This is a genomic window from Cellulosimicrobium sp. TH-20, assembly GCF_002105775.1.
Taxonomy (GTDB): domain Bacteria; phylum Actinomycetota; class Actinomycetes; order Actinomycetales; family Cellulomonadaceae; genus Cellulosimicrobium; species Cellulosimicrobium funkei.
In genome coordinates this window covers 169713-285055 of sequence record NZ_CP020857.1, presented here as the reverse complement: position 1 = coordinate 285055, position 115343 = coordinate 169713, and the positions used below count along the sequence as shown (strand labels likewise).

The 115343-nt window shown below is 75.4% G+C and carries 97 protein-coding genes and 3 riboswitches (2 of these 100 cut by a window edge); of the genes, 56 read left to right on the top strand and 41 right to left on the bottom strand.

The window, feature by feature from the left end; genetic code table 11:
- Window positions 1–101, bottom strand: partial view of an alpha/beta hydrolase gene (locus B8281_RS01270; RefSeq protein ID WP_085386656.1) — the 5' portion only. The gene continues 877 nt to the left of window position 1, outside the view; only the first 101 of its 978 coding nucleotides appear in the window; its start codon is at window positions 99–101; the stop codon falls past the left edge of the window.
- A gap of 106 nt (window positions 102–207) precedes the next feature.
- Between B8281_RS01270 and B8281_RS01265 the strand changes: the two genes are divergently transcribed.
- Window positions 208–1539, top strand: a complete 1332-nt coding sequence (locus tag B8281_RS01265; RefSeq protein WP_085388549.1) for an enoyl-CoA hydratase/isomerase family protein — start codon at window positions 208–210, stop codon at window positions 1537–1539.
- Between the two features lie 73 nt (window positions 1540–1612).
- Here the strand turns inward: B8281_RS01265 and B8281_RS19380 are convergent, their stop codons facing one another.
- Window positions 1613–2899 (bottom strand): hypothetical protein, encoded by a 1287-nt coding sequence (locus B8281_RS19380; RefSeq protein ID WP_198163106.1) that lies wholly within the window; start codon window positions 2897–2899, stop codon window positions 1613–1615.
- Window positions 2900–3196: 297 nt separating this feature from the next.
- Between B8281_RS19380 and clpB the strand changes: the two genes are divergently transcribed.
- The 4 genes from clpB to B8281_RS01240 all read left to right on the top strand — a co-directional run bounded on the left by clpB (window position 3197) and on the right by B8281_RS01240 (window position 8244).
- Window positions 3197–5818 (top strand): ATP-dependent chaperone ClpB, encoded by a 2622-nt coding sequence (gene clpB / locus B8281_RS01255; protein WP_085386655.1) that lies wholly within the window; start codon window positions 3197–3199, stop codon window positions 5816–5818.
- Between the two features lie 124 nt (window positions 5819–5942).
- Window positions 5943–6926 carry a diacylglycerol kinase family protein gene (locus tag B8281_RS01250; protein ID WP_085386654.1) on the top strand — a complete coding sequence of 328 codons (984 nt, stop codon included), beginning with the start codon at window positions 5943–5945 and terminating at the stop codon, window positions 6924–6926.
- Window positions 6927–6996: 70 nt separating this feature from the next.
- Window positions 6997–7383 carry a hypothetical protein gene (locus tag B8281_RS01245; RefSeq protein WP_085386653.1) on the top strand — a complete coding sequence of 129 codons (387 nt, stop codon included), beginning with the start codon at window positions 6997–6999 and terminating at the stop codon, window positions 7381–7383.
- A gap of 63 nt (window positions 7384–7446) precedes the next feature.
- Window positions 7447–8244 (top strand): YqjF family protein, encoded by a 798-nt coding sequence (locus B8281_RS01240; protein WP_085386652.1) that lies wholly within the window; start codon window positions 7447–7449, stop codon window positions 8242–8244.
- Between the two features lie 2 nt (window positions 8245–8246).
- Here B8281_RS01240 and B8281_RS01235 read toward each other — a convergent pair whose 3' ends face one another.
- The 4 genes from B8281_RS01235 to B8281_RS01220 form a co-directional block, all read right to left on the bottom strand.
- Window positions 8247–8906: a response regulator transcription factor gene (locus tag B8281_RS01235; protein ID WP_085386651.1), complete on the bottom strand. Its 660-nt coding sequence runs from the start codon at window positions 8904–8906 to the stop codon at window positions 8247–8249.
- A complete protein-coding gene (locus B8281_RS01230; protein WP_051028414.1) occupies window positions 8903–10210 on the bottom strand; it encodes a sensor histidine kinase in 1308 nt (435 codons plus the stop codon). Before B8281_RS01230 ends, B8281_RS01235 begins: the two co-directional genes overlap by 4 nt.
- A gap of 145 nt (window positions 10211–10355) precedes the next feature.
- Entirely contained in the window at window positions 10356–11249 is an 894-nt protein-coding gene (locus B8281_RS01225) for a hypothetical protein (protein WP_085386650.1), read from the bottom strand.
- Complete coding sequence (locus B8281_RS01220; protein WP_085386649.1) at window positions 11249–11962, bottom strand: ABC transporter ATP-binding protein; 714 nt, start codon at window positions 11960–11962, stop codon at window positions 11249–11251. The genes B8281_RS01225 and B8281_RS01220 overlap by 1 nt, the downstream gene beginning before the upstream one ends.
- A gap of 292 nt (window positions 11963–12254) precedes the next feature.
- Here B8281_RS01220 and B8281_RS01215 point away from each other — a divergent pair, with 292 nt between their 5' ends.
- Window positions 12255–13064, top strand: a complete 810-nt coding sequence (locus B8281_RS01215; RefSeq protein WP_085386648.1) for a peptidoglycan-binding protein — start codon at window positions 12255–12257, stop codon at window positions 13062–13064.
- A gap of 88 nt (window positions 13065–13152) precedes the next feature.
- The gene (locus B8281_RS01210) at window positions 13153–13824 is read left to right on the top strand and encodes a TetR/AcrR family transcriptional regulator (protein ID WP_083711273.1); all 672 of its coding nucleotides are present in this window, start codon (window positions 13153–13155) and stop codon (window positions 13822–13824) included.
- A 21-nt stretch (window positions 13825–13845) separates the two neighbouring features.
- On the opposite strand, the gene B8281_RS01205 is transcribed toward B8281_RS01210, so the two are convergent.
- From B8281_RS01205 to B8281_RS01185, 5 genes are all read right to left on the bottom strand, one after another.
- Window positions 13846–14679 (bottom strand): DUF4190 domain-containing protein, encoded by an 834-nt coding sequence (locus tag B8281_RS01205; RefSeq protein ID WP_232322636.1) that lies wholly within the window; start codon window positions 14677–14679, stop codon window positions 13846–13848.
- On the bottom strand, window positions 14676–15326 hold the full coding sequence (locus B8281_RS01200) for a DUF4190 domain-containing protein (protein ID WP_085386647.1): 651 nt from the start codon (window positions 15324–15326) through the stop codon (window positions 14676–14678). Before B8281_RS01200 ends, B8281_RS01205 begins: the two co-directional genes overlap by 4 nt.
- A gap of 90 nt (window positions 15327–15416) precedes the next feature.
- Window positions 15417–16202 (bottom strand): exodeoxyribonuclease III, encoded by a 786-nt coding sequence (locus B8281_RS01195; protein WP_085386646.1) that lies wholly within the window; start codon window positions 16200–16202, stop codon window positions 15417–15419.
- Between the two features lie 49 nt (window positions 16203–16251).
- Window positions 16252–16992, bottom strand: a complete 741-nt coding sequence (locus B8281_RS01190) for a response regulator (protein WP_085386645.1) — start codon at window positions 16990–16992, stop codon at window positions 16252–16254.
- Window positions 16989–18680 (bottom strand): sensor histidine kinase, encoded by a 1692-nt coding sequence (locus B8281_RS01185; protein WP_232322635.1) that lies wholly within the window; start codon window positions 18678–18680, stop codon window positions 16989–16991. The genes B8281_RS01190 and B8281_RS01185 overlap by 4 nt, the downstream gene beginning before the upstream one ends.
- A gap of 183 nt (window positions 18681–18863) precedes the next feature.
- Here B8281_RS01185 and B8281_RS01180 point away from each other — a divergent pair, with 183 nt between their 5' ends.
- The 7 genes from B8281_RS01180 (at window position 18864) to B8281_RS01150 (ending at window position 28361) form a co-directional block, all read left to right on the top strand.
- Window positions 18864–19934 (top strand): tripartite tricarboxylate transporter substrate binding protein, encoded by a 1071-nt coding sequence (locus B8281_RS01180; RefSeq protein ID WP_085386643.1) that lies wholly within the window; start codon window positions 18864–18866, stop codon window positions 19932–19934.
- A complete protein-coding gene (locus B8281_RS19630; protein ID WP_085386642.1) occupies window positions 19931–20644 on the top strand; it encodes a tripartite tricarboxylate transporter TctB family protein in 714 nt (237 codons plus the stop codon). Before B8281_RS01180 ends, B8281_RS19630 begins: the two co-directional genes overlap by 4 nt.
- Window positions 20637–22196 (top strand): tripartite tricarboxylate transporter permease, encoded by a 1560-nt coding sequence (locus B8281_RS01170; protein ID WP_021482991.1) that lies wholly within the window; start codon window positions 20637–20639, stop codon window positions 22194–22196. The genes B8281_RS19630 and B8281_RS01170 overlap by 8 nt, the downstream gene beginning before the upstream one ends.
- On the top strand, window positions 22196–22594 hold the full coding sequence (locus B8281_RS01165) for a universal stress protein (RefSeq protein ID WP_034655300.1): 399 nt from the start codon (window positions 22196–22198) through the stop codon (window positions 22592–22594). Before B8281_RS01170 ends, B8281_RS01165 begins: the two co-directional genes overlap by 1 nt.
- Before the next feature lie 58 nt (window positions 22595–22652).
- A complete protein-coding gene (locus B8281_RS01160) occupies window positions 22653–23417 on the top strand; it encodes an SDR family oxidoreductase (protein WP_085386641.1) in 765 nt (254 codons plus the stop codon).
- Window positions 23418–23447: 30 nt separating this feature from the next.
- A complete protein-coding gene (gene pyrE, locus B8281_RS01155) occupies window positions 23448–24035 on the top strand; it encodes an orotate phosphoribosyltransferase (protein WP_021483023.1) in 588 nt (195 codons plus the stop codon).
- A gap of 231 nt (window positions 24036–24266) precedes the next feature.
- On the top strand, window positions 24267–28361 hold the full coding sequence (locus B8281_RS01150) for an HtaA domain-containing protein (protein ID WP_085386640.1): 4095 nt from the start codon (window positions 24267–24269) through the stop codon (window positions 28359–28361).
- 106 nt (window positions 28362–28467) lie between these two features.
- Here B8281_RS01150 and B8281_RS01145 read toward each other — a convergent pair whose 3' ends face one another.
- Window positions 28468–29241, bottom strand: a complete 774-nt coding sequence (locus B8281_RS01145; protein ID WP_021482670.1) for an HAD-IIA family hydrolase — start codon at window positions 29239–29241, stop codon at window positions 28468–28470.
- A gap of 1 nt (window position 29242) precedes the next feature.
- Window positions 29243–30049 carry a VTT domain-containing protein gene (locus B8281_RS01140; RefSeq protein WP_332306507.1) on the bottom strand — a complete coding sequence of 269 codons (807 nt, stop codon included), beginning with the start codon at window positions 30047–30049 and terminating at the stop codon, window positions 29243–29245.
- A 106-nt stretch (window positions 30050–30155) separates the two neighbouring features.
- On the opposite strand from B8281_RS01140, the gene B8281_RS01135 reads away from it, so the two are divergent.
- Window positions 30156–30872 carry an RNA methyltransferase gene (locus B8281_RS01135; RefSeq protein ID WP_085951314.1) on the top strand — a complete coding sequence of 239 codons (717 nt, stop codon included), beginning with the start codon at window positions 30156–30158 and terminating at the stop codon, window positions 30870–30872.
- A 109-nt stretch (window positions 30873–30981) separates the two neighbouring features.
- Window positions 30982–32004, top strand: coding sequence for a class II fructose-bisphosphate aldolase (gene fbaA / locus B8281_RS01130; protein WP_021482032.1), 1023 nt, complete (start codon window positions 30982–30984; stop codon window positions 32002–32004).
- A gap of 126 nt (window positions 32005–32130) precedes the next feature.
- Here fbaA and B8281_RS01125 read toward each other — a convergent pair whose 3' ends face one another.
- The gene (locus B8281_RS01125) at window positions 32131–32556 is read right to left on the bottom strand and encodes an STAS domain-containing protein (protein WP_021482033.1); all 426 of its coding nucleotides are present in this window, start codon (window positions 32554–32556) and stop codon (window positions 32131–32133) included.
- Between the two features lie 139 nt (window positions 32557–32695).
- Here B8281_RS01125 and B8281_RS01120 point away from each other — a divergent pair, with 139 nt between their 5' ends.
- Window positions 32696–34915, top strand: coding sequence for a SpoIIE family protein phosphatase (locus tag B8281_RS01120; protein ID WP_085386639.1), 2220 nt, complete (start codon window positions 32696–32698; stop codon window positions 34913–34915).
- Between the two features lie 15 nt (window positions 34916–34930).
- Here the strand turns inward: B8281_RS01120 and B8281_RS01115 are convergent, their stop codons facing one another.
- Both B8281_RS01115 and B8281_RS01110 read right to left on the bottom strand, forming a co-directional pair.
- Complete coding sequence (locus B8281_RS01115) at window positions 34931–35293, bottom strand: STAS domain-containing protein (protein ID WP_043653881.1); 363 nt, start codon at window positions 35291–35293, stop codon at window positions 34931–34933.
- Between the two features lie 72 nt (window positions 35294–35365).
- A complete protein-coding gene (locus B8281_RS01110; protein ID WP_043653884.1) occupies window positions 35366–35800 on the bottom strand; it encodes a DUF3151 domain-containing protein in 435 nt (144 codons plus the stop codon).
- A gap of 235 nt (window positions 35801–36035) precedes the next feature.
- On the opposite strand from B8281_RS01110, the gene B8281_RS01105 reads away from it, so the two are divergent.
- On the top strand, window positions 36036–37322 hold the full coding sequence (locus tag B8281_RS01105; protein ID WP_021482868.1) for an adenylosuccinate synthase: 1287 nt from the start codon (window positions 36036–36038) through the stop codon (window positions 37320–37322).
- A 73-nt stretch (window positions 37323–37395) separates the two neighbouring features.
- Entirely contained in the window at window positions 37396–38718 is a 1323-nt protein-coding gene (purD, locus tag B8281_RS01100) for a phosphoribosylamine--glycine ligase (protein ID WP_085386638.1), read from the top strand.
- Between the two features lie 86 nt (window positions 38719–38804).
- Here the strand turns inward: purD and B8281_RS01095 are convergent, their stop codons facing one another.
- Both B8281_RS01095 and B8281_RS01090 read right to left on the bottom strand, forming a co-directional pair.
- Window positions 38805–40412 carry a ricin-type beta-trefoil lectin domain protein gene (locus B8281_RS01095; protein ID WP_232322634.1) on the bottom strand — a complete coding sequence of 536 codons (1608 nt, stop codon included), beginning with the start codon at window positions 40410–40412 and terminating at the stop codon, window positions 38805–38807.
- A 220-nt stretch (window positions 40413–40632) separates the two neighbouring features.
- Entirely contained in the window at window positions 40633–42141 is a 1509-nt protein-coding gene (locus tag B8281_RS01090) for an ATP-binding protein (RefSeq protein WP_085386637.1), read from the bottom strand.
- Window positions 42142–42237: 96 nt separating this feature from the next.
- On the opposite strand from B8281_RS01090, the gene B8281_RS01085 reads away from it, so the two are divergent.
- Entirely contained in the window at window positions 42238–43152 is a 915-nt protein-coding gene (locus B8281_RS01085) for a phosphoribosylaminoimidazolesuccinocarboxamide synthase (RefSeq protein WP_232322750.1), read from the top strand.
- Window positions 43153–43170: 18 nt separating this feature from the next.
- Here the strand turns inward: B8281_RS01085 and B8281_RS01080 are convergent, their stop codons facing one another.
- Complete coding sequence (locus B8281_RS01080; protein ID WP_034655283.1) at window positions 43171–43542, bottom strand: HNH endonuclease; 372 nt, start codon at window positions 43540–43542, stop codon at window positions 43171–43173.
- A gap of 175 nt (window positions 43543–43717) precedes the next feature.
- Between B8281_RS01080 and B8281_RS01075 the strand changes: the two genes are divergently transcribed.
- From B8281_RS01075 to B8281_RS01050, 6 genes are all read left to right on the top strand, one after another.
- A complete protein-coding gene (locus B8281_RS01075; protein WP_232322633.1) occupies window positions 43718–44089 on the top strand; it encodes a PadR family transcriptional regulator in 372 nt (123 codons plus the stop codon).
- Window positions 44086–44706: a hypothetical protein gene (locus tag B8281_RS01070; RefSeq protein ID WP_085386635.1), complete on the top strand. Its 621-nt coding sequence runs from the start codon at window positions 44086–44088 to the stop codon at window positions 44704–44706. The genes B8281_RS01075 and B8281_RS01070 overlap by 4 nt, the downstream gene beginning before the upstream one ends.
- Window positions 44707–44883: 177 nt before the next feature.
- Entirely contained in the window at window positions 44884–45171 is a 288-nt protein-coding gene (gene purS / locus B8281_RS01065; RefSeq protein WP_021483374.1) for a phosphoribosylformylglycinamidine synthase subunit PurS, read from the top strand.
- Entirely contained in the window at window positions 45171–45890 is a 720-nt protein-coding gene (purQ, locus tag B8281_RS01060) for a phosphoribosylformylglycinamidine synthase subunit PurQ (RefSeq protein ID WP_034654359.1), read from the top strand. Before purS ends, purQ begins: the two co-directional genes overlap by 1 nt.
- Window positions 45887–47044, top strand: a complete 1158-nt coding sequence (locus tag B8281_RS01055) for a GNAT family N-acetyltransferase (RefSeq protein ID WP_232322632.1) — start codon at window positions 45887–45889, stop codon at window positions 47042–47044. The genes purQ and B8281_RS01055 overlap by 4 nt, the downstream gene beginning before the upstream one ends.
- 58 nt (window positions 47045–47102) lie before the next feature.
- On the top strand, window positions 47103–47417 hold the full coding sequence (locus B8281_RS01050; RefSeq protein ID WP_043658871.1) for a hypothetical protein: 315 nt from the start codon (window positions 47103–47105) through the stop codon (window positions 47415–47417).
- On the opposite strand, the gene B8281_RS01045 is transcribed toward B8281_RS01050, so the two are convergent.
- The 3 genes from B8281_RS01045 to B8281_RS01035 are packed head-to-tail and all read right to left on the bottom strand — an operon-like array spanning window position 47404 to window position 49794.
- On the bottom strand, window positions 47404–48276 hold the full coding sequence (locus tag B8281_RS01045; protein WP_085386634.1) for an LLM class flavin-dependent oxidoreductase: 873 nt from the start codon (window positions 48274–48276) through the stop codon (window positions 47404–47406). The genes B8281_RS01050 and B8281_RS01045 overlap by 14 nt on opposite strands.
- 29 nt (window positions 48277–48305) lie before the next feature.
- A complete protein-coding gene (locus B8281_RS01040) occupies window positions 48306–49304 on the bottom strand; it encodes an MBL fold metallo-hydrolase (RefSeq protein ID WP_085386633.1) in 999 nt (332 codons plus the stop codon).
- 1 nt (window position 49305) lies between these two features.
- On the bottom strand, window positions 49306–49794 hold the full coding sequence (locus B8281_RS01035) for a hypothetical protein (RefSeq protein ID WP_085386632.1): 489 nt from the start codon (window positions 49792–49794) through the stop codon (window positions 49306–49308).
- Between the two features lie 620 nt (window positions 49795–50414).
- Here B8281_RS01035 and B8281_RS01030 point away from each other — a divergent pair.
- The 3 genes from B8281_RS01030 to B8281_RS01020 all read left to right on the top strand — a co-directional run bounded on the left by B8281_RS01030 (window position 50415) and on the right by B8281_RS01020 (window position 59810).
- Window positions 50415–53960 (top strand): GH92 family glycosyl hydrolase, encoded by a 3546-nt coding sequence (locus B8281_RS01030; protein WP_198163105.1) that lies wholly within the window; start codon window positions 50415–50417, stop codon window positions 53958–53960.
- Between the two features lie 81 nt (window positions 53961–54041).
- Window positions 54042–57527, top strand: a complete 3486-nt coding sequence (locus B8281_RS01025) for a GH92 family glycosyl hydrolase (RefSeq protein ID WP_085386631.1) — start codon at window positions 54042–54044, stop codon at window positions 57525–57527.
- Window positions 57528–57674: 147 nt separating this feature from the next.
- The gene (locus B8281_RS01020; RefSeq protein WP_085386630.1) at window positions 57675–59810 is read left to right on the top strand and encodes a phosphatase PAP2 family protein; all 2136 of its coding nucleotides are present in this window, start codon (window positions 57675–57677) and stop codon (window positions 59808–59810) included.
- A 199-nt stretch (window positions 59811–60009) separates the two neighbouring features.
- Here B8281_RS01020 and B8281_RS01015 read toward each other — a convergent pair whose 3' ends face one another.
- Complete coding sequence (locus tag B8281_RS01015) at window positions 60010–61062, bottom strand: LLM class flavin-dependent oxidoreductase (protein WP_085386629.1); 1053 nt, start codon at window positions 61060–61062, stop codon at window positions 60010–60012.
- Window positions 61063–61133: 71 nt separating this feature from the next.
- Here B8281_RS01015 and B8281_RS19940 point away from each other — a divergent pair, with 71 nt between their 5' ends.
- Window positions 61134–61256: a hypothetical protein gene (locus B8281_RS19940; protein ID WP_021483523.1), complete on the top strand. Its 123-nt coding sequence runs from the start codon at window positions 61134–61136 to the stop codon at window positions 61254–61256.
- On the opposite strand, the gene recD is transcribed toward B8281_RS19940, so the two are convergent.
- The 3 genes from recD to recC are packed head-to-tail and all read right to left on the bottom strand — an operon-like array spanning window position 61232 to window position 70295.
- Window positions 61232–63295: an exodeoxyribonuclease V subunit alpha gene (gene recD / locus B8281_RS01010; protein ID WP_085386628.1), complete on the bottom strand. Its 2064-nt coding sequence runs from the start codon at window positions 63293–63295 to the stop codon at window positions 61232–61234. The two genes, B8281_RS19940 and recD, sit on opposite strands and share 25 nt — an antisense overlap.
- On the bottom strand, window positions 63292–66840 hold the full coding sequence (locus B8281_RS01005; RefSeq protein ID WP_085386627.1) for a UvrD-helicase domain-containing protein: 3549 nt from the start codon (window positions 66838–66840) through the stop codon (window positions 63292–63294). The genes recD and B8281_RS01005 overlap by 4 nt, the downstream gene beginning before the upstream one ends.
- Entirely contained in the window at window positions 66837–70295 is a 3459-nt protein-coding gene (gene recC / locus B8281_RS01000; RefSeq protein WP_232322749.1) for an exodeoxyribonuclease V subunit gamma, read from the bottom strand. The genes B8281_RS01005 and recC overlap by 4 nt, the downstream gene beginning before the upstream one ends.
- A 190-nt stretch (window positions 70296–70485) precedes the next feature.
- On the opposite strand from recC, the gene B8281_RS00995 reads away from it, so the two are divergent.
- Window positions 70486–70971: a hypothetical protein gene (locus tag B8281_RS00995; RefSeq protein WP_144721450.1), complete on the top strand. Its 486-nt coding sequence runs from the start codon at window positions 70486–70488 to the stop codon at window positions 70969–70971.
- A 23-nt stretch (window positions 70972–70994) separates the two neighbouring features.
- Here B8281_RS00995 and B8281_RS00990 read toward each other — a convergent pair whose 3' ends face one another.
- The 4 genes from B8281_RS00990 to B8281_RS00975 all read right to left on the bottom strand — a co-directional run bounded on the left by B8281_RS00990 (window position 70995) and on the right by B8281_RS00975 (window position 74405).
- Window positions 70995–71717 (bottom strand): class I SAM-dependent methyltransferase, encoded by a 723-nt coding sequence (locus B8281_RS00990; protein WP_043654508.1) that lies wholly within the window; start codon window positions 71715–71717, stop codon window positions 70995–70997.
- Between the two features lie 131 nt (window positions 71718–71848).
- Window positions 71849–72556: a DUF6226 family protein gene (locus B8281_RS00985; protein ID WP_043654506.1), complete on the bottom strand. Its 708-nt coding sequence runs from the start codon at window positions 72554–72556 to the stop codon at window positions 71849–71851.
- Window positions 72557–72678: 122 nt separating this feature from the next.
- Window positions 72679–73917 carry an O-succinylhomoserine sulfhydrylase gene (locus B8281_RS00980; RefSeq protein ID WP_085386625.1) on the bottom strand — a complete coding sequence of 413 codons (1239 nt, stop codon included), beginning with the start codon at window positions 73915–73917 and terminating at the stop codon, window positions 72679–72681.
- Complete coding sequence (locus B8281_RS00975) at window positions 73914–74405, bottom strand: rhodanese-like domain-containing protein (RefSeq protein ID WP_085386624.1); 492 nt, start codon at window positions 74403–74405, stop codon at window positions 73914–73916. Before B8281_RS00975 ends, B8281_RS00980 begins: the two co-directional genes overlap by 4 nt.
- A 301-nt stretch (window positions 74406–74706) precedes the next feature.
- Window positions 74707–74822: riboswitch (SAM riboswitch) on the top strand.
- A 33-nt stretch (window positions 74823–74855) separates the two neighbouring features.
- On the opposite strand from B8281_RS00975, the gene B8281_RS00970 reads away from it, so the two are divergent.
- Window positions 74856–76289 carry an aminotransferase class V-fold PLP-dependent enzyme gene (locus B8281_RS00970; protein ID WP_085386623.1) on the top strand — a complete coding sequence of 478 codons (1434 nt, stop codon included), beginning with the start codon at window positions 74856–74858 and terminating at the stop codon, window positions 76287–76289.
- 112 nt (window positions 76290–76401) lie between these two features.
- Window positions 76402–77049 carry a GNAT family N-acetyltransferase gene (locus B8281_RS00965; RefSeq protein WP_085386622.1) on the top strand — a complete coding sequence of 216 codons (648 nt, stop codon included), beginning with the start codon at window positions 76402–76404 and terminating at the stop codon, window positions 77047–77049.
- Window positions 77050–77178: 129 nt separating this feature from the next.
- Here B8281_RS00965 and B8281_RS00960 read toward each other — a convergent pair whose 3' ends face one another.
- Window positions 77179–77352 (bottom strand): CsbD family protein, encoded by a 174-nt coding sequence (locus tag B8281_RS00960; protein WP_009866995.1) that lies wholly within the window; start codon window positions 77350–77352, stop codon window positions 77179–77181.
- Between the two features lie 92 nt (window positions 77353–77444).
- Between B8281_RS00960 and B8281_RS00955 the strand changes: the two genes are divergently transcribed.
- The gene (locus B8281_RS00955) at window positions 77445–78053 is read left to right on the top strand and encodes a GNAT family N-acetyltransferase (protein WP_085388544.1); all 609 of its coding nucleotides are present in this window, start codon (window positions 77445–77447) and stop codon (window positions 78051–78053) included.
- A gap of 102 nt (window positions 78054–78155) precedes the next feature.
- Here B8281_RS00955 and B8281_RS00950 read toward each other — a convergent pair whose 3' ends face one another.
- The 3 genes from B8281_RS00950 to B8281_RS00940 are packed head-to-tail and all read right to left on the bottom strand — an operon-like array spanning window position 78156 to window position 82005.
- Window positions 78156–79223, bottom strand: coding sequence for a MaoC/PaaZ C-terminal domain-containing protein (locus tag B8281_RS00950; RefSeq protein ID WP_085386621.1), 1068 nt, complete (start codon window positions 79221–79223; stop codon window positions 78156–78158).
- Window positions 79220–80596 (bottom strand): 3-oxoacyl-ACP reductase, encoded by a 1377-nt coding sequence (locus B8281_RS00945; RefSeq protein WP_085386620.1) that lies wholly within the window; start codon window positions 80594–80596, stop codon window positions 79220–79222. Before B8281_RS00945 ends, B8281_RS00950 begins: the two co-directional genes overlap by 4 nt.
- A 26-nt stretch (window positions 80597–80622) precedes the next feature.
- Window positions 80623–82005: an acetyl-CoA C-acetyltransferase gene (locus B8281_RS00940; RefSeq protein WP_085386619.1), complete on the bottom strand. Its 1383-nt coding sequence runs from the start codon at window positions 82003–82005 to the stop codon at window positions 80623–80625.
- Window positions 82006–82233: 228 nt separating this feature from the next.
- On the opposite strand from B8281_RS00940, the gene B8281_RS00935 reads away from it, so the two are divergent.
- Window positions 82234–83034, top strand: a complete 801-nt coding sequence (locus B8281_RS00935; RefSeq protein ID WP_232322631.1) for a TetR/AcrR family transcriptional regulator — start codon at window positions 82234–82236, stop codon at window positions 83032–83034.
- Window positions 83031–85163, top strand: coding sequence for an acyl-CoA dehydrogenase (locus B8281_RS00930; protein ID WP_085386618.1), 2133 nt, complete (start codon window positions 83031–83033; stop codon window positions 85161–85163). Before B8281_RS00935 ends, B8281_RS00930 begins: the two co-directional genes overlap by 4 nt.
- Before the next feature lie 280 nt (window positions 85164–85443).
- On the opposite strand, the gene B8281_RS19370 is transcribed toward B8281_RS00930, so the two are convergent.
- The 4 genes from B8281_RS19370 to B8281_RS19625 form a co-directional block, all read right to left on the bottom strand.
- Complete coding sequence (locus tag B8281_RS19370; protein WP_198163104.1) at window positions 85444–86490, bottom strand: DUF2599 domain-containing protein; 1047 nt, start codon at window positions 86488–86490, stop codon at window positions 85444–85446.
- Complete coding sequence (locus tag B8281_RS00920; RefSeq protein WP_061267120.1) at window positions 86487–86927, bottom strand: NUDIX hydrolase; 441 nt, start codon at window positions 86925–86927, stop codon at window positions 86487–86489. Before B8281_RS00920 ends, B8281_RS19370 begins: the two co-directional genes overlap by 4 nt.
- 23 nt (window positions 86928–86950) lie before the next feature.
- Complete coding sequence (locus B8281_RS00915; RefSeq protein WP_085386617.1) at window positions 86951–88426, bottom strand: APC family permease; 1476 nt, start codon at window positions 88424–88426, stop codon at window positions 86951–86953.
- Between the two features lie 62 nt (window positions 88427–88488).
- Window positions 88489–89712 (bottom strand): EamA family transporter, encoded by a 1224-nt coding sequence (locus tag B8281_RS19625; RefSeq protein ID WP_232322630.1) that lies wholly within the window; start codon window positions 89710–89712, stop codon window positions 88489–88491.
- 91 nt (window positions 89713–89803) lie between these two features.
- Here B8281_RS19625 and B8281_RS00900 point away from each other — a divergent pair, with 91 nt between their 5' ends.
- The 3 genes from B8281_RS00900 to B8281_RS00890 all read left to right on the top strand — a co-directional run bounded on the left by B8281_RS00900 (window position 89804) and on the right by B8281_RS00890 (window position 91759).
- On the top strand, window positions 89804–90754 hold the full coding sequence (locus B8281_RS00900) for a LysR family transcriptional regulator (protein WP_198163103.1): 951 nt from the start codon (window positions 89804–89806) through the stop codon (window positions 90752–90754).
- On the top strand, window positions 90754–91302 hold the full coding sequence (locus tag B8281_RS00895) for a hypothetical protein (RefSeq protein WP_085386615.1): 549 nt from the start codon (window positions 90754–90756) through the stop codon (window positions 91300–91302). The genes B8281_RS00900 and B8281_RS00895 overlap by 1 nt, the downstream gene beginning before the upstream one ends.
- A 70-nt stretch (window positions 91303–91372) precedes the next feature.
- Window positions 91373–91759 (top strand): DUF1304 domain-containing protein, encoded by a 387-nt coding sequence (locus B8281_RS00890; RefSeq protein WP_021482312.1) that lies wholly within the window; start codon window positions 91373–91375, stop codon window positions 91757–91759.
- 52 nt (window positions 91760–91811) lie between these two features.
- Here the strand turns inward: B8281_RS00890 and B8281_RS00885 are convergent, their stop codons facing one another.
- Window positions 91812–92087 carry a hypothetical protein gene (locus B8281_RS00885; RefSeq protein WP_034651373.1) on the bottom strand — a complete coding sequence of 92 codons (276 nt, stop codon included), beginning with the start codon at window positions 92085–92087 and terminating at the stop codon, window positions 91812–91814.
- Between the two features lie 163 nt (window positions 92088–92250).
- Between B8281_RS00885 and purL the strand changes: the two genes are divergently transcribed.
- Window positions 92251–94623 (top strand): phosphoribosylformylglycinamidine synthase subunit PurL, encoded by a 2373-nt coding sequence (gene purL, locus B8281_RS00880; RefSeq protein ID WP_085386614.1) that lies wholly within the window; start codon window positions 92251–92253, stop codon window positions 94621–94623.
- 231 nt (window positions 94624–94854) lie between these two features.
- The gene (locus tag B8281_RS00875) at window positions 94855–95862 is read left to right on the top strand and encodes an endonuclease/exonuclease/phosphatase family protein (protein ID WP_085386613.1); all 1008 of its coding nucleotides are present in this window, start codon (window positions 94855–94857) and stop codon (window positions 95860–95862) included.
- An 84-nt stretch (window positions 95863–95946) separates the two neighbouring features.
- Here the strand turns inward: B8281_RS00875 and B8281_RS00870 are convergent, their stop codons facing one another.
- Window positions 95947–98667 carry an MMPL family transporter gene (locus B8281_RS00870; protein WP_085386612.1) on the bottom strand — a complete coding sequence of 907 codons (2721 nt, stop codon included), beginning with the start codon at window positions 98665–98667 and terminating at the stop codon, window positions 95947–95949.
- A 116-nt stretch (window positions 98668–98783) separates the two neighbouring features.
- Window positions 98784–99506 (bottom strand): TetR/AcrR family transcriptional regulator, encoded by a 723-nt coding sequence (locus tag B8281_RS00865; RefSeq protein WP_232322629.1) that lies wholly within the window; start codon window positions 99504–99506, stop codon window positions 98784–98786.
- Window positions 99507–99676: 170 nt separating this feature from the next.
- A riboswitch (SAM riboswitch) is annotated at window positions 99677–99784 on the top strand.
- A gap of 347 nt (window positions 99785–100131) precedes the next feature.
- On the opposite strand from B8281_RS00865, the gene B8281_RS00860 reads away from it, so the two are divergent.
- From B8281_RS00860 to B8281_RS00790, 15 genes are all read left to right on the top strand, one after another.
- The gene (locus tag B8281_RS00860; RefSeq protein ID WP_085386611.1) at window positions 100132–101286 is read left to right on the top strand and encodes an LLM class flavin-dependent oxidoreductase; all 1155 of its coding nucleotides are present in this window, start codon (window positions 100132–100134) and stop codon (window positions 101284–101286) included.
- Between the two features lie 17 nt (window positions 101287–101303).
- Window positions 101304–102701, top strand: coding sequence for an NtaA/DmoA family FMN-dependent monooxygenase (locus B8281_RS00855; RefSeq protein WP_085386610.1), 1398 nt, complete (start codon window positions 101304–101306; stop codon window positions 102699–102701).
- A gap of 59 nt (window positions 102702–102760) precedes the next feature.
- Window positions 102761–103660, top strand: coding sequence for a DUF1684 domain-containing protein (locus B8281_RS00850; protein ID WP_085386609.1), 900 nt, complete (start codon window positions 102761–102763; stop codon window positions 103658–103660).
- Complete coding sequence (locus tag B8281_RS00845) at window positions 103657–104250, top strand: GNAT family N-acetyltransferase (RefSeq protein ID WP_369824923.1); 594 nt, start codon at window positions 103657–103659, stop codon at window positions 104248–104250. The genes B8281_RS00850 and B8281_RS00845 overlap by 4 nt, the downstream gene beginning before the upstream one ends.
- Window positions 104247–105338 (top strand): amino acid ABC transporter permease, encoded by a 1092-nt coding sequence (locus tag B8281_RS00840; RefSeq protein ID WP_085386608.1) that lies wholly within the window; start codon window positions 104247–104249, stop codon window positions 105336–105338. The genes B8281_RS00845 and B8281_RS00840 overlap by 4 nt, the downstream gene beginning before the upstream one ends.
- Complete coding sequence (locus tag B8281_RS00835; protein WP_085386607.1) at window positions 105335–106114, top strand: amino acid ABC transporter ATP-binding protein; 780 nt, start codon at window positions 105335–105337, stop codon at window positions 106112–106114. The genes B8281_RS00840 and B8281_RS00835 overlap by 4 nt, the downstream gene beginning before the upstream one ends.
- A gap of 117 nt (window positions 106115–106231) precedes the next feature.
- Window positions 106232–107266, top strand: coding sequence for an ABC transporter substrate-binding protein (locus B8281_RS00830; RefSeq protein ID WP_085386606.1), 1035 nt, complete (start codon window positions 106232–106234; stop codon window positions 107264–107266).
- 7 nt (window positions 107267–107273) lie between these two features.
- On the top strand, window positions 107274–108467 hold the full coding sequence (locus tag B8281_RS00825) for an FAD-dependent oxidoreductase (protein WP_085386605.1): 1194 nt from the start codon (window positions 107274–107276) through the stop codon (window positions 108465–108467).
- Complete coding sequence (locus B8281_RS00820) at window positions 108464–109405, top strand: NADPH-dependent oxidoreductase (RefSeq protein WP_085386604.1); 942 nt, start codon at window positions 108464–108466, stop codon at window positions 109403–109405. The genes B8281_RS00825 and B8281_RS00820 overlap by 4 nt, the downstream gene beginning before the upstream one ends.
- 60 nt (window positions 109406–109465) lie before the next feature.
- Window positions 109466–110728 (top strand): LLM class flavin-dependent oxidoreductase, encoded by a 1263-nt coding sequence (locus tag B8281_RS00815; RefSeq protein WP_085386603.1) that lies wholly within the window; start codon window positions 109466–109468, stop codon window positions 110726–110728.
- 27 nt (window positions 110729–110755) lie between these two features.
- Window positions 110756–111166, top strand: coding sequence for a rhodanese-like domain-containing protein (locus tag B8281_RS19995; RefSeq protein WP_085386602.1), 411 nt, complete (start codon window positions 110756–110758; stop codon window positions 111164–111166).
- Between the two features lie 84 nt (window positions 111167–111250).
- Complete coding sequence (locus tag B8281_RS00805; RefSeq protein ID WP_085388538.1) at window positions 111251–112366, top strand: LLM class flavin-dependent oxidoreductase; 1116 nt, start codon at window positions 111251–111253, stop codon at window positions 112364–112366.
- 130 nt (window positions 112367–112496) lie between these two features.
- On the top strand, window positions 112497–113594 hold the full coding sequence (locus B8281_RS00800) for an LLM class flavin-dependent oxidoreductase (protein ID WP_085386601.1): 1098 nt from the start codon (window positions 112497–112499) through the stop codon (window positions 113592–113594).
- A 220-nt stretch (window positions 113595–113814) separates the two neighbouring features.
- On the top strand, window positions 113815–114135 hold the full coding sequence (locus B8281_RS00795; protein WP_085386600.1) for a contact-dependent growth inhibition system immunity protein: 321 nt from the start codon (window positions 113815–113817) through the stop codon (window positions 114133–114135).
- A gap of 366 nt (window positions 114136–114501) precedes the next feature.
- A riboswitch (SAM riboswitch) is annotated at window positions 114502–114615 on the top strand.
- 103 nt (window positions 114616–114718) lie between these two features.
- A protein-coding gene (locus tag B8281_RS00790; RefSeq protein WP_085386599.1) for an ABC transporter substrate-binding protein crosses the window boundary here: on the top strand, window positions 114719–115343 show its beginning. It continues 1004 nt past the right edge of the window; 625 of the gene's 1629 nt are visible here — the first part of the coding sequence; its start codon is at window positions 114719–114721; its stop codon lies off the right edge, out of view.

The following is a 115343-nucleotide window of genomic DNA, read 5'->3' as shown; positions in this document are numbered from 1 at the left end:
GTCGCCACCGCGCCGTCCGGGAGGTCGAGGTCGCGCGCGACCCAGTCCCCGCCCAGCACGTCGGGCCGCCAGGTCCCGTCCGTCCGCGTCGCCTCGTCCACCGCCGCCTCCTCGCTGCTCCCGGCACCGCCGGCCCGACCCCTCTGCCGTGCCAGGGTCCCACGTCGTGCGTTCCCGCGGCCGCCGACGGGCGGTAGCGTGACGCGGATGACGAGCGAGATCCTCGCCCGCGTCGACGACGGCGTCGGGCACCTCACCCTGGACCGGCCCCGCGCGCTCAACGCGCTCGGGTACTCGATGCTCGGCGAGATCGCCGACGTGCTGGACGAGTGGCGCGTCGACCCGACCGTGCGGCTCGTGCTGCTCGACGGCGCGGGCGACCGCGGCCTGTGCGCGGGCGGCGACATCCGCGAGCTGCACGCGTCGGTCGTCGCCGGGCGGCAGGCCGACGCGCGCCGGTACTTCCGGCGCGAGTACGCGGTCGACGCGGCGCTCGCGGAGCTGCCCGTGCCCGTCGTGACGATCATGGACGGCATCACCATGGGCGGCGGCGTCGGCCTCGCGGCCCACGCGCCGGTCCGCGTCGTCACCGAGCGCTCGCGCGTCGCGATGCCCGAGACGCGGATCGGCTTCACGCCCGACGTCGGCGGGTCGTGGCTCCTCGCCCGCACGCCCGGGCGGCTGGGGGAGATGCTCGCGCTCGGCGCGGTGACGATGGACGCCGCCGACGCGATCCACGCCGGGTTCGCCGACCACTACGTGCCGAGCGAGCGGCTGCCCGTGCTCGGCGCGGACCTCGCCGCGCTCGCGAGCGCGGGCGTCGACCCGCTCGACGTCGAGGCCGTGCGCGACGTCGTGCGGCGGCACGCCCTCCCGGCGCCGGTGTCCGGGCTCGTCGCGCGCCGCGCCGCGATCGACGCCGCGTACGCGGCGGGCACGGTGCCGGAGATCGTGGCCCGGCTGCGCGCGGCGGCCGCCGACGGCGACGAGCGCGCGGGTGCGGAGGCGGACGAGCTCGAACGGCTGTCGCCCACCGCGGTCACCGTCGCGCTCGCGGCCGTCCGCAGCGCGCGCGACCTGCCCGACCTCCGCGCGGCGCTCGCCCAGGAGTACGGGCTCGTCTGCTGGTTCGTCGACACGCAGCCCGACCTCGTCGAGGGGATCCGCGCGCAGGTGGTCGACAAGGACCGCGACCCGTCGTGGCGCCCCGCGACGCTCGCGGAGGTCGACCCCGCGCTCGGCGCCGAGGCGCTCGCCTACGTGCCCGCGGAGGCGCTGTGGGACGACGCCCTCGGCCCGCGGCTCGCGCGCCGCGCGGTCGAGGCCGTCGTGCGCCGCTTCAGCGAGGGGGATCCGACGCCCGACGAGCTCGCCGCGGCGCACGACGACCTCGTCGTCGAGCTCGTGGAGCGGCACGAGGACGGGAGCGTCGTCGTGCACCTCGCCGACACGTGCGGCGAGCACTTCCTCGACGGCTACTGGCCCGCGGTGCGGCTCGACGCCGTCGGTGACGTCCTCGAGGTCACCGTCGAGTCCTGAGCGGTCCCGGACGCACGACGGCCCGCCCCGGTCTCCCGGGGCGGGCCGTCATGTCGTGCGGGGTGCGGACCGCTCAGTCGGTCGGCGGGCGCAGGCGCGTCGCGTCGTCGATCTCGTCGTCGGGACCGGCCTGCGCGCCCGGGCCGTCCTGGCCCGCGGGGCCCGGCTGCGGCGGGAGCGGCTGGGTCGGTGCCGGCGGCTGGTGCGGCGGCAGCGGCTGGGTCGCGCCCGGCGGGACGGGCGGCTGGGCGGGCAGCGGCGTCGTCGGGGACGACTGCGGGTGCGGCGCGCCGGGGGGCGCGAACGGCGCGGCGCCCGGGTAGCCGCCCTGCTGCGGCGGTGCCGGCGGCTGGCCGCCGTACGGGCCACCCTGCTGACCCGGGCCGGACGGCGTCCCGTAGCCCTGCGGCTGACCGGGCTGGCCCGGGTACTGGCCCTGCTGGCCGGGGTGCGCGCCGGGCTGGCCGTACTGGCCGGGGTACTGGCCCTGCTGGCCCTGCCCGGGGTACTGGCCCTGCTGGCCCGGGTACGGCTGCTGGCCGGGGTACTGACCCTGCTGGCCGGGCTGGCCCGGGTACTGGCCCGGCGCGCCGTAGACGCCCTGCTGTCCGGGCTGGCCGGGGTACCCGCCCTGCGGGAAGCCGGTGCCCTGGCCGTCCTGCGTGCCGGGCTTGGAGCGGAGCACGAGCCACAGCACGAGGCCGATGATGCCGAGCAGCACGAGGCCGCCGACCAGGAACCAGATCCACGCCGACGAGCCGGACCCGTCGGAGCTCTCGGCGTCGGGCGCGGTCGCGCCGTCGTCGGTCCCCTCGTCCGTGCCCTCGTCCGTCCCCGAGCCCGCGGAGCCGCCGGGCACGGCCGAGCCGCGCGCCGTCATCTCGTTGACCTCGCCGACCACCGGCGTCCACGTCACGGTGTTGCCGTCGACCTCACCGTTGGACTCCGCCACCTCGCCGGGGAACGTGATGGCGATCTTGATGTCGAGACCCTCCATCATCTGCCGCGACATCTCGTCGGTCGCCGCGTCACCCGTGTCCGGGTTGAACTCCTCGCCCGTCATGTCCATCGAGCCGCTCACGACGTAGTCGTCGCCCTCGCGGGTGACGGAGATCGAGTCGGCGGCGCCGGTATCGAGCTGCGCGATCGGCTGGTCGGCGTAGGTGATCTTGGTGCCGGTGTAGCCGTCCTGCGCGTACGGCTCCTGCGTCGCGCCCTCCGGCATCTCGGACTCCATCTCGGAGCCCATCTGGTCCCAGAGCTCCTGGGGGTCCGAGCCCATGGACTCGGCGACCTCGTCCGAGAACGCCATGACGACGCTGCCGTCGAACGTGTCGTCCTCGTTGAGGGTGATGGCCATGTCCATCCTCATGCACCCCGTGAGGAACAGTGCGAGGGTGGCGAGGAGGGCACCGAGGCCGAGTCGTCTGCGCAAGGGTGAGGAGTTCACCCGCCCAGCATGTCGCGGATCGTCGCCCGGGGCGAGGGTCGATGCCGTTTTGAGACGGAATGCGGCCGGACTTCATCCGCTCCGAGGGCGTGCGAGGACGGCGAGCGGTCGTCCGGGAGTGCCGAACGAAGTTGAGCGGAATACACTCAACTTAGGAGTCGTTCCACTGGTCAGACCAGATTTTCGAGGCATCACATCGGAGCACCTATGGAAACGAAGTTCACCACGATGTCGCAGCAGGCGATCGGCGAGGCGATCCAGACCGCGTCGGCCGCCGGCAACCCGCAGCTCGAGCCGACCCACCTCCTGGCCGCGCTGCTCACGCAGGAGGGCGGTGTCGCCGTCGGGCTCCTGGACGCCGTCGGCGCGGACAAGCAGGCCGTCGGGCAGAAGGTGCGCGCGGCGCTCGTCGCGCTGCCCACCGCGAGCGGCTCGGCCGTCGCGCAGCCGACGCCGTCGCGTGCCACGTCCGCGGCGCTCGACGCCGCCGCGAAGGAGGCCCAGGCGCTCGGCGACGAGTACGTCTCGACGGAGCACCTGCTCCTCGGGATCGCGGCCGGGTCGTCGCAGGCCGCGACGATCCTCCAGCAGGCCGGTGCCACGGCCGAGGCCCTGCGCTCCGCGCTGCCCGCCGTCCGGGGCAGCGCGCGCGTGACGAGCCCCAACCCCGAGGGCACCTACAAGGCGCTCGAGCAGTACGGGACCGACCTCACGGCGCGCGCGGCCGAGGGCAAGCTCGACCCCGTCATCGGGCGCGACTCCGAGATCCGGCGCGTCGTGCAGGTGCTCAGCCGCCGCACCAAGAACAACCCGGTGCTCATCGGCGAGCCGGGCGTCGGCAAGACGGCCGTCGTCGAGGGCCTCGCGCAGCGCATCGTCGCGGGCGACGTCCCGACGTCGCTCCAGGGCAAGCGCCTCGTGTCGCTCGACCTCGCGAGCATGGTCGCGGGCGCGAAGTACCGCGGCGAGTTCGAGGAGCGCCTCAAGGCCGTCCTGGAGGAGATCAAGTCCTCCGACGGCGAGGTCGTCACGTTCATCGACGAGCTGCACACGGTCGTCGGGGCGGGCGCGGGCGGCGAGGGCGCCATGGACGCGGGCAACATGCTCAAGCCCATGCTCGCGCGCGGCGAGCTGCGCCTCGTCGGCGCGACCACGCTCGACGAGTACCGCGAGTACATCGAGAAGGACCCCGCGCTCGAGCGCCGGTTCCAGCAGGTGTTCGTCGGGGAGCCCTCCGTCGAGGACACGGTCGCGATCCTGCGCGGCCTCAAGGAGCGGTACGAGGCGCACCACAAGGTGACGATCGCCGACTCGGCGCTCGTCGCGGCGGCGTCGCTCTCCGACCGGTACATCACCGGCCGCCAGCTCCCGGACAAGGCGATCGACCTCGTCGACGAGGCGGCGTCGCGGCTCCGCATGGAGCTCGACTCCTCGCCGATCGAGATCGACGAGCTGCAGCGCGCCGTCACGCGCCTCGAGATGGAGGAGGTCGTGCTGTCCGAGTCGACCGACCCCGCGTCGCTCGAACGGCTCGAGAAGCTGCGCGCCGACCTCGCGGACCGTCGTGAGGAGCTCGCCGCGCTCACCGCGCGGTGGGAGGCCGAGAAGGCGGGCCACAACCGCGTCGGCGACCTGCGCGCCAAGCTCGACGAGCTGCGCGTCCAGGTCGAGCGCGCGATCCGCGAGGGCGACCTCGAGACCGCGGGCCGGCTGCAGTACGGCGAGATCCCGCAGGTGCAGCGCGAGCTCGACGAGGCCGAGGCGGCCGAGCAGGCCGACGACGCGTTCGCCGCGTCCGGCCCCGAGGCCGCGCCGATGATCGCGGACAAGGTCGGCGCCGACGAGATCGCGGAGGTCGTGTCCGCGTGGACGGGCATCCCCGCCGGCCGCATGCTCCAGGGCGAGAGCGAGAAGCTCCTGCACATGGAGGAGGTCATCGGGGAGCGCCTCATCGGCCAGCAGGCCGCCGTCCGCTCGGTGTCCGACGCCGTCCGCCGCTCGCGCGCGGGCGTCGCCGACCCGGACCGCCCCACGGGCTCGTTCCTCTTCCTCGGCCCCACGGGCGTCGGCAAGACGGAGCTCGCGAAGTCGCTCGCCGACTTCCTCTTCGACGACGAGCGCGCCATGGTGCGCATCGACATGTCCGAGTACTCCGAGAAGCACTCGGTCGCCCGGCTCGTCGGCGCGCCCCCGGGGTACGTCGGCTACGAGGAGGGCGGCCAGCTCACCGAGGCCGTCCGGCGTCGGCCGTACTCGGTCGTGCTGCTCGACGAGGTCGAGAAGGCGCACCCCGAGGTCTTCGACATCCTGCTGCAGGTGCTCGACGACGGCCGTCTCACCGACGGCCAGGGCCGCACGGTCGACTTCCGCAACGTCATCCTCGTGCTGACGTCGAACCTCGGCTCGCAGTTCCTCGTCGACCCGATGCTCGACGACGCGGAGAAGCGCGAGGCCGTGATGAGCACGGTGCGCGCGTCCTTCAAGCCGGAGTTCCTCAACCGGCTCGACGACGTCATCGTGTTCGAGCCGCTGACGATCGAGGAGCTGGGCCGGATCGTCGACATCCAGGTCGCCGCGCTCGGCCGGCGCCTCGCGGACCGGCGCATCACGCTCGACGTGACGACCGCCGCCCGCGAGTGGCTCGCGCTCGAGGGTTTCGACCCGGCGTACGGGGCGCGCCCGCTGCGCCGCCTCGTGCAGCGCGAGATCGGCGACCGCCTCGCGCGGATGCTGCTCTCGGGCGACGTGGCCGACGGCGACGTCGTGCGGGTCGACCGCGACCCCGAGGGTGACGGCCTCGCCCTCGGCACGGAGATCCTCACGGCCTGACCCGACCGCCGGCCCGTGCCGCGTCCTGCCCCCCGCGGGCGGGCGCGGCACGGGCCGCGGTGTCGTCCGGAACGGTCGGCCCACCGGCCGCGCGTCGTCGCGGCGACCGGGACATACTCGGTCCGTGCCGACCGACGAGACGACCTCTTCCGCGACCACCGCCCCGCAGCGGCGGCCCGACGACGTCCCGCGCCGCTCCGCGGTCATCGTCAACCCGAACCGTGTCGAAGGGCTGGACGCGCTGCGCGAGCTCATCGTCACGCGCCTCACGGGCGCCGGGTGGCCCGAGCCCGCATGGCTCGAGACGACGGCCGAGGACCCGGGGACGGGGCAGGCGCGTCAGGCCGTCGAGGACGGCGCCGAGGTGGTCTTCGTGAGCGGCGGCGACGGCACGGTCCGTGCCGTCGTCGAGGGGCTCGCGGGCACCGACGCCGCGCTCGCGATCCTGCCGGGCGGCACGGGGAACCTGCTCGCGGTGAACCTCGGTGTCCCGTCGGACGCCGAGGAGGGCATCCGGCTCGTGCTGCGCGGCGGCCGGCGCACCATCGACGTCGGGGTGGCCGACGGCCAGACGTTCGCGATCATGGCCGGCATGGGCCTCGACGCCGCGATGATGCAGGATGCGCCGACGGCGCTCAAGGCCCGCGCGGGCTCGATCGCGTACGTCTTCTCCGCGCTCAAGCACCTGGCCGACGACGAGATGCACGTCGAGGTCACCGTCGACGGGCGGACGCGCCGGCGCCGCGCGCGCACCGTCGTGGTCGGGAACGTCGGGCGGCTCCAGGCGGGGACGAACCTCCTCCCGGACGCCGAGCCCGACAACGGCCGGCTCGAGGTCGCGATCATCGCGCCGCGCAACGTGCGGCACTGGTTCCAGCTCCTGTGGGGCGTGGTGCGCGGCAAGAGCCGGGTGCCGAGCCGCGAGGTCGTGCGGGGGCGCGAGGTGTCCGTCGTGTCCGACCGGCCGCAGCCCCGCCAGCTCGACGGCGACGTCATCGAGCCGGACGAGCGCCTCGACATCAGCGTGCGGCCCCGGGCCCTGCACGTGTGCGTCTACCACCCGGAGGAGTCCCAGGACCTCCGGCGCGGCGCGCCGGGCCACCGCTGAGCACCGGTTCCGGCGGCGCGGCCCCCGGACGGCCCTGTCGCCGGTGCCGCTCCTCGGGCACGATGTGCGCATGAGCGCTCCCCAGCCCGGCCCCGAGACGTGGTCGCCGCCCGCCGCGTACGGCACCTCGCCCCCCGTCCCCGCGCGCCGCTCCCCGCTGGCGGTCACGGCGTTCGTCGCCGGTGTCGTGACCGTGCTCGTCGGCGGGGTGGCGTCGCTGGCGCTCCCGCTCGTGCTGTCGTCGGGGTACGACCCCACGGCGGTGGGCCTGCTCCAGTTCGCGCGCGGCACGCTGACGGGCCTGCTCGCGCTCGTCGCGACCGTCACCGGCACCGTCGCGCTCGTGCGGCGTCAGCCGGGCACCGGGCTCGCGGCGGCCGGCACGGCGCTCGGCGCGTCGGCGCTGTTCGGCATCGTGAGCGGGCTCGTCCAGGGTGCGCTGTACCAGGTGTTCTGACCGGCGCGCCGACCGGTGCGCCGACCTCGTGCGAGGGTGCGCCCGGGGGAGCACCGTAGGGCCATGACCCCACGACCGCCCGAGCATCCGGGCGTGCGCGCACCCGGCGCGTCGCCGCACGGGCGGCCACGGGTGGTGGTGAACGCCCAGCGCTGGGAGGCCCTGACGTTCCTGCACTGGCCCGTCGACCCGGCCGTCGTGCAGGGCTGGCTCCCGCCCGGCCTCACCGTGCAGCAGGTGGACGGGACGACGTGGCTCGGGGTGGTCCCGTTCCGGATGGCGGGCGTCCGCGTCCCGCCGCTGCCCGCCCTGGGCGCGTGGTCGACGTTCCCCGAGCTCAACGTCCGCGTGTACGTGCGCGACCGCGCGGGCACCGAGGGCGTGTGGTTCCTCGGTCTGTGGGCGACGTCGCGCGCGTTCGTCGCCGCGACCCGCGCGGCAGGCGTCCCGTACCACCCGGCCCGCGCGGCGGTGCACGCACGCGACGACCGGGCGGGGCCGCCGTCGGCGGTGCGCTACCGGTTCCGCTCGGCGGGCCGCGGGCCCCTGCGCGTGCCCCACGGGCACGCGGGCCTGCGCGGTCTCTCCCTGCACGCCGAGGTGCGCGCGCACGAGGAGGTGGACGCGTCGTCGGGCCTCGTGCGGTGGCTCACAGCACGGTGGTCCGCGTACGGCGCTCGGGCCGGGCGGCTGTGGCGTTTCCCCGTGGTGCACGAGCCGTGGACCCTGCGGCGCGGCACCCTCGACGCCCTCGACACCGACCTGCTCGACCGCCTCGGGCTGCCGCCCGCGGACCCGCCGCTCGTGCACGTCGCCGCGCCGGTGCACGCCCGGTTCGCGGTCCCGCGGCCCGTGCGCTGAGGTCAGGCGGCCGGGTCGACGATCCCGTGCCGGAACGCCCACACGACGAGCTGCACGCGGTCGCGCGCGCCCGTCTTCGTCATGGCCCGGCTCAGGTGCGACTTCACGGTGCTCGGCTCGAGGAACAGCGCCGTCGCGATCTCCGCGTTCGACGACCCCCGGCACAGCAGCGCCACGATGTCGAGCTCGCGGGGCGTGAGGAGCGCGGCCGCGTCGTCGTCCCGCGACACCGGGGCACGACGCCGCGCGAACTCGCCGAGCACGCGGCGCGTGAGCGACTGGTCCACGAGGCCGTCGCCCGACGCGACGCGGCGGACGGCGTCCACGAGCACCTCCGGCTCCGCGTCCTTGAGCAGGAACCCGCTCGCCCCCGCCTCCAGCGCCCCGAACACGTAGTCGTCGAGGTCGAACGTGCTCACCACGAGGACGGGCACCGGGTCCGTGACGTCGGGCCCGGCGAGCGCGCGCGTCGCCGTGATGCCGTCGCCGCCGGGCATGCGCACGTCCATGCACACGACGTCGGGGCGCTCGCGGCGCGCGACCCGCACGGCGTCCGCGCCGTTCGACGCCTCGCCGACGACCTCCAGGCCCTCGCTCTCGAGGATGACGGTGAAACCGGCGCGGACGACGGCCTGGTCGTCCACCAGCACGACGCGGGTCACGAGGCCTCCTGGGCGGGGGTGCGAGGGTCGCGCGCGGGGGCGCGGGGGACGGTCAGCCGGACGAGCCACGCGCCGTCGGGCGTGCGCCGCGCGTCGAGCGTGCCGCCGAGCACGGCCGCGCGCTCGCGCATCCCGACGAGGCCGTGGCCCGGTCGCGCGTCCTGCGGGGGAGCGGCGCGACCGGCGGGGTTGCGCACGGTCACGACGACGGCCGCCGGGCTCCACGCGAGCCGCACCGCGACCGGTCGCCCGGGTGCGTGCCGCCGCGCGTTCGCGAGCGCCTCCTGCAGCACGCGGTAGACGGCGATCTGCGCGGTGGGCGCGGGCTCCCAGGGCTCGCCCTCGGTCTCGACGGTGACCGTCGTGCCCGCCGCGCGCGCCGTCTCGAGGAGCGCGGGGAGGTCGGCGAGCGTCGGCTGCGGGGCCTCGCGCTCGTCGCCCTCGTCGTCGCGCCCGCGCAGGATGCCGACCACGAGGCGCAGGTCGTCGAGGGTCTCGCGGCCCTGCGACCGGATCCAGCGCACCGACTCCTTGGCGCGCTCCGGGTCGGCGTCGACGAGCCGTTCCGCCGCGGACGCCTGCACGACGATGCCCGAGAGGTGGTGGGCCGCGACGTCGTGCAGCTCGCGCGCCATGCGGGCACGCTCCTCGAGCACCGCCTGCGCGGCGAGCGCCTCGCGCTCGCGCTCGGCGCGCACCACGCGGTCGCGCAGCTCGGCGACGAGCTCGCGCCGCGTCGCGACGTACGAGCCGACGAGCGCCGCGCCCACGAACGTGAGGACCGCCGAGAGCAGCGCGCCGCCCACCTGGAGCGCGTGCTGCGCGGGCCCGGCGCCGGCGGGGTTGCCGAGACCGCCGAGCGCGAAGACGAGCAGGACCTGCGCGAGCGCCGCGAGCGCCGGCGCCCCGAGGCGGGCGCGGCGGGGCGCGTACGCGCCGGCGGAGTAGGCGGCGACGAGCGTCGCCGGGGCCTGGAACCCGACGTACGGGGGCAGGAGCGCGGTGATCGCGACCTGCGCGACGACCGTCAGCGCGAGGCAGAGCAGCGGCGCCCGACGGCGGAGCACGAGCGCCGCCGCCTGGCCGACGACGAGCGCGAGCACGGCCGCGCGCACGCCCGGGCCGATCACGCTCTCGCCCGGGCCCGCGCCGAACGTGGCGCCGACCTCCGTCGCGAGGACGCGCTCGATGCCGAGGAACAGCGCGACGGTCGCGAGGGCGACGACACCGGCCAGCACGGCGTCGCGGCCGGTGTCGGTGCGGACGCCGACCCGGTCGAGCGCGCGGCGCAGGGTCTCGGTCACGGTCCTCCTCCAACGGGCGACGGGTGCGGGGACGGGGTGCGCCGTCGGGCCCGCCCACCCTACGGGGCGGGCGGGCCGACGGCGCCGTGCGGCTCCCGGCCTGTGGACGACCAGGTCGTCGCGTCGGGAGCCGAACCGGCTGTGGTCAGACGAGGTCGCGTCGCCGCAGGCTCACGGCGCCCCCACCGAGCAGGAGCGCGGCCCAGGCCGCGAGCCCGGCGAGGGCGGCGAGCGCGCCGAGCGGGGCCGCGCCGCCGAGGAGCGTCGCGGCGGACCCGCCGGTCGACGCGAGCGCACCGAGCCCGAGCGGGAGCCACTCGGCCGCGGCCGAGTCGCCGCCGGACAGGAGCGTCACCGCGCCGCGGACGATCGGCTCGGCGAGCGCGAGCGCGGCGACCGTGACGACGCCCGCGACCTGGCCGCGCACGAGGGTGCCGATGCCGAGCCCGAGCCACGCGAGCAGGACGAGCACCGCGAGCCCGCGGGCCCAGACGCCGAGGACGTCGCCGGGGCCGAGCGCGAGGCCCGCGCCCGGCGTCGTGACGATCGCGACGAGCAGGCCCAGGGCGCCCAGGAGGGCGAGGACGACGCCCACGCCGAGCGCGACGGTCGCCGTCGCGCCCGCCTTCGCGCCGAGGATGCGCAGCCGCGACGGCTGGACGAGCGCCGTGGGCACGATGCCTCCCGTGCGGAAGTCGGTCGTCACGGCGAGCACCCCGAGCAGGAGCATGCACACGGTCGCGACGCCGACGGAGCCGGAGCCGCCGAGGCCGGTGCCGAGGAGGTCGAGCATCGAGCGCTGGAACGCGGGCTGCGAGACGTCGGCGAGCGCACCGAGGTCCGGCGCGAGCTCGGCCACCATCTCAGGCGGGGCCTGGAGCCCGACGGTCGTGCCGCTGCCGGCCGCGTCGGCGCTGCGCAGGATCGTGGGGAGCAGCAGGGTGAAGGCCTGGACGACGAGCATCCCGGCGACGGCGACGGCCGCGACGACCCACGTCGCGCGGGTCGTGCGGAGCTTGAGCATCTCGGCGCGGTACATCAGCGCACCCCTTCGGTCGTGGCGGTCAGGTCGAGGTAGAAGTCCTCGAGGGACTCCCCGTGCAGCAGCTCGTCGAGCGGCCCCTCCGCGACGACGCGCCCCTGCCCGACGACGACGAGGTCGTCCGCGACCTGCCGCACCTCGGACAGCACGTGGCTCGCGAGGAGCACGGTGCCGCCGTCGTCGGCGAACGCGCGGACGAGGTCGCGCAGCCAGCGCATCCCGGCGGGGTCGAGACCGTTGGCGGGCTCGTCGAGGACGAGGACCTCCGGGTCGCCGAGCAGCGCGGCCGCGATCCCGACGCGCTGCCGCATCCCCAGCGAGTAGGTGCGCACGCGGCGGTCCGCGGCGGGCGTCATGCCGACGAGCGCGAGCACCTCGTCGACGCGCCGCGCCGGGATCCGCCCGGCGGAGGCGAGCACGCGCAGGTGGTCGCGCCCCGTGCGTCCCGGGTGCAGGCCGCCCGCGTCGAGCAGCGCGCCGACGGTGCGGGCCGGGTGCGCCAGGTCCGCGAACGCGCGGCCGTCGAACGTCGCGGTGCCCGCGGTCGGGGCCGCGAGCCCGAGCAGGACGTGGAGCGTGGTCGTCTTGCCGGCGCCGTTCGGGCCGAGCAGCCCGACGACGCGGCCCGGCGCGGCGGTGAACGTCACGTCGTGCACGGCGTCGAACGCCCCGTACGCCTTGCGCAGCCCGGAGACGTGGATGGTGGTCATGCCGGTCCCTCCCTCGTGCGTCCCGCACGGGCCTCCCGTGCGGTGCCCTACCAGGCTGTCGCGCGGGCCCCCACCGGGTCTTGCGGCGCAGGGCGGAACCTGCGTTGCGACCTCCGTGGGAGGCGCGGCGCCGCCCCGCTGGACCGGGGGAGCCGTGGCGGGTATCGCCGCAGGTGAGGGCGTCGGGCGTGACACACGAGCCGGGATGGGGCAGGGTGGACGTCCACCCGACCGCCCCGGCGGGCAGCGTGTCGCGCCGTCCGCCCCCTCGACAGCCCCGGAAGGAGGCGACGTGCGCCGACGCCACGACCGGTCCGGACCCGCCGAGCGGGACCGCACCGCCCCCCTCCAGCGGCCCGCGCGCCGCACCGCCACGCCGTGGGTCACGGTCGCCGCCGGTGCCGGGGCGGTGACGCTCGTCGTCGCCGTCGCGGGCATGGTCGGTGCCGCGACGGGCGGTGGCGAGGCGGTCGTCGTCGGCGGGGTCTCTGCCGAGGGCGGCGCGAACGGCGAGGACACGGTCCCCGCGGTCACGCCGCGCCCCGACACCCCCCGCCCCGAGGTGACCCGCATCCCTCCGCCCGACGCGGCGGACGGCACGTCCGACGACGCGCGCCCGGCCCCGTCCCCGCGCCCGTCCGCGAGCGGCCAGGGAGAGCAGGCCGCGCCCGGCGCGCCCTCGCCCACCACCGAGCCCGCGCCCGCTCCCACCGCGTCCGAGCCGACCCCGGCACCGACCGAGCCCGCCCCGACGTCCTCCCCGACGACCGACCCCGGCACCGGGTCCGTCTCGTGGGTCCAGGAGCGGCTCCGGGTGCACGGTGCCGACGTCGCCGTCACGGGGACGATGGACGACGCCACGCGCACCGCGCTGCGGTCGTTCCAGAAGGCGCACGGCCTCACACCCGACGGCACCGTCACCGCGGCGACCGCCGAGGCCCTGCGCGCCGCGCCGCCCGACGTCGAGGACCCCACCGGACCTGGCCCGACGCCCCCGGCCGAGCCCGCGCCGACGCCCTCCACCGACCGGCCGTCGGTGGCGGTGCCCGGGCCGTCGTCGAGCGCCGACGAGCCCGCCCCGACGCTCGCCCCCGCACCCTGAACCTTCTCCGCCCGGGCGCGGGCACCCCGCCGGGCCGCACCGCGGTCGGTAGGGTGTGCCCTCGTCGGACGACGGACGGAGCAGTGCCATGACGAGCGCGGCCATCGGCGCCGGGCAGGACCCCACGGGCTCCCGCCGCGCCGCGGCGCCCGACCCCGCCCGCGGGTACGCGAAGGGGCGCGCCAAGCGCGAGGAGATCCTCCAGGCGGCCGTCGTGCTCTTCGGCGAGGTCGGCTTCCACGCCGCGTCGCTGCGCGAGCTCGCGTCCCGCGTGGGCATGTCCCACCCCGGGCTGCTCCACCACTTCCCGACGAAGGCGGCGCTCCTCGAGGCGGTGCTCGACCACCGGGAGACCGTCGACCGCGCCGACCTCGAGGAGGACCTCGCGCGCGGGACCGACTTCTTCGACGCGCTCGTGCGGCTCGTCGAGCGCAACGCCCTGCGCCGGCCGATCGTCGAGCTGTTCACGGCGCTCGCGGCCGAGGCGACGTCGCCCGACCACCCGGCGCACGCGTACTTTGTCGAGCGCTACGAGTCCACGGTCGCGCGCATCGGCGAGCAGCTCTCCCGCCGCGCCCGGGCGGGCGGCCTGCGCGACGGCGTCGAGCCGGAGGTCGCGGCCCGCCAGCTCGTCGCGCTCATGGACGGTCTCCAGGTCCAGTGGCTGCTGTCCCTCGACCGCCCGCGGCCCGAGCGCGTCGACATGGCCGCGGACCTGCGCGCGTACCTACGCCTCGTGCTGTCCGACGCCGAACGCTGACGGCGCGGTCCGCCCGCGACGTCAGCCGATCAGGTCCGCCGGGAGCGGGGCCTCGCTGCTCGCCAGGCACAGCCCGGTGCGGTCGCCGCCGCGCCAGGACGCCTCGGTCGGTGCCCACACCACGAGCCGCACGTCCTCCGGGGCATCCGGACCGAGGGTCTCGGGCGTGCACACGCGCGCCACGCGGCGGTCCACGGCGTCCTGGCCGGGCCAGACCTCGTCCGCGCCCAGGTCGGTGCGGCCGACGACCTGCGCCCGGTGCTCGTCCGCGCACGGGACGGCGCGCACGCGCGACACCTCGCCGTCGGGCGGGAGCTCGTCGAGGCACGTCCCCAGCACGAGCTGCACCGCGCTCACCGTGCGGGGCGCGTCCACGTCGCCCGCGAGCGGCGTGCGCGCCTGCTCGCCCTGCCACCAGGCGATCCCGCCCACCACCCATCCGAGCGTCACGACGGCGCCGAGCACCATCCCGGCCACGGCCAGGCCGCGTCCGCGGGTGCCGCGCGAGCGGACGCGCGACAGGGCCGCGGCGCCGAGGCCGACCCCGACCGGCCCGAGCACCACGCCCGCGGGCACGCTCGCGACGGCGAGCGGCTCGACGCCGGGCGCCGCGGGCTGCCACCCGGGCGCGTAGTACGTCTCCGGGGCGAAGCCGGGCCGGTCGCCGGGCCCGGGCGGCGGCACGGGTGCCGCCGCACCGGAGGGGCCGTGCGGCGTCGGGCCGGCCTGGGGCGCGCCGTCCGCGGCGCGGGGCTCCGAGGCCCCGGGCGCTCCCGCGGGGCGCGGGACGGGCTGGCCTCCCGAGGGCCCGGACGCGCGGCCGCCGGGCGGGGCGAAGAGGTCGTCGTCGCTCACGGTGCCGAGTCCCCGAGCGTGCCGGCGAGGACGACGAGCATCGCGAACGCCGTGCCGACCGCGCCGACGACGATCCCGGTCACCGCGAAACCGCGCCCGCGCGTGCCGTCGCGCATGACCTGGTTGAGCGCCACGATGCCCAGCACGAGGCCGACGAGGCCGGGGAAGCCCGCGCAGAGCACGAGGCTCGCGATCGACACGATCATGGACGCGAGCGCGAGCCCGTTGGTCCGCGGCGGGGGCGCGTAGGGCGCGCCGTACGGCGGCGGGTAGCCCCCGTAGCCGGGCGCCGGGTACGCCGCGGGTCCGGGCGGCGCCGCGTACCCGGGCGTCCCGCCGTACGACGGCGTCGCCCCGGGGGCGTAGGGGGTGCCGGGGCCGTAGGGCGACCCGGCGGGCGCGGCCGGCGCGCCGTACGGGGCGCCGGCGCCCGACGTGCTCCCGTACCCGCTCCCGCCGCCCGGCGTGCTCCCGTACCCGCCTCCGGCGCCCGACGGCGCGACGAACCCGCCGTCGTCCGGCGCGGCGGGGGCGTCCTCGGTGGGCGGGTGGTACGGCGTGAGCGGCGGCTGGTGCGGACGCCGCGGGGCGTACGGGTCGGCGGGCTCGTCGGGGGACCCGTACGGAGGGACGGGTGGCGTCGTCATGGACACACCGTAGCGAGGGGACGCGCCCCGCCCGGCCCGGACCCGGGGCTCGGGCCCGCGGCCCGAGCCCGACGGCGGACGCCCCGGAGGTCAGTCCGCCAGGTCGACGACGACCGGCACGTGGTCCGACGCGCCCTTGCCCTTGCGCTCGTCGCGGTCGATCGTCACGCCCGTGACGCGCGCGCGGGCGGCGGGCGACAGGTACGCGAAGTCGATGCGCATGCCCTCGTTCCGGGGGAACCGCAGCCGCTGGTAGTCCCAGTAGGTGTAGGTGCGCTCGGCGGGGATCGCCTCACGCGTGACCTCGGTGTACCCGGCGGCGCCGAACGCGGCGAAGGCGTCCCGCTCGGCGGGGGTGACGTGCGTCTTCCCGGCGAAGTACGCGACGTCCCACACGTCGGTGTCGAGCGGCGCGACGTTCCAGTCCCCGACGAGCGCGACCTGCGCCGCCGGGTCGGTGGCGAGCCAGCCCGCGGCCTGCGCGCGCAGCTCGTCGAGCCAGCGCAGCTTGTAGGCGTAGTGCGGGTCGCCGACCTCGCGCCCGTGGGGGACGTACAGGCTCCACACGCGCACGCCCCCGCACGTCGCGCCGAGCGCGCGCGCCTCCACCGTGTCGCCGAACGCGGGCTGGCCGGGGAACGACGTCTCGACGTCGTCGAGGCCCACGCGCGAGACGACGGCGACGCCGTTCCACTGGTTCACGCCGACGTGCGCGACCTCGTACCCGGCCGCCTCGAACGGCGCGACGGGGAACTGCGCGTCCGTGCACTTGGTCTCCTGGAGCGCGAGGACGTCGGTCCCCGTCCGCTCGAGGAACGCGACCGCGCGGTCGACGCGGGCACGGACGGAGTTGATGTTCCAGGTCGCGAGGCGCACGGGCCCCACCGTACGGCGTCGCGGGCGCGACCCGCAGCGGCCCCGACGGTCAGGCGGGCCGGTAGCCGTTCTCCGGTCGCCCGGCCGCGCCGTACCGGGGTGCGACGTCGGCGCGCCCCGTCGCGACGAGATGCTCGAGGTAGCGGCGCGCGCTCACGCGCGACATCCCGGTCCGCGCGGCGACCTCGCCCGCCGACGCGTCGCCCGCGTCGGCGCACGCGGCCGCGAGCGCCTCGACGACGAGCCGCAGGCTGCGCTCGGACAGCCCCTTCGGCAGCGCCGCGGCGTCCGGCGTCCCGCGCCGCACGAGGCGGTCGACGGCGTCCTGGTCGAGCTCGTCGCCCGCGGTGCGCAGCGAGTCGCGCAGCCGGGCGACCTCGTCGAGCCGGCCGCGCAGCGCCGCGGCCGTGAACGGCTTGACGAGGTAGTGCTGCACGCCGCCCGCCATGGCCTGGCGGACGCTCTCCAGCTCGCGCGCGGCGGTCGTCGCGACGACGTCGACGGGCGGGGACGGCCGGCGCCGGATCTGGCGCAGCACGTGCAGCCCGGTCGCGTCCGGCAGGTAGATGTCGAGCAGCACGACGTCCGGGTCGAGCACGGCGAACGCGCGCAGCGCCTCGGCCGCCGTGCGCGCCTCGCCCACGACGACGAAGCGCGGGTGCGACTCGACGAAGCCGCGGTGCAGGCGCGCGATCGTCGGGTCGTCCTCGACGACGAGGACGCGCAGCCGGTCGCCCGGCGGCGCCGTGGGCGCGCCGGTGGGGGCGGGGGAGCGGCCGGCGGGGGTCACGACGCCGTCTCCGGCGTCCGGGCCCGGGCGCCCGCGGCGGCGTCGACGGGCTGCGCGGGGAGGGCCACCGCGACGCGCGCCCCGCCGAGCACGGAGGTCGTCACCTCGACCGTCCCGCCGCGCCGCGCGGCGACGCGCCGCACGAGCGCGAGACCGATCCCGCGCCCCGGCGGGCCCGCCTTCGTGGTGTACCCGGCGGCGAAGACGTCGGCGCGGGAGCCCGCGGGGATGCCGGGCCCGTCGTCCTCGACGACGACGACGACCCGGTCGCCCGGCGTCGGGCCGGTGCCGTCGGGCGCGCGGTCGGTCACGAGCACGCGGACGCGCCCCCCGGCCCCGACGGCGTCGACCGCGTTGTCGACGAGGTTGCCGAGCACGGTGAGGGCGTCGCCGTGCAGGGCGGCGTCGTCGGGTCCCGTGGGCGCGGCGAGGTGCGCGGACGGCGACACCTCGAGGCGCGAGCCGCGCTCGCGCGTCGTCGTGGCCTTGACCAGGAGCAGCGCCGCGACCTCGGGGGAGTGGACGCCGGGCGCGACGCCCGACGCGGTGAGCAGGCCGCCGTGCCCGGCGCGCTCGATGAACGCGACGGCCTCGTCGGCCTGCCCGAGCTCCAGCAGGCCCGAGACGACGTGCAGCTTGTTGGCGAACTCGTGGGACTGCGCGCGCAGCGCGTCCGTGAGGCCGCGCGCGCCGTCCAGGTCGCGCAGGAGCGCGTGCAGCTCGGTGTGGTCGCGCAGGAGCAGCACGGTGCCGACGGCGCGTCCGGCGACCCGGGCCCGGTCGGCGCGTGCGAGCAGCACGCGCTCGCCCGCGAGGACGAGCGCGCCGCCCTCCTCGGGCCCGGCGGCGGGCGCGTCGGCGTCGGCGGGCCCTGCGGCGTCGGGCACGAGCGCGAGGAGCTGCGGGTCGAGGACGTCGTGCGCGGGCCGCCCGACGGCGTCGGCCGCCGCGATCCCGAGGAGGCGCTGCGCCTCGTCGTTGACGAGCACGACCGCGCCGTCGCGGTCGAGCGCGACGACGCCCTCGGAGATGCCGTGGAGCATCGCGTCGCGCGTCTCGAGCAGCCGGCCGATCTCCTCGGGCTCGAGCCGGAAGATGCGGCGGCGCACGGCGCGCGTCACGAACGCCGCGCACACCACGCCGAGGGCCGCCGCGACGCTGAGGGCCGCGAGCAGCCACCCGAGGTCGTCGGCGAGGTCGTCGGCCAGGTCGGACTCGAGGATGCCGACGCTCGCCGTCCCGACGACGTCCCCCTCGGGCCCGAACACCGGGACCTTGACGCGCCACGACTCGCCCAGCGTGCCGGTCTGCGTGCCCGTCCAGACCTCGCCGGAGAGCGGGACCGACGGGTCGGTCGAGACCGTCTCGCCGATGCGCGTCGGGTCGGGGTGGGAGTACCGCACGCCCTCGTCGTCCGTGACGACGACGTACGTGACGTCGGAGGCCTCGCGGATGACCTCCGCGATCGGCTGGATCGTCGCGGCGGGGTCGTCGTCGTCGAACGCGTCGATGATCGCGGGCAGGCGCGCGACGGAGAACGCGACCGCGGTCATGCGGTCGAGGTAGGCGTCGCGGAGCTGGCGGTGCTGCAGGGTCGAGGCGACCGCCCCCGCCGACGCCACGACCAGGAGCACGATGGCGACCTGCAGCACGAGAAGCTGCACCCGGAGCGACACTGCTCGACCCACCGCACCAGTGTGCCCCAGGTCCGCCGCACCCGGGCCTCGGCCGTGACCACAACGACCGCAACCACCGGATCGACCACAACGTCCAGTACGACCGCAGCCCTCGCCGTGCCGCCCCGCGCTCCTAGGCTCCCCGGATCAGGTCGTGAGGCCCGCGCCGTTGCGGGCCCCGCTCAAGGAGGAGACATGCGATCCGTCGTCCGCCCGCGCTCCGGGCACACCGTCAGCCCGCGGCACGCACTCACTGCGACGCTCGCCGCAGGACTCGTCCTCGGTCTCGCCGCGTGCTCGGGCCTCGAGCCCAGCGCCCCCACGACGGGCGGCTCCGGCGACGCGTCCGGCGAGGCCGCCGCGTCCGTCGACGAGCTCGCGATCGTCGTCCCGGCAGACCCCGGCGGGGGCTGGGACCAGACCGGCCGCGCGATGCAGCAGGACCTCCAGGGGTCCGGGCTCGTGCGCACCGCGACCGTCACGAACGTCGGCGGCGCCGGCGGCACGGTCGGCCTCGCGTCGCTCGCCAACACCACCGACCCCCACACGCTGCTCGTCATGGGCCTCGTCATGGTCGGCGCGGTCGAGACCAACGAGTCGCAGGCCCGCATCGAGGACACCACCCCGATCGCGCGCCTCACCGAGGAGCCCCTCGTCGTCGTCGTGCCCGCGTCGTCGCCGTACCAGACGCTCGAGGACCTCGTCGACGACGTCGTGGCGAACGGCAAGTCCGTCTCCATCACCGGCGGCTCCGCCGGCGGGGCCGACCACATCCTCGCGGGGATGCTCCTCCAGGCGGCCGACGTGCCGTCGGCCGAGGTGGGCGGCCTCCTCAACTACGTCGCCTACTCGGGCGGCGGCGAGTCGCTCGCCGCGCTGCTCGGCAACAAGGTCAGCGCCGGGATCTCCGGCGTCGGCGAGTACGCGGAGCAGGTCAAGGCCGGGACCGTCCGGGCGCTCGCGGTCTCGGGCGCCGAGCGCACGGAGCTGCTGCCCGACGTGCCGACCATGACCGAGGCCGGGTACGACGTCGAGCTCACGAACTGGCGCGGCGTCGTCGCGCCGGGCGACCTCTCCGACGAGGACCGCGCCGCCCTCGAGCTGCTCGTCAGCGAGATGGTCGCGTCCGACGAGTGGCAGGCGACGCTCGAGGAGAAGGGCTGGGACGACGCGTTCCTCGTGGGCGAGGAGTTCGACGGCTTCCTCACGGAGAACATCGCCGACATCCAGATGACGCTCACCGACGTCGGCCTGGTCACGCCGTGACGAGGCGTCGCGCCTCGCGCGACGCGCCACCCGACGCGTCGCGCGAGCCGGGGTCGTCGCAGGCTCCGTCCGCGGGGTCGTCCGCCGCGGCTCCCGAGCCAGGACCGTCCGACGCCGAGCCCCGCCCCGGGCCGGCGCCGGCGACGGCCGTCGGCGACCCCGCCGACGGCCCGGCCGCCGGGGACCCCGCAGGTGCCACCCCCGCCGCGGGTCCCCGGCGGCGACCCGGCGAGCTCGTCGTCGCCGGCGTCACCGCCGCCCTCGGGGTGTTCGTGCTCCTCGACGCCGGGACGATCGTCGTGCCCGGCTCGGCGAACACGCTCGGTCCCCGGGCGTTCCCCTACCTCGTGGGCGCGATGCTGCTCGCCACCGGCCTCGTGCTGCTCGTCGCCGTCTGGCGGGGGCACGGCGGCCAGGAGGAGGACGGCGAGGACGTCGACCCCGACGCCCGCACCGACTGGCTGACCGTCGGTCTCCTCGGCGCGGTCCTGTTCGTGCACGTCTACGCGATCAACCTCGTCGGGTGGCCGCTCGCCGCGACGCTCCTGTTCGCCGGGGCCGCGATCGTCCTCGGCGCCCGCCCGTGGTGGCGCGCCGCCGTGCTCGGCCTCGTCCTGGCCCTGGTGATCCAGGTCCTGTTCGGGGGCGTGCTCGGGCTGTCGCTCCCGCCCGGCCCGCTCCTGGAGGGGGTGACCTGGTTCCGTGGATAACCTCACCGCGCTGCTCGACGGGTTCGCGACCGTCGTCCAGCCCGTCTACCTGCTCTACGCGCTGTTCGGCGTGTTCGTCGGGACCGCGGTCGGGGTGCTCCCCGGCATCGGCCCCGCGATGACGATCGCGCTGCTCCTGCCGCTCACGTACTCGCTCGACGCGACCGCCGCCATCATCGTGTTCGCCGGCATCTACTACGGCGGCATGTACGGCGGGTCGACGACGTCGATCCTGCTCAACACGCCCGGCGAGTCGTCGTCGATCGTCACGGCGCTCGAGGGCAACAGGATGGCCCGCATGGGCCGTGGGGCGGCCGCGCTCGCGACCGCCGCGATCGGCTCGTTCGTCGCGGGCACCATCGCGACCGTCGCCCTGACGTTCGTCGCGCCGTACGTCGCGCGCTGGGCCGTGCAGCTCGGCGAGCCCGACTACTTCGCGCTCATGGTCGTCGCGTTCGTGACCGTCGGCGCGCTGCTCGGGTCGTCGGTGCCGCGCGGCATGGCGTCCCTGTCGCTCGGCCTGTTCCTCGGGCTCATGGGCACCGACACGCTCACCGGCCAGCAGCGGTTCACGTTCGGCGTCCCGACGCTCGCCGACGGGATCGACGTCGTCATCGTCGCCGTCGGCCTCTTCGCGGTGGGCGAGGCGCTGTACGTCGGGTCGCGCCTGCGGCACGGTCCCGTGCACGTCATCCCCGTCGAGAAGGGCTGGCGCTCCTGGATGAAGCGCGAGGACTGGCGGCGGTCCTGGAAGCCGTGGCTGCGCGGGACGGCGATCGGGTTCCCCGTCGGCACCATCCCGGCGGGCGGCGCCGACGTCGCGACCTTCCTGTCCTACGCCGCCGAGCGCAAGTCCGCCGGGAAGCACAAGGACGAGTTCGGCAAGGGCGCGATCGAGGGCGTCGCGGGCCCGGAGGCGGCGAACAACGCCGCGGCGTCCGGCGTCCTCGTGCCGCTCCTCACGCTCGGCCTCCCGACGACGGCGACCGCCGCGATCATCATCGTCGCGTTCCAGTCGTACGGCATCCAGCCGGGCCCGCTGCTCTTCGAGAGCCAGTCCGCGCTCGTGTGGGCGCTCGTCGCGAGCCTCTACGTGGGCAACCTCATGCTCATCGTGCTCAACCTTCCCCTCGTGGGCATGTGGGTGAAGGTGCTCCAGATCCCGCGGCACTACCTCTACGCGGGCATCCTGCTGTTCGGCGCGCTCGGCTCGTACGCGCTGAACTTCTCCCCGGTCGACGTGCTCATCCTGCTCGTCATCGGCGCGATCGGGTTCTTCATGCGGCGCTACGGCTACCCCGTCGCGCCCATGGTCGTCGGCATGATCCTCGGCCCCATGGCCGAGGACCGCCTGCGCCGCTCGCTCGCGATCAGCCAGGGCGACCTGACGACGCTCGTCACCAGCCCGTTCGCCGCGACGGCCTACGCCCTCGTCGCCGTCGTGGTCCTCGCGGGCCTCTGGCTGCGCCGACGCGAGCGCCGCACCGGCGCCGAGCTCGCGGCGCTCGCGGAGGACGTCCGCGTCGAGGCCCAGGACCAGGAGGTGCGCTGATGACCGTCGTCCTCGCCTACGCGCCCGGCGAGCTCGGGACCGCCGCGACGCGGGCCGCGGCCCGGGCGGCCGTCCTGCTCGGCACCGGCGTCGTCGTGGTCAACACGACGCGCGGCGACCGGCTCGTCGACCCGCGCTGGGCCGACCACGACCAGCTCGTCGAGGTCGGCACGATCCTCGAGGAGGCGGGCGTCGAGCACGAGGTGCGGCACCTGCAGTCCTCCGCGCTGCCCGCGGAGGTCGTGCTCGGTGTCGCGGCCGAGGTCGACGCCGACCTGGTCGTCGTGGGGGTGCGGCACCGCACCCCCGTGGGCAAGCTCGTGCTCGGCTCCACCGCCCAGCAGATCCTGCTGGGCGCCGCGTGCCCCGTGCTCGCCGTGAAGCCGCCGGCCCGGTGACACGACTCCACCCCGCCTGCGGGCGCCCGGGTCACCCGGGCGCCCGTAGGCTGTGACCATGGCGACAGCACTCATCACCGGCGCGAGCGCCGGCCTGGGTTTGGAGTTCGCGTGGCAGCTCGCCACGGCGCGGCACGACCTCGTCCTCGTGGCGCGCGACGAGGCGCGCCTCGAGGAGACCGCACGGCAGATCCGCGCCGCGGCCGGGGTGCGCGTCCAGGTGCTGCGCGCCGACCTCTCCGTGCCCGACGACGTCGCGCGCGTCGCGGAGCGCCTCGCCACGGCCGGCGGCCCGGACGAGCGCCCGGTCGGCCTGCTCGTCAACAACGCGGGCTTCGCGACGCACCAGCACTTCGTCGGGGGCGACCTCGACGTCGAGCTCGAGGCGCTCGACGTCATGGTCCGCGCCGTCATGGTGCTGTCGCACGCGGCGGCGGGCCAGATGACGGAGCGCGGGCGCGGCGCGATCCTCAACGTCGCGTCGGTCGCGGCCCTCACCGCGGGCGGCACGTACGCGGCGGCGAAGGCGTGGGTGCGGTCCTTCACGGAGGGGCTCGCCGTCGAGCTGCACGGCACGGGCGTCACGGCGACCGTGCTGTGCCCCGGCTTCACGCACACCGAGTTCCACGACCGCGCGGGCATCGACAAGTCCGTGCTCCCCGACCTCGCGTGGCTCGACGCCGACCGGGTCGTCGCGGAGGCGCTCGCGGACGTGCGGCGGGGCGTCGTCATCTCCACGCCGTCGGTGCGGTACCGGGTCGCGTCGGCGGCCCTGCGCGCGATGCCGCGCTCCGCCGTCCGCGCGATCGGCAAGTACCGCTAGGCACGGGGCGGGCCCGATACCCTGGCGGTCGTGACTACCGACCCCGCCTCGACGCTCGCCTCGACCCCCCGCGAGCAGCTGCTCGGCCTCATCCGTGAGCTCGCCGTCGTGCACGGCCGCGTGACGCTCTCCTCGGGCAAGGAGGCGGACTACTACGTGGACCTGCGCCGCGTGACGCTGCACCACCGCGCGGCGCCGCTCATCGGCCACCAGCTCCTCGACCTCCTCGAGGAGCAAGGGCTCGGCACGGCGGAGATCGACGCCGTCGGCGGCCTGACGCTCGGCGCCGACCCCATCGCGACCGCCCTCCTGCACGCCGCCGCGTCCCGTGGTCAGGACCTCGACGCGTTCGTGGTGCGCAAGGCGGCCAAGGCGCACGGGATGCAGCGCCAGATCGAGGGCCCCGACGTCGCGGGCCGGCGCGTCGTCGTGGTCGAGGACACCACGACGACGGGCGGCTCGCCGATCACGGCGATCGAGGCCGTGCGCGCGGCCGGGGGCGAGGTCGCGGGCGTCGCGACGATCGTCGACCGTGCCACGGGTGCGGGCGCGAAGATCGAGGCGCTCGGCGTGCCGTACCACTACCTGTTCAGCCTGGAGGACCTCGGCCTCGCCTGAGCCCCTCCCGCTCCGTCTCCCGCCGCTCGACGCGGCGTACCGCCCCGCGGCCTCCTGGGCCGCGGGGCGTCGTCGTGGCGGGAGGAGGCGCGCGTCACATCTCGATAGGTCAGGCTTACCTTGCTTTGGTGAGGCGACCCTTATATGGTCCGTCTCGGCGGAGCGTGAGCACGCTCCCTTCTCGGTCCCGCTCCCCGCCGGGACCTCGCCCGGACCAGCACGGGAGACCTTGTGCGCACTTCATCGCCGAGACGCGTCCGACGCGCCCTCGCCTCGTTCCTCGCCGCGGCGCTCGCCGCCGGCCTCACCGTCGCCGGCACCGGCGCCCCGGCCCAGGCGGCCGCGGCCGACGTGACCGGCGGGTCGGCCACCTGGAACTTCGTCGACTCGTGGACGTCGTACGTCACGGGCGGCATCGCCCAGGGCACGATCACCCCGCCGCTCCAGGGCGGCCAGGCGTCCTACGGTCCCGCGTCCGGCAGCTACGACGCTGCATCCGGGACGGGATCGATCCGCCTCGGTGGATCGACCCGGTACGAGGGCCACCACGGCGCGCTCGACGTGACGATCTCCGACGTGCGGCTCGACCTCACCGGCCCGACGACGGGCGCGGTCTACGCGGACTTCGCGGGCACGGTGAACGCCGGTGCGGGCAACGACGTCAAGGTCGCCGACGTCACGGTGACCGCGACGCGGGCCGGTGACGAGGTCACGTTCATGGCGGACGGGACCGTCGTCGGGACGCTCGGGAACGTCTCGCCGTACTTCGCGTCGTACGCGGGCAAGCCCCTGTCGACCCTGACCGCCCGCGTCGTGTCGCCCGAGCCCGTGGCGCCCGCGCAGGCGACGACGACCACGCTCGCCGCGGCGCCCGCGGGCACGTCCGCGGCCGGGGCGAGCGTGACGCTCACCGCGACCGTCGCGCCCGCCGCCGCGGGCACGGTCGAGTTCCGCGACGGCGGCACCGCCCTCGGCACCGCTCCCGTGGCCGACGGCGTCGCGCGCCTCGAGACCGCGGCCCTCGCCCCGGGCAGCCACCAGCTGAGCGCCGCCTTCGCGCCCGCCGACCCGGCCGCGTTCGTCGCCTCGGCCTCCGCGGCCGTCGCGCACACGGTGACCGCCCCGGAGCCCGAGCCCGAGCCCGAGCCTGCCGTCGAACCCGCGGTCACGGTGTCGCCGTCGGCGCCCGTCGACCCGGCGGTGGAGAACACGTTCACGATCCAGGGCACCGGGTTCGTCGGCGCAGGCGCCGCGAACGGCGCGTACGTGCTCCTCGGCGACGCCTCGATCTGGGACGGCAGCGGCCCTCTCGTCGCGAGCGGCTGGCTCGCCCAGGGCTGGGTCATGCCGCAGCAGGTGCGCGACGGCGCGTTCACGACGACGCTGACCGTCCCGGCCGGAAAGCTCGACCCGGCGAAGCAGTACGTGGTGGCGACCTCCGCCGCGCACGGCCTCTCGGCGACCGACCGCAGCCTCGACACGTTCACGCCCGTCGCGGTCCAGGGCGGCACGGCGCCTGAGCCGGTCTGGGAGCCCCAGATCACCCTCTACGCCGCCGACGGCACGACGCCGCTCGGGGACGCGCCCGTCCGCCCCGACGACAGGATCGTCGTCAAGGGCTCGGGCTTCGACCCGGCCGCGAACGTCGCGCCGGCGGGCAACCGCCCGCCGATCTCCGGCGGCATCCCCGCCGGCACCTACGTGGTCTTCGGCAGCTTCGCGGCCGACTGGCGCCCGTCGGAGGGTGCCCCGTCGAGCGCGCGCACGGCCGGCTCGCAGCAGTGGGCCCTTTCGTCCGCGGCGCTCGACCAGGTGGACCCGCGCTACCAGTCCGCGATCCGCGGGCAGTGGGCCGAGCTCGCGCCGGACGGCACGTTCACCGCCGAGCTCGTCGCGAGCGAGCTCGAGCGTGAGGGCGGCCGGTACGGCGTCTACACGTACGCCGCGGGCGGCACGGTCAACGCCGCGCAGGAGCTGTACGCGCCCGTCGCGTTCACGACCGAGCCCGAGGCGCCCGTGTGGGAGCCCGAGATCTCGGTGCTCGCCGCGGACGGCACGACGCCGCTCGGCGACACCCCTGTAGCAGCGGGCGACACGATCGTCGTCCGGGGCACCGGCTTCGACCCGGCGGCGAACGTCGGCGGGCGCGGCGTCCCGATCCCGGCGACGCTCCCGCAGGGCACCTACGTCGTGTTCGGGAGCTTCGCCGAGCAGTGGCGGCCGTCCGAGGGCGCCGCGGCGTCGACCCGCAAGGTCGGCTCGCAGGTGTGGGCCCTCGCCGAGCCCGTGCTCGACCAGGTCCCCGCGCAGTACCAGTCGGTGGTCCGGGCGCAGTGGACGGACATCACGCCGGACGGCACGTTCGAGGCGCGTCTCGTCGTGAAGAACCCCGCCGCGCTCGAGGGCGGGCGCTACGGCGTTTACACGTACGGCGCCGGCGGCGTGAGCAACGCCGCGCAGGAGCTCTTCGTCCCCGTCGCGTACGACGCACCGGGCACGCTCACCGTCACGCCCGCGTCCATCACGGTGGAGGCCGGCTCGACGGTCCGTCTCACCGTGGACGGCCTCGCTGCGGACGACGCGGTCAAGGCCGTGACGCTCGACGGCGCCCCGGCGTCGTACTCCCGCGACGGCGCGACGCTCGTGCTCACGGTCCCCGCCGGCACCCCCGCCGGGTCCGTCCCCGTCGTCGTCACGTCGGAGCTCGGTCTGACCGGCAGCACCACGCTGACCGTGACCACCAAGCCCGTCGTCGTTCCTCCCGTGGACCCGCAGCCCGCGGTCCCGACGACCGTCGGGAGCCTGACCTGGGGCGTGCGCGGCTCGTTCGTGGACTACATCGAGGGCCCGGTCGCGAAGGGCGACGTGGCGGTGAGCGCGGGGGCCACGCGCGACGGGTCGGCGTTCGCGTTCGGCCAGTCGACGCCGTGGGCGGCGCCCGCAACGGGCACCACGACCGGCTACCACGGGACGGTGCGGTTCTCGGGCCACGGCGGTCTGCTGCACCTCACCGTCTCCGAGCCGCGCGTGCGGATCGACGGGCCGCGGTCCGCGACGCTGGTCCTCGACGTCTCGTCGAGGAACCTCGACGGGACGACCTTCGCGAAGAAGGGTGTCGCCTTCGCGACGCTGTCCCTCCCGCCTGCCTCGACGGCGAAGGACGGGGCGGTCACCTACCGGGCCGCCGAGGCGACCCTCACGGCCGCGGGCTCCGCCGCCTTCTCGGGGTTCTACGCAGCGGGCGATCCTCTCGCGCCCGTGACGTTCACCGTCGGCGCGGCCTCGACCGCACCGGGCGGCGGTGGCGGCGGGACCGAGATGCCGCTCCCGGGTGGCACGACCGACCTGACGAAGGCGACGCTCTCCGTGGCGCAGGCACGCCCGGGCGACGAGGTGACGATCAGCGGCGTCGGGTTCGGTGCGCGCGAGTCGGGCATCCGCACGGAGCTCCGCTCCACGCCGCGCACGCTCGCGACGGGCACGACCGCGAACGCCGGTGGCGCCGCGAGCTCGACCGTGACGATCCCGAAGGACGTCGCGCCGGGCGAGCACACGCTCCTCCTCGTCGGTGCGGACCACACGGCGTCCGCGCCCCTCACGATCGTGGGCGCCGGCACGACCGGCACCGGTTCCGGGTCGGGCAGCGCGGCCGAGCAGTGCTTCGCGCAGGGCGTCAGCGGCGCGACCCTCTCGTGGGGCGTGAGCGACCGGTTCCGGTCGTACGTCACCGGCCCGATCGCGAAGGGCTCGGTCTCGACGGACGGCGTGCGGGACGGCGGCTCGGCGTTCACGTGGAGCGGCGGCAAGGGCTCGTTCAACACGGACCTCGGTAAGGGCCGCGCGAGCTTCGGCGGGTCGGTGTCGTTCTCCGGGCACGAGGGCATCCTCGACCTGCGGATCAGCAACCCGCGGGTGGTCGTGGACGGTTCGTCGGGCACGCTCGTGGTCGACGTGCAGAGCAGCGACATGGAGGGCAACAAGTCCTCGTCGACGGGCGTCGCGTTCGCGAGCCTGGACATGTCGGGGAAGAAGGCGACGTCGGGCTCCACGATCACGTGGAGCGGCGTCCCCGCGACCCTCACGGCCGCCGGCGCGAAGGCGTTCGCCGGGTTCTACGAGGCCGGGACCGCGCTCTCGCCGGTGACGGTGAGCTTCCCGGTCGGCGGCGACGTCGAGTGCGACGCCTACTCGGGGGCCCTCGCCACCACCGGCTCCGACGCCGGGAGCCTCGTGCTCCTGGCCGGGACGCTGCTGCTCACCGGTGCGGCCCTCCTGGCGGTGCGCCGCCGCCGCGCCGGTCGCGCGGAGGTGGCCGCGGCCGCCTGACCCGGTCCCCGGCACGACGACGCCCGGTCACCTCGCGGTGACCGGGCGTCGTCGTGCGTGCGGGGCTCCCGGGAGCGCCGGACCGGCCGGACCGGCCCGGCGGCCCTCAGACGAGGTCGACGAGGTCCGCGACGGAGTCGACGACCTTGCTCGGCCGGAACGGGTAGCGGTCGACGTCGGACATCGTCGTGGACCCCGTCATGACGAGGTAGGTGTACAGGCCCGCCTCGATGCCCGCGACGACGTCGGTGTCCATCCGGTCGCCGATCATCGCGGTCGTCTCGGAGTGGGCGTCGATGCGGTTGAGCGCGGAGCGGAACATCATCGGGTTGGGCTTGCCGACGAAGTACGGCTTGCGGCCCGTCGCCGACGTGATCATCGCCGCGACGGCGCCCGTGGCGGGCAGCGGGCCCTCCTGCGACGGCCCGGTCGTGTCGGGGTTGGTGCAGATGAACCGCGACCCGCCCAGCACGAGGCGGATCGCCTTGGTGATCGCCTCGAACGAGTACGTGCGCGTCTCGCCGAGCACCACGTAGTCCGGGTCGGACTCGGTGAGCGTGTAGCCGGCCTCGTAGAGCGCGGTCGTCAGCCCGGCCTCGCCCACGGCGTACGCGCTGCCCTGGGGGATCTGGTCGGTGAGGAACTGCGCCGTCGCGAGCGCCGACGTCCAGATCGACTCCTCCGGCACGTCGATGCCCGACGTCGCGAGGCGCGCCCGCAGGTCGCGCGCCGTGAAGATCGAGTTGTTCGTGAGGATGAGGAACGGTCGGCCCTTGTCGCGCAGCGCGCGCACGAACTCCGGGGCGCCGGGGATCGCGTGGCCCTCGTGGACGAGCACGCCGTCCATGTCGGTGAGCCAGCTCGTGATCTCTCGTGTCATGTCAGGCGTCCTTCCCGTCCGTGTCGGCCTGGCCGACGGCGGTCGCGTCCTCCGCGACCCCGGTCCTCTGCTGGGCGTCGGCCGCGACCTGCGCCTCGAGCGCCGCCGCCCGCTTCTCCGCCCGCCGCCCGCGCCAGACCTCGACGACCATGGGCAGCACGGACAGGAAGACGATGAGGAGGACGAGCGCCTCGATGTTCTCCTTGACGAACGTGATGTTCCCCAGGAGGTAGCCGAGCCACGTGAGGCCGACGGCCCAGAGCAGCGCGCCGAGCGCGTTGAAACCGACGAAGTGCCGGTAGTGCATCTTGCCGACACCCGCGGCGACGGGGGCGTACGTGCGCACGATGGGCACGAACCGCGCGATGACGATCGTCCGGCCGCCGTACTTCTCGAAGTAGGCGTTCGTCTGGTCGATGTACTTGCGCTTGAAGAACCGGGAGTCGGGCCGGTCGAACACCTTGGGCCCGACGGTGCGTCCGATGAGGTACGCCGTCTGGTCGCCGAGGAACGCCGCGGCGAACAGCAGGACGAGCAGCACGGGCAGGCTGATCTGCAGCGACTCCTGCGCGACGAGCGCGCCCGCGGTGAACAGCAGCGAGTCGCCCGGCAGGATCGGGAAGAGCAGGCCCGTCTCGATGAAGATGACGACGACGATCCCGACGAGCGCGGCGTCGCCGAAGCGCTCGATGAGCGTCATCGGGTCCATCCAGTCCGGGCCCAGGGCGGCGACCGGTCCGGCGGCGCCGAGGCTCGCGGCGTGCGCGGCCCCCGGGAGGGCGGAGGCGAGCTCGGCGAGGGTGGTCACGGGTCACCAGCGTAGCCGGGCGCGGCCGCGCGGCCCGGCGGTGGGTGTGCACCCGCCGTGGAGGTCCGGCGACGGCGGGCCTGCAGGTCCCGGCAGAATGTGCGCCATGGCGAGCAGCGCGGGCGAGTCGGGCGAGCGGGAGGCGGACGAGCGCGAGGTCGGCGTGGGCCCGTGGCCCGGCGGCCCGGAGTCGTGGCCCCGCGTCCCGGACCCCGCCGGACCGCCCGGGGCGACGCGGCTCGACCCCCGGTACGACCCCGAGCTGCTCGCGCACGGCGACCGCCGCAACGTCGTCGACGCCTACCGGTACTGGACGGTCGAGGCCGTCGTCGCCGACCTCGACGCGCGCCGCGACCCGGCCCGCCGGCTCCACGTCGCGATCGAGAACTGGGCGCACGACCTCAACATCGGCTCCGTCGTCCGCACCGCCAACGCGTTCAACGCGGCCGGGGTGCACGTCGTGGGGCGACGGCGGTGGAACCGCCGCGGCGCCATGGTCACCGACCGCTACCTGCACGTGCACCACCACGCGTCGGTGGCGGACCTCGCGGACTGGGCGGCGGGGGAGGCGCTGCCGCTCCTCGGGGTCGACAACGTCCCGGGGTCGGTGCCGATCGAGGGCTACGCGCTGCCCGCGTCGTGCGTGCTGCTCCTCGGCCAGGAGTCGGCCGGGCTGACGCCCGAGGCGGTCGAGGCGTGCCGCGCGGTGCTCCACATCACGCAGCACGGGTCGACCCGATCGATCAACGCCGGCGCCGCCGGCGCGATCGCCCTGCACGTCTGGGCGGCGCAGCACCTGGGGCCCACAGGGCCGCCGAGGTAGAGGCGTGGTCATCCGGGGACCACAGGTCGAACGGCCCTGACCTCGCGCTGTCATCCATGCCAGACTTTGACCTGACAGTCCACCCCGCACGACTCCACAGGAGCTCCGCATGCCCATCGCAACCCCCGAGGTCTACGCCGAGATGATCGACCGGGCGAAGGCAGGCTCGTTCGCCTACCCGGCCGTCAACATCACCTCGTCGCAGACCATCACCGCCGCGCTCCAGGGCTTTGCCGAGGCCGAGTCCGACGGCATCATCCAGGTCTCCGTGGGCGGCGCCGAGTACGGCTCGGGTTCGACGGTCAAGGACCGCATCGCCGGTTCGCTCGCGCTCGCGGCGTACGCGCGCGAGGTCGCGAAGAACTACCCGGTGCAGATCGCGATCCACACCGACCACTGCGTCAAGAAGAACCTCGACTCCTGGGTCCGCCCGCTCCTGGCCATCGAGGCCGAGCAGGTGAAGAACGGCGGCCTGCCGACGTTCCAGTCGCACATGTACGACGGCTCGGACGTCCCCCTGGACGAGAACCTCACCATCGCGGCCGAGCTGCTCGAGCTCTCGCAGGCGGCGCGCACGATCCTCGAGATCGAGGTCGGCGTCGTCGGCGGCGAGGAGGACGGCCACGAGGCCGAGATCAACGAGAAGCTCTACACGACGGTCGAGGACGGCCTCGCGACGATCGAGGCGCTCGGCACGGGCGAGAAGGGCCGCTACCTGACGGCCCTCACGTTCGGCAACGTGCACGGCGTGTACAAGCCGGGTGCGGTCAAGCTCCGCCCGGAGATCCTCAAGGAGATCCAGGAGGCCGTCGGCGCGAAGGTCGGCAAGGAGAACCCGTTCGACCTGGTCTTCCACGGCGGCTCCGGCTCCACGGCCGAGGAGATCTCGGCGGCGGTGGACTTCGGCGTCATCAAGATGAACATCGACACCGACACGCAGTACGCGTTCACGCGCCCCGTCGTCGGCCACATGTTCTCGAACTACGACGGCGTCCTGAAGATCGACGGCGAGGTCGGCAACAAGAAGGCCTACGACCCGCGCGCCTGGGGCAAGCTGGCCGAGGCCGGCATGGCCGCGCGCATCATCGAGGCGTCGCAGCAGCTGCGCTCCGCGGGCAACAAGATCCGCTGACGCCGCACGGCCCGGAGTCCGCTCCGGGCCCGCGTCGCACGAAGGCCCCCGGTCCGTGAGGACCGGGGGCCTTCGTCGTGCTGCGGCCGCGCGCGCCCGACGACGGGCGTCAGGCGGCCACGAGCGTCAGTCGGTGGTGCCCGCGCCGTTGCCGGGAGGCTCGTCGAGGTCGAAGCCGGGGTCCACGTCGACGATGTCGAGCAGCTCGCCGATGCGGGTCACCTCGAGGAGGAACCGCACCGTGGGCGGGGCGCGGAGGACGCGCACGCGGTGCGGGCCGCGCGACGCGAGACGTGCGAGGAACGCCACACCCGACGAGTCCATGAAGGTCACGTGGTGGGCGTCGATCTCGACGGGCAGGCCGGAGTCCTCCGCCGCGGCGGTCGCCTCCTGGAGGTCGGCGCCGAGGTCGGCGTCGATCTCGCCCGAGAGCACGATGCGGGCTCGCGTCGTGCCCACGATGACGTGCACGCTCGCGGGGTCGCCCGCTCCTGCGGGGTCGCCGGCGACGCCGACCGGGCGGTCTGCGGCCGGGGGTGTACCTTCGCGCACCGGCGCTCCTCTCTGGCGTGGTCCGGACCGGTTCCGGTCTCGGGAAGCACCAATCTACGGTTGAATGTCCAGTCGGGACAGTAACGCGACCGTGGCGTCCGTTTCCAGACGATCGACGCTCGGACCGTCGGAGGTGACGATGGGCAGCTCGCCGGAGCTCGGCACCGACCTGCCCGCGCACGTCCAGGAGCTGTGCACGCGCGCGATGGACGCCACCGGGGTCGCGATGTTCGTCACGGGCCCGCGGTCGGCGGAGATGCCGATCGTCTGGGTCAACCGCGCGTTCGAGCGGCAGACTGGGTTCACCGCCGCCGAGGTGCTCGGCCGCAGCCCGCAGGTCCTGGAGTCGCTCCTCGCGAACCCCGTCGACGCGCAGCAGCTCCGCGCCGCCGTGGCCGACGAGCGCGAGCTCACCTACACGGTGCGCACGTTCCGGCGCGACGGGGTAGCGGTCTGGACGCAGCTCTCGCTCGCGCCCCTCACCGGCCCCGACGGCGCGGTGACCCACTGGGTCGGTGCGCAGGTCGACGTCTCCGAGCACCTCGACCGGTACGCCGCCCAGGTCGCGTCGCTCGCGCTCGAGCGGCGCGAGCGCGCGGTGCTCGACGTCGTCGCCCGCAGCTCGGACCTCCTCGCCGACCTCGACCAGCCGTACGCGCTGCGCGACATCACGGCGCTGCTCGCGGGGTACGTCGTCGACTGGGCAGGCTTCTACCTCAACGACGACGGGCTGCGGTACGCGGAGGGCGTCGACACGGCGGCGCCCCCGAGCGGGCGCGGCCAGCGGCACGGCCGCTACACGCCCGGCGTCCTGCCCCTGGCCCCGGGCGTGCACGCGACCGACGCGCTCGGCGACTCGGCCTCCGTCACCGGCTCGGTGCCGCGCGTCCGCGTGGACGTGCCCGACCGCGTCCAGGACGTGCTCGACGGGCGCATCGAGGGGCCGGTGACGCTCGACCTCTCCGCCACGTACCCGCAGTGGTCCGCCTCGGGCTGGCTCCAGCGCGACCTCCACCACCGGCTCTCCGGGCTGCCGCGGCGGCCGGGCTCCGTGACGGTGTCGGCCGTCCCGGGGCGCCGGCGCATCCTCGGCCTGCTCGTCACGGGAGACCTGCCCGACACGCCGCCGCAGGGGTTCGGCTCCGACGCGGAGGCCCGCGAGGGCGTGCGCACGCTGCTGCAGGTCATCGCCCGTCGGGCCGGCACCGCGATCGACAACGTGCGCCTCTACGCGCGCGAGCACCGCCTCGCCGAGACGCTCCAGCGCGCGATGCTCCCCGAGCAGGCCGACGTCACGGGCCTCGACGTGTGGACGTACTACGCGCCGAACTCCGAGCACGCCCAGGTGGGCGGCGACTGGTACGACGTCCTGCAGATCGCGCCGGACGTCGTCGGCCTCGTCATCGGCGACGTCGTGGGGCACGACGTCGAGGCCGCGGCCGCCATGGGCCAGCTCCGCTCGGTGGTGCGCTCGTACGCGTACGAGCTCACGACGCCCGGCCCCGTGCTCGAGCGCGTCGACCAGCTCGTCCAGGGCATGCGCATCCCGCGCTCCGCGAGCCTCGTGTACGCGGCGCTCACGCAGCCGGACGCCGCGCAGCCCGAGGACGCGTGGCGGATCGAGTACTCGCGCGCCGGCCACCTGCCGCCGCTCCTGCTGCGCGACGGCACCGTGACGCAGCTCGACGACGCCGGGGGAGCGCTCGTCGGCTTCGGCGGCCGCAGCCGCTCGACGGGCGTCGCGACGCTCCTGCCGGGCGACACGCTCGTCTTCTACACCGACGGCCTCATCGAGCGCCGCGACCGCGCCCTGCGGGTCGGGCTGGAGGCGCTCGTCGCGGCGTCCGAGGCGGTCACGGCCGTCGACGCCGCGGGCGTGGGCGAGGAGCTGCTGTCGCGCCTGGCCGACGCCCCCGAGGACGACGTCGCGCTCGTCGTCGTGCGCATCCCCGACCCGCAGCGGGACGCGTCCGCCGTCGTGCTCAGCCCGCGCAGCCGCCGCTGGCTCCTGCCGAGCGAGCCGGCGTCGATCGGGCGGGCGCGGCACGCCGTCGTGCGCACGTGCCAGGCGTGGGGCGTGCGGGAGAGCGCGAACGCGGAGCTCGTCGTCTCGGAGCTCGTCGCGAACGGCGTGCTGCACGGGTGGGGCCACCTCGCGCTGCGCCTGTTCGACACGGGCGACGGCATCCGCGTCGAGGTCGAGGACTCCAACCCGGCGCCCCCCGTCCCGACGGACGGGCACCCGAACCGCATGGGCGGCTTCGGCATGCAGATCGTCGAGCGGCTCGCCGACTGGGGGTGGCGCCCGACGGCGTCGGGCAAGCTCGTGTGGGCCACCCTGCGGCCCTCGGGGCGCTAGGACGCCCCGCGGGCGTCAGGCCGGGGGCTCGACCTTGGCGAAGCCGGACGGCGGCGTCGCGGGCTCGCAGCGGTGGTCGTTGTCGATGCGGAACAGCTCGAGCGCGCCGCACACCTCGAGCACGAACAGGTCCCGGTCGTCGCAGCCGCGCAGCACCGTCGCACCGCCGCGCTTGCGACCGGCGTCGGCGAGCGAGATGAGGAACGCCGCGCCGGTGGAGTCCATGAACGTCACGCGGCACATGTCGATGACGAGGAGCTGACGGCGCAGCCCGACGACGCGTGCCGCGATCTCCGGGAACTGGTCGCGCTCGGCGAGATCGAGGTCTCCGGCGATGACGAGGGTCGTCGTCGCGGGGGACGTGGCGATCTCGATCATGCCCACGACTCTAGACGCCGCCCGGGTGCGTCGCGCGCCCACCCGGTGGTCGCCGGGCGGACGCGCGGCCGGTCAGCGCAGCGCGCGCACCTCGTCGGCCGAGGTCCCGGAGTCGCGCAGGAACTGCTCGCAGCGCTCCGCCTCCTCGACCTCGCCGAGGTACGCGGCGCACTCGGCGAGGGCCAGGAGCGCGCGCAGGAAGCCCTGGTTCGGCACGTGGTCGGCCGGGATCGGTCCCTGGCCGCGCCAGCCGGCGCGCCGCAGGGAGTCCAGCCCGCGGTGGTAGCCGGTGCGCGCGAACGCGTAGGCCGTCACCGCGCCGCGCGAGCCGTTCTCGTGGAGGAAGTCCTCGGCGAGGTAGGCCCACGCGAGCGAGCTCGCGGGCGAGCGGCCCGCGATCTCGTACGGGTCGCCGTCGGCCGCGATGGCGTCGCGGACGTGCGCGTAGTCGTCGGGGAGGCGGACGGGTGCGGGGCCGTCGAGGAGGTTCGGGTGGGTGTCGCTCATGAGGCCATTCTGCCCATCCCGGGCGTGACGCGGTCGATAGCCGCCTCGAAGGTCAATTTCCGTCATCCGACCGGTAAACTCGGCGCCGGTCCCCGGGTCTCTGCCGCCCGGGTGACGCCTCGGGCCCGCGGGCCCGGCGCCGTCGGGCACGCCGTGCCCGCTCCGCTCCGGACGCCGGTGCGCGCCCACGACCATGACCGGCCCGAGGAACAGGCAGCGCGAAAGTGGGGATTCCATGCCAGGCGTGGTGCTCGTCGGTGCCCAGTGGGGCGATGAGGGCAAGGGCAAGGCGACCGACCTCCTCGGGTCCCGGGTCGACTACGTGGTCAAGTTCAACGGCGGCAACAACGCCGGCCACACGGTCGTCATCGGGGACGAGAAGTACGCGCTCCACCTGCTGCCGTCGGGCATCCTGTCCCCGGGGGTCACGCCGGTCATCGCGAACGGTGTCGTCGTCGACATCGAGGTGCTGTTCCAGGAGCTCGACGACCTGATCTCGCGCGGCGTCGACGTCTCGCGCCTGCTCGTCTCGGGCTCCGCGCACGTCATCGCGGGCTACCACCGCACGATCGACAAGGTGAGCGAGCGGTTCCTCGGCAAGCGCCGCATCGGCACGACGGGCCGCGGCATCGGGCCGGCGTACGCGGACAAGATCAACCGCGTCGGCATCCGCATCTGGGACCTGTTCGACGAGAAGATCCTCGCGGAGAAGATCGAGGGCTCGCTCGACCAGAAGAACCACCTGCTGGTGAAGGTCTACAACCGCCGTGCCATCACCGTGGACGAGACCGTGGCCGAGCTGCTGCAGTACGCCGACCGGCTCAAGCCGATGGTCGCGGACACGGCGCTCGAGCTGAACAAGGCGCTCGACGCGGGCAAGAACGTCCTCTTCGAGGGCGGGCAGGCCACGATGCTCGACGTCGACCACGGGACGTACCCGTTCGTCACGTCGTCCAACGCGACCGCGGGCGGCGCGCTCACGGGCTCGGGCGTCGGGCCGACGCGCATCAGCTCCGTGATCGGCGTCATCAAGGCGTACACGACGCGCGTGGGCGAGGGCCCGTTCCCGACCGAGCTGTTCGACGCGAACGGCGAGTACCTGCTCAAGCAGGGCGGCGAGTACGGCGTCACGACGGGCCGCGCGCGCCGCTGCGGCTGGTACGACTCGGTGATCGCGCGCTACGCGACCCGCGTCAACGGCATCACCGACATGGTGCTCACCAAGCTCGACATCCTCACCGGCTTCGAGAAGGTCCCGGTCTGCGTCGCGTACGACGTCGACGGCGTCCGGTACGACGAGATGCCGCTCGACCAGACGGCGTTCCACCACGCGAAGCCGATCTACGAGGAGCTCGACGGCTGGTGGGAGGACATCTCCGGCGCCCGCACGTTCGACGACCTGCCGGTCAACGCGCAGCGCTACGTGCACGCGCTGGAGGAGATGTCGGGCACGCGGATCTCCGCGATCGGCGTCGGCCCGAGCCGCGACGCGATCATCCCGCGCCACGACCTCATCCACTGAGCCGACGCCCCCTGCCGACCACGGCCCGGACGCCCCGCGGGGCGTCCGGGCCGTCTCGGTAGACTCGGCGCCCGTGAAGATCCTCGTCGTCGGGACCGGTGCCCGCGAGCACGCCATCGTCCACGCCCTCGCGCACGAGGCCGACCGCCCGGGCGCGGAGCGGCACGAGCTGCACGCCGCCCCGGGGAACCCGGGCATCGGGGACCTCGCGACGCTGCACGCGGTGGACCAGAACGACGGCGCCGCGGTGGCCGCGCTCGCGACGGACCTGGGCGTCGACCTCGTCGTCGTCGGCCCGGAGGCGCCGCTCGTCGCCGGCGTCGGGGACGCGGTGCGCGAGGCCGGCGTCCCCGTGTTCGGGCCGAGCGCCGAGGCCGCGCGGCTCGAGGGCTCCAAGGCGTTCGCGAAGGACGTCATGGCTGCCGCGTCGGTCCCCACGGCGCTCGCGCACGTGTGCAGCGACGTCGACGAGGTCGCGGCCGCCGTCGACGCGTTCGGCGCGCCCTATGTCATCAAGGACGACGGCCTGGCTGCGGGCAAGGGCGTCGTCGTCACGGAGGACCGTCAGGCCGCGCTCGAGCACGCCGCCGCGTGCTTCGCGACGTCCCGCCGCGCGGCGGACGGCACGCCCGAGGACCCGTGCGTCGTCGTCGAGGAGTACCTCGACGGTCCCGAGGTCTCCCTCTTCTGCGTGAGCGACGGCGCGACGGTCGTGCCGCTCGCCCCCGCCCAGGACTTCAAGCGCGCGTTCGACGCCGACGCGGGCCCGAACACGGGCGGCATGGGCGCGTACAGCCCGCTGCCGTGGGCGCCCGAGGGCCTGGTCGAGGAGGTCGTCACACGCGTCGCGCAGCCGACGATCGACGAGATGGCGCGGCGCGGCACCCCGTTCATCGGCGTGCTCTACGTGGGCCTCGCGCTGACGAGCCGCGGCACGCGCGTCGTCGAGTTCAACGCGCGCTTCGGCGACCCGGAGACGCAGTCCGTGCTCACGCGCCTCGCGACGCCGCTGTCCGCGGTCATGCTCGCGGCGGCCCAGGGGCGGCTCGCCGAGGTCGGCCCGCTGCGCTGGCACGACGACGCGTCCGTCACCGTCGTCGTCGCGGCGCACGGCTACCCGGGCGCCGTCCGTGCCGGCGACCCGATCACGGGGATCGACGCGGCGGAGGGCGTCGAGGGCGTGCACGTGCTGCACGCCGGCACGTCGCGCGCGGACGACGGCGGCCTGGTCGCCTCGGGCGGCCGCGTGCTGTCGGTCGTGGCGCGCGGCGCGGACCTGGCCGAGGCGCGCCGCCGGGCGTACGCCGCGGTCGACCGCATCGTGCTCCCGGGCTCGCACCACCGCACCGACATCGCGGCGCGGGCCGCCGCGGGCGAGGTCACGCTCGCGGGCTGACAACCCCGCCGTCGAGCACGGCACGGCGCTCGTTCTCCGCGGGGGAGCGACCGCCGTGCCGTGCTCAGCACCTCAGGGGTGAGGCGTCAGGCGCGGCGCCACTTCTGGGCCGCAGTGCCGTTGCACGTCCAGATCTGGAGCTTGGTGCCGTCGGCGCTGTTGCTGCTCGGCACGTCGACGCACTTGTTCGCCAGCACCGACACGAGGTCGCCCGCGCCGCTGAGCACGAACTTCTGGGCCGCGTTGCCGCTGCAGTTCGCGAGCTGGAGCGCCGTGCCGTCGGCCGTGGCCGCCCACGCGACGTCCATGCACTTGCCGCCCGCGCGGACGGTGCCGTCGGCCTCGAACGTCCAGCGCTGCGCGCTCGACCCGTTGCACGTCCACAGCTGGAGGCGCTTGCCGTCGCTGAAGTCGGACCCGGGGACGTCGATGCACTTGCCCGCGAGCCCGACGAGCGCGCTGCCCGACCCGCCGCCCGTGGTCACGAGCGACAGGCCGTAGGCCGACAGGATGGGGTTGACGGGCTGGTAGATGAACTTGCCGCCGTTCGAGCAGTCGTTGATGCGGCCCGACGTGACGCCCTGCGCCTGGTTGCCGGAGATCACCGACCCGCCCGAGTCGCCGCCCTCCGCGCACGCGCTGCCGCGCACGAGGCCGGGAACGTCGCCGTTGCCGTAGTTGACGGTGATGTTCTTCTGCTCGATGACGCCGCAGCGCCAGCCGGTCGTGGCGCCCGAGCGGCACACCGACGCACCCACGGGCGCCTCGGCCGAGCCGGCGACGTCGACCGTGCCGCCCGCGTAGTTGTTCACCCGCGGGACGGGCGAGAACCCGGCGTCGACGCGCACCCACGCGTAGTCGTGGCCGGGGAACGACGCCGCCTGGACCGTCCCCATCCGCGCCCAGCTCGCGGTGAGCACCTCTTTGCCCGCCGCGCCGCAGTGCCCCGCCGTGACGAAGCCGCCCTGGACGGCGAAGCCGATCGAGCAGGCCGACCCCGACGACGCGCCCGGGTCCCGGGTGATGTAGCGGTCGCCGCCGCGCACGTCGGCCGTGAGCTCGTACGGCGCCGCGAGGGCCTCGGTGCGCACCGCGGCGGGGTCGACGCCGGACGCGGCGACGAACGCCTGCGCTGCCGCGGGGTTGAGCGACTCGACGACCACCTCGTTCGTGGTGACGTCGACGTACCAGGCCTGGACGGCGTCGGGGGTGGTGGTCGCGTCGAGCCGGGCCGCGACGTCGTCGAGCTCGGCCAGGCCGTGCTCCACGACGACGGCCGTCGCACCGGCCGCCTCGACGTCGGCGACCGCCGCCGGGTCGGTCACGGCGACGACGGGGGCGCCCGCCTCGGCGTCGACCCACGTGCCGGCGTACGCCGTCCCGAGACCCTCGCTCAGTGCGCGCTCGACGGTGGCCGTCACGGCGTCGAGCGCGAGCCGGTCGGCGACGCCCGCGGCATCGAGCCCCAGGTCGCGCTCGAGAGCGCGGAGCTGCCCCTCCGACAGGTCGTCGGGGCCGGGGACGGCCGCGCCCGCGGTCGTCGGTGACGGGCTCGGGCTCGGTGCGGACAGGGGCGCGCCCGCGGGGCCGAGAGCGTCCGCGTGCGCGGTCGTCGCGAGGCCCACGCTCGCGACGACCACCCCCACTGCGGCCGCTAGCGCTGTCAGGCGATGGTGCATCGTGCGGTGGTGCATCGTTGCCTCCTCCGTGCGGATGGGGCCCGCCGCCGTCGGCAGGCCCGGACAGCTGCGCACGCGCCCCCGCAGGAGTCGCTCCGGTGCGGCCCCCTGACGGCGGGAGAGCGCTCCCACGGCCGTCCTGACGAGCAGGCTAGCGGCACGCCGGTCGATCGGCACGCGCGACGGGTGTGGTGCGGAGGACGTCCGGCGCGGGGAGCGCCGGGCTGGTGCCCGATCAGGGCTCGAACGTCTCCTCGGCGAGGAGGTCCGGCGACGAGCCGAGCAGCGAGCGCGTGATGCGCTCGGCGTCGGCGGTCATCTCGTGCACGGCGGACCCGAGGTCCTCGTCTCCCACGTCGTGCCCGGCCTCGACCGCGCGCAGCACGGCGCGCCGGACCACCTCCTTGACGAACGAGGCGGTCACGCCGTCCGTGCGGTCGGCGGCGTCGGCGAGCGCACCGGAGGTGAACGGCAGCTCGCCGCGGTAGAGCTCGAACAGCCGGAGCCGCGCCGACGCGTCGGGCAGGGGGATCTCGACCGCGAGGTCGACCCGGCCGGGGCGCTGCGCGAGCGCGCGCTCGAGGAGGTCGGCGCGGTTCGTCGTCAGGACGAACGCGACGTCGGAGTCGCTGCCGAGTCCGTCCATGGCGTCCAGCACCTCGAACAGCAGGGGCTGCGGGCCGTCGTGGAACGAGCGGTCCTCGGCGATGAGGTCGCAGTCCTCGAGCACGACGATCGCGGGCTGGAGCGCACGGGCCGTCTCCGCGGCGAGCCGGACGAGCCGGAGCGCACCTCCTGCGAGGACGATCACGGTCGTGCCCGGGCTCTCGCCGACGAGGTGGCGGACGGTGTGGGTCTTGCCCGTCCCCGGCGGACCGTAGAGCAGGACGCCGCGCTTGAGGTGCTGACCCGCCGCGAGGAGCTCCGAGCGGTGCCGCGCGACGCCGAGCACCTGACGCTCGATCCTGCTCAGCGTGCCGTCCGGGAGCACCACGTCGGTCGCCGGGACCCGGTCCCGCGGTAGGAACGTCATGCCGCCGGCCTGCGCGCCGTAGTCCGACGCCGTGAACGTCACGACCTGGCCGCGCAGCACGCTGTGCTCGACCATGGCCGCCCGGAGCTCTGCGAGGAGCGACAGGGCGGCGTCCTCCTGGGGACACATGACCTCGACGCTGCCCTCGTCGCCGTGCCGCGGGTTCGCCGCGCGCTGCAGGAGCGCGACGGGCGTGCCCGCGTACGCGAAGAGGTGCAGACCGAAGGAGACGGTGCGGCGCTCGCTCTCGGGGCCCGTCGCCGCGCGCGCGTAGTCCACCGCGCCGACGGGAAACTGGCGCCACAGGGCGGAGTGCTCGACGATCTCGGAGAAGGACGTGTGCATCCGCTGCTCGCCGCCACCGACGCCGACGACGCGGCCACCGCCGTGGCGGGCGACGACGGCCTCGATCGCGACGTCCGCGTCGACGCCGCGCAGAGCGGACACCGTCTCGGTGACGACCGCGATCGAGCGCGGGTCGGTGCCGAGGTGCTCGCGCAGCACGTCCGCGACGGACGGCCCGGCGTCGGTCCGCTGCCGCTGGGCCTGCTCGTTGGCGGTCTCCATGAAGGCCGAGAAGGTGGCGAGGAAGTCGCGCACCCCCGGGTCGTGCGTCGCGCGCTCGGCGTCCTCGCCCTGGTCGAGCGTGCCGTCGAGCGCGCCGCCGGGGGCGGCTCCCGAGATGGACGAGGGGCCGGGTTCGAGTCGCATGGTGCGACACTAGGGGCCGTGACCCACACCCCGCAGGACCCCGGCTCGGCCCTCTCGCTCGGCGAGGCCGACGCCCTCGACACGGCCGCGCTCGACCTGCCCGGCTGGACGCACGCGTACTCCGGCAAGGTGCGCGACCTGTACACGCCGGACCTGCCGGCCGTCGGGGGCGTGCACCCCCTGGGCGACGTCGTGCTCGTCGTCGCGAGCGACCGGGTGAGCGCCTACGACCACGTGCTGTCGCCCGGTATCCCGGACAAGGGCGTCGTGCTCACGCAGCTCAGCCTGTGGTGGTTCGAGCAGCTCGCCGACCTCGTGCCGAACCACGTCGTCTCGACCGCCGTCTCGGCGGTGCCGGGCGACGGCCTCGTGCCCGACGTCGTCGCCGGCCGCGCGATGATCTGCCGCCGCCTCGACATGTTCCCGGTCGAGTGCGTGGCGCGCGGGTACCTGACGGGCTCCGGCCTCGTGGAGTACCGCGCGGGCGGCGAGGTCTGCGGCGTGCAGCTGCCCGACGGCCTCGTCGACGGGTCGCGCCTGCCCGAGCCGATCTTCACGCCGGCGACGAAGGCTGCCGTGGGCGAGCACGACGAGAACGTCTCGTTCGACGTCGTGGCCGAGCAGATCGGCCTCGACGACGCCACGCGCCTGCGCGACCTCACGCTCGCCGTGTACGCGCGCGCCGAGGAGATCGCGCGCGAGCGCGGCGTGATCCTCGCGGACACCAAGCTCGAGTTCGGCGTGGACCCGGCGACGGGGGAGACCGTGCTCGGCGACGAGGTGCTCACGCCCGACTCGTCGCGCTTCTGGCCCGCGGACCAGTGGGAGCCGGGTCGCGCGCAGCCGAGCTTCGACAAGCAGTTCGTGCGCGACTGGCTCACGTCGCCCGCGTCGGGCTGGGACCGCGCCGCGGACACCCCGCCGCCGTCGATCCCGGCCGACGTCGTCGCGCGCACCCGCGCGCGCTACCTCGAGGCGTACGAGCGGCTCACCGGGTCGACGCTCGCCTGACGCCTGACGCCTGACGCCTCACGCCGTCCGGAGGGTGCCGGGCCGGAGGTAGGTGTGCCCGCTCGGCGCGGTCCACCGTACCGACCCGTCGGCGAGCAGCGCCGGGCGCCAGCCGTCGCGTGCGCGGACGACCCGGTGGTGGCGGCACAGGGCGACGAGGTTGTCGGCCCCGTGCGCGGACTCCGCGTCGTCGTCCATCCCGGTGCCGGTGCCCGTGCCTGTGACCGGCCGCGGGGCGACCACGTGGTCGAGGTCGCAGCGGAACGCCGGTACGCGGCAGCCCGGGAAGACGCACGTCCCGTCGCGCGCGAGGACGCGGGCCACGGTGGCCGGCGCGGGCCGTGAACGGCCGCGGTCGATCGTCGGGACGGGTGCTGCCGGTGCGTCCATGGGGAGCCTCCGTGCGTCGTCGGGCGAGGTGTCGTGCGAGGGCGGGGAAGGGGCAGGACCCCGCCCTCGCACCGTGCTCGAGCGTGCGTCTCGAACACTTGTTCGAGACTAGCCCCACCCTCCGACACGCGCCGGGCGCTTGCGCGCATAGGTCGCCGAGCGATATATATCGACCATGGTCTCCTCGGCCCCGTTCCGCATGACGGAGCAGGCGTACCTCGTGCTCCTCGCCCTCAGCGGGGAGCCGCTCCACGGCTACGCCGTCATCCGGTCGGTGCGCGACCTCTCCGACGGCCGTACCCGCCTCGGCGCGGGCACCCTCTACGGGAACCTCGACCGTCTCGTCGCGGCCGGTCTCGTGGAGCCGACGGGCGAGGAGGTCGTCGACGGCCGACTGCGTCGCTACTACCGCGCGACCGACGACGGGCGCCGCGCCGCCCGCGCCGAGACCCTCCGCCTCGCCGAGCTCGCGGAGCGCGCGCGTCGGTCGCTCTCCCGCGGTGCCGGTCGGGGTGCCGCCGACGGTCTCGCCGGGAGCGGCGCGTGACCGGGCGGCGGGCCGCCGCCGACGGCGCGCAGCCCGGCCGCCCTGCCCGCGGGGCGCGCGGCGCCGACCGGTACGAGCGGTCCGCACGGATCTGGCTGCGCGCCTACCCCCGGCGCTGGCGCGACCTGCACGGGGACGAGGCGCTCGCCGTCCTGCTCGACCTGGCGCCCGAGCCGGACGACGGCGCCGCTCCCCGCGGCATCGGCGCCCGCGAGGCGTGGGGCCTCGTCCGCGCGGGGTGGGCGCTGCGGTGGCGCGAGCACCCGCCGCTCGGGCGCTGGCTGCTCTACCGGTCGCTCGACCTGCGGCTCCCCGCGCGGTACTGGTGGTGGGTCGCCGACGACATCCACGGGGCGCTCTACCCGTGGCGCGTCACCCTGGGCAGCCTGGGGAGCGCGCTGGCGATCCTCTACGGGTGGCCCGTCCTGAGCCACGTCCTCTTCTCGAACGACGTCAACCGGCCCGAGCTCTGGTTTGCGGTTCTCCTCATGGCGGTCTCGCTCCTGAGCGGGTTCCTGTTCCGGCGGTCCCACGTCGACCGGGCCTGGCGCAAGCACGTGCTCGACGGCAACATCCCGGTCGACACCCCGGACCGGCGCCGCGCCGCGGGCGGCTGAGCACGCCCGCTCACCGTGCGGACGCCCGACCGGGCGGGTGCGCGCGCCCGCTAGACTGAGCGCGGAATCCCGCCGTCGGCTCCCGCTCGTCCCGTCCCCCCGGGCGTCCTCGACGCCCGTGACGTGGCCGGGATCCCGGAGCCCCGGCCCTCCCAACACTCTCGCCAAGGAGCCCCCGTGGGACGCGTCGTCGTCGAGGTCATGCCCAAGCCCGAGATCCTGGACCCGCAGGGCAAGGCCGTCGTCGGGGCGCTGCCGCGCCTCGGGTTCACCCAGTTCACGTCCGTCCGCCAGGGCAAGCGGTTCGAGCTCGAGGTCGAGGGCCCGGTGACGCCGGAGGTCCTCGCCGCCGCCGAGGAGGCCGCGGTGAAGCTCCTGTCGAACCCCGTCATCGAGGACGTCGTGCGCGTCGCCGACATCGAGACGGACGCCGCCGCGACGATCACGTCGCAGGGTCTCGCCTGATGACCGCCTCGGCTCTCGCGACGGCCACGGTCGGCGTCGTCACCTTCCCCGGCACGCTCGACGACCGCGACGCCGCGCGCGCGGTGCGTCTCGCGGGCGGCGAGGCCGTGTCGCTCTGGCACGCCGACGCCGACCTCCACGGCGTGGACGCGGTCGTCCTGCCCGGCGGCTTCTCCTACGGCGACTACCTGCGCGCGGGCGCGATCAGCCGGTTCGCGCCGGTCATGGAGTCGATCGTGGACGCCGCGAAGGGCGGCATGCCCGTGCTCGGCATCTGCAACGGCTTCCAGATCCTCACCGAGGCGCACCTGCTCCCGGGGTCGATGGTCAAGAACGACCACCTGCACTTCGTGTGCCGCGAGCAGGTCCTCGTGGTCGAGAACGCCGACACCGCCTGGACGCGCGACTACACGGCCGGCCAGCGCATCACGATCCCGCTGAAGAACCAGGACGGGCAGTTCGTCGCCGACGAGCGGACGCTCGACGAGCTCGAGGCCGAGGGCCGCGTCGTCTTCCGCTACGACGGCTGGAACCCGAACGGGTCGCGCCGCGGCATCGCGGGCATCTCGAACGCGGCGGGCAACGTCGTCGGCCTCATGCCCCACCCGGAGCACGCCGTCGAGCCCGGCTTCGGCCCGGCCGCCGAGGCCGGCCCGCGCGCCGGCACCGACGGCCTCGGGTTCTTCACGTCCGTCCTGGGCGCGCTCGTCCGCGCGTGACGCTCCCGCGCGTCCTGCCCGACGCCGTCGGGCGCCCCGGGACCGGGGTCGTCACCGTGGCGACGGTCCCGGCGGACGACGTCGCGGCCGAGCGGCTGCGGTCGCGGCAGCAGGCGGAGCTCGCGGTGCGCTACGGCGAGCCCGACGCCGGCACGTTCGCCCCCGAGGCGGCGCTCGCGAACGTCGTGGTCCGGGAGGACGGCGAACCGGTCGCGTTCGTCGCGCTGCGCGACGTCTCCGGCACGCCGGACGGACGGGGCGGCACGCACCCCGCGCGGACCGGCGAGGTGAAGCGCCTGTACGTCGAGCCCGCCCACCGGGGTCGCGGGCACGCACGCACCGCGATGCGCGCGCTGCACGAGCGCGCGGTCGCCGCGGGCCTCGACCGGCTCGTGCTCGAGACGGGCACGCTCCAGCCGGAGTCCATCGACCTCTACCTCGCGCTCGGGTACGTGCCGATCGAGTCGTACGGCCACTACGCCGGGCAGCCGCTGTCGCGCTGCTTCGCGCTCGACCTGCGCGTGTCGCCCGCCGCTGCGTCGGATGCCGCCGGAGCGCGGACCGCCGCGCCGGATGCCACCGGACCGCGGGGCGCTGCGCCGGACGGCGCGGGGTCAGGGTCCGGCACCGCGGCGGGCGGCCCGGTCGTCGGGGGAGCCGCGGTCGAGCTCCGTGCCGTCCCGTGGGACGACCCCGACGCGGCCGCGCTGCGCCGCGAGATGCACGAGACGTCGTCGGCCGTCCTGTACCCGGAGCTCTTCGGCCGCCTCGACTCCGCCGGGGGGTTCGAAACCGTGGACGCGCACCTGGGAGTCGACGTCGTGGTGACCCTCGTGGCGTACCGGGACGGCGAGGCGCTCGGGTGCGCGTCGCTGCGACGGCCCGAGCCCGGCGCGCCGCAGGACGCGCTCGAGGTGAAGAAGGTGTTCGTGCGCGAGAGCGCGCGCCGCACGGGGACCGCGCGTCGGCTCCTCGACGGGCTGGAGACGGCGGCGCGTGAGCGCGGGACCTCCACGCTCTTGCTCGAGACGGGCATCCGCCAGCCCGGCGCCATCGCGCTCTACCGCTCGCTCGGCTTCCGTGCCGTCGCGCACTTCCCGCCCTACGACGGCGACAACCACGTCGCGCTGTGCTTCGCCAAGCCGCTGACCTGAGGCGATACCCCGCCGTGCCGCATATGACCGCGCTGTCCGGTTCCGCTAGGGTGGACCGGTGATCCCCCTCGCGTCCGGCGCCCACTCCGTGGCCTCCGTCGTCCTCGAGCTGCTCGGGTGGGTCTCCGCAGCCGTGACGCGGGTGCCCGGACGGATCGGTGCGCTCGCGGCGGAAGTGCGGGAGACCGCGGCGGGCTGGGGCCTCCCGGTCGGCGAGGTCACCGACCTCTACGCCGACTTCCCCGTCCGCCTCGCGCTCGCCGTCGGCGCCGTCGCTCTGGTGTGCGCGGTGGTCGCCCTCGTCCACGGCCTGCGGCAGCGGCCCGGCGCCGCGGGCACCGAGGGCGACACCGGGCGCGTCACCGAGAGCTGAGCAGCGGCGCGACCTCGTGGCCGAGGAAGCGCACGAACGTCTCGACGTCGGGCTCGTCCGCGGTCGGCTGGACCGCCACGGCCGTCGCGCCCGCCTCCGCGAGAGCCAGGACTCCCGCCGCCACCGCGTGGGCGTCGCCCGCGGCGCCGATGCCCCGACCGGGCTCCGCGCCCCACACCGGCAGCTCGCGGTCGACCCGTGCCTGCGCGTCCGGTCCCGTCGCCGCGATGAGCGTCGCGTGGACGTCGAACCCGGGGCCCGCGCCGCCCTCGCGCGCGACGGCCGCCGCACCCCGCACGTCTTCGGGGGTCAGCGCGTTCGTGAGGATGAGACCGTCGCCGAGCTCGCCGGCCAGCGCGAGCGTCCGCGGCCCGGACCCGCCCAGCCACAGCGGGACGGGCTCCGTGGGCGGCCAGTCGAGCCGGACGGCGTCGAGCGTGACGTACCGGCCGTCCGTCGTGACCTCCTCGCCCGCGAGCAGGCTCCGCAGCGCCGTCGCGTGCTCGCGCAGGAGCGTCAGCGGCGACGCGACGCGCACCCCCGCCTGCCCCATCCACTCCTGGACGCCGTGCCCGACCCCCGCGACGAGGCGACCGGGGAACATCCGCGCGAGCGTCGCGACCTCCATCGCCGTGATCGCCGTGCTGCGCAGCGGGGCGGGCATGAGCCCGATGCCGACGCGCACGCGGTCGGTCCACGCCAGGGCAGCGGCCGCCGAGGCGAGGCCGGACTGCTTGAAGCAGTCCTCCCACACCCAGAGGTCGTCGAGGCCGGCGTCCTCCGCCGTCGTCGCGAGCCGCCGCAGGCTCTCGGGTGCGTGGGTGGGCACGAACGCGATACCGAGCCGTGGTGTCGTCATCCCGTCATCGTGCACCGTGGCACCGACAGTCAGCCGTCGCGGCTCGGGCTGCTGGGGTTGTCGTCGGCCGCGTCCGTTCCGATGTCCGCGATCGTGCCGGTGCCGGTGCCGGTGCCCGCGTCGGTGTCTGGGCCGGCGAGGAACGAGAGCTGCGCGGCGACGGACTGCCGGGCGGCTCCTCGCACCGTGGGGTCGACGTCGGCGTAGACCCGCGCGACCACCTGGTTGACCGCGTCCTGGGCGTCCGGGGCCAGGCCGAGGGTGGTCAACACGTCCCGCACCTGTGCGAGACGCTCGTGACGGTGCTCCCGGTACGCGCGCACGCGCGCCGCGAGGTCGTCGACGACCGGTCCGTGGCCGGGGAGGCCGACCGCCGGGCCCGGACTGCCCGCCACGGCCTCGATCGTGTCGAGGCTCGCGAGGTAGGCGCCGAGCGACCCGTCGGGTGCGGCGATCACCGTCGTCCCCGTCCCGAGCACCGTGTCGCCCGTGAGGACGGTCGTGCCCGACGGCGTCCGCGCGCCCTCGTGCGCCGCGGTGCCGGAACCCGCGGTGCCGGAGCCCGCCAGGCCCGGGTCCGCCGTGCGGCGGGTGGGGTCGTCGGTCGGGGCGACCGGGCCGTCGTCGGGCAGGACGAGACAGACCGAGTCGGCGGTGTGCCCGGGCGTGGCGAGGACCACGACCCGCAGACCCGCGGCCTCGATCACCTCGCCGTCGCGCAGCGGCGCGCCGCCGTGGCAGTGGTCCGGGTCGGCCGCCCGCACCGGGGCGTCGGTGCGCGCGCGCAGCCCGGGGGACCCGGCCGTGTGGTCGGCGTGGCGGTGGGTCACGAGCACGAGCTCGACCGGCCCGGCGACGGCGAGCGCGTCGAGGTGGGCCGCGTCGTCGGGCCCCGGGTCCACGACGACGCACGACGCCGAGCCCGGCGCGCGCAGCACGTACGACCGCGTGCCGTCGAGCGTCATGGGGCCGGGGTTGCCCGCGCGCAGGACGGCGGCGAGGCGCGTGACGGGCGTCGGGACGCTCATGTCACGCGCGGTGCCGCAGGACCGCGGGGCGGCCCTCGTCGTCCCACTGGGAGAACCGCGCGTCGATCAGCGGCGCGACGAGCTCGTACGTCTCCCACGTGTCCGGGACGCGGTACACGTCCTCCGGCTCCCCGTCGCCGGGGCTCACGGCGTCCACGTAGTCCTCGAGGTACAGGCCGCCGTCGTCCTCGTCCTCGTCGTCGCCCGCGTAGTAGGCGCTCGCGAACGCGGCGCCGACGTCGTCGAGGTCGACGTCGACGAGCTTGCCTTCGCACGACTCGTGCACGAACGCGCCCGGTGTGGTGGTGCGCTCGCGCAGCGCAGCGAGCTCGTCCTCGGAGTCCTCCTCGAGCTCCGGGGACACGTGCCCCGCGAGCGCAGCCCACGCGAGGAACATGCCGATGTGCGTCGCGCCCGCCTCGGGACCGGCCTCGGGCGGGTAGCCCTCGCCGTCGAAGTGCCAGGACGCGTCGTCGTACTTCGTGGTCATGCGCGCGACGCTACCGCGTCCTGCCGACGCCACCGACGCCCACCACGACTGTCGAGATGCGGGCTACCTTGACCGATCCTGCGTCTGGTCAACCCGCAAGGGGCCGGCGGCCCGGCGTCCGCTCGGGGAAGATCTGGCATCAGTCAATCCTCGGCCTCGAGTCGCGCAGCGACGTGACGCTCTGCCCTGGTGAGGAGGACGCAGGAAGTGCGAAGGCGACGGCACCGCTCACGACCAGCGCGGCCACGCAGGCGGCACCGACTGCGCGGGTGCACGTCGGTGCGGACGGGGCCAGCGCCGTTGCACAGACGGTGGTCGGTCGTGGGCTGTCGAATGGCGGCGACCGACGGTGGGTCGTCGCGATGGCCTTGATAGCGCTGTCAACGTGTGCGAGGGTATGCCGCGGGGACCGGCGTCGTGGCCAGGCCCCGGCCTCCGAGTCATAGATGACCACCGACCCCACGCCGCCGTGGGACCAAGGGGAGCACCGCATGCGGAGAGACAGCGCTGTCAACGCTGATCGCGATCTATTCTCGAGCACCGGACCGTCACGCTCTCGCCCGTCGCGTCCCGGCGGGCGTCGGCGTCGCGCGGGCGCCGTCGTCGCGCTGACCACCGCGGTGAGCCTGGCGCTCCCGCTGACCGCGTACGCGGCGCCCGGGCTCGCGACGTCGCCCACGGCCACCGCCGGGACGGAGTCAGCGACGGGGTCCGATGCCGCCGCCGTCGACGGCCCGCTGGTCGACTACGTCAACCCGTTCATCGGGACCAAGGACGACGGCAACACCTACCCGGGCGCTGCCGTGCCGTTCGGCATGGTGCAACTCTCGCCGGACAACGGCCACAACGTCGGGTACGACTACGACCGCACGTCGGTGCGCGGGTTCTCGCTCGTGCACCTGTCCGGCGTCGGCTGCGGCCTCGGCGGTCCGCTCCCGACCCTGCCGACGACGGGCGCGATCACCTCGACCGACTACGGCCAGTACGCGCTCGGTTTCTCGCACGACGACGAGGAGGCCTCGCCGGGGTACTACCGCGTGGGTCTCCAGGCGCCGGCGGGCACGATCGAGGCCGAGCTCACCGCGACCGCGCGCACGGGCGTCCAGCGGTACACGTTCCCCGCGACGGCGCAGGCCAACGTCCTGCTCAACGCCGGCCAGGCGCTCAACCGGGTGACGGAGTCCGACGTGCGCGTCGTGGACGACCGCACGGTCGAGACGCGCATCACCGTCCGCGGCTTCTGCCAGGACACCGAGCCGCAGACGATCTGGACCCGCACGACCTTCGACCGGCCGTTCGTCGCGCACGGCACGTGGGACGGCCAGGTCGTCACCGCGGGCGCGGACGCCGCGTCCGGCGGCGAGGGCCGTCGCGGCGCGTACGTCACGTTCGACACGACCGGCGGCGACCTCGACGTCGAGGCCGTCACCGCGATGAGCTACGTGGGCGCCGACGGCGCCGCGGCGAACCTCGCCGCGGAGGCCGGCACGTTCGACGCCGTGCACGACGCCGCGCGCTCGGCCTGGGAGGAGCGGCTCGGCCTCGTGCGGGTCGCGCAGGGCGACCCGGACGACCTGCGCACCTTCTACTCCTCGCTCTACCGCAGCTTCCTCGCGCCGAACGTCGGCTCCGACGTCGACGGGCGCTACCGCGGCTGGGACCAGGAGGTCCACGCCGCGGAACCGGACTTCACCTACTACCAGAACTACTCGCTCTGGGACACGTACCGCACCCAGCAGCAGCTCCTGTACCTGCTCGCGCCCGACGAGTCGGCCGACATGGCGCTCTCGCTCGTGCGCCAGGGCCAGCAGGGCGGGTGGCTCCCGCGCTGGGGCTACGGCACGGTCGAGACGAACATCATGACCGGCGACCCGGCGACGCCGTTCCTCGTCAGCGCCTGGCGCCAGGGCCTGCTCGCGGGCCACGAGGAGGAGGCGTACGCGGTCCTGAGGGAGAACGCCGACGGCGTCCCGCCCGCCGACTCGCCCTTCAACGGGCGCGCGGCGAACGTCGAGTACCTGCGCGACGGGTTCGTCCCGCACGAGCCGGCGCGCTCGGGCAAGCCCGGCGACTACGATCTCCAGCACGGCGCCTCGGCGACCATGGAGTACGCCCTCGCCGACGCGATGCTCTCGACGATGGCGCGCGGCCTCGGCCACGACGAGGACGCCGACCGGTACGCCGCCCGCGGCCAGAGCTACCGCAACGTGTTCGACCCGCGCACGGGCAACTTCCGGGCGCGTAACGCGGACGGCTTCTTCGTGGGCGACGCGGACCCCGCGCACTCCGACGGGTTCCACGAGGGCACGGCGGTGCAGTACCAGTGGCTCGTGCCCCAGGACGTGCCGGGCCTGTTCGACCTCATGGGCGGCACCGACGCCGCGGTCGACCGCCTCGATGCGTTCTTCGCGTACGACGAGCTCGTCGCCGACCCCCCGCACGTCGCGAGCGAGGTGTGGGTCAACGGCACGTACGACTACTACGGCTGGGAGACCTACAACCCGAACAACGAGCCCAACCTCCATGCGCCGTACGTCTACCTGTGGACCGGGCAGCCCTGGAAGACGACGGACGTCGTGCGCGCCGCGTCGACCCTCTTCACCGACGGCCCCGACGGCGTCACGGGCAACGACGACCTCGGCACGATGTCCGCGTGGCACGTGCTGTCGTCGATCGGCGTGTACCCGATCGTGCCGGGCGCCGATCTGTGGGGCCTGACGACGCCGCTCTTCGACGACGTGACGATCACGCTCGACCCGGAGGTCTTCGGTCGGGACTCCCTGCGCCTCACGGCGGACGGCGTCGCGCCCGACACGCACTACACGCAGTCCGTGTCGCTCGGCGGCGAGCCGCTCGATCGCGCCTGGGTCACGGGCGACGAGCTCACCGCGGCCGGCACGCTCGACGTGACCGTCGGCACCGAGCCGTCCGCGTGGGCGACCGACCCCGCGGCCTCGCCGGGCGCCGTCGTGCCTGCGGACGGCACGGTCGAGCGCCTGTTCGTCGGCGCGACGCCGCGGCAGCCGGTCCTCGCCCCGGGCGGGCGGACCGAGGTCGCAGTCCAGGTCGTCGCCCAGGGCGCGGGGACGTCCAGCGGGACGCTCGAGGTGACGTCCGACGGCGCGGTCACCGCGACGACCGACCTCGCCGAGTGGACCGCCGAGTCCGACGGCCTGCCGGCCACGGTCGAGGGCACGGTGACGATCGAGGCTCCCGCCGACGCCGAGCCGGGTCTGCACACGGTGCGGCTCGTCGTGCGCGACGCCGCGGGGACCGAGGCGGTCCGCGAGGTCTCGGTCGTCGTGTCCGGGGAGTCGTGGATCGCCGACGCGTTCGACAACGTCGGCATCGGCGACGCCGGGGCGGCCAACGCGAACCTCGACGGCTCGGGCGCCTACCTCCTGCGCGACCTGCTCGCGGACCTCGGCGCCGTCCAGGGCCTGGAGCTCACCGTGCCGGGCACGGACCTCACCTACACGCTCGGGGCCCCGCGGGCGGGCGCGCCCGACAACGTCGCCGCGAGCGGCGAGGTCCTCGAGGTGCCCGAGCACCTGCGCTCGGTCCGCCACCTCTCGGTGGTCGGGACGAGCACGCACGGCACGCACGGGGGCGGCCTCGTCCTCGGGTTCGCCGACGGCTCGTCGCAGACCGTCGACGTGCGCCTCAGCGACTGGTGCACGGGCTCGCCCGAGCCCGGCAACATCACGGTCGCGAAGGCCGGGGCGCGCGGCGACCGCGAGAACGTGCAGAAGATCGGCTGCGGCCTCTACGCCACCGCGCCCGTCGCGATCCCCGAGGGCAAGGTCCTGACGTCGGTCACGCTGCCGAGCGACGAGCGGTTCCACGTGTTCGCGATCGCGACCGACGCGACGGGGGACGTCCCCGCGCCGCAGGTCGAGGTCACGGCGCAGGCCCGCTGCCTCGGCGGCAAGGCGTTCGTCGCGGTGCGCGCGCTCAACACGGGCGAGCAGCCCGCCGCGATCGAGCTCGCGACCCCGTACGGCTCCAAGCTCTTCGGTGACGTCGCTCCCGGGGCGAACGCGTACCAGTCGTTCGCCACCCGCGCCGCCGCCGTCGAGGCGGGCGAGGTCACGGTGACCGTGACGACGCCCGACGGCGAGCCCCAGCAGGTCACGGCCGCGTACGACGCCGCCGCCTGCTCCTGATCGACGGTGGCGCGGGGCCGTACGGTCCCGCGCCACCGTCCTCCACGCTCCTTCCCGCTCCTTCGTCCTGTGAGGACCCGCATGTCTCGAACACGTCCTGCGCGCACCACGGTGCGGCGCTCCGTCGCGGCGCTCTCTGCCACGGCGGTCCTGGCCGCCGGACTCTCGATCGCGCCCGCCGTCGGGCTCGCGGTCCCGGCGGTCGCGGCCGCACCCGACCTCGTTGAGGACCCCGTCTCCTTCGTCGACCCGTTCGTCGGGACCGGCCAGGCGACGGGCGTCGTCGGGGAGATCAACAACTTCCCCGGGCCGTCGATGCCGTTCGGCATGATGCAGCTCTCGCCCGACACCCAGGTCTCCGTGGGCAACGGCGACAAGGCGTACGCGGGCTACCGCTACTCGCACCAGGCGATCCGCGGCTTCTCCATGACGCACGCGGCCGCCGGGTGCTGGATCTTCGGCGACGTCCCGATCCTCCCCGTGACGGGCGACGTCGGGCAGTACCCGTGGGACCGCAAGGAGTCGTTCAGCCACGACGCGGAGAGTGCCGAGGTCGGCCGGTACGCGGTCGCGCTCCAGTCGTCGGGGATCGAGGCGGAGCTGTCGGCCGCGACCCGCTCGGGCGGGCTGACGTTCGACTACCCCGAGGGCGGTGCCGCGTCGCAGGTGATCGTCAACGCCGCGGGCTCGCTCGCGAGCGTGCGCAACGCGACGGTCGAGGTCGAGGACGCGCGCACGGTCACCGGCTCGGTGACGAGCGGCGGGTTCTGCGGCAAGAACAACACCCACACGACGTACTTCGCGATCGAGCTCGACCAGGACGCGCAGGCGTTCGGCACGTGGCAGGGCTCGACCGTCTCGCCCGGCGACCCGTCGGCCGACGGCAACGGCGCGGGCGCGTGGCTCACCTTCGCGCCCGGCGCGACGGTGCACGCGAAGGTCGGCATGTCCTACGTGAGCGTCGAGGGCGCGCGCGCCAACCTCGCGGCCGAGATCCCGGGCTTCGACTTCGACGCCGTCCGGGACGCGAACCGCGCCGCGTGGTCCGACCTGCTCGGGAAGGTCCGCGTCGCGGGGGAGGACGCCGACGACCTCACGATGTTCTACACGTCGCTCTACCACTCGCTGCTGCACCCGAACACGTTCACCGACGTGGACGGCCGGTACGTCGGGTTCGACGGCGAGATCCACCAGGCACCCGAGGGGCACGAGCGGTACGCGAACTTCTCGGACTGGGACACGTACCGGTCGCTCGGGGCGCTCCAGGCGCTGCTGGCGCCCGACCGGGCGTCGGACATGGCGCAGTCGCTCGTCGAGGTCGCCGACCAGTCCGGCTGGCTGCCGCGCTGGCCGGTCGCGAACCAGCACACGGGCCAGATGACCGGTGACTCCTCGGTGCCGCTCATCGCGAGCATGTACGCGTTCGGGGCGCGCGACTTCGACGCGGAGTCGGCGCTCGCGCACATGGTCAAGGGCGCGACGAGCGCCGCCCCGACCGCGAACGGCTACGTGCAGCGGCGTGGGATCGAGACGTATCTCGAGCGCGGGTACGCGCCGCAGACCGAGGAGTTCCGGGGCGACCACCGCGTCGTGGGCGCGTCCATCACGCTCGAGTGGTCGATCGCCGACTTCGCGATCGGGCAGCTCGCGGCCGCGCTCGGCCAGGACGACGTCGCCGCCGAGTACGCCGCGCGCGGCCAGTGGTGGCAGAACGTCCACGACCCCGTGACCCGCACGGCGGGCGCCCGGAACGACGACGGCACGTTCGTGCGGTCGCAGGGCGGCGGCGGGTTCGGGCAGGAGGGCTTCGACGAGGGCAACGCCGAGCAGTACACGTGGCTCGTGCCGCAGAACGTCGCGGGGCTCACCGACGCGCTCGGGGGGCGCGAGGCCGTCGCGGAGCGGCTCGACGCCTTCACGGCGCAGCACAACGCCGGCCCGAACGAGCCGTACCTGTGGATCGGCAACGAGCCGAACTTCGGCGTCCCGTGGCTGTACGACTACGTGGGCCAGCCGTGGCGCACGAGCGAGCTCGTCGACGAGCTCACGTCCACGCTGTTCCGCCCCGAGCCGAACGGCAAGCCCGGCAACGACGACCTCGGCGCCCAGGCCGGCTGGTACGTGTGGGCCGCGATGGGCCTGTACCCGACCACGCCGGGCACGGACGTGCTCGCGCTCAACGCGCCGCGCTTCGACCGCGTCGTGGTCGACCTCGGCGAGGGCGAGACCCTCGACCTGCGCGCCACCGGCGCCTCGACCGGCGCCCGCTACATCAGCGGCGTCACCATCGACGGCGCGGCCTGGGACGGGACCTCGCTGCCGCGCCACATCGCGCACGAGGGCGGCGTCGTCGAGCTCGCGATGTCGACCGAGCGCGACACCACGTGGGGGACCGCGGTCGCGGACGCCCCGCCGTCGTGGCGCGACGGCGAGTCCGCCGTCGTCGCCGCGGCGGACCCGGGCCTCGTGACGGTCGCGCCCGGCGGGTCGGCCGACGCGTCGGTGGCCGTGCAGCTCTTCGGCGCCGACGCCGCGGACGTGCGCGTCGCGGTCGACGCCCCCGACGGCATCGGGGTCGGCGAGCCCGCGCTCGTCGACGACGGCTCGGGCCACCTCACCGGCACGGTCCCCGTCCAGGTAGGTGCCGGCGTCGCGTCCGGCTACCACGACGCGCGGCTCGTGGTCGCGGCCGGGGACGACGACGTCGAGGTGCCGCTCACCGTCCTCGTCGCCGCGCCCGGGTCGCTCGTCGCGGCGTACGACACGGTCGGCACCGCGCCCGAGGCGAACCGCGGCGTCGGGAACTTCGACGCGGCCGGCAACTCGTTCTCGCGCGAGGCGCTCGCCGACGCCGGGCTCACGCCCGGGTCGGTGCACGAGGTCGACGGCCTGGCGTTCACGTGGCCGTCCTCGCCCGTGGGGCGCCCGGACTCGGTCACGCTCACCGGTGAGACCGTGCGGCTCGACGTGCCGACGAGCCGGCTCGCGTTCGTCGGCGCGGCGACCGACGGGACCCACCGCGGGACCGCGGTCGTCACGCTCGACGACGGCAGCACCGCGTCCACGAGGATCGGCTTCGGTGACTGGGTGCTGCCCAGCGCGGACGGGTCGCCCGTGGAGGGCAACTCCGTCGTCGCGCAGATGAACCGGCGCAACGGCGACAAGGACAGCGCGTTCGTGTTCGCCACCGCCCCGTACACCGCGCCCGAGGGCCGGCGGGTGGTCGCGGTGACGTTCCCCGACGTCGACGACCTGCACGTCTTCGCGATCGCGGCTGAGCCGGCCGCGGACGTGCACCTCGTGGACGTGACGGTCTCCCCGCGCTGCCTCGCCGGGACCCCGTACCTGGCGGTGCGCGCGGCGAACGTCTCCGCCGGGGCCGTCGACGTCGACCTCACCACGGGCGTGGGCTCGCGGTCCTTCACGGCCGTCGCCCCCGGCGCGAACGCCTACCAGTCGTTCGCCGCCCGCGGCGCGACCGGGGACGTCGACGTCACCGTGACGGCCACGGGGGAGGAGGGGACGCAGACGGTCACGCAGACCGTCGTCGTCCCGCGCTGCGCCTGACCGGCGGCGGGCACGCACCGAGCGCTCGGTGCGTGCCCGCCGTCGCGCTCGACCGCTGTACCCGCAGCACCGCACGACCGCAGTACCGCTGGACCGGTCTCACCGACCGCACCGACGCACGACCGACAACGACGAGAGGGACGACCCATGACCGGTACGACGACGTACCCGGCCCCGCGACCCCGCGACCGCCGGACCACAGCGCCGCTCGCCCTGCTGGCGGCGCTCACGACGCTCGCGCTCCTGCTCGCCGCGGCGCTCCAGGCGCCGGCGGCGCGCGCCGCGGAGGCGTCGACACCGACCGAGGTGGTCGGCGCCGGCACGACCTGGCGCTACCTGGACGACAACACCGACCCCGCTGCGGGGAACGCGGACCGGACCGTGTGGGCCGACCCGGCGTTCGACGACGCCGCGTGGAAGACCGGCCGGCCGGGCTTCGGCGCGGTCAACGGGACCGCGAGCGGCATCGGCGGCGGCCACACCATCACGACCCTGCTCGACTACTGGATCACGCAGACGCCCAAGGTCGTCGTGCCCGCCTACTTCTTCCGCACGACCGTGACCCTCGACGAGGCGACGCTCGACGAGATCACCGGCCTGCGCGGGACGCTCGTCTACGACGACTCCGCCACCGTCTACGTCAACGGCGAGCGTGTCGCGGGCTGGGGCGACTCGATGATCACCCGGAACCTCCAGTACCAGGACAAGGCCGGCGCGACCGCGCCGCTGCGCGAGACTCTCGTCATCCCGGCCGACGTGCTCGTCGCGGGCAAGAACACGATCGCGGTCGAGATCCACCAGTGCAACGAGACGAGCTCGGACGTCTTCTTCTCCCTCGCGCTCTCCACCACCGACGACCCGTCGATGCCGTTCCCGCAGGAGGTCCTCGACCGGACCTACGCGTCCGACGCGACGCCGTCGGCCCCGACCGGGCAGGACTGGTTCACCTGGACTCTGCGCGGGTTCGCCGACCTGCGGGCGAACCACCCCGAGATCCTCTCGCCCAACGAGCCCGGCCAGCCCACGAGTGCCAACGACCTCGGCTCGCTCGCGCGCAACAACGCCTACGTCGCCGGGGACCCGCAGGTCCAGCGTGCACTGACCGACGGGCGCGGCTCGGCGTACGAGACCATGGCGGACGCGCTCGGCAGCGAGCTGGGGCCGATCTACCGCGACGCGCTCGCCGACGGCCGCCTCCCCAAGACGAAGGCCCTGCTGTCCGGGCGCGTCGAGAAGTCGGTCGGCAACCACGAGCCCGCGAAGGCCGCGTACGACTACAAGCGGCCGTTCGTCCGGCTCGGCTTCACGTCCGCCGGCGGTCACGTCAACGCCTTCGAGACGTCCGGCAGCTACGAGGGGCTGCGCAACAACGGCTCGTTCCCCAGCGGGCACACCAACCACGGCTACGCGCAGGGCACCGTGCTCGCCACCCTCCTGCCGGAGCTCGCGCCGCAGATCCTCGCGCGCGCGTCCGAGTACGGCGACAACCGCCTCGTGCTCGGCTTCCACTACCCGCTCGACGTCATGGGCGGCCGCATGGCCGGGCAGAACATCGCGCAGCTCCGGTGGTCCGACCCCGCGTTCCGCGTGCTCCTCGAACAGGCGCGCACCGAGCTCGTCACCGTGCTGGAGCGGGCGTGCGGCGACGAGATCGCCGTGTGCGCCGAGGACCAGGTGCCGTACCTGGCGACGGACCAGGCGCTCGCGGTCTATGACCAGCGCCTCACGTACGGGTTCCCGCGGGTCGGGGAGGTGGGCCGGGAGATCCAGGTGCCCGCGGGCGCCGAGGACCTGCTGCGCACGGCGTTCCCCGACCTCACCGGCGACCAGCGGCGGCTCGTCCTCGCGGCGACCGCGCTCGACTCGGGCTACGCGCTCGATGTCGCGGGCGCGGCCGAGTGGCAGCGCCTCGACCTTGCGGCCGCCATGGCGGCGGACGTCGTCGTGAACGCCGACGGCACGCTCACCGTGGACGGCGAGGTCGTCGGCGAGCCGACAGCGCCGCTCGTCGAGGTCGAGACGTCCGCGCGGTGCCTCGCCGGGGCGCCGTACGTCGCGGTCCGCGCCCGCAACGTGTCCGACGGCGTGGTCGCCGTCGCGCTCGTCACCGGCGCGGGGGAGAAGACCTTCGCCGCGGTGGCGGCCGGTGCGCACGCGTACCAGTCGTTCGCCGTGCGCGGTGTGGAGACGGGGGCGGACGTGCCCGTGACCGTCACAGCGACCGGCCCGGGGAGAGCGACCCAGGAGGTCGCGCGGGACGTCGTCGTGCCGGTGTGCACCTGAGACGGTGGGGAGAGCGAGCATCGCGGTCCGGTGCTGCCAAACATCACCGGACCGCGATGGTTGGTCTTGAAGGTGTCAGCAGTCGTGTCCGTCGTAGGCGGCGTCCGCCGTCGTGTTTGCGTAGGGCAGGACGACTGAGTCGCCCGGCGTGGCAAGTACCCGCTGGCGGGAGAATCTCGTCGTGCTCGGCGGTTCCGGGTCAGGCGGCGAGCTCTTCCGCGAGGAGCTCGAGCGTGCGCGCGCGGCCCGGCGTCGCGTCGAGCGCCTCGTCCGCACGGGACGCGGCGACGGGCACGACCATGACCTCGTCCACGCCGTGCCGCTCGGCGAGCCGACGGACCTCGGCCGCCGCGGCGTCGGGCGTCCCGACGGCCCAGCGGCGCAGGCTGTCCTCGACCATCTCCCCGGCCGCACCGTCGAGCGGCGCGGCCTGCGCCTCCTCGACGGTCTCCAGCGCGGTGAGCGCCTGCCCGGTGCGCAGGCGCGCCATCATGCGGGCCTGGGGGAGGGCCCGGGCGCGCGCCTCGTCGTCGGTCTCCGCGACGACGGCGTTGAGGGTGAGGAACGTGCGGGGCTCGGGGAACGCCTCGCTCGGGCGGTAGCCCTCGCGGTACAGGGCGAGGATCTCGTCGATGCCCTGGCCCGAGAAGTGGTTCGCGAACACGTAGGGCAGGCCGAGCTCGGCGGCGAGGCGCGCGGAGTAGTCGCTCGACCCGAGCAGCCAGACCGTCGGGGTGCCGTCCGCGGCGGGCGTCGCGTGCACGTCGTAGACCTGCCCGCTCGTGAGGCGCAGCGTCGCGCCCTGCGGGCTCATGAGCGCGAGGATGTCCGTGACGTGCTGGGGGAAGCGGTCGACGTCGGCCGTCGGGCCGGTGATGCGCAGGAGCTGCGTGACGACCGGGTCGGAACCGGGCGCGCGGCCGAGGCCCAGGTCGACCCGCCCCGGCGCGATCGCCTCGAGCGCGGCGAACTGCTCGGCCACGACGAGCGGCGCGTGGTTGGGCAGCATGACGCCGCCCGAGCCGACGCGGATCCGGTCCGTCACCGACGCCGCCGCGGCGATCATCACGGGCGGGGTCGAGGCCGCGACCGCGGGCATGTTGTGGTGCTCGGCGAACCAGTAGCGCTCGAAGCCGAGCCGGTCGGCGAGGCGGACCAGGTCGAGCGACGCTCGCACCGCCTGGGTGCTGGACTGGCCCGAGCGGACGGGCACGAGGTCGAGGACGGACAGGCGGGGGGTCTGGGTGCTCACTCTGGTGCCAACCGGCCACCCCCGTGCCTCATTCCCCGGGGCGACCGTGCACGCCTGCCAGGATGGTCGCCATGGACGTCCCCTCGATGATCATGGGCGCCGCCGTCGCGTCCGTCGCCTGGATCGTGCTCGTGCCCTGGGGCCGCCTCAAGGAGCTGCGCGAGCGGGATCAGGCGGAGCGCACCGAGGACTGACCGCCGGGCAGCGGAGTCCGCAGCCCGCTCGCCCGGTGAACCGGGCTCGTCACCGCGGTGCGTACGGCGTCCTCGGAGCCGACGACGCGCACGAACGACTGCGCGCGCGTCACCGCCGTGTACAGGAGCTCGCGCGTGAGCAGCGGCGAGGTCGCGGGCGGCAGGACGAGCGTGACCCGGTCGAACTGGCTGCCCTGCGCGCGGTGGACCGTCATGGCGTGCACGGTCTCCACGGGCGGCAGCCGGTGCGTGCGCACGCGCAGCGGCGCGCGCGGGTCCCCGAACACGGCGACGACCCCGCCCGAGGGCTCCGCGACGAGCACGCCGGTGTCACCGTTGTAGAGGCCGACCTCGGCGTCGTTCGTCGTGACGAGCAGCGGCCGCCCGGCGACCCACGGGGAGTCGGTCGCGTGGTGGCCGGTCGCCTCCTCGACCCACGCCTCGACCTGCGCCGCCCACCGGCCGCGCCCCGCGGGCCCGCGCCGGTGCGCCACCATGACGCGGTGCCGCGCGAGCGCCTCGAGCGCGGCGGCCGCGTCCCCGGCGCGCGCGGCCTCGACGAGCAGGGTCCCCGCGGCGACGGCGTCCGCGCGGACCGCGGCCAGCGCCGCGTCGTCGGGCTCGTCGTCGGGCGTCTCGAGGAACTCCACGGACCCGTGCCCCGCGCGCAGCAGGGCGAGCGTCGCCTCCGCGTCCTCGGCCCGGATCGCGGCGGCGAGCGGCAGGATCTCCGAGTCGCGGTCCTGCCGGTGGACGGTGCGCAGACGGACGACGCCGTTGCCGAGCACCGCCCGGTCGTCGACCTCGCCGTCCGCGGGCGGCGGCGCGTCGGCCAGCGCGGTCTCGGCCGCCGCGAGCACGACCGGTGCGGTGGCCGGCGGCGTGACGGGCTCGCGGTGCACGAGGTCGCCGAGCACGGCACCGGCCTCCACCGAGGCGAGCTGGTCCGGGTCCCCGACGAGCACGAGCCGCGCGTCGGGCCGCAGCGCCTCGAGCAGCCGCGCCATGAGCGGCAGCGCGACCATCGACGTCTCGTCGACGACGACGACGTCGTGCGGCAGGTGGTGGTGCGCGTCGTGGCGGAACCGGGTGCTGCTGCCCGGCCGGTACCCGAGGAGGCGGTGCAGCGTCGTCGCGACGGGCGTCCCGACGCGCGCGCGGTCGGCCGCGTCCCCGAACCCGGCGACGACCTCGCGCACCGCCTCCTGGAGCCGTGCGGCCGCCTTCCCGGTCGGGGCGGCGAGCGCGACACGCAGGGCCGTGCCCTGGTCGGCCGGGGCGTTCGCCCCCGCGCGCGACGGAGCGGGCGCCGCCGCGGCCGCGGGGCGGGCAGCGTCGTGCGGGACGGCGTCGTGCAGGACGGCGAGCAGCCGCGCGACCGTCGTCGTCTTGCCGGTGCCGGGGCCACCCGTGAGGACGGTGAGCCGGCGCGTGGCGGCGTGCGCGGCGGCGAGCCGCTGGCGCGTGTCCTCCGCCGCGGGGAAGAGGCGGGCCAGCGCGGCGTCGAGGCGGTCGGCGTCGACCGGCAGGTCGGGCGCCGCGAGCCGGCCGTCGACGTCGTGCCGGACCGCGAGCTCGTCGCGCCAGTAGCGGTCGAGGTACAGCGCGCCCCCGACCCAGCGCGCGGGCCGGTCGGGTGCGCCCTCGACCCCGACGGCGACGAGCGGGCTGCGCGCGACGGCGTCGACCCACGCGGTGCGGTCCGGCCACGGCAGGTCGGCGGCATCGGTCCGGGCGGCCTCCTCGTCCTCGGGCAGCGCCAGGGAGCCGAGGTCGTCGAGGCGCACGCACACGGAGCCGCTGCGCACGGCACGGACGGCGAGCGCGACGGCGAGCAGCACCCGGTCGTCGTGCTCGCCCGTGAGCCGGCCGAGCCGCAGCGCGACGCGCACGTCGGCGGCAGAGACCACGCGCGCGACGTTGAACGGCGCCAGGCCCGCCGGCACGCCGACGGCGAGCCGCGGGTCGCCCTCGTCGACCGCGTCGCCCGCAGGAGGAGCGGTGGGCCGGAGCGCCGACCCGGGAGTGGTCGTGGTCATGCGCGACCTCCGTCGAGCAGGGCGGACAGCGCGACGACGAGCCCGGGCGGCGGGCTCCAGGCGACGACGCCGTACGGGGTGCCGTCGGGGCCGCGGGGCGTGTCCGGGCCGGCCATGCCGCGCACGAACAGGTACGCCCCGCCGGCGAGGTCGCGGTCCGGGTCGTAGTCGCGCACGCGCCACCGCAGGTAGCGGTGGAGCGCGACGAGGTAGAGCACGAGCTGCAGCGGGTAGTGCGAGGCGAGCATCGCGTCGCGCATGGCGTCGGGGTGGTAGTCGCCCACGGCGAGGGGGACCCCGGGCGGCCCGACGCGGTTCGTCTTGTAGTCGACGACGAGGTACCGGCGGCGGCCGCCCGGATCCCTGCCCGGAGCGCCGTCGGGACCCGGGGTTGGCACGCGCAGCACGGCGTCGATCGAGCCCGTGAGGTAGCCGCGCAGCGGGACGCCACCGGTGCCCGTGCCGGTCTCGGACTCGTCGGCCAGCGACGCGAGCAGGTCGGGGTAGCGCGCGAACGCGTCGTCGGCGGGCAGGTGCGCCCGCAGGACGTCCGCGAGGTCGCGCAGCGTCGCGGGGCGCACGCCCTCCGTCTCGTCGCCCCCGGCGAGCGGGAGCTCGAACTCGAGCTCGGGCAGCCGGTCGCGCGGGTCGACGTCGGCGAGCGTGAGCCCGCCCGCGATCGGGCCGAGCGGCGTGCGCAGCGACAGGCCGAGCGCCGTCGCGAGCGCGACGGGCTCGACGCCCGGCACACGCACCGTCGCCGCCTGCGCGCAGCGGGCGCGCACCTCGGCGTCCAGGTCGTCGGCCGCGGTGTCGACGTACTCGAGGATCTCGTGCACGAGCGTGCCGAACGCGGTGCCGCCCGGCTGGCCCTCGTACGGGGACGGCACGTCCGCGCCGGGGCGCGGGGCCGAGGTCGAGGCCGAGGGCGCGGCGGTGTCGTCGTCGGTGGTCTCCTCGGGCTCGTCCTGCACGCCCGGGTCCTCGGGCTCGCTCTCGATCCCGCCGACCGGGCCGTGGTGCGCGGCCGCGGTCAGGGCCGAGTACGAGGCCCGACGCCAGTCGCGGTCCGGGAGGTGGGCAGCGGTCGCGAGCGCGAGGTCCGTGCCCGACCGGGTGCCGGGCGACCAGCGCTCGCCCTTCGGCCGCGCGTCGACCTGCTCGACGACGACCCTCCCGCCCGACCGCGCCGCGACGGCCTCGAACGCGGACCGGACGGCGTCGTCGCGCATCGCGTCGGGCCGCGCGTGGCGCCCGGGCTCGCCGCCGAGCATCCGGTCGGCGAGCAGGAGGCGGGTGAGCGGTCCCGATCCCGTGCTGCGCTTCGTGGGGGTCCAGTGCACGACCACCTGGTGCCGAGCTCGGGTGAGCGCCACGTACAGCAGGCGCAGGTCCTCGCCCAGCTCCTCGTCGCGCCAGCGCGCCTTGGCGTCCACGAACCCGGGGGAGCCGACCCCGCCGAGGTGCAGCACGCGCTGCCCGTGGTCGTCGTGGAACGCGAACAGCTCCTGGTCGTCGGGCTCGAACCGCTCCCACCCGAACGGGACGTAGACGACGCCGAACTCGAGGCCCTTCGCGGCGTGCACGGTGACGACCTGCACGGCGGCGGCGTCGGTCTCGAGACGGCGGGTGCGCTCGTCGGTGAAGACCGTCCCGACCTCCGCGATCCGGGTCCGGAGCCAGGCCGTGAGCGCGGCCGTGCCGAGCCCCTCGGTCGTCGCGGCCTCGTGCAGCGCCTGCGTGACGTGGCGCAGGTCGGTGAGGTAGCGCTCGCCATCGGCGCGCGCCATGACACGCGCCGTCGCCCCCCGCCGTGCGGCGACCTCCGCGACCGCGGCCACGCCCCGGTCGGCGAGCAGGTGCGCCCAGGCCCGGACCGTGTCGCCGAGCTCGTCGTGGTCCGCGTCGTCCGCCGTCGCGAGGCGCTGCGCGTCCCAGCCGACGAACGGGGTGAGGGCGAGCGCCGTCGCGCGCCGGTGGAGGCCCGGCTGCTCCAGCGCCGCGAGGAGCGTGAGCCAGTCCTGCGCCGCGGCCGACCCGAACACGCTCGACGGCCCCGAGACGACCGCCGGCACACCCAGCGCGACGAGCGCCGAGCGCACCGCCTCGGCCTGCGCGTTCGTGCGCGTCAGCACGGCGACGTCGCGCGGCTCGAGCGGGCGCCAGCGCACCGCGTCGCCTGCCGCCCCGCCGGCGTCGTCGCGCACGCGGTCGCCGCCGCCGGACGCGGTGCCGAGGCGGCTCGCGACGTCGGCCGCGACGTCCTTCGCGAGCAGGCCGCGCGCGTCCGGGGCCGACGGCGCCGACGAGGCGCCCAGCCGGTAGGCGCGGCGCGTCACCTGCCGCAGTCGCACCGGCGCGCCGCCGGAGAACCGTGCCTCGGGGTGCGCCGCGTCGACCGGGCGCACGACGATGCGCGGGTCGCCGAGCGCCGTCTCGCCGAGCAGCGCGTGCAGGCCCGCGAGGAGCGGGCCGTCGCTGCGCCAGCTCGTGCTGAGCGTCGCGGTGTCCGTCGCGTCCTCGACGGCCTCCAGGTACGTCACGACGTCCGCGCCGCGGAACGCGTAGATCGCCTGCTTGGGGTCCCCGATGAGGACGAGCGCGCTGCTCTCGTCGGGCCGCCCGTGGAACGCGGTGCGCAGGATCGCCCACTGCTCGGGGTCCGTGTCCTGGAACTCGTCCACCATGACGACGCGGAACCTCGACCGGACGCGCTGCGTCGCCGTCGCACCGTGCTCCGGGTCGGTGAGGGCGCGGCGCAGCAGGACGAGGAGGTCGTCGTAGTCGAGCAGGTGCATCGCGCGCTTGCGCGCCTCCACCTCGCGGCGCGCGGCGACGGCGACCTCGTACCGCGCCGCGGCCACCGAGCCCTCGGCCGCGTCCGACGGCGCGACCACCGCCCCGTGGTCGCTCACCGCCGCGCGGGCGACCGCGCGCACGTCGCGCGGCGAGAGGATCGGCTCGCTCTGGTCGGCGAACCGCCGCACGTACAGGTCGTCCGTGACCTCCTCAACGAGGTCGGCCACGTCGGGCAGGAAGCTCGTCGCGAGGTCGACGTCGGCCGCCGTCCCGAGCGCGGTGAGCATCTGCTGGCAGAACCCGTGCGTCGTCGTGATCGTCGCGGCGTCGAGCTGGGACAGCGCGACGCGCAGGCGCTCGCGACGGCGGGCGAGCTCGTCGGCGTCGACCGCGGCGAGGAACGCGACGAGCTCGTCGGTGCTGTGCGCCGGGTCGGAGCCGCGCAGCGCGCGCTCGGTCGCGACGAGGCGCTCGCGCACGCGGTCGCGCAGCTCCGACGTCGCGGCCCGGCCGAACGTCACGAGCATGATCTCGGGCAGCGCCGCCACGCCCTCGGCGACGTAGCGCGTCGTGAGGGTCGCGATGGTGTGCGTCTTGCCCGTGCCGGCGCTCGCCTCGAGCACGACCGTCCCGCGCGGCAGGTCGCCGAACGGGTCGAAGCGCCGCGGGCTCCCCGCGACGGGTCCGGGCACCGCCGGTCCGGACGCCACGGCGGGCGTGGCGGGTGCGGACGTCGGGCCGCTCATCGCGCACCTCGCAGCTCGTGCTCCAGCAGGGGGTCCCACACCCGGCGCGCGAGCGCGCCGAGGCGGGTCGGGTCGTCGGGGAAGCGGCCCAGGTCGGCGGTCGTCGCGTGGCCCGCGAGGTCGGGGAGCGCGGGGTCCTGGCCCCACGCGAGCACGACGTACGGGTCCTTGCGCTCGAAGCCCTTGTTCCACGCCCACCCGACGCGCATCAGGGCGTCGCGCGCGTCGGTGGTGCGCCGCTCCTCGGCGTAGCGGAGCGCGACCTCGGGCAGCAGCGGCAGGGGCTCGCGGGCAGCCTCGTCGCGCAGGGCCACGAGGTCGGCCAGCACGGCGGCCGCCGTGTCGCGGTCGGGCGGCGTGAGCGTCGACCACGCGACGCCCGGGCCGCGGGGGGACCGGCCGATCGCGACGGCGTCCCACGGGCGGTCCGGGTCGCTCACGCGCAGCGCGAGCGCCTGCACCCAGGCGCGCAGCCGGTGCTTCGGTCCGAGCCGCGAGTACTCCGTGCGCACCACGCGCGCGCCGTGCACGCCCGGCACGCTGCCGACGACCGTGCCGCCGTCCGGGAGGGTGGCACGCACGTCGACCGTCTCGGCGGAGCTCAGCACGTCCTGGCTCACGGGACGACCGGCCGCGACGTCGGCCTCGCGCGCGGCCTCGACGGCCGCGACCCGGAGCGGCCCCACGGCCCGGACGACCTCCTGGAGCGCCGACCGGCCGAGCTCGCGCGGCGGGACCTGGCCGCGCCGCCACTCGGCCTGCATCGCGCGGTTCGGGTCGACGCCCGCGAGCGCGGCCCGCAGCACGCGGTCGCCCACGCCCCAGCCCGCGAGCCCCGTGAGGGAGAGGGGCAGCCGGTCCTCGACGTCCTCCTCCTCCAGCACGAGACCCACGTCGAGCGTGTGCTGCGCGAACCAGCGGGGTGCGTTCTCGAGCAGGCGGACTAGGTCGTCGAGCTCGACGTCGGGGCGGCCCCCCGCCGCCGCGGGCATCCCCTGCTCTTCCGCAGGGCCGGCCGTGGCACCGGTCGGCAGCGAGAGCGGTGCGCCGACGAGGGCCCCGACCGGCTCGCGCTTCTGGCGCGCCTGGCGGGCCCCGGCGAACGCCGCGTCGTCATGGCTGAACGGTCCGGGGACGCCGAGCGCGCCCGGCGTGAAGTTCCGCTCGTCGACCGTCTGGAGCGGGTGCTGCACGACGACGTGCTCGCGCGCGGGGCGCCCGTCGGCCGTGGTGGCCACCCGGTCCAGCGCGTCGAGCAGCTCCGCCACGGGGACCGCGGGCGGGCGCGGCGCCCCGGTGCGCTCGTCGGCCCCCGTGTGCACGACGACGAGGTGGTCGCCCGCCGCGGCGACGGCGTCGAGGAAGATCTGCCGGTCCTCGCTGCGCGCGTCGCGCTCGCCGATCTCGGGGTGCCGGGCGAGCAGGTCGTCGCCCGCGGGCGCGGCGGTGCGGGGGAACACGCCGTCGTCGAGCCCGAGGAGGCACACGACCCGGTGCGGCACCGAGCGCATCGGCTCGAGCGAGCACACGGTGAGCGCGCCCGTGCGGAACCCGGCGCGCGTCGGGCGCCCGGCCAGGCGGTCGTCGAGCAGCGCCCGCACGTCCGCGAGCCGCAGCGCGACGCCGCCGTGCGCGGCACCCGCCGCCCGCACGTCGCCCAGCACGCGGCGTGCGGAGCCGATCTGCCACGCCTCCGTCGGCGGCGCCTCCGCCAGGAGCGTGAGCGCGCGGTCGAGGGTGTCGAGCCAGTGCGCGAGCGGGTGCACGCCGTCGAGGCCGCGCAGGATCTCCGTGAGCCGCGCGACGAGCTCCGCGAGCCGGCCCGCGAGGTCCACGTCCGTCGAGCCGACGTCGTCCAGCGGGAGCGCGGGCCCGACGAACCGGGCGTCCTCGTCGGCCATCGCGGCGCCGAGCAGGATGCGGTCGAGCGCCGCGTCCCACGTGCCCTGCCGCACGTGCTCGTCGATCCCGAAGCGGGCACGCCGCTCGCCGTCCTCGCCCCAGTGGACCCCCGCCTCGACGGCCCACTGCCGCAGGCGGTCGACGTCGTCGTCGGAGAAGCGGAACCGGCGGCGGACCGGGCCGCTCGCCGCGAGGTCGAGCACCTCGGACGCCGTGACGCGGCCGTCCGCGAGGCGCAGCAGCGTGGCGAGCAGCGCGAGCACGGGGTTGGTGGTCCCGGCGCCGCGGTCCGCGAGGCTGACCCGCAGCCGCTGGCCCGGGTGCGCGTCGTCGCCGAGCTCGGGGACGGCGCCGAAGGTCGCGGTGACGAGCGGCGCGAACGTCTCGACGTCGGGGCACAGGACGATCACGTCGCGCGCCTGGAGCGTCGGGTCGGCGGAGAACAGACCGACGAGCGTCTCGCGCAGCACCTCGACCTGCCGGGCGCGCCCGTGGCACGCGAGCACCTGCACGGAGCGGTCCGCCGGGTCCAGTACGTGGGCGCCGTCCGGTGCGTCGGCCCGCAGCGCGGACTGCAGCGCGCCGAGCAGGGTCGGTGGCGGGGGCGCGGCCGCGTGGTGGGTCTCGCGCGCCTCGCCCGCGGCCAGCCGGAGCTGCAGCTCGACCGTGTCCCGGCCTGTGGACGCGAGGAACGGGTGGCGCGCGAACGTCGGCAGGTCCGCGCGACGCCGGACGGGCGCGCCCGCGTGGTCCGAGCCCGGCTCCGCGCCGCTCGTGGAGGGGTCGCCGGCGGACTCGGCGACCGTCGCCCACAGCGCCGGCGAGGGGTGCACGAGCCACAGGTGGACGTCGCGGTGCTCGGCGAGCGCGCGCAGGACCCGGAGCTCGTCCTCGGGGAGCCGCGTGGGCCCGAACACGGACAACCGCGGCGGCAGGTCGACGGCCGCCGGGTCCGCACGCAGCGCCGCGACCGCCTCCGTCACGCGCCGCGCCGGGTCCGTCGCCGGGACGCGCTCCACCAGGCGGCGCCACAGCTCGGGCTGCCACGCGAGGTCGTCCGGCGCGACGGCGGCCCCCGCGACCGGGGCCGACCACGCGAGCACGACCTCGGGCCGCTGCCGGGCGTAGTCGACCAGGAGGTCGGCGAGCCGTCGCGCGAGCGTGAGCCGCCGGCCCCGCCGCACCTCGTCGCCCGGGTCGCCGACGTAGCGCGCGAGCGGCGCCGCCCACGGCTCGGCGAGGTGCGCGTCGAGCACCTCGAGCACCGACCACGCGAGCCGCTCGGGCCGCCACGGGTCGTCGTCGGGGTCGATGTCCGTGAGGTCGGCCACGACCTGCTCGACGAGCCGTCGCGGGCCCCGGAAGTCCACGTTCGCGCAGATCCCCGCCGTCTCGCCCGCGCCCAGGTGGTGCGAGAGCCGCTGCGCGAGCCACCGCTCCACCCCGCGCGTCGGGACCGCCACGACGTCCGGCGTGAACGGGTCCGCCGGGACCTCCGCGAGCACGGCGGCGAGCGGCGCCACGAGCGCCTCGGCACGCTCGGAGCGGTGCACGTGCAGCAAGAGGACCCCTGTCGGTGGTGGCGGCGTGATCACGCGCCCGGCCCGTGGCCGTGCGCTACGAGGAATCTACGAGGTGCGACCCACACCGTCGAACCGCCGTCCACAGGCGGACCGGGGACTACGGTGTCCGCACCCCACGCGCGCGGAGGCCGCGGCGGGACCGGCACCCGAGGGAGGCCCGATGCGGCAGCGGAGGACGACGGCCGTGCTGTGCACGATCGCCGACGGCGCCGCGCCGGGCACCGTCGCGGCCGCGTGCCGCGGCGCGCTCCAGGCGCTGCGCGACCGGGTGGCACGGCTCCAGGTCGACGTGTACTCCGACGAGCCGTGGCCACCGGACGCGACGGACGCGGTGCACGCCTTGGACGAGCTGCGCCGCGCACGACGCGGACACCTGGCCCGGCGTTTCGGCTGGGAGCCCCCGATCTCGCTCGAGCTCGACCCGCGCGACGACCGCGAGCTCGACCTCGCCCTCGCCGTCGCCCCCTTCACGATCTGCGGCTCGGGCTTCGACGAGGACGGGACGCTGCTCTGGGATGTGAACGACACCGGGACGTCGGTGACCTTCCTCCTGCTCCCGGAGGAGTTGGACGCGGTCCGGTCGCACGTCGCACGGTCGGGCGGACGCCCGGAGGACGTCGTCGTGCTGGGCGACCGTCGCGGCTGACGCGCGCGGGAGCGCTGCGCGGTTCAGCCGCGCCGCGCCACGAAGACCCACTCGCGACCCGGGCGGTCGGGCGCGTCCCGGACGTCCACGACCTCGAACCCGCACGCCACGAGCGACGTCTCGACCTCCTCGCGCTCCCGGAAGCGCAGCGTCGAGTCGGAGTGGAGCGTGGTGCCGTCGGGCAGCACGGTCGTGTCGTGGAAGGACACGAAGGGGAGCGACACGTCGGTGAGGTCGGTCCAGGACTCGACCGGGCCGACGTCGGGCACCTCCACGCGCGTGACCGTCGCCTCGCGGACCCACCCCTCCCAGGCCCGACGGGCGGGGACACGGGTCTCGAGCACCAGCCACCCGCCCGGCACGAGCGCGTCGTGGACGCCCCGCAGCGTCGCGGCCCACGCGTCGTCGGTGAGGAACACCTGGGCGACGTTCGCCGTCATCGTCGCGAGGTCGACCTGGAGCGGGGGGAGGGTCGTCGCGTCGCCGTGCAGCCAGCGCACGCGCTCGGCGCCCGGCTTCGTGCGGGCGACGTCGAGCGACGCACCCGCCGGGTCGAGGCCCACCACCTCGACGCCGCGCTGCGCGAGCAGGCACGCGAACGTCCCGGTGCCGCACCCGACGTCGAGCACTCGGCGCGCGCCCAGCTCGTCGACGATCGCGACGTAGGCGTCGAGGTCGGACCGGTCCGGGGCGAGCGGGTCGTAGAGAGCGGCGAGGCGGGGGTCGTCGAAGACGGCGTCGGGCACCCGACGACCGTAGGCCGCACCCCGGGCGACGAGCCACGTCTTTCGATCAGGCGCGCCCGGCCGCCGAGCGCGCGGTGGCGGCCCGTTCCGGTCCCCGGACGACGCGAGTCCGCCTTCGCGGCGCGAGGGTTTCAGTCCGCGGCGGGCCAGGGCTGCCAGAGCCCGCCCGGGAGGGTGGCGAGGCGCCGTCTTGCCTGCTGCCCGACGCCGCGCGCCAGCCGGGTGCGGCCCTCGCCCGCGGAGTACCCGCCGTCGGGCTCGTCGAGGCGGTGCGCCACCCACCACTCGTGACGACCGGGGAGCGCCCGCCGCACAGCCTCCGAGAACCGGCCCGCCGCCACCCCCAGCACGAGGTCCTCGAGCGCCTCTGCTGCGCCCGCCGCCGTGTCGTCGCACGCGTCGCACCCGCACGACGGGAACGTGTCCTCGTGCAGCACCCCGGCGCGCACCACGACTCCCGGGTAGTCCGTCACGACGAGGGCCAGCGCCGCGGCGTCGTCGGACGCGGGCGTGACGCGCACCGCCCGCACGGCGTCCGGACCGACGTTCCGGACCCCCGCGAGCACGGGGTGCGCGGGCCCGACCGCGGTGTGCGACGCCAGGTCGACGCCGCGCAGGTCGACGTCCTCGACCGTGACGGCGTACGTCGCCGCGAGGTGCCGCACGAGCGCGTCGGCGACGCCGGCGAGCGGCGCGAACCGCTCCGGGTGGGAGTCCACGGAGTACGTGTCCTCGGGCGGCCCGTCGAGATGGTCCCAGCGCCTGCCGTACTCGAACGGCACCCCGTCGGCGTCGTGGAACACCTGGCGGAGGATCGGCGGGCGGACGTAGGCGGTCACCCGGGTCAGGCTAGAGCGACTTACCCGGGTCGACCACGCCCCTTCTGCCCGCCGAGCAGGCGGTCGTGGTTCGTCCCGGCGCCGGGACGAACCGATACCGCCTGCTCGGCGGGAGGCGGGGGTCAGGAGTTCAGCGCCTGGGCGACGTCCTCGATGATGTCTTGCGGGTCTTCCAGGCCCACCGACAGGCGCACGGTCGTCTCCGCGATGCCGACCGCGGCGCGGCCCTCGGGGCCGAGCTTGCGGTGGGTCGTGGTGGCCGGGTGCGTGACGAGGGACTTCGCGTCGCCGAGGTTGTTCGAGATGTCGACGACCTGGAGCGCGTCGAGGAATGTGAACGCACGCTTCTTCGCCGTCTCGGGGTCGGTGCCCTCGGGCACGGCGAGGTCGAACGTCACGACGGTCCCGCCGCCGCTCTGCTGCGACCGCGCGAGCTCGCGCTGCGGGTGCGAGGCGAGGAACGGGTAGCGCACGCGGCCGATCCCGGGGAACTGCTCCAGTGCCTCCGCGACCTGCGCCGCGGCGGCGTTCTGCGCAGCGACGCGCACGGGCAGCGTCTCGAGGCCCTTGAGCAGCACCCACGCGTTGAACGCCGAGAGCGACGGCCCGGTGTTGCGGATGAACGTCTGCACGGGACCGGTGACGTACTCCTCCGTCCCGAGGATCGCGCCGCCGAGCACGCGGCCCTGCCCGTCGATGTGCTTGGTCGCCGAGTAGACGACGACGTCGGCCCCGAGCTCGAGCGGCCGCTGCAGCAGCGGCGTCGCGAAGACGTTGTCGAGCACGACGACCGCGCCGGCGGCGTGCGCGAGCTCGCTCACGCGCCGCGCGTCGACGATGTCCTGCATGGGGTTGGACGGCGTCTCGAAGAACACGACGTCCGCGGGGGTGGACAGCGCCTCCTCCCACTGCGACAGCACGTGGCCGTCGACGTAGTCCGTCCGCACACCCCACTTCGCGAAGATCTCGTCGAAGATGACGAGGCTCGACCCGAACAGCGCGCGCGCCGCGACGATGCGCGACCCGGACCGCACCAGCGCGGCGAGCGCCGTGAACACGGCGGACATGCCGGACGCCGTCGCGTAGCACGCCTCCGCGCCCTCCAGGAGGCGCAGGCGCTCCTCGAACGTGTGCACGGTCGGGTTGCCGTAGCGCGAGTAGACGAACCGGTCGAGCTCTCCCTTGAACGCGGCCTCGGCGTCCGCCGCACGGTCGTACGTGTAGCCCTGCGTGAGGAACAGCGCCTCGGACGTCTCCTGGAACTCGGTGCGCGCGTGGCCGCCGCGCACGGCGAGCGTCGCGGGGCGGGCGCTCGCGGGCAGGGGCTTGCGGCCGGAGCCGCCGGGCACGACCGCGCTCACCGGGCGGCCTCGTCGAACGTCGTGGTGGGCAGCCCGCGGACCTTCCAGCCCTCGACGTCCCGCAGGCCCGAGAACCCCTGGGCGCCCTCGAAGCCCTCGAGCACGTTGTACGACGGCCCGAGCCCGGCGGCCGTGGCCGCGCGCGCCGCGCCGATCGACCGCTGGCCCGAGCGGCACAGGAACACGACGGGACGCTCGTCGCCGGGGGTCAGGCCCGCCTCGACGAGCCGGTCGAGGAACCGCGGGTTGGGGCCCGCCGGGGTCACCCACTCGTCGAACAGGACGTCGCGGCCGAGCTCCGTGGCGTCGGGCACGCCGATGGTGCGCCACTCGCCCTCGGTGCGGACGTCCACGAGCACGGCGCGCTCGTCGTGCGCGAGCAGGTCCCACGCCTGCTGCGGGGTGAGGTCGCCGGCGTAGCCGACGGCGGGACGCGCCTCGGGGGGTGCCGGCCGGGGTGCCGACGCCTGCTGGGACTGGTCGCTCATGAGAGTCCTCCTCCATCGATCGTGGCAGTAGCACCCTGCGCCCGGCCGCCGAGGCGGTCCGGGGGGTTGCTGCGGCGTCGACGTGCCACGTCACTCGGCCGCTCCGGATGGTTGGCTCGGATCGTACGCCACGCGTCCGACGTGCGGAACGCCCGTCTCGGGGAGCGGCCCGGGGTGGAGGTGCCCGACGCCGCGTGGCTCCGACGCGCGGGCTTATGACGCGGAGCGCCGCGTCCCGCCATCCGAGACGCCGTGACCACCGGTTGACACGTCACCGTCCGCGCGGACATCCTGGTCCGCAGGTCATGAGTGCCAGCGCGAAACCCCGGTTTGCTGGCCGGCAACCCTCCTCTCGCGGCGGGGTGCCCCGGGTGACGACCAGGCCGCACGCCGACCGGCGGGCGGCAAGCGCGGGGAGGTTCTCCCCGGACGACCCTGGAGGACTGTGCCATGACTGCTCTCGCGGACGTCTCGTGTCCCACCGACGCCCCGGCCCCTGACCTCGCGGCGCTCGCCGACGCGCCCGCGCTCCTGCCCGTCGTCGGCGGGGACACGCTCGTCCCGCTCGTCGACGGCCGCAGCGTGCCGTACGCGAACCTCGACGTCGCGGCGTCGGCCCCGGCGCTGCGCTCGGTGGCCGACCGCGTGACCGAGGTGCTGCCGCTCTACGCGAGCGTGCACCGCGGCGCGGGCTACCTGTCGCAGGTCTCCACGGCGCTCTACGAGGCGTCGCGCCGGACGATCGGCGCGTTCGTCGGCGCACGCGAGGACGACGTCACGGTCGTCACGCGCAACACGACCGACTCGCTCAACCTGCTCGCGGGCTGCGTCCCGGCGAACCCGGACGGCACGCCCGGGCGCGTGCTCGTCCTCGACGTCGAGCACCACGCGAACCTGCTGCCGTGGCAGCGCGCCGGCGGCGCGACGGTCCTCGCGGGCGGCGCGTCCGTCGCGGAGACGCTCTCGGGCCTGCGCACCGAGCTCGCGCGCTTCCCGTACGCGCTCGTCGCCGTGACCGGCGCCTCCAACGTCACGGGCGAGTCCCTGCCCGTCGCCGAGGTCGTCCGCGCCGCGCACGACGCCGGGGCGCGGGTCGTGCTCGACGGCGCGCAGCTCGTCCCGCACCGCGGGTTCTCGCTCGCCGCGTCGGGCGTCGACTACGTCGCGTTCTCGGGGCACAAGACCTACGCGCCCTTCGGCGCGGGGGCGCTCGTCGGGCGGCGCGACTGGCTCGACGCGGGCACCCCCTACCTCGCGGGCGGCGGCGCCGTGCGCCAGGTCGCGGTGACCGGGACGCAGTGGCAGACGGCGCCCGCACGCCACGAGGCCGGCTCGCCGAACGTGGTGGGCGCCGCGGCGCTCGCGGCGGCGTGCGACGCGCTCGCCGCGCTCGACCCGGCCGACCTGCACGCCCACGAGGCGACGCTCCGCGCGGCCCTCGTCGCGGGCCTGGAGGCCGTCCCGGGCGTCCGGGTCGTGCGCGTGTGGGACGACGCCGTCGACCCGGTCGGCGTCGTGACGTTCGCCGTCGAGGGCCACGACCCGGGCCTCGTCGCCGCCTACCTCTCGGCCGAGCACGGCATCGGCGTGCGCGACGGCCGGTTCTGCGCGCACCCGCTGCTCGCGCGCCTCGGCTACGACGCGGGCGCGATCCGCGCCTCGGTGGGCGTCGGGACGACGGGCGCGGACGTCGTGCGCCTCGTCGAGGCCGTGCGCGCGTACGTCGAGCAGGGACCGACCACCCGGTACGAGGTCGTCGACGGCTGCTGGGCCGTCGTGGACGACCCCCGCCCGGTCCCCGCGGGGTCCGGCCTGGAGGGGCTCTTCGCGACCGCGGCGGCGGGTTTCCTCGCCGACGCGGCGGGCTGCGGGCCGGCCGTCTGACCGGCGTCGGCGGCCGACGGCGGAGCCCGTTCACCGGACCGTCGCCGAGCGTTGTCCACCGCGTCGCCGGACCCTCTTGGCGCGGTGTTCCGCGTGTGCTCTGATATGCGCTGTGCTGCACGACGTCGTCCTCTCGGGGCACGGTTTCCGGCTGGAACCGCTGGCCCTGGAGCACGCTGAGACGCTGGCCGGCCTCGTCGACGAGGCGATGTGGTCAGGGATGAGCATCCCCCTGCCCTACGGGGTCGCGGGGATGGCCGATCTCGTGGCCGCGACCCGCGCGGCCCCGGACCTCACGGGCTTCGTCGTGCGCGCCGTCGGCCCCGACGGCGCGCCCGGCGCCGTGCTCGGCAGCACCGCGTTCCGCGACCTGTCGCTCGTCGACCGCCGCGTCGAGGTGGGCCGCACGTTCTACGCGCGCTCCACGTGGGGGAGCCTCGTCAACCCTGTGGCGAAGTGGCTGCTGCTGCGCCACGCGTTCGAGACGTGGGACGTGCACCGGGTCGGCTTCCGCGTCGACACCCGCAACGAGCGCTCGCTCGGTGCGATGCGCCGTCTCGGCGCCCACGAGGAGGGCGTCATGCGCGGGCACCGCACCGCGCCCGACGGGACGCGCGCCGACTCCGTGCTGTTCTCGATCCTCGCGCCCGAGTGGCCCGGGGTCGAGGTGGGCCTCCTCGCGCGGATCACCGCCCCGCGCGTCGTCCCGGTGCTCGCCCCGGCGCCGTCGGCCGACGTCCGGCCGCTCGCCGCGTCCTGACCGTCGCGGCTCCCGCTCGTCGAGTCCTGGTCGTCGCATCCCGGTCGTCGCGTCCCGGTCGAACGGTCCCGGAGACGCCACGAGGGCCCCGCCGGAGCGGAGCCCTCGTGAGCAGAACGGTGGAGCACGTCAGCGGTCGAACGCGTCCTTGACGTCGTCGCCCGCCTGCTTGACGTTGGCCTTGGCCTGGTCAGCCTGGCCCTCGGCCTCGAGCCGCTCGTTGTCCGTGAGCTTGCCCGCGCCTTCCTTGAGCTTGCCACCCGCCTCTTCGGCGGCGTGCTTGGCCTTGTCTCCGAGTCCCATGGGTGCTCCTCTCGTCGGTACCTCTCGACCGTAACCACGGTCGGCCGGGTTCGCACGCGGTCGGAGCACCGGTGGTGTGGTGGGATGTGCGGGTGCAGCACGAGACCGTCCTCGAAGGCTTCGGCGTCCGCCTCGAACCGCTCGCCGCGACCCACGCGCCGGCGCTCGGCGCCCTCGTCGACGACGGCATCTGGGCGGGCATGTCCAGCGCCGTCCCGCGCGGCACGGAGGCGATGGAGGGCTACGTGCGCGACGCGGCCGCCGCGCCGGGCCGGCTCGCGTTCGCGGTCCTCGGTGCTCCCGGCGCTCCCGGTGCACCCGGTGCGGACGGCGCGACCGCCGACGCCGTGGTCCGTGGCTCGACGTCGCTCTACGAGTGGGTCCCGTCCCAGGGCCGGGTCGAGCTCGGGTCCACGTTCTACGCGCGCGAGTGGTGGGGCGGGACGACGAACCCGGCGTGCAAGTACCTCCTGCTGCGGCACGCGTTCGAGGACCTCGGGGTCGCGCGCGTCGCGCTCCGCGCCGACGCCCGCAACAGCCGGTCCATCGGGGCGATCCGGCGCCTGGGCGCAGTGCCGGAGGGCGTCCTGCGCAGCCACCGCGTGGCGCCCGACGGCTCCCGCCAGGACACCGCCTACTTCTCGGTCCTCCGCGACGAGTGGCCGACCGTCCGCGCCGGCCTGCTCGCCCGCCTGCCCTGACGGGGCTGTCCCGCCGAGCACGAGCCTGCGTGGCGTCGAGCAACGGGGTAGGTGTCGTCATGCGCTCGAGAACGACATCAACCCCGTGCTCGGCAGCGGGGGTCAGGGGCGGGGGGTGACGCGGCCCGCGAGGTGGAGGCGGCCCTTGCCGTCCCACGCCTGGTAGGTGACGCCCGTGCCCGGGTCGCCCGCGCCGTCGGGCACGGCCGCCGCGACCTGCCCGACGGCGTCCCGCACCTCGGCGGGCACGTCGTCCGCCGGGCGCAGCGCGACGTCGACCGTGCCGGGCAGCAGCACCGGCTTGGCGAACGTGACGGTCCAGTCGTAGGCGTCGCCGCGACCGGGGCCCGCCTCGGCGAGCGCCCGCGCCGCGGTGTACATGCCGTGCGCGATGGCCCGCGGGAACCCGAACGCCTTGGCGCCCAGCGCCGAGGTGTGGATCGGGTTGCGGTCGCCGGACACCGCCGCGTACGCGCGGCCGGTCCCCGCCCCGAGCGTCCACCGCGCGGTGGGCAGGGGCGGGACGAACGCGGCCGGGCCCTCGGCGTCGGCAGTGGCGGGGCCGCCCGGGAGGGAGGCGCCCTTCGCGAGGTACGTCGAGACGCCTCGGTAGGCGAGCGTCGTCGCGGCCAGCCCGCTCCCCGCGGCGCGCTCGTCGTCCGTGCGCAGCACCGAGACCTCCGTGACGAGGTCCACCTGGACCCCGCGACGGTGCGGGCGCGGGTCCTGCGCCCACGCGCGGACCTCGAGCGCGTCCCCGAGCCGCACCGGGCGCAGCACGGACACCGAGTTCGCGAGGTGCACCATGCCGAGCAGCGGGAGCGGGAAGTCGGCCCGCACCATGACGGCCGTCGCGAGCGGGAACCCCAGCACGTGCAGGTACCCGGCGGGCAGGACGTCCGACGGCGCCTCGCCCACGAGCCGCGCGTACCGCGCGAGGTGCGCGGCGCTGCCGACGTGGCCCGGCGCCGCGTCGTCGCCCGTCGGGACGGCCGCGACCCGGTAGGTGACGTCCGGGAGCGTCAGCTCCGTCCGGCCGCCCCGGACGGGGAGCCGGTGCGCCGCCGCGATCCGGCCCGACGCCGCGAGCCCGCGCACGTACAGGCCGCCCAGACCCGGGACGGCGGGCAGCGTCTCGACGCGCGCCGGGGCGCCCGCGGGCGCCGTCACCGGCCCACCACGTTCTGCCCGCACACGCGCAGCACCTGCCCGTTGACGCCCCCGGCCGCGGGCGACGCGAGGAACGCGATCGCCTCGGCGACGTCCACGGGCTGGCCGCCCTGCTGGAGCGACGCGACGCGGCGCGCGACCTCGCGCTGCACGAACGGGATCGACGCCGTCATGTCCGTCTCGATGAAGCCCGGCGCGACGGCGTTCGCCGTCCCGCCCGGGCCGCCCGGCGCCGCGAGCAGGCGGGCGAACGCGCGCGTGTGCCCGATGACGCCCGCCTTGGAGAACGCGTAGTTCGACTGGCCCCGGTTGCCCGCGATCCCGCTCGTCGAGGCGAGCGACACGACGCGCGGCGCGGAGGAGAACCCGTTCGCACCGAGCAGGTACTCCGTGATCCGCAGCTGCGCGGCGAGGTTCACCGCGACCACCGCGTCCCACTTGTCGGGGGACATGTTGGCGAGCAGCTTGTCGCGCAGGATGCCGGCGTTGTGCACGAGGACGTCGAGCCCGCCGTGCCGTGCGCGGGCGTGCTCGAGGATCCGGGCGCCCGCGTCGTCGGCGGTCACGTCGAGCTGCAGCGCCGTGCCCTTGATCTCGTTCGCGACGCGGGCGAGCGCCTCGCCCGCCGCGGGCACGTCGACCACGACGACCTTCGCGCCGTCGCGCGCGAGCGTCCGGGCGACCTGCGCCCCGATGCCGCGGGCCGCGCCCGTGACGACGGCGACCTTGCCGGCGAGCGGCTGGTCGAGGTCGGCGGAGGTGCTCCCGGAGGCGCCGTCGGTCGCGCTCGGACCCACCCGGAGGAGCTGGCCGTCGACGAACGCCGACTTGGCGGACAGGAAGAAGCGGAGGGTCGCGAGGACGCTCGGGCTGTCGACGGGGGCGTCGTCGGTCACCTGGATGCCGTTGGCGGTCGCGCCGTAGCGCAGCTCCTTGGCGACCGACCGCAGGAACCCGTCGACGCCCTCGCGGGCGGCGGCGAGCTCGGGGGAGTCGGTGTCGGCGGGCGCACGGGAGATCGTCACGACGCGGCCGTTGGGCGCGAGACGGCGGAGCGTCGCCGAGAGCGCCATGACGGGCACGGACGCGTCCTGCGGCCGCTCGATCCCGCTGAGCACGACGACGACCGCGCCCCAGCGGGTCGTGTCGTCCGGGGTCTGGCGGACGTCGAGGTCCCAGCCGAGCAGGGCCTCGGCGACGAGGTCGGCGTCGTCGCGCACGCCCGGCGTGCCGCCGAGCACGAGCACGGGCCCGACGGTGAGCGGGTCGCCCGCGCGGAAGCGGCGCAGGACCGCGGGGCGCGGGAGGCCGAGCTTCTTGGCGAGCGTCTTCGTGAAGCCGGAGTTGACGGCCTGGACGTAGGAGTCGGTCACGGGTGTTCCTCTCGGTCGTCGGGGCGTCAGGCGGCGTCGGTCGCGGGGACGGACTCGAGGATCGCGGCGACGCCGAGGCCGCCCGCGGCGCACACGGAGATCAGCGCACGCGCGGGTGCCCCGGTCTCGGCGGTGCGCTGCGCGAGGAGCTTGGCCGCCGTCGCGACGATGCGCCCGCCGGTCGCGGCGAACGGGTGGCCCGCGGCGAGCGAGGAGCCGTTCACGTTGAGCCGCGAGCGGTCGATCGAGCCGAGCGCGCCGTCGAGCCCGAGCTCGGTGCGGCAGTACTCGTCGTCCTCCCAGGCCTTGAGCGTCGTGAGCACGGTCGACGCGAACGCCTCGTGGATCTCGTAGAGGTCGAAGTCGCCGAGTGCGAGCCCGTTGCGGGCGAGCAGGCGGGGGACCGCGTGCGCGGGCGCCATGAGCAGGCCCTCGTGGCCGTGCACGAAGTCGACGGCGGCGGTCTCCGCGTCGACGACGCGCGCGAGCAGCGGCAGGTCGCGCTCGCGCGCCCACTCGGCCGAGGCGAGGAGGACGGTCGACGCGCCGTCGGTGAGCGGGGTCGAGTTGCCCGCCGTCATGGTCGGGGTGACGCCCTCCAGACGCTTGCCGTACACCGGCTTGAGCGCGGCGAGCTTCTCGAGCGACGAGTCGGCGCGCAGGTTGTCGTCGCGCACGAGCCCGCGGAACGGGGTGACGAGGTCGTCGAAGAACCCGGCGTCCCACGCGGCCGCGAGGTGCTCGTGGCTCGCGAGCGCGAGCTCGTCCTGCGCCTCGCGCGAGATGTCCCAGCGGGCCGTCGTGATCGCCTGGTGCTCGCCCATCGACAGGCCGGTGCGCGGCTCGTCGGTCGCGGGCGTGAGCGGCGCGAGGTCGGCGGGGCGGACCTTCGCGAACGCCTTGACGCGCTGGCCGAGCGTCTTGGCGTGGCTCGCCTCGAGCAGCGCCCGGCGCAGGCCCTCGCTCACGGCGATGGGGGCGTCGGACACGGTGTCGGAGCCGCCCGCGACGCCCGACTCGACCTGGCCGAGACGGATCTTGTTCGCGACGGCGATGGTCGCCTCCAGGCCGGTCGCGCACGCCTGCTGGAGGTCGTAGGCCGGGGTCTGCGGGGAGAGCGACGACCCGAGCACGGACTCGCGCACGAGGTTGAAGTCGCGGGAGTGCTTGAGCACGGCGCCGCCGACGACCTCCCCGAGCCGCTCGCCCTGGAGGCCGAAGCGCGCGACGAGCCCTTCGAGCGCGGCGGTGAACATCTCCTGGTTGCTCGCGGACGCGTACTTCTTGCCGGCGCGGGCGAACGGGATGCGGTTCCCGCCCACGACCCACGCGTCGCGGGGAGCGCCCGCGGGGGCGTGTTCCCGGGGGGACTGCTCGGGGGTCGGGCGGGGGCTGGTGCTGGTGGCCACTGTGCCTCACTTCCTGTCCGTGCTCGCTGCGCTGCGTTCGGTGCCGGCCCGGGAGGGCGCCTCGGCACGGCGTGCGCGAGGCGGGGGAGAGGGCCGGTTGGTGTCCAATACCAAGAGTACCTGATACTCTCGGTTTCGTGAGTCGGGTCACAGGGCTGTGCCCTGCCCCGGCACGGCACCCGTGACGAGGTGCCGACGACATCGAGGTCGGGCGCAACGGAGGACGACGTGAACGCAGGTGCCGACGCGCGACCGGTCACCCGAGGGCGGGTGCAGCCGGCCGCCGCGGTCGACGGTCGGTCGACCCGCTGGGACGAGCACCGGGCGGCGCGCCGCGCGGAGCTCATCCGGGCGGCCAGCAAGGCGGTGCACCGGGGAGGCCCCGGTGTCTCCATGGACGAGATCGCGGCGGCGTCGGGCACGTCGAAGTCGATCATCTACCGCTACTTCGACGACAAGACCGGGCTACAGGTCGCCCTGGGCTCCGCCGTCGTGGGGCAGATGCACGACGCCCTGACCCAGGCGGCCGAGGCCGCCGAGACGCCCAAGCGCGCGCTGCGCGCGATGGTCGGCGTGTACCTCGAGATGATCGAGAGCTCGCCCAACGTGTACTACTTCGTCACCCGGACGAGCGCCGTCGCGGGGACGGAGGAGCCCGCCGCCCAGCTCGCGGCGAGCGGCCTCACCCAGGGCGCGGGCGGCGCCGACCGCGCCCCGCTCGCCGCCTTCCTCGACTCGGTGATCGAGCTCGTCGCCGAGCCCTTCGCCCGGGTCACCGACGTCTCCCCGGCCGACGCCGCGGCGTGGGCCGCGGGCGCCGTCGGGTTCGTCCGGGGCGCCGGCGAGTGGTGGCTCGCCCACCGCGACCGCGCCGACGTCCCCGACCGCGAGCAGCTCACCGAGCGCGTCGCCGCGTGGCTGTGGGCCGGCCCCGTCGGCGTCCTCTCCCACAACCCGGGCGCGACCCGCCCGGACGCCGTCCGCCCTCCGCACCCGGCGACCGCCTCAGACCCCAAGGAGAAGCCATGACCGCCACGTCCGACCGTCCCGCGCTCGCACCGCGCACGACGAGCGCCGGCGACGCGGGCCCGACGTCGCAGGGCCCCGCCCGCGTCGACGTCGCCGCCCTCGAGAAGATCCTGCTCGGCCGCTGGGCCGACCTGCGCGCGGCGGCGCGCGCGACCGCGGGCGAGGAGGCGTTCCAGCGCATCGAGGGTCAGAGCCTGCGCGAGCACCGCGAGCGCGTGCTGGAGCAGATGCACCTGCTCGTGGGCAAGGGCCAGGTGTGGCGCGGGTACCCGGAGCGCCTCGGCGGCGCGGACGACGCGGGCGGCAACCTCGCCGGGTTCGAGGAGCTCGTCGCGGCCGACCCGTCGCTGCAGATCAAGGCGGGCGTGCAGTGGGGGCTGTTCGGCTCGGCGATCCTGCACCTGGGCACGCCCGAGCAGCAGGACCGCCTCCTGCCGGGCGCCATGGACCTCTCGGTGCCGGGCGCGTTCGCGATGACGGAGATCGGCCACGGGTCCGACGTCGCGAGCATCGCCACCACGGCGACGTACGACCCGGAGACCGAGGAGTTCGTCATCCACACCCCGTTCCGCGGGGCGTGGAAGGACTACCTCGGGAACGCGGGCGTGCACGGCGTCGCCGCGGTCGTGTTCGCGCAGCTGATCACGAAGAACGTCAACCACGGCGTGCACGCGTTCTACGTGCCCATCCGCGACACCGCGGGTGAGCGCGACGAGCTCGGCCGGCTGCCCTTCCTGCCCGGCGTGGGCGGCGAGGACGACGGCCAGAAGGGCGGCCTCAACGGCATCGACAACGGGCGCCTGCACTTCGACCACGTGCGGGTCCCGCGCACCGACCTGCTCGCCCGCTACGGCTCGGTGGACGCCGACGGCACGTACTCCAGCCCCATCGACAGCCCCGGACGCCGCTTCTTCACGATGCTCGGCTCGCTCGTCCAGGGCCGCGTGTCGCTCGACGGCGCCGCGGTGACCGCGGCGAAGCTCGGCCTCGCGATCGCGGTGCGGTACGCGAACGAGCGCCGCCAGTTCACGGGGGCGACGCCGACGGAGGAGGTCGTGCTCCTCGACTACGGCACGCACAAGCGTCGCCTGATCGTCCCCATCGCGGAGACCTACGCGGCGCACTTCGCGCACGACCGCCTGCTCGACCTGTTCCACTCGGTGTTCTCCGGCGAGGAGGACACCCCGGAGCAGCGCGAGGACCTCGAGACGACGGCGGCCGCGCTCAAGGCGACGAGCACGCGGTTCGCGCTCGACGTGCTCCAGGAGACGCGCGAGGCGTGCGGCGGGGCCGGATTCCTCACGACCAACCGCATCACGAGCCTGCGCGCGGACCTCGACGTGTACGCGACGTTCGAGGGCGACAACACCGTGCTGCTCCAGCTCGTCGCGAAGCGCCTGCTTGCCGACTACGGCAAGCAGTTCAAGGGCATCACCCCGGGCCAGATGGCGCGCGTCGTCGTCGAGCGCGCGGGCGACATGGCGCTGCACCGCACGCCGCTCAAGCGGGCCGCGCAGGCGCTCGCGGACGTCGGCGACCCGCGCCGCGCGGCCGGCCACCTGCGCGACCCCGAGACGCAGCGCGCGCTGCTCACCGACCGGGTCGAGACGATGGTCGCGGACGTCGCGCAGGCGCTGCGCCCGGCGCAGAAGGCCGACCCGGAGACGGCGACGAACCTGTTCAACGCCCACCAGGTCGAGCTCGTCGAGGCGGCCCGTGCCCACGCGGAGCTGCTGCGCTGGGAGGCGTTCACGCAGGCGCTCGGCACGATCGAGGACGCGGGCACGCGCGAGGTCCTCACCACGGTGCGCGACCTGTTCGGCCTGAGCCTCGTCGAGCGGCACCTCGCCTGGTACCTGCTCAACGGGCGCCTCTCGACGCAGCGCGCGCGCACGGTCACGAGCTACCTCGACCGCCTCATCGACCGGCTGCGTCCGCACGCGCAGGACCTCGTGGACGCCTGGGGCTACGGCCCCGAGCACCTGCGCGCGACGATCGCGACGGGCATCGAGAAGGAGCGCCAGGACGAGGCGCGCGACTACTACCGGCGCCTGCGCGCGAGCGGCGACGAGCCGCGGAGCGAGAAGTCGCTGCGCAGGGCCGCGAAGGGCGGCCCGCAGGCCCGCTGACCACCCCGGCGCCGTCCTCGGCGCCACCCCGGAACGTCCTCGGCGTCGCAGGCGGAGCGGTACCGCTGCCGAGGGTCAGGCCCGGGCGGCACGACGTCCACCAGCCGTCGCGCCGCCCGGGCCGTTGCCGTCTCGGTCTCGGTCTCCGTCTCGGCCGCCGAGCACGAGGTTCCTGTCGTTTCGAGGCGCATGCCGACAGGAACCTCGTGCTCGACGGGGAGGGACGTCGTGCTCGGCGGCCGAGCCGGTGCGCGGGCCGCAGTCGGGTCGACGGCGGTGGTCAGGCGGGGTTGCAGCGCGCGGACATCGTGGCGAGCAGCCCGACGTCGGGCCGCCAGGGCTCGAGGTTCCACGTCGCCTTGTCCGGGGCGCCGACGGCGTGGCACACGAGCTGGTCGTGCATCGTCGGGGTGTCGGCCTCCGGCTCGGTGGCGACGACCTGCGCCCACACGAGCTCACGGCCCGCCTGCCCGGCGGCGCGGGCCCACGCCGTCGGGTCGACGGCGAGCGACCGGCCGCCCTCGCGCTCGCCCCAGCCGGTGCTCCGCACCGCGCGCGTACCGAGCGGGACGACGACGTCCCACGCCGCGGCGGCGTCCGTCGTCACGGTCTCGTCCGCGTCCCCGGCGGGAGCGCCCGCCGCGTCGTCCGCGCCCGACGTCGTCCCCGCGGTCCCCACGAGCGTCACCTCCGCGCGGTGGGCGTCGACGAGCGCGACCCGGACGCGCGGGGTCCCGGGCGCGGGGGTGCTCGCCGCGGGGCCGGCGTCCGCGCCGTCGGCCGTCCCGCTCGCCGCCCCGCTTGCGCCGTCCGCGCCGTCCGCTCCGTGCCGGCCCGCGACGCGCGGGGCGCCGAGCCCGCCGACGGGTGTGCCGCCGTCGTCCAGGACGGTGAGCGTGCCGTCCGGGTGGCGCACGAGCGAGCCGCCCTCCACCGAGACCACGGCAGGGGCGCCCGCGAGGGTGAGCGTGACGTCGGACGCGCCCTCGGCGTCGGCCGTGACGCGGGGAGGCGCCGCCCCGCCCGACGTCGGCGGGGGCACGGCGATCTCGACCGTCGCCGTCCCGACGGGGACGCGCACGGCCGTCGGCTCGGCGCCGCCGCTCCGGTCGCCGTTCGGGTCGTCCGCGGCGCCGCCGTCCTCCGTGGTGGCGCCGGGATCGGGGGACGGGGCCTGCGCCGGTGCGGACGTCACCGCGTCCGGGTCCGGCGGCGGGGTGCCGGGCGTGCACGCGGCGAGCGCGACCGGGACGAGGACGGCGACGGCGAGCGCGCCCAGCACCGTCGTCCCGGGCCGCCCGCCGGCCACCCGGCGCGGGCGGGTCACGACGGCACGGGGAGCAGGCCGGCCCACCGGCGGGCCACGTCGACGAGGCCGACACGATCCAGCGCGTCGACCTCGTCGGGCGTGAACCAGCCGACGTCGTCGGTCGACTCGTCCTCCTCGACGCGCAGCTCGCCGCCCACCACGTGGGCCCGGTAGACGATGCGGATCGCGTGCAGCGACCGGTCGCGGTCCTCGGGCCGGATCCGGTCGGCGGCGTCGATCACGAGGCTGTCGACGCCGAGCAGGCCGTCGAGCTCGACGTCGTAGCCGGTCTCCTCGCGCACCTCGCGGACGGCCGCGGCGGCGGGGTCCTCGCCCGGGTCGATGCCGCCGCCGGGCAGCGTCCAGCCTCCGCGGTCCCCCTCGCTCCAGTGGGGGAGGAGCATCCGGCCGTCCTCGCGGACGACCACGGCGTAGGCGGCGACGCGGATCTGCATGGACCCATCATGCGCGACGGCGGTCACCGCCCCGGGCCGTCGTCCTCGACGTCGTCCTCCAGGCGCGACACGTCGGAGAACGCGATCCGGCGGTGGCGCACCGAGCGGTTGTAGAGCCACGTGACGAACGAGAGCACGACCCCGAGGGCCACGAGCGCGCCCGCGATGACGTACTGCTCCTGCTGCTCGGCGCTGCGGGCCCACGGCCCGGCGAGGTACGCGCACGTGAGGGCGCCGAGCACCGCGAGCCAGGTGCGGGTGCGGAAGTGCTCGTGGTCGACGCGGTCGCGACGCAGCACGAGGAGGGCGACGTTGACGATCGTGAAGACGACGAGCAGGAGCAGCGACGTCGTCCCGCCCAGGAGGGCGATCGCGTTGGTTCCCGCCGCGGTCCCGGACTGCCGCACGACGTACACGATGAGCGCGAACGCGATGGCCGTCGTCACGAGGATCGCGACCCACGGCGTGCGGCGGAACGGGTGCACCTGGCCGAACGCGCGCGGCAGCACGCCCTGGTTCGCCATGCCGTAGAGCAGGCGGGACGCCATGAGCATGTTGATGAGCGCGGAGTTCGCGACGGCGAACATCCCGATGAACGGGAAGATCGTGTCGAACGGCAGGTTCGGCGCGCCCGCCGCGACGACCTGCGTGAGCGCCGACCCCTTGGCGTCGTCCGTGAGGTCGCCCACGGGGACGAGCGCGACGGCGGTGATCGCGACGAGCACGTAGATCGCGCCCGTGATCGAGAGCCCGGTGAGCATCATGCGCGGGAAGTCCCGCACGGGGTTCTTGCACTCCTCGGCCATGTTCACGGAGTCCTCGAACCCGACCATCGCGAAGAACGCGAGCGTCGTCGCGGCGGTGACGGCGAGGAACACGCTCTTGTCGTCGGCGCTCTCGAACACGACGACGCGCGAGAAGTCGGCGCGGCCCTGCGTCGTCGCCCACAGCCCCACGAAGATGACGAGCAGGAGGCCGGACAGCTCGACGAGCGACAGCACGACGTTCGCCTTGACGCTCTCCCCGACCCCGCGCAGGTTGACGAGCGCGACGAGGGCCATGAAGGCGAGGGCGATGAGCAGGCGCCCGTCGCCGCCCGTCGGCAGCTCGAGCCCGAACCCGTCGGAGACGAACCCCGCGAACGCGTTGGACGCCGTGGAGGCCGACGTGATCCCGGAGCTCATGACCATGAACGCGACGACGAACGTCAGCAGGTGGATGCCGAACGCCTTGTGCGTGTAGAGCGCGGCGCCCGCGGCGCTCGGGTACTTCGTGACGAGCTCGAGGTAGGAGAACGCGGTGATCGTCGCGACGACGAACGCGAGCAGGAACGGCAGCCACGCCGCCCCGCCGACCTCGCCCGCGACCTGGCCGGTGAGCGCGTACACGCCCGTGCCCAGGATGTCCCCGACGATGAACAGCAGGAGCAGCCTGGGCCCCATGACGCGCTTGAGCTCCGGTTGCTGCCGTTCCTGCGTGCGGCCCGCGGTCTCGCTCATGAGAGGCTCCCTCGCGTCTCGGACGTCCCGGACTCCCATGGAACCCCCGCGCGGGCGTCCTGTCAGCGCGAACGCGCGCGTGTCGCGGTCGGACCGTCGGTCGCGGTCGCGTCGGGGCGCCCGGGGGAGGGCGGGTCGGTCGCGACGGAGGACGCCGCCGCGTCGGGCGCGACCGCCGTGCCGGGGACGGCCGTCGCGCCGGGCACGACCGCCGTGCCGGGCGAGCGCCGTCGCCCGAGGACGCCCGTCGTCGTCGCGACGCCCAGCAGGAGCACGACGCCGCCCACCACCTCGGCCGCGTTCGGCACCTCGTCGAGCACGAGCCACGCGGCGAGCATCCCGACAGGCGGCACGAGCATCGTGAACGGCACGACCGCCGACGCCGGGTACCGCGCGAGGAGCGTGTTCCAGATCCCGTAGCCCACGAGGCTCGCGAGCCAGGCGGTGTAGAGGGTCGACAGGACCGGCGCGAGCGTGAGGTGGGTGAGCGCGTGCCCGACGGCGTCCGGCCCGTCGAGCGCGAGCGACAGCCCGAGCATGGGGACCGGCACCACGAGCGCCGACCACACCGTCATCGACAGCCCCTCCAGCCCGGGCCGCGAGGGAGATCCCTGGTCGCCCGAGGTAGAGCCCTGGTCGCGCGGGGTAGAGCCCTGGTCGCGCGGGGTAGAGCCCTGGTCGCGCGGGGTAGAGCCCTGGTCGCGCGGGGTAGAGCCCTGGTCGCGCGGGGTAGAGCCCTGGTCGCGCGGGGTAGAGCCCTGGTCGCGCGAGGGAGAGGCCAGGTCGCGGCGGCTCCCGGCGCGTCGGGCGACGACGTTCCCCACCGCCCACGACGCCGCGGCCGCGAGCGTCACGACGAACGCGAGGGCCGGCGTCGAGGCGCTGCGGCCCACGCCGACGACGACCAGCCCGGCCGCCCCGACCAGCACGCCCACGAGCTGCGCGCGCGTCGGGACCTCGCGCAGCGCCGCGGCGGCGAACAGCACGGTGAGCCCGACCTGGGCCTGGAGCACGAGCGACGCGAGCCCGGCGGGCATGCCGAGCGCGAGCGCGGTGTACAGCAGGCCGAACTGGCCGAGGCTCATGAACGTGCCGACGAGCAGCACGTCCCGCCACCGCGCGCGGGGCCGCGGCACGAGGAACACCGCGGGGACCAGGACGACGAGGAAGCGCAGGGCGACGAACAGCGTCGGCGGCACGTCGCCGAGCCCGAGGTCGATGACGACGAAGTTCACGCCCCAGACGACGGCGACGAGGACGGCGAGGAGGGACGGGCGCATCGGCATGGCATCGAGGGTGCGCCCGCGGCATCGTGCACGTCCAGCGCACAGTCGTGCACGGTTCCCGGTAGCACCGCTTCCGGATAGCATCGGTCGCATGATCGACCTCGCCGCCGTGGACGCCCTGCTCGCCGTCGAGCGCACCGGCACCGTGCACGCCGCGGCGCGCGACCTCGGGTACACGCCGTCCGCCGTCTCGCAGCAGGTGAAGCGCCTGGAGCGCGACCTCGGCGCGCGCCTGCTCGACCGCGAGGGGCGGGGCGTCGTCCTCACGGCCGCGGGGCGGCGCGTCGTCGAGGAGGGCCGCGCGCTGCGCGAGCAGGTCGAGTCGCTCCGGGCTCGCCTGCACGACGCCGGGGCGCGCCCCACGGGGACGGTGCGCCTCGGCTCGTTCTCGACGGCGGTGCGCGGCGTCGTCGCCCCGCTCCTCGCGCGGGTGCGCGACGACGTGCCGGACCTGCGCCTCGTCGTCGAGGAGGCCGAGCCGTGGGACGCCGTCGCGGCCGTCGCGGCGGGCACGCTCGACCTCGCGCTCGTGCACCACTGGGAGGGCGTCGGCCTCGCGCTCCCGCCGAGCCTGCGCGCCGAGGAGCTGTTCCGCGACGAGGCCGACGTGCTCGTGCACGCGTCGAGCACGCTCGCGGGGCGGGCCGCGCTCACGCCGTCCGACCTGCTCGACGAGACCTGGGTCTGCACGCCCGACGGCACCATCTGCTACGAGTGGTTCTGCCACATGTTCGCGCGCGAGCCGCGCGTCCCGCGCATCGACTTCCGGTGCCTCGAGTTCGCGTCGCAGGTCGAGGTCGTGGCCCAGGACCTCGCCGTCGCGCTCGTCCCGCGCCTCGGGCGCGGCCCGCTGCCGGCCGACGTCGTCGCGGTGCCCGTGCGCGAGCCCGTCCCGACCCGCCCGGTCACGGTCGTGTGGCGCGCGACCATGACCGACGCCCCCGCGGTGCGCTACCTGCGCGAACGCCTGCGCGCCGCAGGAACCCGGCACGGCCGCGAGCCGTTAGGCCCCGTGAGCACACCTGCCGACGAAGGGACATGATGACCGAGCACGCGCCGACCCGACGGGCCGCCGACCCGCGCACCGTGGCGATCGCGGGGCTGTCCACCGTGGCGTGGTACGCCGTGCCCGACGTCGTCCGCCCGCGCTGGGCGCGCGCGCTCGCCAAGACCGCCGTCGCGACGGCCGCCGTCGCGCTGACGTTCACCTCGACGACCGAGGGGACCGAGGCGCGCGAGGGCCTGCGCTCCCTGCGCGACGCCGCCCGCGAGGCGGACGCGGGCGGGACTGACGCGACGTCCGGGACCACGACCGCCGACGGCGCCCCGCGGGAGGACAACACCTGGGCGACGACCGACGACGACACCACGCCGGTGCCCGCGGGCGTCGCCGTCGCGGGCGCGGCGGCCGGGCTCGCGGTCGCGACGAGCCTCGTCGTCGCGGGCGAGAAGTGGGTCTACCGGCGCGGGGAGCGGCTGCGCGACCGCGGCGTGCGGCTGCCGCACACGCGCGTCGGGCTCGTGGTCGGCGCGCTGGCCGTGGCGCTCGCGGCGGCCGAGCCGCTCCTGTGGAACGCTGAGGAGCGCTGAGGCAGCGACACCCGGTCGGTATGCCGGGGTCCGCGCACCGTGCGGCCTCGCGGACCGGGAGGGACCGACGATGATCGGGTTCGGGCTGGCGCTCGCGGGGGTCGCCGCGGCGATCCACGTGTACATCTTCGTCATGGAGTCGCTCACGTGGACGAGCGACCGCACGCGCGCCACGTTCGGCACGTCGCCGCAGGAGGCGGCGGCCACGCGCGAGATGGCCTTCAACCAGGGGTTCTACAACCTGTTCCTCGCGGTGCTCGTCGTGCTCGGCATCGTCCTGTACGCGGCGGACCGGCAGGACGTCGGCCTGACGCTCGTGGTCGCAGGGGCCGGGTCGATGGTCGCGGCGGGGCTCGTGCTGATCCTGTCGTCGCCGTCGAAGGCGCGGGCGGCGCTCGTCCAGCTCGTGCCGCCCGCGCTCGGCGTGCTGGGGGTCGTCCTGGGGCTGACGCTCTGAGCCGTCCTGCGCCCCACGGTGGCCGCGCTCGGAGTCGCGGTCGGGGTCGTGGTCAGCAGGACGCGGCGACGCGCATGGCGCTGAGCATCTCGAGGCGCGACAGGATGCGCTCGCGCTCGGCCTCGAGCTCGTCCCGGTAGCGGCCCTCCGCCGGCTCGACGGTCTCGACGGCCCCGCGGCCCACGTAGGAGCCCGTGCGCCGGGAGTAGCCGTTGAGCTGGCGCTCGACGAGCGTGAGCTCGTGGCCGAGCCGCTCCAGGTGCGGGTCGAGGAGGTCGCTGGTCCTGCTGCGGGCGGTGCCGGACGTCGGTTCGAGAAGGGTGGTCACCCCTCCATCGGAACCCGGAAACCCGGTTTCCGCACGGCGAGACGCTCGTCTCACTTCTCGGTCGCCCGCGACGCGAGACGCCCGGACGGCCTCTCCCCGGGCGCCGGTAGACTGGCCGCGCGCCGTCGTGCGCTCCCCGCTCAGCGCCCACCCGAGGGAAACGATGACCGCCCCCGCACCCCAGGCTTCCGCACGCTCCGAGGCTCGTCCCGCCGCGCCGACGCTCGACACCGTCGAGCACGCCGCCGCCACGCCCGACGAGGTCCAGCCGTTCGCCGAGCTCGGCCTCAAGCCGGACGAGTACCAGCGCATCCGCGACATCCTGGGGCGCCGCCCCACGGCCGCGGAGCTCGCGATGTACTCCGTCATGTGGTCCGAGCACTGCTCGTACAAGTCGTCCAAGGTCCACCTGTCGAAGTTCGGAGCGGCGACCACGGACGAGATGAAGAAGCACCTGCTCGTCGGCATCGGCGAGAACGCGGGCGTCGTCGACATCGGTGACGGCTGGGCCGTGACGTTCAAGGTCGAGTCGCACAACCACCCGTCGTTCGTCGAGCCCTACCAGGGCGCCGCGACGGGTGTCGGCGGCATCGTGCGCGACATCATCTCCATGGGCGCGCGCCCCGTCGCCGTCATGGACCAGCTCCGCTTCGGCGCCGTCGACCACCCGGACACGGCGCGCGTCGTGCACGGCGTCGTGAGCGGCGTCGGCGGGTACGGCAACAGCCTCGGCCTGCCGAACATCGGCGGCGAGCTCGTCTTCGACGCCTCGTACCAGGGCAACCCCCTCGTCAACGCGCTGTGCCTCGGCGTGCTGCGCCACGAGGACATCCACCTCGCCAACGCCTCGGGCGTCGGCAACAAGGTCGTGCTGTTCGGCGCCCGCACGGGCGGCGACGGCATCGGCGGCGCCTCGATCCTCGCCTCGGAGACGTTCGAGGACGGCGTGCCCGCCAAGCGCCCGAGCGTCCAGGTGGGCGACCCCTTCATGGAGAAGGTCCTCATCGAGTGCTGCCTCGAGCTCTACGCGGCGCAGGTCGTGGAGGGCATCCAGGACCTCGGCGCCGCCGGCATCTCGTGCGCGACGTCGGAGCTCGCCTCGAACGGCGACGGCGGCATGCACGTGTGGCTCGACGACGTCCTGCTGCGCGACCCGACGCTCAACGCGGGCGAGATCCTCATGTCCGAGTCGCAGGAGCGCATGATGGCGGTCGTCGCGCCGGAGAAGCTCGACGAGTTCCTCGCCATCACCGCCAAGTGGGACGTCGAGACCGCCGTGATCGGCGAGGTCAACGACTCCGGGCGCCTGACGATCGACCACCACGGCGAGCGCATCGTCGACGTCGACCCGCGGACCGTCGCGCACGAGGGCCCGGTGTACCACCGCCCGTACGCGCGCCCGTCGTGGCAGGACGGGCTCAACGCCCGCACCGTGGACGCCGACGCGCTCGCCCGCCCCGAGAGCGGCGACGAGCTCCGCGCGACGGCCCTGCGCCTCCTCGCGTCGCCGAACCTCGCGTCCAAGGAGTGGGTGACGAACCAGTACGACCGGTTCGTCCAGGGCAACACCGCGCTCGCGCAGCCTGACGACTCGGGCGTGGTCCGCGTCGACGAGAGCACGGGCCTCGGCGTCGCGCTCGCGACGGACGCGAACGGCCGCTACGGCAAGCTCGACCCGCGCACGGGCGCCCGTCTCGCGCTCGCCGAGGCGTACCGCAACGTCGCGACGACGGGCGCCCGCCCGCTCGCCGTGACCGACTGCCTCAACTTCGGCTCGCCCGAGGACCCCGACTCGATGTGGCAGCTCGTCGAGGCGATCGAGGGCCTCGCGGACGCGTGCCGCGAGCTCGGCGTCCCCGTGACGGGCGGCAACGTGTCGCTCTACAACGGGACCGGCGAGCCGGGGCAGATCGACTCGTCGATCCACCCGACCCCGGTCGTGGGCGTGCTCGGCGTGCTCGACGACGTCGCGCACGCCACGCCGTCGGGCTGGCGCGAGACGGGGGAGAGCATCTACCTCCTCGGCACCACGCGTGCGGAGCTCGACGGCTCGGCGTGGGCCGACGTCGAGCACGGCCACCTGGGCGGCGTGCCCCCGCGGGTGGACCTCGCGGCCGAGAAGGCGCTCGCCGGCGTCCTCGTCAACGCGAGCCGCGACGACCTCGTGTCGGCCGCGCACGACCTCTCCGAGGGCGGGCTCGCGCAGGCGCTCCTCGAGGCGTCGCTGCGCTTCGGCGTCGGGGCCACCGTGTCGCTCGACGCGCTGACCGAGCGCGACGGCGTCACGCCGTTCGAGGCGCTGTTCTCCGAGTCGACGGCCCGCGCGCTCGTCGCGGTGCCCCGCGGCGAGGAGTCCAAGCTCGTCGACGCGTGCGTCGCGCGCGGCGTCCCCGTCCTGAAGATCGGCGAGACGGGCACCGAGCCCGGCGCCGTCGCCGAGTCGGGCGAGGCGCTCGAGGTCGCGGGCCTGTTCACCGTCCCGCTCAGCGAGGCGGACGCGGCCTTCCGCGGCACGCTGCCGGCCATCTTCGGCTGACACCCGCTCCACCGACGCCCCGGTCACCACGTGGTGACCGGGGCGTCGTCGTCCGGTCCCGGTCCAGCCCTCGGTCGAGCACGAGGTTGGCGTCGGGACGGACCCCGGAACGACGGCAACCTCGTGCTCGGCGGACGGAGGGGACGGGCGGGTGGGCGGGTTCGGTGGAGATCACTGGGCGGGCCGGTGGGGCGGGTCGCGGCGGCGGGGCGGCGCTGCGAGAGTCCGGGCATGACCTCGGCCACCACGCGCCTCCCGCCCGCGCGCGTCACGACGCGGCGCCGACCGGGCGGCCGACCCCTCACGGTCGTGCTCGCCACGGGCGTCGTCGCCGTGCTCCTCCTCACGCTCGTGCGCATGCTGCCCGACGACGCGTGGACGCCCGTCGCGCAGCTCGTCGGGTTCACGCCGTTCGTCGCCCTGGGCGCCGCCGTCGGGCTCGTGCTGACGCTGCTCGCGCGCCGGTGGCTGCTCGCGGCGCTGCTCGCGGTCTGCGTCGCCGTCCAGGCGGTGTGGCTCGTGCCTGCGTTCGTGCCCGGCCCCGCGCCGCCCGACGACGCGGTGACGCTGCGCGTGATGGGCGCCAACACCTGGTACGGCGCGGCGGACGCGGAGGCGCTCGTCGACCTCGTCCGCACCGAGGACGTGCAGGTGCTCGCCGTGCTGGAGCTCACGACGGACCTGCGCGAGCGGCTCGTCGCGGCGGGGATCGAGGACGTGCTGCCGTACAGCGCCGACGGCAAGGTCGGGCGCGGCGCCATGGGCAGCGGGCTGTGGAGCGCGCTGCCGCTCCGCGACGTGGACGTCGAGCCGTTCTCGAACGACGCGATGCCGTCGGCGACGGTGGAGGTCGACGGCGTCCCGGTGCGGGTCACCGCGGTGCACCCGATCCCGCCGATCCCGGAGTACGTCGACATCTGGCACGAGGAGACGGACGCGCTCGCCGAGCGCGCGCACGGCGACGCGCTGCCCCAGGTGCTCGTCGGCGACTTCAACTCCACCCACGACCACGCGACGTTCCGCCGGCTGCTCGGCGACCGGTTCCACGACGCGACGCGTGCCTCGGGCGGCGGGCTCGACCTGTCGTGGTCGCCGCGCCCCGGCGTCGTGCCGCCGGTGCTCAACCTCGACCACGTGGTGACCGACCGCGAGAACGTCGTGACCGACGTCGACTCGCTGCACGTCGTGGGCAGCGACCACCGCGCGATCGTCGCGACGGTGCACGTGCCCCGCCCCTGACGACGACGGACCCGGCGCCACCGGCCGACGAGCGGGCTCGCTCGTCGACCGGTGGCACCGGGTCCGGTGCGGGGATCCGCGGCCTCAGCCGCGCGCGGTCTCCGGCTCGGCCGCGTCCGGGCCGGTGGTGCCCGGCTCGGTGCCGGCGTCGGGCGCGCCGCCCTGGGCCGCCGGGTCGGTCGACCCGTCGAGGTGGTGCGGGTGCCGGCGCTCGAGCGCGGCGCCCTCCACGTCGACGTCGGGCAGGATGCGGTCGAGCCAGCGGGGGAGCCACCACGCCTTGTCGCCCACGAGGTGCATGAGCGCCGGGACGAGCAGCATCCGCACGACGAACGCGTCGACGAGGACGCCGAACGCGAGCGCGAACCCGATGGGTCGGATCATCGCGCTGTGCGAGAAGACGAACCCGCCGAAGACGGAGATCATGATGATCGCCGCGGCCGTCACCACGGCCCGGCCCGCGCGGACGCCCTGCACGATCGCGACGCGCGCGGGGGCGCCGTGCGCGTACGCCTCGCGCATCCCCGAGCCGAGGAAGAGCTGGTAGTCCATCGCGAGTCCGAACAGGATGCCGACGAGGATCGTGGGCAGGAAGTTGAGGATCGGGCCCGGCGTCTCGACGCCGAACACCCCCGCGAGCCAGCCCCACTGGTAGATCGCGACGACCCCGCCGAGCGCGGCGAAGTACGACAGGATGAACCCGAGCGTCGCGACGACCGGCACGAAGATCGACCGGAAGACGAGCACGAGGATGACGAGCGACAGCCCGACGACGACCGCGAGGTAGATCGGCAGGGCCTGCGCGAGCTTCTCCGAGATGTCGATGTTGCCGCTGGCCGAGCCCGCGACGCCGAGCGTGACCTCGCCGTCGAGCGGCTCGAGGGCGCGCAGCGCGTGCACGAGCTCCTCGGTCGACTCGCTCGTCGGACCCTCGGCCGGGATCACCTGGAACGCCGCGACCGTGCGGTCCTCGGACGTCCCGATCGGGGCGACGGCCACGACGTCGTCCTGCGAGAACAGCTCCTCGGCCACGCCGACCTGGTACTCGAGCGCCTCGGCCTCGGTCGGCTCGCCCGGCAGGTCGGCGACGACGAGCAGCGGCCCGTTCGTGCCCTCGCCGAACTCCTCGGCGACGGTCGAGTACGCGCGGTACTGCGTGGAGTCGTGCGCCTCGGACGAGCCGTCGGGCAGGTTGGTCCGCAGGTCGAGCGCGGGCAGGGCGATCACGCCGAGCGCGACGACGGCGAGCAGGGCCGTCCCCACCGCGCGGACGGTCGACATGGGGCGCACGGGCTCCGCGGCGGGCAGGCCGCCCGCGGTGCCCGGCTCCGACGACGCGGTCCCGGCCGACGCGCCCGTCGACGCGCCCGTCGAGGCGCCCGACGACGCGGCGGGCCCGGCGAGCGCGGCGCGCTCGCGGCGGCTGAGGATCCGCGGGCCGATCATGCCGAGCAGGGCCGGCGTGAGCGTGACGGCGATGAGGACGGCGATCGCGACGCACAGCGCACCGACCGTGCCCATGAGGCCGAGGAACGGGATGCCGGTGACGTTGAGCGCGAGCAGCGCGATGAGCACCGTCGCCCCGGCGAACACGACCGCGTTGCCCGACGTGCCGTTCGCGAGCGCGATCGACTCGTGCAGCTCGTCGCCCTGCTTGAGCTGGCGCCGGTGCCGGTTGACGATGAACAGCGAGTAGTCGATCCCGACGGCGAGCCCCAGCATGAGGCCGAGCACCGGCGTCACCGACGACATCTCCACGACCCCGGACAGCGACATCGCGGCGAGCGCGCCGATCCCGACCCCGATGAGTGCCGTGAGGATCGGCAGGCCTGCGCCCACGAGCGTCCCGAGCATGACGACGAGCACGATCGCCGCGACGACGAGGCCGACGGCCTCGCCCACGCCGAACACCTGCGGCACGCCCTGGGCGATGTCGGACGAGAAGTCGGTCTGGACGCCGTCGACCGGGTCGTCCGCGAAGACGGCCACGAGGTCGTCCTTCGTCTGCTGGTCGATGCTCATGTTCGGCTCGGTGAACGTCACGTTCGCGACCGCCGCGCTCCCGTCCGTGGACACGAGGCGGATGTCGGACGCCATGTCGAGCAGGGGAGCGGAGAGCTCGAGCTGCGCGGACTGCTCCTCGAGCGTCGCGCTCTGGTCCTCCAGCGCGGTGACCTGCTGGTCGAGCGTCGTGGCCTGCGACTCGAGCGTGGCGCGGCCCGCGTCGATCTCGGCCTGCTGCGCGTCGAGCTGCGGCGCCGCCTGCTCCAGCGCGCCCGCGGCCTCCGCCTGGGCACGTGCGGCGTCGAGCTGGGCCTGGCCGGCGTCGAGCTGGGCGCGCGCGGCGTCGACCTGCTCCTGCGCGGCGGCGAGCTGTGCGCGGCCGTCCTCGATCTGCTCGCGTCCCGCGGCGATCTGGGTGCGGCCGTCGTCGATCTGCTTCCGCTGGTCGGCGAGCTCCTCCTGCGTCGCGAACGGGTCGACGACCGACGCGACGCCGTCGACCTCCTCCGCCGCGGCGAAGCGGTCCGCGATCGCGGCCTCCTGCTCGGGCGTGAACGGGGCGCCGTCTTCCGTCGCGAAGACGATCGTGCCGCTCCCGCCCGACGCCTCGGGCAGCGCGGTCTGGAGCCGCTCGGTGACGTCGGCGGTCGGGGTGCCGGGGATCGAGAAGCTGCTGGCGAGCGTGCCGCCGAACGCGACGAACGCCGCCCCGGCGAGCACGAGCACCGCGAGCCACGCGGCGAGGACGGTCCGCGCGCGGCGCGCGCACGCGCGGCCGAGGCGGTAGAGGAGTTCAGCCATGAGGGTCCTTCGGTGGGAGTCCGGTGGCGGGTGGCGGGTGTGCCCGGGATGGCGGGGGTGATGCTGCGGGAGAGGTGGTCGCGAGGCGGGACAGGGCGGGGAGGGTGCGGGTCGTGTCAGACGGGGTCCGCCCAGCCGGCGCGGATCCGTTCGACGAGGCGGTCGAGCAGACCTGCCCAGACCTCGCGCGATGCGTCGTCGTCGGCGGCGCCGGTCTCGGCCCACCAGCGACGCTGGATGACGAGGACCCCGGCCATGAGCGCGCCCACGAGCATCTCGATCTCGAGCGGGTCGACGTCCGGGTGCCGGCGCGTGGTCGCCGCGACGAGGCGCTCGGCGAGGTGGGTGAAGGTGCGCACGACCATCGTCGTGACGCGGGGCGTGGGCTCGGTCGCGGTACCGCCGAGGGCGCGCGTGAGGTAGGCCATGGGGCCGACGAGGTCCGTGCCGCGCAGCGCCGCGGTGACGTCGTCGAGGGGCGTGGGGCGGTCGGTGCCCGGCTCGGCCGCGCTCGCCCCGAGCGTCTCGACGACGGTGCCCAGCACGTCCTCGCAGACCTCGACGACGACGTCGTCGAGCGACGCGAAGTGGTTGAAGATCGTGCGGCGCGCGACGTCGGCGCGGGCCGCGAGCTCGTCGACGGTGAAGCGCGCGCCGCCCTTCTCCTCCATGAGCGTCGCGGCGGCGGCGACGATCGCGCGGCGGTGGCGCGCGCGCAGGGCCGCGCGACGGTCGGGAGCCGCGGCGTCCGGGCCGGGGGCGCCCGGGCTCGTCGCGTCGGGGGTCACGGCGCCCGTCGCGGGCGCGGTCGGGCGCTCGGGTCCGGGGAGGAGGGGCACCTCTTGACACTAGGTGCATCGATGCACTCGGTGCAAACGGCGGGCCCTCGCTGCTCAAAGTTGACCGATCAAGTCCAGTATGTGGGAAGGTCCCGGCGGTGCGTTGACACCCTCTCCGGCCGCTCGTAGGTTCCCGGCAACCGAGGTCCACGGACCTCGGCACAGGACATGGTCATGAGCTCCGACGCGAAGCCCCGGCTCGTCGGACGGCAACCCTCCCGCGCGGCGGGGTGCCCCGGGTGAGGACCAGGTCCCGCGTCGCGCGACCTGCGCGGTGCGGGGCAACGACGCGGCGCCCGGAGACGGGCACGAAGGAGACGGACGATGGACCGGCGAGAGTCGAGCACCGCGGTGAGCACCCCGCACGCGCCGACGTGCCCCTGTCCGGTCCGTGCTGCTGCCGTCGTCTCCTGTCCGGTCGGCGCCCCCGTGCGCGTCACCTGTTGTCGCTGACGACGCCCCGCTCCTGACGCCGCGCGCGCTCGCGCGCACGCCCTGACGGGCCTCCCTCCGGCCTCCCCGGCCCCGCCCTGCCGTCCTGCGGCGGGGCGACCCTGCCCACCCCCCGGCACCCCGCCGCGCCCTGAGCGCGCGGTCGGCGCCTGTCCCAGAACGGATCCTCGTGATGCCCGACCCCCGCCCCGCCCGCACCGTCCACCTGGGCGTCGACCTCACCGACGCCGGTGCGCACCCCGCCGCCTGGCGGACCGTGGGCTCCCAGGCCCAGCGCCTGTTCGACGCCAAGCGCCTCGTCGAGCTCGTGGCCACGGCCCAGCGCGGCCTGCTCGACCTCGTCACGCTCGACGACGCGTTCACCCTCCAGCCGGGCCGCAACGGGTCCGTGCGCGGCCGGCTCGACGCCGCGCTCGTCGCGTCCCGGCTCGCGCCGCGCAGCGCGGGCATCGGCCTCGTCCCGACCGTCACCACCACGCACACCGAGCCGTTCCACGTCTCCAAGGCGGTCGCGACGATCGACCAGGTGAGCTCCGGCCGCGCGGGATGGCAGGTCGGGTGGTCCACGACCCCGGCCGAGGCCGCGGCCTTCGGGCGCAAGGGCGCCCAGGACGAGCCCGACGCCGTGGCCGAGGCGGACGAGGCGGTCGAGGTCGTCACGCGGCTGTGGGACTCGTGGGAGGACGACGCCGAGATCCGCGACGTCGCGACGGGCCGGTTCGTGGACCGCGAGAAGCTGCACTACGTCGACCACGAGGGCATCCGGTTCGCGGTCAAGGGGCCGTCGATCACGCCGCGCCCGCCGCAGGGCCAGCCGCCCGTCGTCGTGCGGGCGAGCACGCCGGCGTCCCTCGACCTCGCGGCCCGGCGGGCCGACGTCGTGCGGGTCCGCGCCGCGACGCGGGACGAGGCGGTCGCGCTGCGGGCCCAGGTGCGCGACGCCGCCGCGGACGCCGGGCGCGACCCCGACGGGCTGCGGGTCCTCGTGGACGCGTACGTCGTCGTCGGGGACACGCGCGCGAGCGCGCAGGCCCGCCTCGACCTGCTCGAGGACCTCGAGGGCGTCTCGTGGGACACCGACTCGCTGACGCACGTGGGCACGGCGCGCGACCTCGCGGCGACGGTCGAGGAGTGGGCGCACGCCGGCGCCGCCGACGGCTTTCTGCTGCGGCCGTCGTCGCTGAGCACGGACCTCGACGCGATCGTGGACGGGGTCGTGCCGCTGCTCCAGGGCGTGGGGCTGTTCCGCACCGCGTACCCGGGCACGACGCTGCGCGACACGCTCGGCCTCCCGCACCCCGCGAACCGCTACGCGGCGATCGCCTGAGCCCGGACGGAAGCGACATGAGCACCCGACCCCGCAAGCAGATCCACCTCGGCGCCCACTTCCCGGGCGTCAACAACACCACCGTGTGGAGCGACCCCCGCTCGCGCAGCCAGATCGACTTCGCGTCGTTCGAGCACCTCGCGCGCCGTGCCGAGGACGCGAGGCTCGACTTCTTCTTCCTCGCCGAGGGCCTGCGCCTGCGCGAGCACAAGGGCCGCATCCACGACCTCGACGTCGTCGGCCGCCCCGACACGCTGCCCGTCCTCGCCGCGCTCGCCGCCGTCACGGAGCGGCTCGGCCTCGCGGGCACGATCAACACGACGTTCAACGAGCCGTGGGAGCTCGCGAAGCAGTTCGCGACGCTCGACCTGCTCTCCGAGGGGCGCGCGGCGTGGAACCTCGTGACGAGCCCCGACGCCTTCACGGGCGCCAACTTCCGCCGCGGCGGGTACCTGCCCTACCCCGAGCGGTACGCGCGGGCGGCCGAGGTCGTCGAGGTCGCGCGCGCCCTGTGGGACTCGTGGGACGACGACGCCGTGCTGGCCGACCGGATCGCGGGCGAGTTCCTGCGGCCGGGTGCGATGCGACCGGTCGCGCACCACGGGACGTACGCGGACGTCGTCGGGCTGTTCGAGACGCCGCGCGGCCCACAGGGGCACCCCGTCCTGTTCCAGGCGGGCGACTCGGCCGACGGGCGCGACTTCGCCGCAGCGACCGCCGACGTCGTGTTCTCTGCGCACTCGACGTTCGACGCCGGGCGCGCGTTCTACGAGGACGTCAAGGGGCGGCTCGCGGCCCACGGGCGCGAGCGCGACTCCCTGAAGATCCTGCCCGCGACCGTCGTCGTGCTGGGCGACACGCCCGCCGAGGCGGAGGAGCGCGCCCGGGAGATCCGGCTCCAGCAGGTCTCGGGCCCGACGGCGATCGCGTTCCTCGAGCAGGTCTGGGGCCGCGACCTCGAGGCGTACGACCCCGAGGGCCCGCTGCCCGACGTCGACCCCGACACCGAGAACCTGTCGATCACGCGCGGCCGGGTGCGGCACGCGAAGGACCCGGCGGCGGTCGCCGCGGCGTGGCGCGAGCAGGCCGAGGCGAACGGGTGGTCGATCCGCGAGCTCGTCATCCAGGTGACGTCGCGCGGCGGGTTCGTCGGCACGCCGCAGCAGGTCGCGGACGACATCGACCGGCACGTCCAGGAGGACGCCTCCGACGGCTTCATCCTCGTGCCCCACCTCACGCCGGGCGGGCTCGACGACGTCTTCGACCAGGTCGTCCCGCTGCTCCAGGAGCGCGGCTCGTTCCGCACGGAGTACGCGGGCACGACCCTGCGCGAGCACCTCGGCCTCGCCCGCCCCGGCGCGACGCGAGGCGACGGCGAGCCCACGACGGCGCACCCCGCCGAGCTCGTCGGCTGACCGCCGCCGGCACCGCGGCGACCACCGCACCGACCACCCGCACCGACCTCGGAGGACCCATGAGCACGAGCACGCCGACCGCCACGGGCGCCGTGGCCACCGCACCCGCCGACCCCGTCGCGTCCGCGTCGCCCGACGCCGCCGCGTGGGCCGCCTGGCACGCCGAGCGCGAGGACGGGCTGCGCCCGCCGCACGGCTGGCTGAGCCTCGTCGCGTACCACGCGCTCCCGGCCGAGCCCGCCGCCCTCCCGGGGATCCCGGGGCTCTGGTGGGCCGACGCCGACGGCGCGCACCACCGCGCGGGCGAGGGCGGCGCCGTCCGGACGACGACGGGCAGCGTCGTCGGGACCGTCGTCGTCGCGGAGGGCGGGTCGACGCTCGCGGGCACGTTCCTCCCGGACGGCCGGGACGCGGGCGACCCGGCGGACGGCGGCGAGACGCGCGAGGTCGCGGTGGAGGTCGTGCACCGCACGGGCCGCTACGCCGTCCGCGTGCGCGACCCGCTCGCCCCGGCCCGGACGGCGTTCGACGGCGTCCCGACGTTCCCCTACGACGCCGCCTGGGTCGTCGACGCGCCGGTGCGCTGGTACGACGCGCCGCGGCCCGTCGTCGTCGGCGCGGCCCGGCCCGGCCTCGTGCACCACGTGCGCACGGTCGGCGAGGTCGACCTCGTCGTCGAGCGCGACGGCGCCCGGCGCGGCGCGACGCTCGCCCTCACCGGCGCGCCGGGCGGTGCGGTGACGCTGCTCTTCAGCGACGAGGCGGACGGCGTCGCCCCCTGGCGGGTCCTGCGCGTGGACGCCGACGCGGTGCCCGGCACCGAGGGGAGCGTGCGCCTCGACCTCAACCGGGCCGTCAACCTGCCGTACGCGTTCAGCGACTTCGGCACGTGCCCGGCGCCGGTCGAGGGCAACCACGTGCCGTTCGCCGTCACCGCGGGTGAGAGGGCACCCCGGTGACCGCGGTCGCCGCGCGCCCCGTCGGGCGGGGGACGCGCGAGGTCCGGTCCGTCGCGATGCACGACCCGCTCGTGCGGCCGCTGCTCGACGAGCTCTCTCACGAGTACTGGACGCGGTACCAGCGCGTGCTCAGCGCCGAGGAGCTCCGCGCCGAGATGGAGCACTACCCCGCGCAGGACTTCGCGGCGCCGCACGGCGAGCTCGTGCTGGTGCTGGAGGACGGCGAGCCCGTCGCGGGCGGCGCGTTCCGCCGTCGGGCCGAGCCGGAGCTCGGCGACCCGGCGCGCCTCACCCGGCCGGCCGCGCGCCGCGCCGACGGGACGCCCGCCGTGCGCACCGCCGAGCTCAAGCGGATCTGGACGCACTCGGCGCACCGGCGCCGCGGGCTGGCGCGCCTCGTGCTCGCCGAGCTCGAGCGCCGGGCCGTCGAGCGCGGCTACCGGCGCGTGTACCTCACGACGGGCCCGCGCCAGCCCGAGGCCGCCGGGCTGTACCTCGCGACCGGTTACACGCCCCTGTTCGACACCGGGACCGATCCCGAGGAGATCGGCCCGCTCGCGTTCGAGAAGTGGTTGGAGGTCGCGCCATGAGCACCGTGTCGCTCCCGCAGGACGAGTCCCGGCAGCTCGAGCCGCCGTCGGGCCGGCACCCCGCCGACCCGCGCGGCGGTGTCGAGGACGCGCTGCCGCTCGAGAGCCTGCGCATCGTCCCCGCCCGGCACCCGGGCCGCTGGGTCGCGACGGCCGGCGTGGCCGTGCTGCTCGCCATGGTCGTCAGCTCGCTCGTGACGAACGACCGCTGGGAGTGGGGCGTCGTCGCGCAGTACCTCACCTGGCCCTCGATCCTCGAGGGCGCGTGGGCGACGATCCGGCTCACGCTCGTCGCGTCGGTCGTCGGGTTCGCGCTCGGCACCGTGCTCGCGCTCATGCGGCTGTCGCGCTCGCCGCTCCTGCAGTCGGTCTCGTGGACGTACACGTGGGTGTTCCGGTCCGTGCCGCTGCTGCTGCAGCTGCTGCTCTGGTACAACCTCGCCTACCTGTACCCGTACCTGAGCGTCGGCATCCCCTTCGGGCCCGAGTTCCTGTACTTCGACACGCTGTCCGTGATCGACAAGTTCTGGGCCGCGATCCTCGGGCTCGGGCTCTCGCAGGCCGCGTACTCGGCCGAGATCGTGCGGGCCGGGATCCTCTCGGTCGACCAGGGGCAGCAGGAGGCCGCCGCGTCGCTCGGCATCCCCAAGCGCCGCCAGGTGAGCCGCATCATCCTGCCGCAGGCGATGCGCTCCATCATCCCGACGGCCGTCAACGAGGTGATCGGGCTGCTCAAGGGCACGTCGATCGTCTACGTGCTGGCGTACGGCGAGCTGTTCTACATCGTCAGCGTCATCTACGGCCGCAACGGGCGCGTCGTGCCGCTGCTCATCGTCGCGTCGATCTGGTACCTCGTGCTGACGACGCTCATCACCGTCGTGCAGTACTACGTCGAGCGGCACTACGCGAAGGGCGCGGTGCGCACGCTGCCCCCGACCCCGCTGCAGAAGGCGCGGTGGACCGTGCTCGTCTGGGCGTCGCGGCTCTCCGGCCGCCCCGTGCCCGACGCCGTCCCGCCCGCGTACGCGGCCCGTGCCCGGGTGGGCGTGCTGACCCGCACCGCGCGCACGTCGGGAGGTGCCGCATGACCGCCGACGTCGCGACCGCCGGGCTCGTCGAGATCCACGGCGTCCACAAGAGCTTCGGCACGCTCGAGGTGCTGCGCGACGTGTCGCTCACCGTGCCGCCCGGGTCCGTGACGGTCGTGCTCGGCCCGTCCGGCTCCGGGAAGTCGACGCTGCTGCGCGCGATCAACCACCTGGAGAAGGTCGACAAGGGGTTCATCTCGCTCGACGGCGAGCTCATCGGGTACCGCCGCAAGGGCAGCACCCTGCGCGAGCTCAAGGAGCGCGAGATCCTCGGCCAGCGCACCCAGATCGGGTTCGTCTTCCAGAGCTTCAACCTGTTCCCGCACCTCACGGCGCTCGAGAACGTCGTCGAGGCGCCGGTCTCGGCGCAGCGCCGCCGCCGCGAGGACGTCGAGCCCGAGGCCCGCGCGCTGCTCGAGCGCGTCGGGCTCGCGGACAAGGCCGACGCCCGGCCGCGCCAGCTCTCCGGCGGGCAGCAGCAGCGCGTCGCCATCGCCCGTGCGCTCGCGCTGCGGCCCAAGGTGCTCCTGTTCGACGAGCCCACCTCGGCGCTCGACCCCGAGCTCGTCGGGGAGGTGCTCGAGGTCATCAAGGACGTCGCGAGCACCGGCACGACGCTCGTCGTCGTGACGCACGAGATCGGCTTCGCCCGCGAGGTCGCCGACACCGTCGTGTTCATGGACGACGGCGTCGTCGTGGAGCAGGGCACGCCCGCCGAGGTGCTCGACCGCCCGCGCCACGACCGCACCCGGGCCTTCCTCCAGAAGGTGCTCTGAAACCCACCCGACGTCCACCGACGCCCACAGTCGTCACCCGCGACCGGCCGCCCGGCCGTCCCGCACACCCGCACTCCCTGCGTCACCCGGACGCACCACCCGAGAGGTAGGACACCCGTGACCGCAACGACCACCCGCGCCCGCGCCCCCCGCGCGCTCGCCGCCCTCGCCGTCGTGCCCCTGCTGGCGCTCGCGGCCTGCTCCGGGGTGAGCACCGAGGCCCCGGCCGCGGCGGACGAGGGCGCGGCGTCCTCCGACGGCACGACGGAGAGCACGACGTCCGTCTCGGACGCCCTCGACGTGAGCACGAGCCCCGACCAGGACCGCATCCGCACCACCGAGTCGGCCGAGGCCGTCGCGCTCCTCCCGGACGCCTGGAAGGACAAGGACGAGCTCGTCGTCGCGATCTCCGCGGGCGCCGCACCGCCGCTCGGCTTCCTCGCCGACGACGACGAGACGCCCATCGGCAACGAGACCGACGTCGCGCAGCTCGTCGCCGACGCGCTCGGCAAGGACCTGCGCCTGGAGGTCAAGGCCTGGGCCGACTGGCCGCTCGCGCTCGGCTCGGGCGACGTCGACGCCGTGATCTCCAACGTCACGGTGACCGAGGAGCGCAAGGAGACCATCGACTTCTCCACCTACCGCAACGACGAGCTCGGCTGGCTCGTGGGTGCCGACTCCGACATCACGTCGATCACGAAGCGCGAGGACATCGCGGGCAAGGTCGTCGCCGTCGGCTCCGGGACGAACCAGGAGAAGATCGTGCTCGAGTGGGACCGCCTCAACCAGGAGGACGGCCTCGAGCCCATCCAGGGCCCCGAGTACTACGAGCAGTTCTCCGACGTCCTGCTCGCGCTCCAGTCCGGGCGCATCGAGACGTACGTCGGCCCCAACGCGTCGCTCGCGTACCAGGCGGCGATCTCCCCGCAGGACTTCAAGGTCGTGGGCACGCTCAACGGCGGCTGGCCCGACACGGCGCAGATCGCCGTCGCCACGAAGAAGGGCAACGAGGCGGCCCCGGCCATCACGGCCGCGATCAACCACGCCATCGAGGACGGCACCTACCTCGAGGTGCTCCAGCGGTGGGGCCTGGAGTCCGAGGCCGTCGAGGAGTCGCAGACCAACCCGCCCGGCCTGCCGAAGACGGAGTGACCCGCGCATGACCACCAGCACCCAGCACGTCGACCACCTCGTGGTCGGGGGCGGCGTCATGGGCTCGGCCGCGGCGTGGCAGCTCGCCCGGCGCGGGCGCGACGTCGTGCTGCTCGAGCGCTTCGCGCCCGGGCACGCGCACGGCGCCTCGCACGGGACGTCGCGCATCTACCGCACGACGTACGCCGAGCCCGAGTACCTCGACCTCGCGCAGGAGGCGCTGCGCCTGTGGCGCGAGGTCGAGGACGAGACCGGGACCGAGCTCCTCGACGTCACGGGCGGCGTGAGCCACGGGCGTCGCGACAGCGCGGCCGAGCGCCGCGTCGACGCGATCGGCGCCGCGTTCGCGGCCCGGGGGATCGAGCACGAGTGGCTCGACCCCGCGGCCGCGGCCGAGCGCTGGCCGGGGCTGCGGTTCGAGGGCCGGGTGCTGCACGAGGTCGCGACGGCCGGCCGGCTCCACGCCGACCGGGCCGTCGCGGCCCTCCAGGGGGCCGCGGCCGCCCGGGGTGCCGACGTGCGGCACCAGGTCGCCGTCCGGCACGTCGAGCGCGTCCCCGAGGGCGTGCGCGTCGTCACCGACGGCGCCGACGTCGTCGCGCGGGTCGTCGTCGTGACCGTCGGGGCGTGGAGCGCGGGTCTGCTCGGCGCCCCGGCGGGCGGCCTGCTGGGGCAGGAGCTCCCGCTCGTCGTCACGCAGGAGCAGCCCGCCCACTTCGCGCTCGCCCCCGGGACGTCGCCCGCGGGGTGGCCCGCGTTCACGCACGACGCCGGTCCCGGCACCGCGTGGCCGAGCGGCGTCTACGGGCTCGCGACCCCGGGCGAGGGCGTCAAGGTCGGCTTCCACGGCGTCGGCCCCGTCGTCGACCCCGACCGGCGCTCGTACCGGCCGGAGCCGGGCCAGCTCGCCGCGCTGCGCGACTACGTGCGGACCTGGCTGCCCGGCCTCGACCCCGACGCGTGGGTCCCCGTGAGCTGCACGTACACCACGACGCCCGACCACGACTTCGTGCTCGACCGGCGTGGTCCGGTCGTCGTCGGCGCCGGGTTCTCCGGCCACGGCTTCAAGTTCGCCCCGGCCGTCGGGCGCGTGCTCGCCGACCTCGCGACCGCCCCCGGCGCCCTGCCCGACGGCGGCACCGCCGCCGAGCGGTTCGCGCTCGCCCGCCTCGCCGCACTCCCCGAGAGGACCGCCTCATGACGATCGCTCCCGCACCCACCGCTGGGGACGCTGCGGCCCCGGCCGCGGACCCCGGGACGCTCCGCGCGCCGTCCCACGACGCCGACGGTGCCCGCGCCGCGCTCGCCGCGCGGTACGGCGTCGACCTCGCCGCGGTCGAGGACGTCGCGCCCGGCGCGACCGCGGGCCTGGCACCCGCCGCGGACCGTCCCGGCACCGTCCTCGCGACGCAGCTGGGCCACCGGACGGTGCGCCGCTACCGCACCGACCCGCTGGCCCACCACGTCGTGCCGACGCTCGTCGCCGCCGCGCAGTCCGCCCCGACGTCGTCGAACCTCCAGCTCTGGAGCGTCGTCGCCGTCACCGACCCCGTGCGCAAGGCGCGGCTCGCGGCGCTCGCGGGCGACCAGGAGCACGTGCGCACCGCGCCGCTGCTGCTCGTCTGGCTCGCCGACGTCGCGCGGGCCCGCGCCCTCGGCGAGCGCGAGGGCGTCCGGCTCGAGGCGACCGACTACCTCGAGACGACGGTCGTCGCGTTCCTCGACGCCGCGCTCGCCGCGCAGAACGCCGTCGTGGCGGCGGAGTCGCTCGGTCTCGGCACCGTGTACATCGGCGCGCTGCGCAACCACCCCGCCCAGGTCGCGGCCGAGCTCGGCCTGCCCGAGGGCGTCGTCGCGGTCGTGGGGCTCGTCGTCGGGCACCCCGACCCCGCGGGCGGCGAACGGGTCAAGCCGCGGCTGCCGCAGGCGGCCGTCCTGCACGCCGAGCGCTACCGCGCCGTCGGGCAGGACCAGCACGTCGCGGCGTACGAGGAGCGCATCGCGCCCTTCTACCGCGAGGAGGGGCTCGACGGCGGCTGGCGCGACCGCGTCGTCGACCGCCTGCGCGTCCCCGGCGCCCTGCGCGGGCGCGCCCACCTGCGCACCACGCTCGCCGCGCTCGGGTTCCCGTCCAAGTAGCCCGGCGGGCCCCCACGCGACCGCGTCGCCCCGAGCCACCGCACCCCACCAGAGGAAGCCATGTCCCACCAGCACCCGCACCCGACCGCCACCCCCGGCGGGCCGCGACCGGCGTCCGGCCGCGTCCCGCTGTCCGTGCTCGACCTCGCGATCGTCCCCGAGGGGGCGACGGGCCAGGACGCGGTGCGCCGCGCCGTCGGGCTCGCGCGCGACCTCGACCGGCTCGGCTACCACCGCGTCTGGTACGCCGAGCACCACCTGTCGCCCGGCGTCGGCTCCGCGTCGCCCGCCGTGCTCGCCGCCGCCGTCGCGGCCCGGACCGAGCGCATCCGTGTCGGCAGCGGTGCCGTGCTGCTCAGCACGACGAGCCCGCTCGTCGCCGCCGAGCAGTTCGGGACGATCGCCGCGCTCCACCCGGGCCGCGTCGACCTCGGGCTCGGCCGCGCGTTCACGCCGCCGACGGGGGAGAAGGGGGCCGGGGCGCCGCGGCGGGCCCGGCCCGCCACCGGGCCGCGGGTCGTCGACGGGCTGTACGTGCCCGGCGCGCCGCCCGCCGACGTGAACGACTCCGTGCTGCGCGAACGCATCCTCGCGCAGAAGCGGATCGTCGGGGCGTCGCGCACCCCGGCGAGCTTCCGCGACGAGCTCGAGCTCGTGCTCGGGCTGCGCGCGGGGACCTACCGCGACGAGCGCGGGACGCCGTACGTGAGCCCGCCCGTCGAGGGCGCCGACTGGGACCTGTGGGTCCTCGCGTCGAGCGCGGGCGAGAGCGCGCGCGTCGCGGGCGAGCTCGGGCTGCCGCTCGCCGCGAACTACCACGTGGCGCCGTCGGCGACGCTCGACACCGTCGCCGCGTACCGCGAGGCGTTCCGGCCGGGCGTGCTCGACGAGCCCTACGTCGTCGTGTCCGCCGACGTGCTCGTCGCCGACACCGTCGAGCGGGCCCGCGAGCTCGCGACGCCGTTCGCGGACTGGGTGCTCTCCATCCGCAGCGGCGCCGACGGCGCGATCGCCTACCCGGAGCCGGGCACGTCGCCCGCGTGGGAGGAGCGTCCGGAGGCGGAGCGCGCGCTCGTCGCCGACCGCGTCGACACACGCATCGTCGGTGACCCCGAGACCGTCGTGCGGCGGCTCGAGACCCTGCGCCGCGCGACCGGCGCGGACGAGCTGCTCGTCACCACCGCGACCCACGACGCCGACGACGCCCGACGCTCGTTCGCGCTGCTCGCCGAGCACTGGTTCGCGGGCGCCCCGAGCGGCGGCGACACCACGACCACGACCGCTACGCCCGCCGTCGCACCCGCGCTCGCCACCACCCGCTGACGCCACCACCCCGCGAAGGAGACACCCATGACCACGACCCCGCCCCTGCGGGCCGCGACCGACGCCGCCGCCCAGGTCGCCGACGGCGCGCTGCTGATCGACGTGCGCTCGGCCGGCGGTCGCGCCGCGCACGGCGAGATCCCCGGCGCCACGCTCGCCGACCGCGACGACCTGGACGCGCTGTTCGGCCCCGCCGACGCCCCGGTGATCTCGCTCGACACGCCCGTCGTCGTCGTGTGCGGGTCGCCGAACGGCTCCGGGCCCGTCGCCGAGGCGCTCGCACGCCGGGGGTACACGCACGTGTCCCACGTCGACGGCGGCTTCCCCGCGTGGAAGGAGGCCGGCCTCCCGGCGTCCGACCCGGTCGGGGCGGCCCCGGAGCCCGCGCCCGCGGGGCCCGCGGCGTCGCCGGACCCGACGGCGCCCGCCCGGCCCTGAGCCGGCGGCCGGACCGTGCCCCGCACGTCCGGCCCCCGCACCACCGCACGACGCACCACCCGCACCGACACCACGGAGACCCTCATGCCCGTCGAGTTCCTCGGCATCGCCACGACCAACGACGCCTCGGAGACCACCGAGCGCACGACCGCCGCGTTCGACCCCGCCTACCTCGAGCGCCTCGTGCGCGCGCACGAGGACAACGGCTGGACGCGCGTCCTCTTCGCGTACGGCTCCTCCGGCCCCGAGCCCGCCGCGCTCGCCGCCTACACCGCCGCGCGCCTGCAGTCGATCGAGCTGCTGCTCGCGCACCGGCCCAACGTGTCCTACCCGACGTACGCCGCCAAGACGTTCGCGACGCTCGACCAGCTCTCCGGCGGGCGGCTCTCCGTGCACTTCATCACCGGCGGAAACGACCACGAGCAGGGCCGCGAGGGCGACACGCTGACCAAGGACGAGCGGTACGCGCGCACCCACGAGTACATCCAGATCGTCAAGCAGGCCTGGTCGAGCGCCGAGCCGTTCGACCACCACGGGCCGTTCTACGACTTCGACGACTTCGTGCTCGACGCCAAGCCGTTCGAGGGCCGCACCCCGACCATCTCGTTCGGCGGGTCGTCGGACGCCGCGTTCCGCGTCGGCGCGGCCGAGGCCGACATCTACGCCGTCTGGGGCGAGCCGCTCGACCGCACCGCCGAGCAGATCGCGCGCGTGCACGCCGAGGCCGCCGCCGCGGGCCGCACGACGCCGCCGCGCATCCACGCCGCGTTCCGGCCGATCGTCGCGCCGACCGAGGAACTCGCCTGGGAGAAGGCGCACCGCATCCTCGACCGGATCGAGGCGCGCAAGGCCGCCGCGGGGGGCCAGCTCAGCCGTCGGCACCCGATCGACAAGCCCGAGAACGCGGGTTCCCAGCGCCTGCGCGAGATCGCCGCCCAGGGCGAGCGCTTCGACACCGCGCTGTGGACCGCGACCGCGAAGGCCACCGGCGGCGCCGGCAACTCCAACGCGCTCGTCGGCACGCCCGAGCAGGTCGCCGAGGCGCTGCTCGCCTACTACGACCTCGGCGTCCGCGTCATCTCCGCGCGCGGCTACGACCTGCTGGACGACGCGGTCGACTTCGGTCGCTACGTCATCCCGCTCGTCCGCGAGGAGGTGGCGAAGCGCGACGCCGCCGCCGCCGAGGCCACCGCGGCCTGACAGATCGGCAACCCCGCCCCGGGGTCGGCAGCTCCGGTCGGGTTCGGCACCTGCGCGTGCCGAACTCGACCGGAGCTGCCGAACGCGCCGGTACCGGCCCCGGACGACGACGAACAACAAGGAGAAGGACGTGCGGTTCCAGGTACTCGACATCGTGTTCAACCCGCCCCACCCCGTGACCGGGGAGGCGGTCGCGCCGTCCGACCGGTTGAACCGGGTCGTGGAGACGGCGGTGCTGGCCGAGGAGCTCGGGTTCGACTCGTTCGCGGTGGGGGAGCGGCACGCGGGAGAGATGCTGTCGTCGGCGCCGACGGTGCTCCTCGGCGCGGTCGCGGCGCGGACGTCGCGCATCCTGCTGAGCACGGGCGTCACCGTGCTGTCGCTGCTCGACCCGATCCGCGTCGCCGAGGACCTCGCGACGGTCGACCAGCTGAGCCGCGGGCGGCTGGAGATCGTCATCGGCAAGGGCAACGAGGTGCTGCAGTACCCGCTGCTCGGGCTGGACCTCGACAAGCAGTACGAGTACCTCCAGGAGAACTACGAGCTGCTGCGCCTGCTGCTGTCGGAGGAGGACGTCAGCTGGAGCGGGCGGCACCGCCACGCGCTGGAGCACGCGACGACGCTGCCACGGCCGTTCGCCGGGCCGTTCCGGATCTGGCACGGGTCGGCGACGTCGCGCTTCGCGGTGGACCTCGCGGCCCGGTACGGGGACCCGATCGTCAGCGCCAACGCGTTGCAGCCGCGCGAGAACTACCAGGTGCTCATCGACCGCTACCGCGAGCAGTACGCGGCGCACGGGCACGACCCGGCGTACGGGTTCGTCGGGTCGGGCTCGGGCGGGCTGTTCCTCGCCGACACGACGGAGGAGGCGATCGAGCAGTACCGCCCGATCTACGAGGGCCAGGTCGCGGCGGCGGCGCGCCGGGGGTACGGGCCGGACGCCGTCGGGAAGGCACCGAGCTTCCGGACGGTCGAGGACGCCGTCGAGCGCGGGCCCGCGCTCGTGGGGTCGCCGGAGCGCGTGGCGGAGAAGATCCTCGACTACCACGCCTCGTACCGGCACGACCTGCAGTCCGTCTCGGTGAACCACCTGATCCCCGCGGCGCAGCAGGAGGACGTGCTGCGCCGGTTCGCGGAGGAGGTCGTGCCCGTCGTGCAGGCCGAGGTGAAGACGGACCTGTGGAGCCCGGCCGACACCCGCCGCGCGGCGGGGTTCACGGCGGCCTGACGAGGCATCCTCGACGCCACGGCCGGTTCGCTCTTCCTCGAGCCGGGCGGCGTGGATGACGGAGGTGGCTGCGCTGCGGGCCCGGCGGCAGGCTGAGAACACCCCTGCTGAAGAGGCCCACGGTGTAGCGTCGCGTCCCGGGCGCAGCTCCGGTCTCGACGCAGGCTCTCGCACTCACGCCGCCCTTCCTTGACGCGACGACCCCTCCGCGAGGTGCGCCATGACGACCCACCACTCGCTCGACGCGTTCTTCGGCTCGTTCTTCCACCAGGACTGGGAAGAGGACTACGGGAGTCCCGCAGGTGCTCTGGCGCGCTTCCTGGACCTGGTCGGCCCCAGCAGGTACGACGGACTCGTCGACGAGATCGACAGCACCCTGGACCGCTACCGTTCCGACGAGCAGGTCGTCGAGTGGATCAACGGCCGGCTTCATGCCGAGCTCTATCGCGAGGCCGTGGGAATGCCGCTGCGCGACTGGCTCCTCGTGGTGCGGGGAGAAGTGACGGCGAGAATCACCGCATCAGATCTTGACGGTCCCTGAGGAGTTTCGCTCTCTCGGTCTCTCGCGTGCCGGCTACGGTCGGCGGGCCTGATCGCGACGGCTCCGGTGGCGCGTCGTGCTCGGCGTGCCGGCGCACGTCCGGGCGTCGACGACGTCGCTGTCGACGCCCGTGGCGCGCGCTTCGCTGTCGGTGGCGTCGCGGCGGTCCGTGCTGCCGCAGGTCGGGCGCCCGTCCGAGCGCGCCCGGTCCGTGGCGCCACCCCACCTCCCGAGTCGCCCTTCCCGGCGCGGTGACACGCGAGACGGCCGCGACTCGCGTCGTCTCGGCGGAAACAACCGTCCGCCTGGCGGGACGGCCGTCTCGATACTTGACTCAACCAGTCGAGATTGTCTTTCCTGCTCCCAGGTGACGAGCGTCAGCACGCAGGCCCGGCTCGCTGACCAGCAACCCTTCGACGTGACGGGGTGCTCCGGGAACGACCTGACCGCGTGGCTCCCGCCGCGCGGTAAGCACGGCACCCCGGTGGGTCCCCCGCCGCGCCGGCCCTGGGCCCGGCACGGTCGACCACCGGCGCCGGACGACCGCCGGTCCTCAGCCGGCACACGAGGAGAGCAGCACGACATGATCCCCACACCTCACCGACGCCGGTCCCTGACCGTCGCCGCGGCGGCCGCCGCGACGGGCCTCCTGCTCAGCGCGTGCGCGGGCGGCGGCTCCGGCGCGTCCGACGGCGACGGGTCGCCCAGCCCGTCCGGCGAGCCCGTGACGGGCGGCGACCTGACGTTCGCCCTCACGGTCGACTCGCACTGCATCGACCCGCAGCAGGTCGGCAACAACGACGCCATCGCGGCGGCCCGCCAGACCGTCGCGTCGCTCACGGCGCAGGACCCGGAGTCGGGCGAGATCCTGCCGTGGCTCGCGGAGAGCTGGGGGGTGAACGACGACGCGTCGAGCTACACGTTCCACCTGCGCGACGACGCGACGTACGCCGACGGCACGCCGATCGACGCCGAGTCGGTGAAGACGAACTTCGACGCGATCGTCGCGCTCGGCGCGACGGCGTCGCTCGGGTCGCAGTACCTCGTCGGCTACGAGGGCACGACCGTCACCGACCCGCAGACCCTCACGGTGGACTTCGCGGAGCCGAGCGCGCAGTTCCTCCAGGCGACGTCGACGTTCTCGCTCGGCCTCCTCGCCCCGTCCTCGGCCGGCCTGAGCGTCGAGGACCGCTGCGCTGGGAAGTTCG

Bases quoted from the DNA above. Each gene is read 5' to 3' on its own strand.
- purQ (WP_034654359.1), top strand. From the start codon at position 45,171: ATGACCGCCTCGGCTCTCGCGACGGCCACGGTCGGCGTCGTCACCTTC.
- B8281_RS00920 (WP_061267120.1), bottom strand. From the start codon at position 86,927: ATGCAGATCCGCGTCGCCGCCTACGCCGTGGTCGTCCGCGAGGACGGC.
- B8281_RS01040 (WP_085386633.1), bottom strand. From the start codon at position 49,304: ATGAGCGTCCCGACGCCCGTCACGCGCCTCGCCGCCGTCCTGCGCGCG.
- B8281_RS01120 (WP_085386639.1), top strand. From the start codon at position 32,696: ATGGGCAGCTCGCCGGAGCTCGGCACCGACCTGCCCGCGCACGTCCAG.
- B8281_RS01075 (WP_232322633.1), top strand. From the start codon at position 43,718: ATGGTCTCCTCGGCCCCGTTCCGCATGACGGAGCAGGCGTACCTCGTG.
- B8281_RS00870 (WP_085386612.1), bottom strand. From the start codon at position 98,667: ATGGCTGAACTCCTCTACCGCCTCGGCCGCGCGTGCGCGCGCCGCGCG.
- B8281_RS00895 (WP_085386615.1), top strand. From the start codon at position 90,754: ATGACCGAGCACGCGCCGACCCGACGGGCCGCCGACCCGCGCACCGTG.
- B8281_RS01035 (WP_085386632.1), bottom strand. From the start codon at position 49,794: ATGACCACGAAGTACGACGACGCGTCCTGGCACTTCGACGGCGAGGGC.
- B8281_RS00875 (WP_085386613.1), top strand. From the start codon at position 94,855: ATGACCTCGGCCACCACGCGCCTCCCGCCCGCGCGCGTCACGACGCGG.
- B8281_RS00915 (WP_085386617.1), bottom strand. From the start codon at position 88,426: ATGAGCGAGACCGCGGGCCGCACGCAGGAACGGCAGCAACCGGAGCTC.
- B8281_RS01165 (WP_034655300.1), top strand. From the start codon at position 22,196: ATGACCGTCGTCCTCGCCTACGCGCCCGGCGAGCTCGGGACCGCCGCG.
- B8281_RS00815 (WP_085386603.1), top strand. From the start codon at position 109,466: ATGTCCCACCAGCACCCGCACCCGACCGCCACCCCCGGCGGGCCGCGA.
- B8281_RS00835 (WP_085386607.1), top strand. From the start codon at position 105,335: ATGACCGCCGACGTCGCGACCGCCGGGCTCGTCGAGATCCACGGCGTC.
- B8281_RS01090 (WP_085386637.1), bottom strand. From the start codon at position 42,141: ATGCGACTCGAACCCGGCCCCTCGTCCATCTCGGGAGCCGCCCCCGGC.
- B8281_RS00795 (WP_085386600.1), top strand. From the start codon at position 113,815: ATGACGACCCACCACTCGCTCGACGCGTTCTTCGGCTCGTTCTTCCAC.
- B8281_RS01095 (WP_232322634.1), bottom strand. From the start codon at position 40,412: ATGCACCACCGCACGATGCACCATCGCCTGACAGCGCTAGCGGCCGCA.
- B8281_RS00975 (WP_085386624.1), bottom strand. From the start codon at position 74,405: ATGAGCGACCAGTCCCAGCAGGCGTCGGCACCCCGGCCGGCACCCCCC.
- B8281_RS01220 (WP_085386649.1), bottom strand. From the start codon at position 11,962: ATGACCACCATCCACGTCTCCGGGCTGCGCAAGGCGTACGGGGCGTTC.
- B8281_RS00995 (WP_144721450.1), top strand. From the start codon at position 70,486: ATGCGGCAGCGGAGGACGACGGCCGTGCTGTGCACGATCGCCGACGGC.
- purL (WP_085386614.1), top strand. From the start codon at position 92,251: ATGACCGCCCCCGCACCCCAGGCTTCCGCACGCTCCGAGGCTCGTCCC.
- B8281_RS19940 (WP_021483523.1), top strand. From the start codon at position 61,134: ATGGACGTCCCCTCGATGATCATGGGCGCCGCCGTCGCGTCCGTCGCC.
- B8281_RS01005 (WP_085386627.1), bottom strand. From the start codon at position 66,840: ATGAGCGGCCCGACGTCCGCACCCGCCACGCCCGCCGTGGCGTCCGGA.
- recD (WP_085386628.1), bottom strand. From the start codon at position 63,295: ATGACCACGACCACTCCCGGGTCGGCGCTCCGGCCCACCGCTCCTCCT.
- B8281_RS01135 (WP_085951314.1), top strand. From the start codon at position 30,156: ATGGCGAGCAGCGCGGGCGAGTCGGGCGAGCGGGAGGCGGACGAGCGC.
- B8281_RS01265 (WP_085388549.1), top strand. From the start codon at position 208: ATGACGAGCGAGATCCTCGCCCGCGTCGACGACGGCGTCGGGCACCTC.
- B8281_RS01020 (WP_085386630.1), top strand. From the start codon at position 57,675: ATGACCGGTACGACGACGTACCCGGCCCCGCGACCCCGCGACCGCCGG.
- B8281_RS01105 (WP_021482868.1), top strand. From the start codon at position 36,036: ATGCCAGGCGTGGTGCTCGTCGGTGCCCAGTGGGGCGATGAGGGCAAG.
- B8281_RS00805 (WP_085388538.1), top strand. From the start codon at position 111,251: ATGCCCGTCGAGTTCCTCGGCATCGCCACGACCAACGACGCCTCGGAG.
- B8281_RS00960 (WP_009866995.1), bottom strand. From the start codon at position 77,352: ATGGGACTCGGAGACAAGGCCAAGCACGCCGCCGAAGAGGCGGGTGGC.
- B8281_RS01145 (WP_021482670.1), bottom strand. From the start codon at position 29,241: ATGACACGAGAGATCACGAGCTGGCTCACCGACATGGACGGCGTGCTC.
- B8281_RS01115 (WP_043653881.1), bottom strand. From the start codon at position 35,293: ATGATCGAGATCGCCACGTCCCCCGCGACGACGACCCTCGTCATCGCC.
- B8281_RS00855 (WP_085386610.1), top strand. From the start codon at position 101,304: ATGAGCACCCGACCCCGCAAGCAGATCCACCTCGGCGCCCACTTCCCG.
- B8281_RS01200 (WP_085386647.1), bottom strand. From the start codon at position 15,326: ATGACGACGCCACCCGTCCCTCCGTACGGGTCCCCCGACGAGCCCGCC.
- fbaA (WP_021482032.1), top strand. From the start codon at position 30,982: ATGCCCATCGCAACCCCCGAGGTCTACGCCGAGATGATCGACCGGGCG.
- B8281_RS19625 (WP_232322630.1), bottom strand. From the start codon at position 89,712: ATGCCGATGCGCCCGTCCCTCCTCGCCGTCCTCGTCGCCGTCGTCTGG.
- B8281_RS01210 (WP_083711273.1), top strand. From the start codon at position 13,153: ATGACGAGCGCGGCCATCGGCGCCGGGCAGGACCCCACGGGCTCCCGC.
- B8281_RS00860 (WP_085386611.1), top strand. From the start codon at position 100,132: ATGCCCGACCCCCGCCCCGCCCGCACCGTCCACCTGGGCGTCGACCTC.
- B8281_RS01180 (WP_085386643.1), top strand. From the start codon at position 18,864: ATGCGATCCGTCGTCCGCCCGCGCTCCGGGCACACCGTCAGCCCGCGG.
- B8281_RS01025 (WP_085386631.1), top strand. From the start codon at position 54,042: ATGTCTCGAACACGTCCTGCGCGCACCACGGTGCGGCGCTCCGTCGCG.
- B8281_RS01160 (WP_085386641.1), top strand. From the start codon at position 22,653: ATGGCGACAGCACTCATCACCGGCGCGAGCGCCGGCCTGGGTTTGGAG.
- B8281_RS00970 (WP_085386623.1), top strand. From the start codon at position 74,856: ATGACTGCTCTCGCGGACGTCTCGTGTCCCACCGACGCCCCGGCCCCT.
- B8281_RS00825 (WP_085386605.1), top strand. From the start codon at position 107,274: ATGACCACCAGCACCCAGCACGTCGACCACCTCGTGGTCGGGGGCGGC.
- B8281_RS01225 (WP_085386650.1), bottom strand. From the start codon at position 11,249: ATGTACCGCGCCGAGATGCTCAAGCTCCGCACGACCCGCGCGACGTGG.
- B8281_RS01110 (WP_043653884.1), bottom strand. From the start codon at position 35,800: ATGAGCGACACCCACCCGAACCTCCTCGACGGCCCCGCACCCGTCCGC.
- B8281_RS00890 (WP_021482312.1), top strand. From the start codon at position 91,373: ATGATCGGGTTCGGGCTGGCGCTCGCGGGGGTCGCCGCGGCGATCCAC.
- B8281_RS00820 (WP_085386604.1), top strand. From the start codon at position 108,464: ATGACGATCGCTCCCGCACCCACCGCTGGGGACGCTGCGGCCCCGGCC.
- B8281_RS00900 (WP_198163103.1), top strand. From the start codon at position 89,804: ATGATCGACCTCGCCGCCGTGGACGCCCTGCTCGCCGTCGAGCGCACC.
- B8281_RS19995 (WP_085386602.1), top strand. From the start codon at position 110,756: ATGACCACGACCCCGCCCCTGCGGGCCGCGACCGACGCCGCCGCCCAG.
- B8281_RS01080 (WP_034655283.1), bottom strand. From the start codon at position 43,542: ATGGACGCACCGGCAGCACCCGTCCCGACGATCGACCGCGGCCGTTCA.
- B8281_RS01045 (WP_085386634.1), bottom strand. From the start codon at position 48,276: ATGACGACACCACGGCTCGGTATCGCGTTCGTGCCCACCCACGCACCC.
- B8281_RS01245 (WP_085386653.1), top strand. From the start codon at position 6,997: ATGAGCGCTCCCCAGCCCGGCCCCGAGACGTGGTCGCCGCCCGCCGCG.
- B8281_RS00930 (WP_085386618.1), top strand. From the start codon at position 83,031: ATGACCGCCACGTCCGACCGTCCCGCGCTCGCACCGCGCACGACGAGC.
- clpB (WP_085386655.1), top strand. From the start codon at position 3,197: ATGGAAACGAAGTTCACCACGATGTCGCAGCAGGCGATCGGCGAGGCG.
- B8281_RS00850 (WP_085386609.1), top strand. From the start codon at position 102,761: ATGAGCACGAGCACGCCGACCGCCACGGGCGCCGTGGCCACCGCACCC.
- B8281_RS19380 (WP_198163106.1), bottom strand. From the start codon at position 2,899: ATGGCCATCACCCTCAACGAGGACGACACGTTCGACGGCAGCGTCGTC.
- B8281_RS00840 (WP_085386608.1), top strand. From the start codon at position 104,247: ATGAGCACCGTGTCGCTCCCGCAGGACGAGTCCCGGCAGCTCGAGCCG.
- B8281_RS01240 (WP_085386652.1), top strand. From the start codon at position 7,447: ATGACCCCACGACCGCCCGAGCATCCGGGCGTGCGCGCACCCGGCGCG.